Origin of the sequence: Enterobacter sp. ENT02, from assembly GCF_019219165.1 — a bacterium.
In the GTDB taxonomy this organism is placed as follows: Bacteria; Pseudomonadota; Gammaproteobacteria; order Enterobacterales; family Enterobacteriaceae; genus Enterobacter; species Enterobacter mori.
Genome location: NZ_JAHUWD010000012.1, coordinates 1 through 102,501 on the forward strand (window position 1 = coordinate 1; position 102,501 = coordinate 102,501).

General features: G+C 56.1%; 93 protein-coding genes, 1 rRNA gene and 1 riboswitch. Of the genes, 48 read left to right on the forward strand and 46 right to left on the reverse strand.

Annotated features, from left to right (window positions below):
• Window positions 1-331 precede the first annotated feature (331 nt).
• Together murI and btuB are read right to left on the reverse strand one after the other, a co-directional pair.
• Window positions 332-1,183, reverse strand: a complete 852-nt coding sequence (murI, locus tag KW829_RS21810) for a glutamate racemase (RefSeq protein ID WP_089601530.1) — start codon at window positions 1,181-1,183, stop codon at window positions 332-334.
• Window positions 1,128-2,975: a TonB-dependent vitamin B12 receptor BtuB gene (gene btuB, locus KW829_RS21815; RefSeq protein WP_218309080.1), complete on the reverse strand. Its 1,848-nt coding sequence runs from the start codon at window positions 2,973-2,975 to the stop codon at window positions 1,128-1,130. The genes murI and btuB overlap by 56 nt, the downstream gene beginning before the upstream one ends.
• Window positions 2,976-3,040: 65 nt before the next feature.
• A riboswitch (cobalamin riboswitch) is annotated at window positions 3,041-3,217 on the reverse strand.
• Between the two features lie 104 nt (window positions 3,218-3,321).
• On the opposite strand from btuB, the gene trmA reads away from it, so the two are divergent.
• A complete protein-coding gene (gene trmA, locus KW829_RS21820; RefSeq protein WP_218309082.1) occupies window positions 3,322-4,422 on the forward strand; it encodes a tRNA (uridine(54)-C5)-methyltransferase TrmA in 1,101 nt (366 codons plus the stop codon).
• Window positions 4,423-4,501: 79 nt separating this feature from the next.
• Here the strand turns inward: trmA and KW829_RS21825 are convergent, their stop codons facing one another.
• Window positions 4,502-4,861 (reverse strand): YijD family membrane protein, encoded by a 360-nt coding sequence (locus tag KW829_RS21825; protein ID WP_042713638.1) that lies wholly within the window; start codon window positions 4,859-4,861, stop codon window positions 4,502-4,504.
• Between the two features lie 9 nt (window positions 4,862-4,870).
• Entirely contained in the window at window positions 4,871-5,509 is a 639-nt protein-coding gene (gene fabR / locus KW829_RS21830) for an HTH-type transcriptional repressor FabR (RefSeq protein WP_008501784.1), read from the reverse strand.
• A 196-nt stretch (window positions 5,510-5,705) separates the two neighbouring features.
• Between fabR and sthA the strand changes: the two genes are divergently transcribed.
• Window positions 5,706-7,106 (forward strand): Si-specific NAD(P)(+) transhydrogenase, encoded by a 1,401-nt coding sequence (gene sthA, locus KW829_RS21835; protein ID WP_042713640.1) that lies wholly within the window; start codon window positions 5,706-5,708, stop codon window positions 7,104-7,106.
• On the opposite strand, the gene oxyR is transcribed toward sthA, so the two are convergent.
• The 4 genes from oxyR to argC all read right to left on the reverse strand — a co-directional run bounded on the left by oxyR (window position 7,089) and on the right by argC (window position 11,588).
• Entirely contained in the window at window positions 7,089-8,006 is a 918-nt protein-coding gene (gene oxyR, locus KW829_RS21840; protein ID WP_014172176.1) for a DNA-binding transcriptional regulator OxyR, read from the reverse strand. The genes sthA and oxyR overlap by 18 nt on opposite strands.
• A gap of 346 nt (window positions 8,007-8,352) precedes the next feature.
• Window positions 8,353-9,726 (reverse strand): argininosuccinate lyase, encoded by a 1,374-nt coding sequence (gene argH / locus KW829_RS21845; RefSeq protein WP_089599273.1) that lies wholly within the window; start codon window positions 9,724-9,726, stop codon window positions 8,353-8,355.
• A 74-nt stretch (window positions 9,727-9,800) separates the two neighbouring features.
• Window positions 9,801-10,577, reverse strand: a complete 777-nt coding sequence (gene argB / locus KW829_RS21850; protein ID WP_089599274.1) for an acetylglutamate kinase — start codon at window positions 10,575-10,577, stop codon at window positions 9,801-9,803.
• Between the two features lie 6 nt (window positions 10,578-10,583).
• A complete protein-coding gene (gene argC / locus KW829_RS21855) occupies window positions 10,584-11,588 on the reverse strand; it encodes an N-acetyl-gamma-glutamyl-phosphate reductase (protein WP_182402138.1) in 1,005 nt (334 codons plus the stop codon).
• Window positions 11,589-11,676: 88 nt separating this feature from the next.
• Between argC and argE the strand changes: the two genes are divergently transcribed.
• The 5 genes from argE (at window position 11,677) to KW829_RS21880 (ending at window position 18,519) form a co-directional block, all read left to right on the forward strand.
• Window positions 11,677-12,828, forward strand: coding sequence for an acetylornithine deacetylase (gene argE / locus KW829_RS21860; protein ID WP_108417930.1), 1,152 nt, complete (start codon window positions 11,677-11,679; stop codon window positions 12,826-12,828).
• A 273-nt stretch (window positions 12,829-13,101) separates the two neighbouring features.
• On the forward strand, window positions 13,102-15,753 hold the full coding sequence (ppc, locus tag KW829_RS21865) for a phosphoenolpyruvate carboxylase (RefSeq protein WP_214595051.1): 2,652 nt from the start codon (window positions 13,102-13,104) through the stop codon (window positions 15,751-15,753).
• 94 nt (window positions 15,754-15,847) lie between these two features.
• Entirely contained in the window at window positions 15,848-16,612 is a 765-nt protein-coding gene (locus KW829_RS21870; protein WP_218309083.1) for an AraC family transcriptional regulator, read from the forward strand.
• Window positions 16,613-16,740: 128 nt separating this feature from the next.
• Complete coding sequence (gene fsa, locus KW829_RS21875; protein WP_218309084.1) at window positions 16,741-17,403, forward strand: fructose-6-phosphate aldolase; 663 nt, start codon at window positions 16,741-16,743, stop codon at window positions 17,401-17,403.
• A gap of 12 nt (window positions 17,404-17,415) precedes the next feature.
• Window positions 17,416-18,519 (forward strand): glycerol dehydrogenase, encoded by a 1,104-nt coding sequence (locus KW829_RS21880; RefSeq protein WP_218309086.1) that lies wholly within the window; start codon window positions 17,416-17,418, stop codon window positions 18,517-18,519.
• 83 nt (window positions 18,520-18,602) lie between these two features.
• Here the strand turns inward: KW829_RS21880 and katG are convergent, their stop codons facing one another.
• The 4 genes from katG to metB all read right to left on the reverse strand — a co-directional run bounded on the left by katG (window position 18,603) and on the right by metB (window position 25,706).
• Complete coding sequence (gene katG / locus KW829_RS21885) at window positions 18,603-20,783, reverse strand: catalase/peroxidase HPI (RefSeq protein ID WP_089599280.1); 2,181 nt, start codon at window positions 20,781-20,783, stop codon at window positions 18,603-18,605.
• A 209-nt stretch (window positions 20,784-20,992) separates the two neighbouring features.
• Window positions 20,993-21,883: a methylenetetrahydrofolate reductase gene (gene metF, locus KW829_RS21890; RefSeq protein ID WP_010436968.1), complete on the reverse strand. Its 891-nt coding sequence runs from the start codon at window positions 21,881-21,883 to the stop codon at window positions 20,993-20,995.
• Window positions 21,884-22,110: 227 nt separating this feature from the next.
• Window positions 22,111-24,543, reverse strand: a complete 2,433-nt coding sequence (locus KW829_RS21895) for a bifunctional aspartate kinase/homoserine dehydrogenase II (protein WP_042718149.1) — start codon at window positions 24,541-24,543, stop codon at window positions 22,111-22,113.
• A 2-nt stretch (window positions 24,544-24,545) separates the two neighbouring features.
• A complete protein-coding gene (gene metB / locus KW829_RS21900) occupies window positions 24,546-25,706 on the reverse strand; it encodes a cystathionine gamma-synthase (RefSeq protein ID WP_089599282.1) in 1,161 nt (386 codons plus the stop codon).
• A gap of 277 nt (window positions 25,707-25,983) precedes the next feature.
• Between metB and metJ the strand changes: the two genes are divergently transcribed.
• Window positions 25,984-26,301: a met regulon transcriptional regulator MetJ gene (metJ, locus tag KW829_RS21905; RefSeq protein ID WP_010436961.1), complete on the forward strand. Its 318-nt coding sequence runs from the start codon at window positions 25,984-25,986 to the stop codon at window positions 26,299-26,301.
• 49 nt (window positions 26,302-26,350) lie between these two features.
• Here metJ and rpmE read toward each other — a convergent pair whose 3' ends face one another.
• The gene (gene rpmE / locus KW829_RS21910; protein ID WP_003862040.1) at window positions 26,351-26,563 is read right to left on the reverse strand and encodes a 50S ribosomal protein L31; all 213 of its coding nucleotides are present in this window, start codon (window positions 26,561-26,563) and stop codon (window positions 26,351-26,353) included.
• Between the two features lie 200 nt (window positions 26,564-26,763).
• Between rpmE and priA the strand changes: the two genes are divergently transcribed.
• The 7 genes from priA (at window position 26,764) to rraA (ending at window position 34,723) form a co-directional block, all read left to right on the forward strand.
• Complete coding sequence (priA, locus tag KW829_RS21915) at window positions 26,764-28,959, forward strand: primosomal protein N' (RefSeq protein ID WP_108417939.1); 2,196 nt, start codon at window positions 26,764-26,766, stop codon at window positions 28,957-28,959.
• 83 nt (window positions 28,960-29,042) lie between these two features.
• Window positions 29,043-30,104 (forward strand): DNA-binding transcriptional regulator CytR, encoded by a 1,062-nt coding sequence (cytR, locus tag KW829_RS21920; RefSeq protein WP_371317579.1) that lies wholly within the window; start codon window positions 29,043-29,045, stop codon window positions 30,102-30,104.
• A gap of 93 nt (window positions 30,105-30,197) precedes the next feature.
• A complete protein-coding gene (ftsN, locus tag KW829_RS21925; RefSeq protein WP_089599285.1) occupies window positions 30,198-31,187 on the forward strand; it encodes a cell division protein FtsN in 990 nt (329 codons plus the stop codon).
• Between the two features lie 94 nt (window positions 31,188-31,281).
• A complete protein-coding gene (gene hslV / locus KW829_RS21930; RefSeq protein WP_008501802.1) occupies window positions 31,282-31,812 on the forward strand; it encodes an ATP-dependent protease subunit HslV in 531 nt (176 codons plus the stop codon).
• Window positions 31,813-31,821: 9 nt separating this feature from the next.
• Window positions 31,822-33,156, forward strand: coding sequence for an HslU--HslV peptidase ATPase subunit (hslU, locus tag KW829_RS21935; RefSeq protein WP_010436948.1), 1,335 nt, complete (start codon window positions 31,822-31,824; stop codon window positions 33,154-33,156).
• 68 nt (window positions 33,157-33,224) lie between these two features.
• Window positions 33,225-34,145, forward strand: a complete 921-nt coding sequence (gene menA / locus KW829_RS21940) for a 1,4-dihydroxy-2-naphthoate polyprenyltransferase (RefSeq protein ID WP_218309089.1) — start codon at window positions 33,225-33,227, stop codon at window positions 34,143-34,145.
• 92 nt (window positions 34,146-34,237) lie between these two features.
• Complete coding sequence (gene rraA / locus KW829_RS21945) at window positions 34,238-34,723, forward strand: ribonuclease E activity regulator RraA (RefSeq protein ID WP_010436943.1); 486 nt, start codon at window positions 34,238-34,240, stop codon at window positions 34,721-34,723.
• Window positions 34,724-35,305: 582 nt separating this feature from the next.
• Here rraA and zapB read toward each other — a convergent pair.
• Window positions 35,306-35,545, reverse strand: coding sequence for a septal ring assembly protein ZapB (gene zapB / locus KW829_RS21950; protein WP_010436935.1), 240 nt, complete (start codon window positions 35,543-35,545; stop codon window positions 35,306-35,308).
• Window positions 35,546-35,944: 399 nt separating this feature from the next.
• On the opposite strand from zapB, the gene KW829_RS21955 reads away from it, so the two are divergent.
• The 4 genes from KW829_RS21955 (at window position 35,945) to fpr (ending at window position 40,328) form a co-directional block, all read left to right on the forward strand.
• A complete protein-coding gene (locus KW829_RS21955) occupies window positions 35,945-36,790 on the forward strand; it encodes an MIP/aquaporin family protein (RefSeq protein WP_010436934.1) in 846 nt (281 codons plus the stop codon).
• Between the two features lie 21 nt (window positions 36,791-36,811).
• Complete coding sequence (gene glpK, locus KW829_RS21960; protein ID WP_089599288.1) at window positions 36,812-38,320, forward strand: glycerol kinase GlpK; 1,509 nt, start codon at window positions 36,812-36,814, stop codon at window positions 38,318-38,320.
• Between the two features lie 154 nt (window positions 38,321-38,474).
• Window positions 38,475-39,485 (forward strand): class II fructose-bisphosphatase, encoded by a 1,011-nt coding sequence (gene glpX / locus KW829_RS21965; protein WP_108417942.1) that lies wholly within the window; start codon window positions 38,475-38,477, stop codon window positions 39,483-39,485.
• 96 nt (window positions 39,486-39,581) lie between these two features.
• Window positions 39,582-40,328, forward strand: a complete 747-nt coding sequence (gene fpr / locus KW829_RS21970) for a ferredoxin--NADP(+) reductase (RefSeq protein ID WP_089599290.1) — start codon at window positions 39,582-39,584, stop codon at window positions 40,326-40,328.
• Here the strand turns inward: fpr and KW829_RS21975 are convergent, their stop codons facing one another.
• Window positions 40,329-40,748, reverse strand: coding sequence for a DUF805 domain-containing protein (locus KW829_RS21975; protein ID WP_010436930.1), 420 nt, complete (start codon window positions 40,746-40,748; stop codon window positions 40,329-40,331).
• A 151-nt stretch (window positions 40,749-40,899) separates the two neighbouring features.
• Here KW829_RS21975 and KW829_RS21980 point away from each other — a divergent pair, with 151 nt between their 5' ends.
• Both KW829_RS21980 and tpiA read left to right on the forward strand, forming a co-directional pair.
• Window positions 40,900-41,457, forward strand: coding sequence for a DUF1454 family protein (locus tag KW829_RS21980; protein ID WP_371317580.1), 558 nt, complete (start codon window positions 40,900-40,902; stop codon window positions 41,455-41,457).
• A gap of 111 nt (window positions 41,458-41,568) precedes the next feature.
• The gene (tpiA, locus tag KW829_RS21985) at window positions 41,569-42,336 is read left to right on the forward strand and encodes a triose-phosphate isomerase (protein ID WP_010436926.1); all 768 of its coding nucleotides are present in this window, start codon (window positions 41,569-41,571) and stop codon (window positions 42,334-42,336) included.
• A gap of 48 nt (window positions 42,337-42,384) precedes the next feature.
• Here tpiA and KW829_RS21990 read toward each other — a convergent pair whose 3' ends face one another.
• The 6 genes from KW829_RS21990 to cpxP all read right to left on the reverse strand — a co-directional run bounded on the left by KW829_RS21990 (window position 42,385) and on the right by cpxP (window position 48,533).
• Complete coding sequence (locus KW829_RS21990; protein WP_218309090.1) at window positions 42,385-43,689, reverse strand: SLC13 family permease; 1,305 nt, start codon at window positions 43,687-43,689, stop codon at window positions 42,385-42,387.
• A gap of 73 nt (window positions 43,690-43,762) precedes the next feature.
• A complete protein-coding gene (locus tag KW829_RS21995; protein WP_218309092.1) occupies window positions 43,763-44,506 on the reverse strand; it encodes a CDP-diacylglycerol diphosphatase in 744 nt (247 codons plus the stop codon).
• Between the two features lie 111 nt (window positions 44,507-44,617).
• Window positions 44,618-45,607, reverse strand: a complete 990-nt coding sequence (locus KW829_RS22000; protein WP_042718182.1) for a sulfate ABC transporter substrate-binding protein — start codon at window positions 45,605-45,607, stop codon at window positions 44,618-44,620.
• Window positions 45,608-45,842: 235 nt separating this feature from the next.
• On the reverse strand, window positions 45,843-46,805 hold the full coding sequence (gene pfkA, locus KW829_RS22005; RefSeq protein ID WP_010436919.1) for a 6-phosphofructokinase: 963 nt from the start codon (window positions 46,803-46,805) through the stop codon (window positions 45,843-45,845).
• Between the two features lie 174 nt (window positions 46,806-46,979).
• Window positions 46,980-47,873, reverse strand: a complete 894-nt coding sequence (fieF, locus tag KW829_RS22010) for a CDF family cation-efflux transporter FieF (RefSeq protein ID WP_010436917.1) — start codon at window positions 47,871-47,873, stop codon at window positions 46,980-46,982.
• Between the two features lie 153 nt (window positions 47,874-48,026).
• The gene (gene cpxP / locus KW829_RS22015; protein ID WP_010436915.1) at window positions 48,027-48,533 is read right to left on the reverse strand and encodes a cell-envelope stress modulator CpxP; all 507 of its coding nucleotides are present in this window, start codon (window positions 48,531-48,533) and stop codon (window positions 48,027-48,029) included.
• 150 nt (window positions 48,534-48,683) lie between these two features.
• Between cpxP and cpxR the strand changes: the two genes are divergently transcribed.
• Window positions 48,684-49,382, forward strand: a complete 699-nt coding sequence (gene cpxR / locus KW829_RS22020) for an envelope stress response regulator transcription factor CpxR (protein WP_003862004.1) — start codon at window positions 48,684-48,686, stop codon at window positions 49,380-49,382.
• On the forward strand, window positions 49,379-50,752 hold the full coding sequence (cpxA, locus tag KW829_RS22025) for an envelope stress sensor histidine kinase CpxA (protein ID WP_010436910.1): 1,374 nt from the start codon (window positions 49,379-49,381) through the stop codon (window positions 50,750-50,752). Before cpxR ends, cpxA begins: the two co-directional genes overlap by 4 nt.
• 99 nt (window positions 50,753-50,851) lie before the next feature.
• Here cpxA and yiiM read toward each other — a convergent pair whose 3' ends face one another.
• Together yiiM and sodA are read right to left on the reverse strand one after the other, a co-directional pair.
• Window positions 50,852-51,526 carry a 6-hydroxyaminopurine reductase gene (gene yiiM, locus KW829_RS22030; protein ID WP_218309093.1) on the reverse strand — a complete coding sequence of 225 codons (675 nt, stop codon included), beginning with the start codon at window positions 51,524-51,526 and terminating at the stop codon, window positions 50,852-50,854.
• Between the two features lie 71 nt (window positions 51,527-51,597).
• A complete protein-coding gene (gene sodA, locus KW829_RS22035; RefSeq protein WP_010436906.1) occupies window positions 51,598-52,218 on the reverse strand; it encodes a superoxide dismutase [Mn] in 621 nt (206 codons plus the stop codon).
• Window positions 52,219-52,506: 288 nt separating this feature from the next.
• Between sodA and rhaT the strand changes: the two genes are divergently transcribed.
• Window positions 52,507-53,541, forward strand: coding sequence for an L-rhamnose/proton symporter RhaT (rhaT, locus tag KW829_RS22040; RefSeq protein WP_010436905.1), 1,035 nt, complete (start codon window positions 52,507-52,509; stop codon window positions 53,539-53,541).
• Here rhaT and rhaR read toward each other — a convergent pair whose 3' ends face one another.
• Both rhaR and rhaS (KW829_RS22050) read right to left on the reverse strand, forming a co-directional pair.
• Window positions 53,542-54,390, reverse strand: a complete 849-nt coding sequence (rhaR, locus tag KW829_RS22045; RefSeq protein WP_211450097.1) for an HTH-type transcriptional activator RhaR — start codon at window positions 54,388-54,390, stop codon at window positions 53,542-53,544.
• A 73-nt stretch (window positions 54,391-54,463) separates the two neighbouring features.
• Entirely contained in the window at window positions 54,464-55,300 is an 837-nt protein-coding gene (gene rhaS / locus KW829_RS22050; RefSeq protein ID WP_010436901.1) for an HTH-type transcriptional activator RhaS, read from the reverse strand.
• A gap of 301 nt (window positions 55,301-55,601) precedes the next feature.
• Between rhaS (KW829_RS22050) and rhaB the strand changes: the two genes are divergently transcribed.
• From rhaB to rhaM, 9 genes are all read left to right on the forward strand, one after another.
• Complete coding sequence (gene rhaB, locus KW829_RS22055) at window positions 55,602-57,071, forward strand: rhamnulokinase (RefSeq protein ID WP_218309094.1); 1,470 nt, start codon at window positions 55,602-55,604, stop codon at window positions 57,069-57,071.
• A complete protein-coding gene (gene rhaA, locus KW829_RS22060) occupies window positions 57,068-58,327 on the forward strand; it encodes an L-rhamnose isomerase (RefSeq protein ID WP_010436894.1) in 1,260 nt (419 codons plus the stop codon). Before rhaB ends, rhaA begins: the two co-directional genes overlap by 4 nt.
• Window positions 58,328-58,442: 115 nt before the next feature.
• On the forward strand, window positions 58,443-59,273 hold the full coding sequence (gene rhaD, locus KW829_RS22065) for a rhamnulose-1-phosphate aldolase (RefSeq protein ID WP_218309106.1): 831 nt from the start codon (window positions 58,443-58,445) through the stop codon (window positions 59,271-59,273).
• An 82-nt stretch (window positions 59,274-59,355) separates the two neighbouring features.
• Window positions 59,356-60,342 (forward strand): rhamnose ABC transporter substrate-binding protein, encoded by a 987-nt coding sequence (gene rhaS / locus KW829_RS22070; RefSeq protein ID WP_010436889.1) that lies wholly within the window; start codon window positions 59,356-59,358, stop codon window positions 60,340-60,342.
• A 99-nt stretch (window positions 60,343-60,441) separates the two neighbouring features.
• Complete coding sequence (locus KW829_RS22075; protein WP_218309095.1) at window positions 60,442-61,944, forward strand: sugar ABC transporter ATP-binding protein; 1,503 nt, start codon at window positions 60,442-60,444, stop codon at window positions 61,942-61,944.
• The gene (locus tag KW829_RS22080) at window positions 61,944-62,948 is read left to right on the forward strand and encodes an ABC transporter permease (protein WP_218309096.1); all 1,005 of its coding nucleotides are present in this window, start codon (window positions 61,944-61,946) and stop codon (window positions 62,946-62,948) included. The genes KW829_RS22075 and KW829_RS22080 overlap by 1 nt, the downstream gene beginning before the upstream one ends.
• A complete protein-coding gene (locus tag KW829_RS22085; RefSeq protein WP_010436884.1) occupies window positions 62,945-63,949 on the forward strand; it encodes an ABC transporter permease in 1,005 nt (334 codons plus the stop codon). Before KW829_RS22080 ends, KW829_RS22085 begins: the two co-directional genes overlap by 4 nt.
• A 137-nt stretch (window positions 63,950-64,086) precedes the next feature.
• A complete protein-coding gene (gene fucO / locus KW829_RS22090) occupies window positions 64,087-65,235 on the forward strand; it encodes a lactaldehyde reductase (protein WP_218309097.1) in 1,149 nt (382 codons plus the stop codon).
• Entirely contained in the window at window positions 65,232-65,546 is a 315-nt protein-coding gene (gene rhaM, locus KW829_RS22095; protein WP_003861978.1) for an L-rhamnose mutarotase, read from the forward strand. The genes fucO and rhaM overlap by 4 nt, the downstream gene beginning before the upstream one ends.
• Here the strand turns inward: rhaM and KW829_RS22100 are convergent.
• From KW829_RS22100 to KW829_RS22115, 4 genes are all read right to left on the reverse strand, one after another.
• Window positions 65,534-66,811: an MFS transporter gene (locus KW829_RS22100; protein WP_010436876.1), complete on the reverse strand. Its 1,278-nt coding sequence runs from the start codon at window positions 66,809-66,811 to the stop codon at window positions 65,534-65,536. The two genes, rhaM and KW829_RS22100, sit on opposite strands and share 13 nt — an antisense overlap.
• A 44-nt stretch (window positions 66,812-66,855) precedes the next feature.
• Entirely contained in the window at window positions 66,856-68,979 is a 2,124-nt protein-coding gene (locus tag KW829_RS22105) for an alpha-galactosidase (RefSeq protein WP_218309098.1), read from the reverse strand.
• 104 nt (window positions 68,980-69,083) lie between these two features.
• On the reverse strand, window positions 69,084-70,079 hold the full coding sequence (locus tag KW829_RS22110; protein WP_218309099.1) for a LacI family DNA-binding transcriptional regulator: 996 nt from the start codon (window positions 70,077-70,079) through the stop codon (window positions 69,084-69,086).
• 17 nt (window positions 70,080-70,096) lie between these two features.
• Window positions 70,097-70,645, reverse strand: coding sequence for a helix-turn-helix domain-containing protein (locus tag KW829_RS22115; protein WP_010436871.1), 549 nt, complete (start codon window positions 70,643-70,645; stop codon window positions 70,097-70,099).
• A gap of 104 nt (window positions 70,646-70,749) precedes the next feature.
• On the opposite strand from KW829_RS22115, the gene KW829_RS22120 reads away from it, so the two are divergent.
• Window positions 70,750-71,409 (forward strand): AzlC family ABC transporter permease, encoded by a 660-nt coding sequence (locus KW829_RS22120; protein ID WP_010436869.1) that lies wholly within the window; start codon window positions 70,750-70,752, stop codon window positions 71,407-71,409.
• Complete coding sequence (locus tag KW829_RS22125; protein ID WP_010436867.1) at window positions 71,409-71,732, forward strand: AzlD domain-containing protein; 324 nt, start codon at window positions 71,409-71,411, stop codon at window positions 71,730-71,732. Before KW829_RS22120 ends, KW829_RS22125 begins: the two co-directional genes overlap by 1 nt.
• 40 nt (window positions 71,733-71,772) lie before the next feature.
• Here KW829_RS22125 and KW829_RS22130 read toward each other — a convergent pair whose 3' ends face one another.
• Complete coding sequence (locus KW829_RS22130; RefSeq protein WP_010436865.1) at window positions 71,773-71,985, reverse strand: DUF1471 domain-containing protein; 213 nt, start codon at window positions 71,983-71,985, stop codon at window positions 71,773-71,775.
• A gap of 201 nt (window positions 71,986-72,186) precedes the next feature.
• Here KW829_RS22130 and KW829_RS22135 point away from each other — a divergent pair, with 201 nt between their 5' ends.
• The gene (locus tag KW829_RS22135) at window positions 72,187-73,152 is read left to right on the forward strand and encodes a hypothetical protein (protein WP_237702304.1); all 966 of its coding nucleotides are present in this window, start codon (window positions 72,187-72,189) and stop codon (window positions 73,150-73,152) included.
• Window positions 73,153-73,192: 40 nt separating this feature from the next.
• On the opposite strand, the gene KW829_RS22140 is transcribed toward KW829_RS22135, so the two are convergent.
• On the reverse strand, window positions 73,193-73,405 hold the full coding sequence (locus KW829_RS22140) for a DUF1471 domain-containing protein (RefSeq protein ID WP_218309100.1): 213 nt from the start codon (window positions 73,403-73,405) through the stop codon (window positions 73,193-73,195).
• 114 nt (window positions 73,406-73,519) lie between these two features.
• On the reverse strand, window positions 73,520-74,356 hold the full coding sequence (gene fdhD, locus KW829_RS22145) for a formate dehydrogenase accessory sulfurtransferase FdhD (protein WP_218309101.1): 837 nt from the start codon (window positions 74,354-74,356) through the stop codon (window positions 73,520-73,522).
• 373 nt (window positions 74,357-74,729) lie between these two features.
• Between fdhD and fdnG the strand changes: the two genes are divergently transcribed.
• Genes fdnG through fdhE form a run of 4 tightly spaced genes read left to right on the forward strand, consistent with a single transcriptional unit; the run spans window position 74,730 to window position 80,253 of the window.
• Window positions 74,730-77,780 carry a formate dehydrogenase-N subunit alpha gene (fdnG, locus tag KW829_RS22150; RefSeq protein ID WP_148400120.1) on the forward strand — a complete coding sequence of 1,017 codons (3,051 nt, stop codon included), beginning with the start codon at window positions 74,730-74,732 and terminating at the stop codon, window positions 77,778-77,780.
• Between the two features lie 12 nt (window positions 77,781-77,792).
• Window positions 77,793-78,695 (forward strand): formate dehydrogenase subunit beta, encoded by a 903-nt coding sequence (gene fdxH, locus KW829_RS22155; RefSeq protein ID WP_010436855.1) that lies wholly within the window; start codon window positions 77,793-77,795, stop codon window positions 78,693-78,695.
• Window positions 78,692-79,327: a formate dehydrogenase cytochrome b556 subunit gene (fdoI, locus tag KW829_RS22160; protein ID WP_010436852.1), complete on the forward strand. Its 636-nt coding sequence runs from the start codon at window positions 78,692-78,694 to the stop codon at window positions 79,325-79,327. The genes fdxH and fdoI overlap by 4 nt, the downstream gene beginning before the upstream one ends.
• Window positions 79,324-80,253, forward strand: coding sequence for a formate dehydrogenase accessory protein FdhE (gene fdhE, locus KW829_RS22165; protein WP_010436850.1), 930 nt, complete (start codon window positions 79,324-79,326; stop codon window positions 80,251-80,253). Before fdoI ends, fdhE begins: the two co-directional genes overlap by 4 nt.
• Before the next feature lie 39 nt (window positions 80,254-80,292).
• Here the strand turns inward: fdhE and KW829_RS22170 are convergent, their stop codons facing one another.
• Together KW829_RS22170 and KW829_RS22175 are read right to left on the reverse strand one after the other, a co-directional pair.
• Entirely contained in the window at window positions 80,293-80,664 is a 372-nt protein-coding gene (locus KW829_RS22170) for a type II toxin-antitoxin system VapC family toxin (protein WP_010436848.1), read from the reverse strand.
• Window positions 80,665-80,666: 2 nt separating this feature from the next.
• Window positions 80,667-80,909: a ribbon-helix-helix protein, CopG family gene (locus tag KW829_RS22175; RefSeq protein ID WP_010436846.1), complete on the reverse strand. Its 243-nt coding sequence runs from the start codon at window positions 80,907-80,909 to the stop codon at window positions 80,667-80,669.
• Window positions 80,910-81,106: 197 nt separating this feature from the next.
• Between KW829_RS22175 and KW829_RS22180 the strand changes: the two genes are divergently transcribed.
• Complete coding sequence (locus KW829_RS22180; protein WP_010436845.1) at window positions 81,107-82,024, forward strand: alpha/beta hydrolase; 918 nt, start codon at window positions 81,107-81,109, stop codon at window positions 82,022-82,024.
• 12 nt (window positions 82,025-82,036) lie between these two features.
• On the opposite strand, the gene fabY is transcribed toward KW829_RS22180, so the two are convergent.
• The 5 genes from fabY to typA all read right to left on the reverse strand — a co-directional run bounded on the left by fabY (window position 82,037) and on the right by typA (window position 86,887).
• The gene (gene fabY / locus KW829_RS22185; RefSeq protein WP_010436842.1) at window positions 82,037-82,978 is read right to left on the reverse strand and encodes a fatty acid biosynthesis protein FabY; all 942 of its coding nucleotides are present in this window, start codon (window positions 82,976-82,978) and stop codon (window positions 82,037-82,039) included.
• 44 nt (window positions 82,979-83,022) lie between these two features.
• Window positions 83,023-83,460, reverse strand: a complete 438-nt coding sequence (gene dtd / locus KW829_RS22190; protein WP_010436840.1) for a D-aminoacyl-tRNA deacylase — start codon at window positions 83,458-83,460, stop codon at window positions 83,023-83,025.
• A complete protein-coding gene (locus tag KW829_RS22195; RefSeq protein WP_010436837.1) occupies window positions 83,457-84,338 on the reverse strand; it encodes a virulence factor BrkB family protein in 882 nt (293 codons plus the stop codon). The genes dtd and KW829_RS22195 overlap by 4 nt, the downstream gene beginning before the upstream one ends.
• On the reverse strand, window positions 84,332-84,931 hold the full coding sequence (gene yihX, locus KW829_RS22200; RefSeq protein WP_010436834.1) for a glucose-1-phosphatase: 600 nt from the start codon (window positions 84,929-84,931) through the stop codon (window positions 84,332-84,334). The genes KW829_RS22195 and yihX overlap by 7 nt, the downstream gene beginning before the upstream one ends.
• 132 nt (window positions 84,932-85,063) lie before the next feature.
• On the reverse strand, window positions 85,064-86,887 hold the full coding sequence (gene typA, locus KW829_RS22205) for a ribosome-dependent GTPase TypA (protein ID WP_010436831.1): 1,824 nt from the start codon (window positions 86,885-86,887) through the stop codon (window positions 85,064-85,066).
• Window positions 86,888-87,274: 387 nt separating this feature from the next.
• Here typA and glnA point away from each other — a divergent pair, with 387 nt between their 5' ends.
• From glnA to glnG, 3 genes are all read left to right on the forward strand, one after another.
• A complete protein-coding gene (gene glnA / locus KW829_RS22210) occupies window positions 87,275-88,684 on the forward strand; it encodes a glutamate--ammonia ligase (protein WP_010436828.1) in 1,410 nt (469 codons plus the stop codon).
• Window positions 88,685-88,854: 170 nt separating this feature from the next.
• On the forward strand, window positions 88,855-89,904 hold the full coding sequence (gene glnL / locus KW829_RS22215) for a nitrogen regulation protein NR(II) (protein WP_010436825.1): 1,050 nt from the start codon (window positions 88,855-88,857) through the stop codon (window positions 89,902-89,904).
• Between the two features lie 11 nt (window positions 89,905-89,915).
• Entirely contained in the window at window positions 89,916-91,328 is a 1,413-nt protein-coding gene (gene glnG / locus KW829_RS22220; protein WP_010436823.1) for a nitrogen regulation protein NR(I), read from the forward strand.
• Between the two features lie 67 nt (window positions 91,329-91,395).
• Here glnG and hemN read toward each other — a convergent pair whose 3' ends face one another.
• Together hemN and yihI are read right to left on the reverse strand one after the other, a co-directional pair.
• Window positions 91,396-92,769 carry an oxygen-independent coproporphyrinogen III oxidase gene (hemN, locus tag KW829_RS22225; RefSeq protein WP_010436820.1) on the reverse strand — a complete coding sequence of 458 codons (1,374 nt, stop codon included), beginning with the start codon at window positions 92,767-92,769 and terminating at the stop codon, window positions 91,396-91,398.
• A 188-nt stretch (window positions 92,770-92,957) separates the two neighbouring features.
• Window positions 92,958-93,473, reverse strand: a complete 516-nt coding sequence (gene yihI, locus KW829_RS22230) for a Der GTPase-activating protein YihI (protein WP_089600439.1) — start codon at window positions 93,471-93,473, stop codon at window positions 92,958-92,960.
• A 579-nt stretch (window positions 93,474-94,052) separates the two neighbouring features.
• Here yihI and yihA point away from each other — a divergent pair.
• Entirely contained in the window at window positions 94,053-94,682 is a 630-nt protein-coding gene (gene yihA / locus KW829_RS22235) for a ribosome biogenesis GTP-binding protein YihA/YsxC (RefSeq protein WP_010436812.1), read from the forward strand.
• 312 nt (window positions 94,683-94,994) lie between these two features.
• Here yihA and polA read toward each other — a convergent pair whose 3' ends face one another.
• A complete protein-coding gene (polA, locus tag KW829_RS22240) occupies window positions 94,995-97,787 on the reverse strand; it encodes a DNA polymerase I (protein ID WP_010436810.1) in 2,793 nt (930 codons plus the stop codon).
• A gap of 439 nt (window positions 97,788-98,226) precedes the next feature.
• Between polA and KW829_RS22245 the strand changes: the two genes are divergently transcribed.
• Window positions 98,227-99,135 (forward strand): acyltransferase, encoded by a 909-nt coding sequence (locus KW829_RS22245; protein ID WP_218309102.1) that lies wholly within the window; start codon window positions 98,227-98,229, stop codon window positions 99,133-99,135.
• 23 nt (window positions 99,136-99,158) lie between these two features.
• Here KW829_RS22245 and dsbA read toward each other — a convergent pair whose 3' ends face one another.
• The 3 genes from dsbA to KW829_RS22260 form a co-directional block, all read right to left on the reverse strand.
• Complete coding sequence (gene dsbA, locus KW829_RS22250; protein WP_010436806.1) at window positions 99,159-99,782, reverse strand: thiol:disulfide interchange protein DsbA; 624 nt, start codon at window positions 99,780-99,782, stop codon at window positions 99,159-99,161.
• A 27-nt stretch (window positions 99,783-99,809) separates the two neighbouring features.
• Complete coding sequence (locus KW829_RS22255; RefSeq protein ID WP_218309104.1) at window positions 99,810-100,796, reverse strand: serine/threonine protein kinase; 987 nt, start codon at window positions 100,794-100,796, stop codon at window positions 99,810-99,812.
• A gap of 75 nt (window positions 100,797-100,871) precedes the next feature.
• On the reverse strand, window positions 100,872-101,141 hold the full coding sequence (locus tag KW829_RS22260; protein WP_010436801.1) for a YihD family protein: 270 nt from the start codon (window positions 101,139-101,141) through the stop codon (window positions 100,872-100,874).
• 68 nt (window positions 101,142-101,209) lie between these two features.
• On the opposite strand from KW829_RS22260, the gene mobA reads away from it, so the two are divergent.
• Both mobA and mobB read left to right on the forward strand, forming a co-directional pair.
• Entirely contained in the window at window positions 101,210-101,794 is a 585-nt protein-coding gene (mobA, locus tag KW829_RS22265; RefSeq protein ID WP_172698848.1) for a molybdenum cofactor guanylyltransferase MobA, read from the forward strand.
• Window positions 101,791-102,294, forward strand: coding sequence for a molybdopterin-guanine dinucleotide biosynthesis protein MobB (gene mobB / locus KW829_RS22270; RefSeq protein WP_218309105.1), 504 nt, complete (start codon window positions 101,791-101,793; stop codon window positions 102,292-102,294). Before mobA ends, mobB begins: the two co-directional genes overlap by 4 nt.
• A gap of 105 nt (window positions 102,295-102,399) precedes the next feature.
• Here the strand turns inward: mobB and rrf are convergent.
• Window positions 102,400-102,501: ribosomal RNA gene (gene rrf, locus KW829_RS22275) — 5S ribosomal RNA — on the reverse strand; the annotation flags it as partial.

Genomic DNA, 102,501 nt, shown 5'->3' on the forward strand with positions numbered 1-102,501 from the left:
CAGAGACTTGGTATTCATTTATTGTCCGAAGACATTAAGAATCCATGTCACTTTGAGTGCCCACACAGATTGTCTGATAAATTGTTAAAGAGCAGTGCAACGCGGCTTTCGCTCACCGTTGCGAGGTCCCGTATATTACGTTTTCCTCATTCAGAGTCAAGCAATTATTTTTACTTTTCTCTGTTGGCGTTCATCTCTGAACCCCGCTAACCCGGCGGCTTGCAAGCCGTTGTTCCGTGTCAGTGGAGGCGCATTATAGGGAGTTCTCAGACGTTGACAACCCCTCTTTTAAAAAAAACGTTTAACCGTCTCTTTTTTGCGCAAAACTGTGTCAGAGCGCCAGTTTTTCGAGCGTTTCAAACCCATAACGGTGTAAAACGGGTAAAAGTTGCTCAGTTTCTTTTGTTATCGCCATACAAAAAGCGATATTCGCGTCAGACGATTTTGCATCCGGCGCTTCATGTTCCAGCAGCCAGGCCGTGCGTCGAGCGATGGCAGCACCAGAATCCACCAGCCGAGTTCCTTCCGGGAGTACCTCTAACAGTTCTTCCTGTAATAGAGGGAAGTGAGTGCAGCCCAGCACAACCGTATCCGGTGGCTCCGGCATCCGCAGCCACGGGCGAAGAATGCGACGCAATTCGTCGAGTGATACCGCCTCTCCGTGCAACTTGGCTTCCGCCATCTCCACCAATTCTGCCGAACCCAGCATGGCGATCTGGCACTCATTGGCGAAACGGTCAATGAGTTCGCGCGTATAAGGACGTTTTACCGTTCCACGCGTGGCCAGCAAACCGACGATACCATTCGCCGTCAGACGTGCAGCGGGTTTAATTGCAGGCACAACACCCACAACCGGGAACGGGAATTTTTCACGCAGGGCTGGAAGGGAGACCGTGCTCGCCGTATTGCAGGCAATAACCGCCAGCGCCAGGGGATAGCGCTGTTGAACCGCAGTGACGATTTCAACCACACGCTCAACAATAAAGTCTTCACTCTTTTCCCCATACGGAAACGCGACGTTATCAAAGGCGTAGATGTAATGGAGATCCGGCAGCAGATGCCGAATCTCATCATAGACCGAAAGCCCACCGACGCCGGAATCAAACACCAGCACGGTGGGACGCGGATTAGAAGGTGTAGCTGCCAGACAAGGTGTATTCCCGTCCTGCAGTTTGATAGCCATAAACTGTCTCGTAATCTTTATCGAACAGGTTGGCTATTTTACCACGAACTGTGAGGTGAGAGGTGACAGGATATGAAACTGCGGCATCCCACAGGCTTACACCGCCCATTTTAACCTTTTGATACGGATAGGTTCCGAAGTTGGTGTCGTAACGCGTCCCCAGGTAATGGTAAGTTAGGCTCCAGTCGAGATCATAGATCTGGGTATCGAGCTGGTACTTCACCTGCTGCTTAGCACGACGATCAAGAAGTTCGTTGGTCGTCGCATTACGCGCATCAACATAGTCATATCCGACGGTATGCATCACCGGGCCAGTGTCAAATGACGCCGTGGCTTCTACACCTTTAATGCGTGCTTTGCCGACGTTGTAATATTCCTGGAGGTTGTTATTGAAGTCGATAAGATTATCGACATCGTTTCGGTAAGCTGAAACACGCCAGCTCACACCTGCCGTAAGCCCCTCGAATGCACCTTCCCACTGCTTGCTTTCTTCTGGCTCAAGATGGTCGTTGCCATAGTAGCCGTAAAGCTGCCCTAAATTAGGCGCTTTATATGCCGTGCCGTAAGAGGCGATAAACCGATAACCCTCAATGAATTCCCAGGCGGCACTGCTCTGCCAGGTACCATGGCGACCAAACTGAGAGTTATCGTCGCTACGGGCTGCTCCTTCGAGGGTAAAGTCGCCTAATTTTTGCAACCCGGTCAGATAGACGCCCGTGTTACGCAAGTCGTAGCCATTCGAGACATAGTTTGTGTTGGGCTCAGTGCTCTGTTTCTGCCAGTCGACACCCGCGCCAATGTTGCCGTGTCCGACGTCAACGGAGTTGGTCCACTGAACGTTGTACTGTTTGATTTCATCCAGCGTCGCCGTGGAGTCATAACGCCCCAGATGCGGATCGTAGTTAAAGTCTTTGCTGTGGCTGTAGCTGGAGAGCAACTGTGAATGGAAGATGTCCTCGTTAAAGTGCAACCCGGCATCCCATGTCTGACTATACAACTGGCGGGTATCAACCAACACATCAGGTGTAAATGCGCTGTAATAGCCGTCATAAGCGGTACGGTTGCTGTAGCCATAACTGCGCACAAACCCACTCCACTGCTCAGAGAATGTATGTTCCAGCGCGCCGTATAGCGTTTTATTCATATAACCGTCGCGATCGGTCTGAGCAAGACCACCGTTATTGCCGTCCGCGACCACATCAAAACCTTTGGTATAGGTGTAATCACCCGCCAGCGTCACGCGCGTGCTGTCGCCTAATGTTTGCTGCGTGCTGCCACCATAATTTTGGTAACCGTGCGAACCGACTCCCGCGTTCAGCGTTGTACCGTCTTTTGCTCGCGTGGTGATAATGTTCACCACGCCGCCAATCGCGTCTGAGCCATACACAGCAGAACGTGGTCCACGAATGTATTCGATTCGCTGTACCAGGGCGATCGGGAACTGGCTGAGATCTGACGATCCCGTGACACCCGCCTGGTTAAGGCGAATACCATCGACGAGAATCAGGACGTGACTGGAGTTGGTGCCACGTATAAAGAGAGAAGAGAGTTGCCCCATCCCGCCATTTTGCGCCGTATCCACGCCGGGCAAGCGGCGCATGACATCGATAACGGTCGTGGATTGCCAGCGATCAATATCTTCACGCGTTACAACCGAGGTTGCAGCCAGAACAGATTTTTCAGGTTGTTCAAAACGATTTGCCGTCACCACCAACGAGTCGGCACTGTCCTGCGCCCAGCCCGAAAATGCCGTGACGGACAACGCCGTCAACAGCGATACTTTTTTAATCATTGTTAAAGCATCCACAATATAAGAAGGATGCCGCAAGCCTCATCTATAGCACGCGATGATGAAACCAAATGCGACGTGATCCCGGCAGGTCTTCGGGCTAGGTGGCGTTATACGGATGAAGACTTCCCATTTTCACAGTGTCTACAACTCTCATCCCGCCAGTCTTTACCGCTGCGCGTCAGCTCCAGATTTTCACTGGATTCCCTTTTCACTCTCAGGAGACCGGAAACAGAATGCTACAATTAGACACGTATAGATGTCCAGATAGCTATTGGCCATTAAATCTGGACATCCCCTGAACAATGCCTACAATCCCCGCGTAATTCTTTATCACTCAGGACGCATCATGACCCCAGAACACCTCCCGACAGAACAGTACGACGCGCAGCTGGCAGAGAAAGTCGTCCGCCTGCAAAGTATGATGACGCCTTTCAACGCGCCCGTTCCCGAGGTGTTCCGCTCTCCTGTCAGCCACTACCGCATGCGTGCCGAGTTCCGCATCTGGCACGACGGTGACGATCTGTACCACATCATTTTCGATCAGCAGACGAAGTCCCGTATTCGCGTGGACAGCTTTCCGGCGGCGAGCGAGCTCATTAACCAGTTAATGAAGCTGATAATGGACGGCGTGCGCAACAACCCTGTGCTGCGCAACAAGCTGTTCCAGATTGACTACCTGACCACGCAAAGCAATCAGGCGATTGTCTCGCTGCTGTATCACAAAGCCTTGAACGACGAGTGGCGCGAGCAGGCAGAAGCGCTGCGCGATGCGCTGCGCGCGCAGAACATCAACGTTCACCTGATTGGCCGCGCGACCAAAACTAAAATCATGCTCGACCAGGACTACATCGACGAGCGCCTGCCGGTAGCGGGTAAAGAGATGGTGTATCGTCAGGTCGAGAACAGCTTCACCCAGCCGAACGCCGCAATGAACGTGCAGATGCTGGAATGGGCGCTGAAAGCGACGGAAGGGTCTAAGGGCGATCTGCTGGAACTGTACTGCGGTAACGGCAACTTCTCGCTGGCGCTGGCGCGTAACTTCGATCGCGTGCTGGCAACGGAAATCGCCAAGCCGTCGGTTGCCGCCGCGCAGTACAACATTGCCGCTAACCATATCGACAACGTGCAGATCATTCGTATGGCGGCAGAAGAGTTCACGCAGGCGATGAACGGCGTACGCCAGTTTAACCGCCTGGAAGGGATCGATCTGAAGAGCTACCAGTGTGAGACGATTTTTGTCGATCCGCCGCGCAGTGGCCTGGACAGCGAAACCGAAAAGATGGTGCAGGCGTACCCGCGCATTTTGTACATCTCCTGTAACCCGGAGACGCTGTGCAAGAACCTCGAAACATTGAGCCAGACGCACAAGGTTGAACGTCTGGCGCTGTTCGATCAGTTCCCGTATACGCACCATATGGAGTGCGGTGTTTTACTTACCGCACGGTGATCTGTAGGCCGGATAAGCGTAGCGCCATCCGGCGTTTTTGGCAGGTGGCGCTTCGCTTACCTGCCCTACACATAATTCATTACTCTGGTAACTGGCTCTTGCGGCTACGCATGCGCGAACCAATCCAGAACACCAGCGCCACAGACAGTACCGCCGGCAGGAAGTTAGAGCCGATATCCGGATACTCCGCGCGCACCACGGTGCTATACAGCAAGACGCCCAGAATAAAGCAGGCAGCGGCCAGCCCCGGTAACCCCACCGGCATGGTGCGGTTCAGGTAACGTTGATGCAGGCAGTAAACCGTCAGCACCAGCGCAATAAGCGGGAAAATCGAAAACGGCACGATTGAGCTAAAAATAGCGGCAAACGTACCATTAATGGATAAGCCAGCGATCAATGCCAGCAACAGCGTCCCTTTATCCTGACCTGACTGTTTCATTACTCACCTTCACTCTTCGGTTTGATGTGCCAACTTCTCTTGTTCACGGCGATACCAGTAGTACGCACCTTTCGAAATCATGCGCAGCTGCAATACCAGTCGCTCTTCGAGCTGCTTGCGTTGTTCAATGCTGACATCCAGCGCTTCGGCACCTGCGCTGAAAACAATCGTCACCATGGCTTCGGCCTGTGCTTCAGTAAACGCACGCGGCATATGGTTTTCGAGTTCCAGATAGTCGGCAAGTTCCGCGATGAAGTGCTGAATTTCACGCGCGACGGCGGCACGAAACGCCGCCGATGTGCCCGAACGCTCGCGCAGAAGCAGACGAAACGCGTTGGGGTTATTGCCGATAAATTCCATAAAAGTCGACACGGAGGTGCGGATCACGCTGCCCCCTTTAGCGATACGCTGACGCGCCTGGCGCATCAGCTGTCTCAGCATCAGCCCGCTCTCATCGACCATGGTAAGGCCCAGTTCATCCACATCACGGAAGTGACGATAGAAGGACGTTGGCGCAATTCCGGCCTCGCGTGCGACTTCGCGCAGGCTCAAACTGGCAAAACTCCGCTCAGCACTCAGTTGACTGAATGCGGCTTCCACCAGCGAACGCCGGGTTTTCTCTTTTTGTTGTGCTCTTACGCCCATCACGATAGTTGAATCCTTCCAAAGGCCTGATGGCACTATACCAGAGAATAAAATTAATCTGTTTGCCTGGCTTTGTGAATGATTGTTTACGTGCGGTTTGTGCTCCACTGCCGGAAAAAAGCACAACGATAATTGGGTTACTCTGGCAATGATGTTATGATTCTGTTGCTTTTATGTATAAGAACAGGTAAGCCTTGCCATGCCACATTCCTACGATTACGACGCAATAGTTATTGGTTCCGGCCCCGGCGGCGAAGGCGCTGCTATGGGTCTGGTGAAACAGGGAGCCAGAGTAGCGGTCATTGAGCGCTACCATAATGTCGGCGGCGGTTGCACCCACTGGGGCACCATCCCTTCGAAAGCCCTCCGCCACGCCGTTAGCCGCATTATTGAATTTAACCAGAACCCTCTCTACAGCGACCACTCCCGACTTCTTCGTTCCTCCTTTGCCGACATCCTGAATCACGCGGATACCGTCATTAACCAGCAGACGCGCATGCGTCAGGGGTTTTATGAGCGTAACCACTGTGAGATTTTGCAGGGCAACGCGCATTTTGTGGATGAACATACCCTGGCGCTCGAATGCCACGACGGTTCGGTTGAAACCCTCACCGCCGAAAAATTTGTTATCGCCTGCGGTTCACGTCCATACCATCCGGCAGACGTGGACTTCTCGCACCCGCGCGTTTACGACAGCGACTCCATTCTCAGCCTGCAGCACGAACCACGCCATGTGATCATCTATGGCGCGGGCGTGATTGGCTGTGAATATGCGTCGATATTCCGCGGAATGGAGGTCAAAGTTGATCTCATCAACACCCGCGACCGCCTGCTGGCATTCCTCGACCAGGAGATGTCAGACTCCCTCTCCTATCACTTCTGGAACAGCGGCGTAGTCATTCGCCACAACGAAGAGTACGAGAAGATCGAAGGCTGCGACGACGGGGTGATCATGCACCTGAAGTCCGGCAAAAAGCTGAAAGCCGACTGCCTGCTGTACGCCAACGGCCGTACCGGCAACACGGATTCACTGAAGCTGGAAAATATCGGGCTTGAGACCGACAGCCGCGGTCAGCTGAAGGTCAACAGCATGTACCAGACCGCACTACCGCACGTTTACGCGGTCGGCGACGTGATTGGTTACCCGAGCCTGGCCTCCGCCGCTTACGACCAGGGGCGCATTGCGGCTCAGGCGCTGGTAAAAGGCGAAGCGACGGCGCACCTGATCGAAGATATCCCAACGGGGATCTACACTATTCCTGAAATCAGTTCAGTCGGTAAAACCGAGCAGCAGCTGACGGCAATGAAGGTGCCTTACGAGGTGGGACGTGCCCAGTTTAAACATCTGGCGCGGGCGCAAATCGTGGGGATGAGCGTAGGTACGCTGAAGATCCTGTTCCATCGCGAAACGAAAGAGATCCTGGGTATTCACTGCTTCGGTGAACGCGCGGCGGAAATCATTCATATCGGCCAGGCAATAATGGAGCAGAAAGGTGGTGGTAACACCATCGAGTACTTCGTTAACACCACCTTTAACTACCCGACGATGGCAGAAGCCTACCGGGTAGCTGCGCTGAACGGCTTAAACCGCCTGTTTTAACGCGTTGTCAAAATGGCCATCCATCGAACCACGGATGGCCTCTGCCAGCTGCTCATAGCGGCTGCGCAGCGGTGAACCCGGACGATAAACGAGGCCAATGGTGCGACGCGGCTCCGGCTTGATGCACGGCAGATAGACTACGCCATCACGCTTACGCTCGCGCGGCACGGCCAGCGCAGGCAGCAGCGTAATTCCGCTTCCCGCCGCGACCATATTACGCAGCGTTTCCAGGCTGGTTGCGCGGAAATGGGTATCCTCATCCGCACCCGCTTCGAAGCAGAAGCCCATCGCCTGATCGCGCAGGCAGTGGCCATCTTCCAGCATCAGCAGCTTTTCACCGGCCAGATCGGCCATCGGCACGCGATCGCGGTTCGCCCACGGATGATCTTCATAGATCGCCAGCATCATCGGCTCATCGAACAGCGGCACTTCAATAAAGGCTTCGCTCTCTTTCACCAGCGCCAGAATGGCGCAGTCGAGCTTGCCGCTATCTAACTGCGCCAGCAGCTGATGCGTTTGCGCTTCATGCAGGTACATTTCGAGTTTCGGGAACGTCTGGTGCAGCATCGGGATGATGTGCGGCAACAGGTACGGGCCAACGGTTGGGATCAGGCCGATATGCAGCGGGCCGGACATCGCCTCCCCCTGCTGGCTTGCCATTTCCTTGAGCACTTTGACCTCGCGCAGCACGGTGCGCGCCTGATCCACCAGCAGCAGACCTGCCTGTGTGAACAGAACCTTACGACTGGTGCGCTCCAGCAGCATCACGCCCAGCTCGTCTTCCAGCTTGCGGATCTGACCGCTCAGCGTGGGCTGGCTGACGTGGCAGGAATCTGCCGCGCGGCGAAAGTGACGATGCTCGGCTAACGCTACCAGGTATTCAAGATCACGAATATTCATTATTCATCCTCCGTCGCCACGATAGTTCATGGCGATAGATAGCATAGCAACGAACGATTATCCCTATCAAGCATTCTGTTGAATAATACACCACATAGACGAGGCGGCACGTGTTTGACCCTTGACGTCCCCGCACCGTCAGCGAGTTTCTCTCAAAACTCGAACAACTAAAGCCAACGTGAACTTTTGCGGACCCCGTGGTCCGCTTTTTTTTGCGTAAAAAAGCCTGGCACTAAGCCAGGCTACATTTACCCTCACCCTAGCCCTCTCCCTAAGGGAGAGGGAACCGATCGAGCCCCTCTCCTCGTGGGAGAGGGGTTGGGGTGAGGGCATCACACCGCACAAATCAAACCAACCGGCTCTTCGCATCCGCAATCGCCTGCGCCACCTGCTTCGGCGACACGCCGCCTTTCGCCGCACGCTTATCCAGACAAGACTGCAGGGCCAGAATCGGATACACATCGTCTCCAATCACCGCGCTGAATTTCTGCAGCTCGGCCAGCGTCAGATCTTCCAGAGGCTTGCCCTGACGAATCGCCTCTACCACCGCTTCACCGACAATATGGTGCGCCTCGCGGAACGGTACGCCTTTCGCCACCAGGTAGTCCGCCAGCTCGGTGGAGTTTGCATAGCCCTGCTGCGCCGCTTCCTGGCAGCGCGGACGTTTCACCTGAATGCCGTCCAGCACCAGCGCGCCCATATGCAGGCAGTCCAGCCAGGTGTCGAGCGCGTCGAACAGCCCTTCTTTATCTTCCTGCATATCTTTGTTGTACGCCAGCGGCAGCCCTTTCAGGGTCATCATCATGCCGGTCAGCGCACCCTGCACGCGGCCACACTTGCCGCGGATCAGCTCCAGCGCGTCCGGGTTTTTCTTCTGCGGCATCAGGGATGAGCCTGAGGTCACGCGGTCGGACAGCTCGACGAAGCCCGCTTCGCCAGAGTTAAAGAAGATCAGGTCTTCGGCAAAGCGCGACAGGTGCACCATCCCGATAGAGGCATTGGAGAGCAGCTCCAGCACGTGGTCGCGGTCAGAAACGCTGTCCAGGCTGTTACGGGTGGCGGAGGCAAAGCCCAGCCAGCCTGCCAGCTGTTCACGGTCAATTTCATACGCCGTACCGGCCAGCGCGCCGCTGCCCAGCGGGCTGACGTCCAGGCGCTTCAGGGTATCCTGCAGACGGCTTTCGTCACGCGCCAGCATCTCAACGTAGGCCAGACACCAGTGCGCAAAGGTCACCGGCTGGGCGCGCTGCAGGTGGGTATAACCCGGCATCACCGCGTCCTGGTTGTTCTGCGCGGTCTCCACCAGCGCACTCTGCAGCTGACGGTTGGCCGCCAGCAGTTCGCCAACGGTATCTTTACACCACAGCTTCAGGTCGGTGGCGACCTGATCGTTACGGCTGCGCCCGGTGTGCAGCTTTTTACCCAGTTGGCCGACTTTGTCGATCAGTTTGCCTTCCACCCAGCTGTGAATATCTTCAGCATCGCTTTCGAGGATCTGCTGCGGGTTAAGACGCACCTCTTCCAGCAGATTGTTCAGCGCGTCTTCCAGCTGTAATTGTTCGTCTGCGGTCAGTACGCCCACCGTCACCAGCGCTTTGGACCAGGCCACAGAGCCGACAATATCCTGTTCGGCCAGGCGGTAGTCGAAGCGCAAAGAGTCGTTGAACTGTTTGAACCGCTGATCCGCTGCCTGTGTAAAACGCCCACCCCAAAGTGCCATAACATGATTCCTTTATTCGTTAGTTCTGCCGGGTGGCGCTTCGCTTACCCGGCCTACGGTCATTCAATAAAAACTTAGGCTAAAATACGCGTGCCAATCGGCGTGCCGTTAAACAGCGCCGGGAGCTGCTCCGCGTGACGCCAGGAGGCGATATCCACAGGGCGGCCCAGCGTACGCGCCGCATCCAGCGCGGCGTTCACTTTAACGATCATGCCGTCGGTAATAATGCCCTGTTCGATCAGCTGCTCAGCTTTGGCGGCGGTCATTTCCGCAATGCGCTGGCCTTTACCGTCCAGAATGCCGCTCACGTCGGAGAGCAGGATCAGGTCCGCACCCAGCGTTGCCGCCAGTGCCGTCGCCGCCTGGTCAGCGTTGACGTTCATCAGCTCGCCCTCTTCGGTCACACCGATAGAGCTCACCACCGGCAGGAACCCCCCTTCCAGCAGCGTATTAATCAGCTTAGGCGAACCCGGCTGTGCCAGTCCAACGTGGCCGAGCTCTTCGTCGAGCTGGGTCACTTTTACGCTGTCGCCATCGCCCAGATAGAGGCCAACGGAGGCAATGTGGTGTTTCTTCGCCCACGCCAGCAGCGTTTTGTTCGCCGTACCCGCCAGCGCACCGGTAATGATGTCGATCTGGTCAGCAGGCGTGACGCGCAGGCCGTTCTTCTTTTTCACCGGCAGGTTGAGCCCTTTCATCAGCTCGTCCACCACGCAACCGCCGCCGTGCACAATCACCAGCGGACGTTGGTGTGATTCACGATAGTTCACCAGCGCGGTAAACAGACGCTCCAGCGCTTCTTCGCTGTCCAGCAGTACACCACCGAGTTTGATAATTAATGGGTTCATCATCACACCTTAAATAAGAGCCTGCGTTTCCGGGAAACCGAAACGAATATTTGCACACTGCATTGCCTGTGCGGCAGCGCCTTTGAGTAAGTTATCTTCTGCGGCGACCACAATTATATGCTCGCCCTGCACGGCAAAGCCGATGTCGCAGAATGGCAGGCCGACCACATTTTTCAGCGCCGGCACGCCTTTGTCGTACAGACGTACCAGCGGTTTATCCGCGTACGCCTGCGTGAAGGCCTCGCTCACCTGCTCTTTGGTCACGCCAGGCTTCAGGCGGCAGGTAATGGTTTCGAGGATCCCTCGCGGGAAGCTGCCCAGGTGCGGGGTGAAAATCACCTCGGCGCCCAGATGCGTCGTGATTTCAGGGTGATGACGGTGATTAAACACGCCATACGGCTGAAGGCTCACTTCGCAGAAGCTGTTGGAGATAGCGGCCTTGCGCCCTGCTCCGCTCACGCCGCTGGTAGCGTTGATCACCGGCCACTGGTTGAGATCCAGCAGGCCCGCGTCGATCAGCGGCTTCAGGGAAAGCTGCGCCGCCGTCGGGTAGCAGCCCGGCACGGCAATCAGGTTCGCTTCTTTCAGCTTGTCTGCGCTCCACTCCGCCAGGCCGTACACCGCTTTTTCAAGCAGATCCGGGTGCTGATGGGTGAAACCATAATATTTTTCGTAAAACGCGCCGTCGTTAACGCGGAACGCGCCGGAGAGATCGAAGACTACGCAGCCAGCCGCCAGAAACTGCGGCGCCAGGTCGTGGCTGACCTCGTGCGCGGTGGCTAAAAACACCACGTCGACGCCGTCGGTAAACTCGCTGATGTCAGACATTGGCTGCAGCGGCAGATCGACAATGCCCCTAAGCTGCGGATGCAAATCGGAAATTAACTTTCCTGCATCATTGCTTTGCGCTGACACGGTCAAAGCGGTTATGGTCATATGTGGATGGCGATTCACGTAGCTTACAAGCTCTGCGCCCGCATAACCGCTAGCGCCTACAATCAGCGTATTCAACATCGGGTTCCTTTATGCTCAACGTTAATGTATTTTTATTCACATTTATTGCATGAATATTGATACTATCACGACCTAAGGTGTGTCAACAATGAAAATGAACTTACCGCCATTTATCGAGATCTACCGCGCCCTGATTGCCACTCCGTCCATCAGCGCAACGGAAGAAGCGCTGGATCAGAGCAATGAGTCTTTAATCAATCTGCTGGCGGGTTGGTTTAGCGATCTTGGGTTTAACGTTGAGGTTCAGCCCGTCCCCGGAACACGCCACAAATTCAACCTGCTCGCCCGCACCGGTACCGGTGCGGGCGGCCTGCTGCTGGCCGGTCATACCGACACCGTACCGTTTGACGATGGCCGCTGGACGCGCGACCCGTTCACCCTGACCGAGCACGACAACAAGCTCTACGGCCTGGGCACCGCCGACATGAAAGGCTTCTTCGCCTTTATCCTCGACGCGCTGCGTGACGTGGACGTGACGAAGCTGAAAAAACCGCTCTACATTCTGGCGACCGCCGATGAAGAGACCAGCATGGCGGGCGCGCGCTACTTCTCTGAAAACACGTCGATTCGCCCGGATTGCGCGATCATCGGCGAGCCGACTTCCCTGCAGCCGATTCGCGCGCATAAAGGCCATATCTCTACCGCCGTGCGCGTGCTGGGCCAGTCCGGCCACTCCAGCGATCCGGCGCGCGGCGTGAACGCCATCGAACTGATGCATGACGCCATCGGCCGCATCATGACGCTGCGCGACGACCTGAAAGAGCGCTATCACTACGAGGCGTTCACCGTGCCGTATCCGACGCTAAACCTCGGCAGCCTGCACGGCGGTGATGCTTCGAACCGCATCTGCGCCTGCTGTGAACTGCACATGGACATCCGCCCGCTGCCAGGCATGACCCTGAGCGATCTCGACGGCCTGCTGAATGAAGCGCTGGCCCCGGTGAGCGAACGCTGGCCGGGCCGCCTGACGGTCTCGGAACTGCACCCGCCGATCCCGGGCTATGAGTGCCCGCCGGATCACCAGCTGGTCCAGGTGGTGGAAAAACTGCTCGGCGAAAAAACCGACGTGGTGAACTACTGCACCGAAGCGCCGTTTATTCAGACCCTGTGCCCGACGCTGGTGCTCGGCCCGGGCTCCATCAACCAGGCTCACCAGCCGGATGAATATCTGGAAACCCGCTTCATCAAGCCCACCCGTGAACTGATTACCCAGGTTGTGCATCACTTCTGCTGGCATTAAAACAGCCCCTCACCCTGCCCTCTCCCCAAAGGGGAGAGGGTTAGGGTGAGGGGAGTAAATCCCGCGATCTCCGTCACATTCCCATAAGCATCTCTTATCTGACGCATAGCGAATTAAATTTCGTAAATTGCCCACATTTATTCGTTTGCTGAACCGTTTTCGCAGCAATTGACGACGGGGGTTTTACGTGGCTTTATAAAGGGAGATGACAAAATAATGTCCAAAAGATTTTCGATTGGGCATAAACAAAAATGATGGGGTGACTGGGTTTTTATGAACGAACAATATTCCGCGTTGCGTAGTAATGTCAGTATGCTCGGCAAAGTGCTTGGAGATACCATCAAAGATGCGTTGGGGGAAAACATCCTCGACCGCGTTGAAACCATCCGCAAGCTGTCTAAATCTTCCCGTGCCGGTAACGAAGCCAATCGTCAGGAGCTGCTCACCACCTTGCAGAACCTGTCAAATGATGAGCTGCTGCCCGTTGCACGCGCATTCAGCCAGTTCCTGAATCTGGCCAACACCGCTGAGCAATACCACAGCATTTCGCCAAATGGCGAAGCTGCCAGCAACCCGGAAGTCATTGCCCGTACGCTTCGTAAACTCAAAGACCAGCCCAATCTCAACGAAGCCACCATCAAAAAAGCGGTGGAATCTCTTTCGCTGGAGCTGGTGCTGACCGCTCACCCAACCGAGATCACTCGTCGTACGCTGATCCACAAAATGGTGGAAGTGAACAACTGTCTTAAGCAGTTAGATAACAAAGACATTGCCGACTACGAGCGCAACCAGCTGATGCGACGCCTGCGCCAGCTGATTGCCCAGTCCTGGCATACCGATGAAATTCGTAAACATCGCCCAAGCCCGGTCGACGAGGCCAAATGGGGCTTTGCGGTGGTGGAAAATAGCCTGTGGGAAGGGATACCAAACTACCTGCGCGAGCTGAACGAACAGCTAGAAGAGAACCTCGGCTACCGCCTGCCGGTTGATTTTGTTCCGGTGCGCTTCACCTCCTGGATGGGCGGCGACCGCGACGGTAACCCGAACGTGACCGCGGAAATCACCCGTCACGTCCTGCTGCTGAGCCGCTGGAAAGCGACCGATCTGTTCCTGAAAGATATTCAGGTACTGATCTCCGAGCTGTCGATGGTTGAAGCAACGCCGGAACTGCGCGCGCTGGCCGGAGAAGAAGGTGCCAGCGAGCCGTACCGTTTCCTGATGAAGAAACTGCGTGGTCAGCTGATGGCGACTCAGGCCTGGCTGGAAGCACGCCTCAAAGGTCAGCGCCTGCCGAAACCCGAAGGTCTGCTCAGCCAGAACGAGCAGCTCTGGGAGCCGCTGTACGCCTGTTACCAGTCGCTTCAGGCCTGTGGCATGGGCATCATCGCCAACGGCGAACTGCTCGACACCCTGCGCCGCGTGAAGTGTTTCGGCGTGCCGCTGGTGCGTATCGATGTACGTCAGGAAAGTACCCGTCATACTGAAGCTCTGGGTGAACTGACCCGCTACCTCGGCATCGGCGATTATGAAAGCTGGTCCGAAGCCGACAAGCAGGCCTTCCTAATCCGCGAACTGAATTCCAAGCGCCCTCTTCTGCCGCGCAACTGGGAGCCAAGCAACGACACCCGCGAAGTGCTCAATACCTGTAAGGCGATCGTGGATGCGCCGAAAGGATCGGTGGCCGCCTATGTGATCTCCATGGCGAAAACCCCGTCCGACGTGCTGGGCGTTCACCTCCTGCTGAAAGAAGCCGGTATCGACTACGCTCTGCCGGTCGCGCCACTCTTTGAAACCCTTGATGACCTGAACAACGCCAACGACGTGATGACGCAGTTGCTGAACATCGACTGGTATCGCGGCTTTATTCAGGGCAAGCAGATGGTGATGATCGGCTATTCCGATTCCGCAAAAGACGCGGGCGTGATGGCGGCATCCTGGGCGCAGTATCAGGCGCAGGACGCGCTGATCAAAACCTGCGAGAAAGCCGGTATTGAACTGACCCTGTTCCACGGACGCGGTGGCTCAATCGGCCGTGGCGGCGCGCCTGCTCACGCGGCACTGCTGTCACAACCACCGGGAAGCCTGAAAGGCGGCCTGCGCGTCACCGAGCAGGGCGAGATGATCCGCTTTAAATACGGTCTGCCGGAAGTGACGATCAGCAGCCTGTCGCTCTACACCAGCGCCATTCTGGAAGCGAACCTGCTGCCACCGCCGGAGCCGAAAGAGTCCTGGTGCCACATCATGGACGAGCTGTCAGACATCTCCTGCGATCTGTACCGCGGCTACGTGCGTGAAAACAAAGATTTCGTGCCTTACTTCCGCTCGGCAACCCCTGAGCAGGAGCTGGGTAAACTGCCGCTGGGCTCGCGTCCGGCCAAACGTCGCCCAACCGGTGGCGTCGAGTCTCTGCGTGCAATTCCGTGGATCTTCGCCTGGACGCAAAACCGTCTGATGCTGCCCGCCTGGCTGGGTGCCGGTGCCGCACTGCAGAAAGTGGTGGAAGACGGCAAGCAAAATGAACTGGAAACCATGTGCCGCGACTGGCCGTTCTTCTCTACCCGCCTGGGCATGCTTGAGATGGTCTTCTCGAAAGCTGACCTGTGGCTGGCGGAATACTACGATCAGCGTCTGGTGAAACCTGAGCTGTGGGCGCTGGGTAAAGAGCTGCGCGAACTGCTGGAAGGCGACATCAAAGTGGTACTGGATATCGCCAACGACTCACACCTGATGGAAGACCTGCCGTGGATTGCCGAATCTATCCAGCTGCGTAACATCTACACCGACCCGCTGAACGTCCTGCAGGCAGAGCTGCTGCACCGTTCGCGTCTGGCAGAAGAGGAAGGTAAAGAGCCGGATCCACGCGTGGAACAGGCGTTAATGGTGACGATTGCAGGCGTTGCGGCAGGTATGCGTAACACTGGCTAATGCTTTACGCCCGGCGGCGCTGCGCTTGCACGGGCCTACGATAAGTAGGCCGGGTAAGCGTTAGCGCCACCCGGCAAATTTCGGTAGTCCCCTTATGCATTTCGATATCACCCTGATTTTGACTGACCTGGTGAACCGCACGTTACCGCTGGGTCAGATTCATTTCTCAGCGCTGAATGAACAGCATCCCCGAACCTCTCCCTGCCTCGGCATTACGCTTGATACCCCCTGCGAGGCCTTTTTTTCTTTTTTTGGACAAATCACACCTCCCGCGCCTCACGTCCTGAGCATACATTTCGGTAAGCAGCAGCTTACAATCGAGTTACAGCGTGACAATGTGCTCTTACAACAATTACAGATTGCCCGACGCGGCCCGCGAACGGGGGCTTTTCTTCTGCAAACGCTCACCGAATTACAGATGCAGCCTGAGGAGCAAGACACAGCAAGGCTGGTGATTTTAAGCCTGCTCAGCCACTGCCGGGATCTGCTTGGCAGCGAAATTCACACCGACAGCCGCAGCCGGGCACTGTTCGAAGCCGTTCGGAGCTATATCGAAGAAAATTATGCCTCTTTGTTAACTCGCGAATCCGTAGCACAGGCGTTCTATATCTCACCAAACTACCTTTCCCATCTATTCCAGAAAGTCGGCAGCGTCGGATTCAATGAATATTTAACAAAAACGCGCCTGGAACATGCGCGTCAGCTGCTGAAAGGCTACGATCTCAAAATTAAAGATATCGCCACACGCTGCGGATTTACGGACAGCAACTACTTTTGCCGTCTCTTTCGCAAACACACCGAACGTTCCCCTTCCGAATATCGACGCCAGTATCACAGCCAGCTCATCGCCAAAAAGTAGCATTGTGATCGCTCTCTCACTTCGCTAAGGACATTACATTTGTCCAGTATTTAGCAAAATTGACCTGTATTCGCCGTGCATGGGTGCGCCGTATCCTTTATTCAACCTTTCTGACTTAAGGAAAAATAATGGAACTGTACCTGGATACCGCCAACGTGGCGGAAGTAGAACGTCTGGCGCACATTTTTCCCATAGCGGGCGTCACCACAAATCCGAGCATCATTGCTGCCAGCCGCGAATCCATCTGGGAGGTGCTCCCGCGCCTGCAAAAAGCCATTGGACCAGAAGGCACTCTGTTTGCCCAAACCATGAGCCGCGACGCAGAAGGCATGGTGGCTGAAGCTAAACGCCTGAGTAATGCCATCCCGGACATCGTGGTGAAAATCCCGGTCACGGCGGAGGGGCTTACCGCGATCAAAGCGCTGAGAAAAGAGGGCATTACCACGCTGGGTACTGCCGTTTATAGCGCCGCACAGGGTTTGCTCGCCGCGCTGGCGGGAGCGAAATATGTCGCTCCCTATGTAAACCGCGTTGATGCTCAGGGTGGTGACGGCATTCGCATGGTCCAGGAGCTGCAATCCCTGCTGGAAATGCACGCGCCGGAATGCAGGGTGCTCGCCGCCAGCTTCAAAACGCCGCGCCAGGCGCTGGACTGCCTTCTCGCCGGATGTGAAGCAATCACGCTTCCTTTAGATGTAGCGCAACAAATGCTCGGCACCCCGGCGGTAGAGTCAGCCATAGAGAAGTTCGAGCAGGACTGGAAAAACGCGTTTGGTAACCTCAACCTCTAAGGGAGAACTGTTATGGACCGTATCATTCAATCACCTGGGAAATACATCCAGGGTGCTGATGTGCTTACCCGTCTCGGCGACTATCTGAAACCGCTGGCACAGCGCTGGCTGGTTGTCGGCGATAAATTTGTGCTGGGTTTTGCCGAAGAAACCCTGCGTCAGAGTTTTAAAAAAGCCGAACTGCATGCAGAAATTGCGCCGTTTGGTGGCGAATGTTCACAAAATGAAATCGATCGTCTGAAAAAGCTGGCCGACAGCGCCGACTGCATGGCAGTGCTGGGCATTGGCGGCGGTAAAACGCTGGATACCGCCAAAGCGCTTGCCCACTTTATGGACGTGCCGGTCGCCATTGCGCCAACCATCGCCTCCACCGATGCGCCGTGCAGCGCCCTTTCCGTGATTTATACCGACAGCGGTGAGTTCGACCGCTACCTGATGCTGCCGCACAACCCGAACATGGTCATTGTCGACACCAAAGTGGTGGCGGGCGCACCGGCGCGGCTGCTGGCCGCCGGGATTGGCGATGCACTGGCAACCTGGTTTGAAGCACGCGCCTGCTCGCGCAGCGGGGCAACCACTATGGCGGGCGGAAAGTGCACACAGGCGGCGTTAGCGCTGGCCGAGCTGTGCTACAACACGCTGGTTGAAGAGGGTGAGAAGGCGATGCTGGCAGCGGAACAGCACGTGGTGACGCCTGCTCTTGAACGCATTATCGAAGCCAACACCTATCTCAGCGGCGTAGGTTTTGAAAGCGGTGGTCTGGCAGCGGCACACGCTATTCATAACGGTATGACGGCGGTACCGGATGCGCATCACTTTTACCACGGCGAAAAAGTGGCGTTTGGCACGCTGACTCAACTGGTGCTGGAAAACGCGCCGGTAGAAGAGATCGAAACCATCGCGGCACTTTGTCACAGCGTGGGGCTGCCGATCACCCTGGCGCAATTGAATATCAAAGAAGATATTCCGGCGAAAATGCGTCTGATTGCGGAAGCATCTTGCGCAGAAGGTGAAACCATTCACAACATGCCGGGCGGCGTGTCACCGGATCAGGTTTACGCGGCGCTGCTGGTTGCCGACCAGTATGGGCAGCGTTTCCTGCAGGAATGGGAGTAAATAGCGTGAATAAAAATCCCCGCATCAGCGGGGATTTTTTTGCCCGTAGGCCGGGTAAGCGTTAGCGCCACCCGGCACAAGGGTTACTGCAGGTCAAACCGATCCAGATCCATCACCTTCGCCCATGCCGCTACGAAGTCACGAACGAACTTCTCGCTGGCATCGCTACTGGCGTAAACCTCAGCCAGCGCGCGCAGGACAGCGTTGGAACCGAAGACAAGGTCGGCACGGGTAGCGGTGTATTTCACTTCACCGCTGGTGCGGTCGCTACCGGCAAACAGTTCGTTTGATTCATCGGTCGCTTTCCACTGGGTGTTCATATCCAGCAGGTTCACGAAGAAATCGTTGCTCAGCACGCCTTCACGGTTGGTGAATACGCCATTCTTGCTGCCATCGAAGTTGGCACCCAGAACGCGCAAGCCACCGATCAGCACCGTCAGCTCTGGCGCGGTCAGCGTCAGCTGCTGGGCTTTGTCGATCAGCAGTGACTCGGTGGTGGACACATCCACCTGCGCACGGTAGTTGCGGAAGCCATCGGCAACGGGTTCGAGCAGGTTAAACATCTCGATATCCGTCTGATCCTGACGCGCATCCACGCGGCCCGGCGTGAACGGTACGTTGACGTAAACACCTGCGGCTTTCGCAGCCTGCTCAACGCCTACGACGCCCGCCAGCACGATGATATCGGCCAGTGAGGCTTTGTTGGTGGTGCGCTGGATAGCTTCCAGAGCAGGTAACGCGCGAACCGCCGCGGCGTTCACGTCCCAATCGCGCTGAGGTGCCAGTGCCAGACGCGCGCCGTTGGCACCGCCGCGCTTATCGCCACCGCGGAAGGTTGACGCTGACGCCCAGGCAACCGAAACCAGTTCGCTCACGGACAGACCGGATGCCACAATTTCCGCTTTCAGGCTTTCAATGTCTTCTTTCGAAGGATTGAACACCGCCTGCGGCAGCGGATCCTGCCAAATCAGATCTTCTTTCGGCACTTCCGGGCCGATGTAACGCGCTTTTGGCCCCATATCGCGGTGGGTCAGCTTGAACCAGGCACGCGCGAAGGCTTCGTTGAAGGCCTGCGGATCGTTCAGGAAGCGGCGGGAAATTTTCTCGAATTCCGGGTCAAAACGCAGCGTCAGGTCGGTAACCAGCATGGTTGGCTTGCGTTTTTTCGACGGGTCAAACGGATCGGGCATGATTTCCGGTGCATCCACGGCTTCAAACTGAATCGCACCTGCTGGGCTGCGGGTCTGCACCCATTCGTATTTGAACAGGTTCTCGAAGAAGTAGTTGCTCCACTGGGTAGGGGTTTGCGACCAGATGACTTCCAGACCGGAGGTAATGGCATCTGCGCCAATCCCCGTGCCGTGCGTGCTCGCCCAGCCCAGGCCCTGCGCTTCAATCGGCGAGGCTTCCGGGTCGGTGCCCACGTGCGTGGCTTCACCCGCGCCGTGGGTTTTGCCGAGAGTGTGGCCGCCCGCGATCAGCGCAACGGTCTCTTCGTCGTTCATGCCCATGTTGCCGAAGGTCGCGCGAATGGCCGCCGCAGCAGACAGGGGTTCACCGCTGGCGTTTGGCCCTTCCGGGTTGACGTAAATCAGGCCCATTTCGGTGGCGGCGAGAGGACGCTTCGCCAGCGCTTCCGGGTCACGGTGGGTCAGCCAGGCCTTTTCATCGCCCCAGTTCACGTCCAGATCCGGCTCCCAGACGTCTTCACGCCCGGCGCCAAAACCAAAGGTGCGGAAGCCAGAGTTCTCCAGCGCCACGTTCCCCGCGAGGATAAACAGGTCAGCCCAGGAAATTTTTTGTCCGTATTTTTGTTTGATAGGCCACAGCAGGCGGCGCGCCTTATCCAGGCTCACGTTATCAGGCCAGGAGTTCAGCGGTGCAAAGCGTTGTTGACCGCGTCCGGCACCGCCGCGCCCGTCAACGGAGCGATAGGTACCTGCCCCGTGCCAGGCCATACGGATAAACAGGCCCGCATAGCTGCCCCAGTCGGCAGGCCACCACGGTTGAGAGTCGGTTAAAAGTGTTTTGAGATCGCCTTTAAGGGCGGAGTAATCAAGCTTGCTAAATTCTTTGCGGTAGTCGAAGTCTTCACCCAGTGGGTTCGAACGATTGGAATGTTGGTTAAGAAGATCGATGCGGAGTTGTTTTGGCCACCAGTCGCGGCTGCCTGTACCTGCGCCCGCGCTGTGATCGACGCCGCCCTGATGGAACGGGCATTTGCCGACTGATGCCGCTTTATTGGTCTCGTCTGACGTGCTCATCGCTTTGCTCCCTTTTACAGTGTTACCGTTACGATATACGCCCTTGTTGATAAGGTATAGTTGAGATAACCCACAGATTCGATAGTTAAATCCGTTTAATTTCCCATGGAAAATACATGAGTTTTGTACGTCAAAGGCAGCATTGCTGATATGGCAGGAAAATAAAACCCTTATAAATCAAAAAACCCTCCGAAGAGGGCTCTTTTTTGTTACACGCCTGGTCTAACGCCGAGCGTGTGGCATATGGCGTAACTCATCTCTGCACGGTTCAGCGTGTAGAAGTGGAAATCCTTCACCCCTTCACGACTCAAGATCTTCACCATGTCCATCGCGATATTTGCGCCCACCAGCTTGCGTGTTTCCGGGTCATCGTCCAGCCCCTCGTACATTTTAGACATCCAAAGCGGAATGCGCACATTGGTCATATCGGCAAATTTCTTCGCCTGTTTGAAGTTAGAGACCGGCAGAATGCCCGGGATAATTTCGACGTCGATACCCGCAGAAACGCAGCGGTCACGGAAGCGCAGGTAGCTTTCAACATCGAAGAAAAATTGCGTTATCGCGCGGTTCGCGCCAGCGTCGACTTTGCGTTTCAGGTTGAGCAGGTCCGCCTGGGCGCTTTTCGCTTCCGGATGCACTTCAGGATAAGCAGCAACGGAGATATCAAAGTCAGCCACGTCTTTCAGCAGCGCAACCAGATCGGCGGCATACATGTCCGGCTTGCCGCTCCCCGGCGGCAGGTCACCGCGCAGGGCAACGATATGACGAATGCCGTTATTCCAGTAATCCTGGGCGATAGCCCGCAGCTCGTCGCGGGTGGCATCGATACAGGTAAGGTGCGGTGCCGCTTCCAGACCGGTACGATCTTTGATGCCTTTAATGATGCTGTGCGTACGGTCACGCTCGCCGGAGTTAGCACCATAAGTCACGGAAACAAACTTCGGTTTCAGGCTGCTCAGGCGATCGATAGAGCTCCACAGGGTTTGCTCCATTTCACTGGTGCGCGGCGGGAAAAATTCAAAAGAGACGTTAATCTGGCCGTTTACTTCGGCCAGGCTCTGATTCAGGGCTTCCCGCTGGTTGGCGTGAAAAAAGCTCATACCTTACCTCTATCTATCGCGTGTCGTTGTCTGTGGTGTTGTGAACTTCTATACGTTTAGACGTCCAGATGTAAAAATGACGGAAAAGCGGAGTGACGTCAACATAAATAATCAACAATAACGGTGAGGTTTGTTCAGGGAAGATGAAGGGAATTCATGATGGGGGGTGAGTGCGGTCTGATGCCCTCACCCTAACCCTCTCCCACAGGGAGAGGGAAATACAGAGGTTACAGTAGCTTAGCCAGACGGTTAATGTCGGACTGGATCGCCCCGGCTGTGACATCGCGCCCCGCGCCCGGACCGCGGATCACCAGCGGGTTATCGCGGTACCAGCGGCTTTCGATAGCGAAGACGTTATCGCACGGCAGCAGCGCCGCCAGCGGATGTTCAGGACGCACCGCCTCCACGCCTACGCGCGCTTTACCGTTCGCCTCGAAACGCGCTACGTAGCGCAGCACCAGGCCCATCTCGTTGGCGGCTTCCAGACGCTGTACCATCTGCTCGTTCAGCTCGTCGCCGTTTTCGAAGAAGTGATCTACAGACCCTTCCTCACAGCCCGCAGGCACCAGCGATTCAACACGCACCTGACCCGGTTCGATGTCGTAGCCCGCTTCACGCGCCAGGATCACCAGCTTACGCATCACGTCTTTTCCGGCAAGGTCCACGCGCGGATCGGGCTCGGTTAAACCCTGCTGCCACGCCTGATCCACCAGGTCGGTGAAGGGTACGGTGCCGTCGAACTGCAGGAACAGCCAGGAGAGCGTACCGGAGAAGATACCGCTCAGCGCCAGAATACTGTCGCCGCTTTCAATCAGGTCGCGCACGGTATGGTTAACCGGCAGCCCCGCGCCAACGGTAGCGTTGTACAGCCAGTGACGACCGGTTTTTTCAAACGCGTCGTGGATCTGACGGTATTTATCGGTGCTGCTCGCCCCCGCCAGCTTGTTAGCGCTGATGACGTGGAAGCCGTGGCTGGCGAAATCCAGATACTGATCCGCAAGCTGCTCGCTGGCGGTCACGTCCAGCACGACCAGGTCATCGTAAGGGTGCGCGCGCATCCACAGGAACAGGGACTCTTCATCCTGCTCAACGGCTTCATCATTAAAGAAGGCAAGCGCGCGGCTGGCGTCCAGCCCTTCGTAATTCAACAGGCTACGGCGGCTGTCCACCACGCCCGCGAGAATAAATTCAAATCCGGTACGCGCGGAGAGCGTTTCCTGCTCACGGGCGAACAGTTCCAGCCAGCGGGAACCGATGTTCCCTTTCCCGAACAGCACCAGGCCGATGCGTTTTTCCGCGCGGAACAGGGAGGTATGCAGACCCTGAATCAGGCTTTCGGTTGGCCCTTTACGCAGCACGGCCACCAGGCTAATTCCCTCTTCCGACTGCCAGGTGAACTCCACCGGCTGGCCTTTCAGTTGCTGCCAGAAGCGGTGGCAGTGCAGCGGGTTACGGGTGACGCCCGCGCCCACCATCGCCACCAGCGCCAGACCTTGACGCAGGCGAAGCTCGCCCGGCAGGCCCGCTTCATCGAGGATTTTCAGCGCGCTGTCCGCCACTTCTGCGGTATAGCAGAACTGCAGCAGCTGGCGGTCGTTGTGAACGCCGACGGCCAGCGGGCGCACCTGAGCACGTTTGAGGATCAGGTCGATATCTTTATGCGCCAGCCTGAAGTCCTGGCCCGCAGGCACCTGGAACTCAATCAGGCAGATGTCGTCGTGGCTGGTGACAATACGCGCGCCCGTACCGGAGGCCAGTACGCGTTCGATACGGGTAGAGCCTTGATCCGGGGTATAGCTGCAGCGCAGCTGCAGGTCGATATCGCTACCGGAAACCGGCTGCAGCGTACGGGCGTGCAGTACCGGCGCGGCCAGACGCGCCAGCTCGCTGGCTTCGTCGAGACGCAGCAGCGGCAGCAGGCAGGCATCTTTCACCTTACGCGGGTCCGCGCTGTAGACACCGGCCACGTCGCTCCAGATGGTGACGCGGGACACGCCCGCCAGCGCACCGATTTGCGTTGCCGAGTAGTCCGAGCCGTTACGGCCCAGCAGCACGGTTTCGCCCGCGTTGCTGCGGCTGATAAAGCCGGTCACGACGATACGTTTGCCCGGATGCTGCACCAGCAGCTGTTGCAGCAGCGGGTAGGACAAACCTTCATCCACCTGAGGCTGCGCGGCGCGTTCGGCACGCAGGAAATCACGCGCGTCGAGCCAGGCCGCCTCCACGCCCAGGTGTTGCAGAACGGCGGCCATCAGACGTGCGGACCACACTTCACCGTGGCCCACCACTTCGGCATAGACCGCGTCGGTAATACCGCTGTCCAGCAGGGCAGCCAGACGCTCAAGGTCATGGGTAAAGGCGCTGATCAGTCCATCCGCCACGTCAGCAGGCAGCAGGCCGGCAATCAGCTCGCTCTGGTAACGGCGTAAAGACTGTTGTACCTGATGCGCAGAAAGGCGATCGGTCTGGCTCAGTTTCAGCCAGCTAATCAACTGGTTGGTGGTGCTGCCCGCCGCCGAGACAACCATCATGTCACCCGGCTGTGAATACTCGGTCATGATCCCTGCAACGCGCAGGTAACACTTCACATCAGCAAGACTACTACCACCAAACTTGTGCAGTTGACGACCCTTCGCCCCTGCCTGCGCTATCACACTCATGATTACCCCTTGGCTGCGACCTGGAAGCCATTTTCCAGATCGGCAATTAAATCTTCAGAATCTTCAATGCCGGTTGAGATACGCAGCAGCGTCTCAGAGATCCCGGCGGCGGCACGTGCTTCCGGTGCCATACCTGCGTGCGTCATGGTCGCGGCGTGGGAGATTAAGCTTTCAACCCCACCTAATGATTCCGCCAGCGTAAACAATGACAGCCCGCTCAGGAAGCGACGCAGCGTTTGCTCGTCACCGTCCAGTTCAAAACTCAACATCGCGCCAAAACCTTTCTGCTGGCGCGCGGCAATCTCGTGCCCCTGATTTTCCGGCAGCGACGGGTGATAGAGTTTCTTCACCAGCGGCTGGGTTTTCAGGAAATCGACGATCGCCTGGGCATTGCGCTGCGCCACTTCCATGCGTGGCGACAGGGTGCGAATGCCGCGTAACAGCAGGTAGCTGTCGAAGGCGCTCGCGGTGACGCCAATGTTATTGGCCCACCATGCCAGTTCGGTGACAACGTCGGGATCTTTTGCAATCACCACGCCTGCCACAACATCAGAATGACCGTTCAGGTATTTAGTGCATGAATGCAACACCAGATCGGCACCCAGTGCTAACGGGTTCTGAAGGGCCGGACTGAGGAACGTATTATCCACTACACTTATCGCTCCCGCATCCCTTGCGAGCTGACAAATTTTCGCAATATCGACAACGCGCAACAATGGATTGCTTGGACTTTCCACCAGAACCAGCTTCGGCTGCTCTGCCAGCGCCTGTTTCAGCGCCTGTTCGTCGTTTTGATCGACAAACAGCACGCGATAGCAGCCGCGTTTTGCCAGGCTATCAAACAGGCGATAGCTGCCGCCGTAGCAGTCGTGCGGCGCAACCAGCAGGTCGCCAGGCTTCAGGAACACCGTCGTCACCAGGTGGATTGCGGACATACCTGTATTGGTTAATACCGCACCCGCCCCCCCTTCCAGCTCTGCCAGGGCACGCTGGGTAACGTCACGCGTAGGGTTGCCACGACGGGAATAGTCATGCGCGCGGGGTTCATTAAATCCGGTGAAATTATAGGTACTGGAAAGATGAATCGGCGGGACAACGCAGCCGTACTGCTCGTCATCATTCAATCCGCTACGCACTGCGATGGTGGCCTGTTTACGCGTCATGGTGAGGGCTTCCTGGCTTAATTAGGTGAAAAGTCAGGCACCAGAGTAAACATTGAAAGTATGGACGTCAATACATCTGGACATCTAAACTTCTTTGCGTATAGATTGAGCAATGCGCAAATAGCCGTTAAAATTATATGCTTTAGTGCACGCTGCAGCGGCAATATCCGTGCCACGGTATCGTCTCTACGGTAAACTAGGCAAGATTACGGTTCAAAACCGGCGGTTATCGGTTCTGCACCTTTAGATTAATGACTGAGAGGATTAAAGGTATCTCATGGCTGAATGGAGCGGCGAATATATCAGCCCATACGCTGAGCACGGTAAGAAGAGTGAGCAAGTAAAGAAAATTACGGTTTCCATTCCTCTGAAGGTGTTGAAGATCCTCACCGATGAACGCACGCGTCGTCAGGTGAACAACCTGCGCCACGCGACCAACAGCGAACTGCTGTGCGAAGCGTTCCTGCATGCGTTTACCGGCCAACCGTTGCCGAACGATGACGATTTGCGCAAAGAGCGCAGTGATGAGATCCCGGAAGAGGCGAAAATCATCATGCGTGAACTGGGCATTGACCCGGATACGTGGGAATACTGAGAAGCAGATACAAAAAAGGCACCTTGCGGTGCCTTTTCTTTCGGGATACTTATTTAGCGCCCGGGATGCTGAAACGCTTGTTGAAGCGGTCAACACGGCCACCGGTTGCAACATCACGCTGCTTACCAGTGTAGAACGGGTGGCATTTGCCGCACACGTCCAGGTTCAGATCGTGACCCACGGTGGAGCGGATCTGGATAGAGTTACCGCAAGAGCAGTTTGCAGTAATCATTTCGTATTTCGGGTGAATATCTTTTTTCATGGGAGAACCTCAGTTAAGGCCGCGTCGCTCTTCCAGCCCTAACGCCAGACACCACGCGATGTTGAATGTAATTTCTTTGGCGTAATATACACCAAAGGCGGCGAATCATACAGAATTTGACCAGCGTATGCAAACTGATCCGCACGCCGCTTTCACTAATGTGTATACTAACGCGCCACTTTTCAAGTCAGGAAGATTCGATGCCCGTCGCTCACGTTGCCCTGCCCGTTCCGCTTCCCCGCACCTTTGACTACCTGCTGCCCGACAGCATGAGCGCCAAAGCGGGCTGTCGCGTGACCGTGCCGTTTGGCAAACAGCAGCGCGTGGGGATCGTGGTTTCCGTGAGTGAAAAAAGCGAGCTGCCGCTTAATGAACTGAAATCGGTTGTTGAGGTACTGGACAGCGAGCCGGTTTACTCCACCAGCACCTGGCGACTGCTGCTGTGGGCGGCGGATTACTATCACCATCCGATTGGCGACGTCCTGTTCCACGCGCTGCCAATCATGCTGCGCCAGGGCAAAAGCGCCAGCCATGCGCCGATGTGGTACTGGTTTGCTACCGAGCAGGGTCAGGCCGTGGATATCAACAGCCTGAAGCGTTCGCAGAAACAGCAGCAGGCGCTGGCGGCACTGCGTCAGGGAAAAATCTGGCGGCATCAGGTCGACGAGCTTGAGGTCAGCGAAACCGCGCTCCAGGCATTAAGAAAGAAAGGGCTGAGCGAACTGGCAAGCGAAGCGCCCGCCCTTCACGACTGGCGCGACGGCTTCTCCGTCTCCGGCGATCGCCTGCGTCTGAACACCGAGCAGGCCACCGCCGTGGGGGCGATTCACAGCGCCTCGGACCATTTCTCTGCCTGGCTGCTGGCGGGCGTGACGGGGTCCGGCAAGACCGAAGTTTATCTGAGCGTGCTGGAAAACGTGCTCGCACAGGGCAAACAGGCGCTGGTGATGGTGCCGGAAATCGGCCTGACGCCGCAGACCATCGCCCGCTTCCGCGAGCGCTTTAACGCGCCGGTTGAGGTGCTGCACTCAGGGCTTAACGACAGCGAGCGCCTCAGCGCCTGGCTGAAAGCGAAAAACGGCGAAGCGGCGATTGTGATCGGCACCCGCTCGTCGCTGTTTACACCGTTCAAAAATCTCGGCGTTATCGTAATAGATGAAGAGCACGACAGCTCCTATAAACAGCAGGAAGGCTGGCGCTATCACGCCCGTGACTTAGCGGTATACCGCGCACACAGCGAGCAAATTCCCATTATTCTCGGCTCCGCCACGCCTGCGCTCGAAACGCTGCACAACGTGCGCCAGCGTAAATACCATATGCTGCGCCTGACGCGTCGCGCGGGTAATGCCCGTCCGGCGATTCAGCACGTGCTGGATCTGAAAGGTCAGCAGGTTCAGGCCGGGCTCGCGCCTGCATTGATTACCCGAATGCGACAGCACTTGCAGGCGGGCAACCAGGTGATCCTGTTCCTTAACCGACGTGGCTTCGCGCCCGCCCTGCTGTGCCACGACTGCGGCTGGATTGCGGAATGCCCACGCTGCGACCACTACTACACCTTCCATCAGGCCCAGCGTCATTTACGCTGCCACCACTGCGACAGCCAGCGCCCGGTGCCGCGCCAGTGTCCGTCGTGTGGCTCAACGCATATCGTGCCGGTCGGTCTGGGCACGGAGCAGCTGGAACAGGCCCTCGGCCCCTTCTTCCCGGACGTGCCGATTTCGCGTATCGATCGGGACACCACCAGCCGCAAAGGCGCGCTGGAACAACAGCTGGCGGAAGTGCATCGCGGTGGGGCACGCATATTGATTGGCACCCAGATGCTGGCAAAAGGGCATCACTTCCCGGACGTCACGCTGGTCGCCCTGCTGGACGTTGACGGCGCGCTGTTCTCGGCAGATTTCCGCTCTGCCGAGCGCTTCGCCCAGCTTTATACCCAGGTGGCGGGGCGTGCCGGACGCGCAGGAAAGCAAGGCGAAGTGGTGCTGCAAACGCACCACCCTGAGCACCCGCTGCTGCAAACGTTGCTGCATAAAGGCTATGACGCCTTTGCCGAACAGGCGCTGGCCGAACGCCAGACCATGCAGCTGCCACCGTGGACCAGCCACGTCATCATCCGCGCGGAAGACCATAACAACCAGCAGGCGCCGCTTTTCCTGCAACAGCTGAGAAACCTCCTGCAGGCCAGCCCGCTGGTGGATAGTCAGCTGTGGATTTTGGGTCCGGTTCCAGCGCTGGCCCCGAAACGCGGCGGACGTTTCCGCTGGCAAATCTTACTTCAGCACCCGTCACGTATCCGCCTGCAGCATATCGTCAGCGGCACGCTGGCGCTGATCAACACCCTGCCGGAAGCGCGCAAAGTGAAGTGGGTTCTGGACGTCGATCCCATCGAAGGCTGAAGACGGATCGAAAAATTTAACGCGCCTCACACTTTTTATGAAAATTCTGTAACCGATTCCATTAACTATCTGTAAAAATGGTGATGTCCGCAGTTCGGTGTTCAGGCGAGGAGAAGACGTTGAAGTCCAGGAAAGAGGTCACTACGGCGACCATGAAAGACGTTGCCGAGAAAGCACAAGTCTCAACGGCAACCGTGTCCCGCGCATTAATGAACCCGGATAAAGTCTCCCAGGCGACCCGTAACAAGGTTGAACAGGCGGCGCTGGAAGTGGGCTATTTCCCGCAGGCGATGGGGCGCAACGTAAAGCGCAACGAATCGCGGACTATTCTGGTGATTGTGCCGGACATCTGCGACCCCTTCTTTAGCGAGATCATTCGCGGTATCGAAGTGACGGCGGCTGAACAAGGCTATCTGGTGCTGATTGGCGACTGCGCCCATCAGAATCAGCAGGAAAAAACCTTTATCGATCTCATTATCACCAAGCAGATTGACGGCATGTTGCTGCTTGGCTCCCGCCTGCCGTTTGATGCCAGCATTGAAGAACAACGCAATTTACCGCCGATGGTGATGGCCAACGAGTTCGCGCCAGAGCTGGAACTGCCGACGGTGCATATTGATAACCTGACAGCCGCGTTCGATGCGGTGAACTATCTTCAGGAGCTGGGGCATAAGCGTATTGGCTGTATTGCCGGGCCGGAAGAGATGCCGCTTTGCCACTACCGCCTGCAAGGCTATGTTCAGGCGCTGCGCCGTACCGGAGCCATCGTTAACCCTCACTATATTGCGCGCGGTGATTTTACCTTTGAAGCGGGCGGACAAGCGCTGGAGAAACTGCTGGCACTGCCGCAGCCGCCAACGGCGGTGTTCTGCCACAGCGACGTGATGGCGCTGGGCGCGCTGTCACACGCCAAACGTCGTGGGTTACGCGTGCCAAAAGACCTGTCGATTATCGGCTTCGATAATATTTCGCTTTCAGAGTTTTGCGATCCGCCGCTCTCTACCGTTTCACAACCGCGCTATCAGATTGGCCGCGAAGCGATGCTGCTTTTGCTGGATCAGCTGCAGGGTCAAACGGTTAGCAGCGGCTCGCGGTTACTCGACTGCGAGCTGATTGTTCGCGGCTCTACCCAGGCATTGACTTAAAGTAAATGCCTTTCGGACACCCTTATCTGGTCAAAGCCCCGCCGCTTAAGTAACATGGCGGGCTGACGAACGAATAAATACAGCGAAACGATAGTGGCACAACGAGATTATGTACGTCGCGGCCAGCCGGCACCTTCGCGACGCAAAAAGAGTAGTTCAAAAAGCAAGCAGCGGAACCTGCCTGCCGTCTCACCAGCAATGGTCGCTATTGCTGCGGCTGTACTGGTGGCCTTTATTGGCGGCCTGTACTTCATTACGCACCATAAAAAAGAAGAATCTGAAGCGCTTCAGGGCAACAAAGTGGCCGGTAATGGCCTTCCGCCGAAGCCTGAGGAGCGCTGGCGCTATATTAAAGAGCTGGAAAGCCGTCAGCCTGGCGTGCGTGCGCCTACCGAACCGTCTGCCGGTGGCGAAGTGAAAAATGCCGATCAGCTGACGAACGAACAGCGCCAGCTGCTGGCACAGATGCAGGCCGATATGCGCCAGCAGCCTACGCAGCTGAATGAAGTGCCGTGGAATGAACAAACGCCTGCGCAGCGTCAGCAAACGTTGCAGATGCAGCGTCAGCGCCAGGCACAAATTCAGCAGCAACAACAGCAGCAGTGGACGCAAACCCAGCCGGTACAACAGCCGAAGGCCCAGCCATACCAGCAGCCACAGCAGCAGACGCGTACGGTACAATCGCAGCCTGTTCAGCAACAGCCAAAAGCGCAGCCGCAAAAGCAGGCGGCGCAGCCGTATCAGGATCTGCTCCAGACGCCAGCGCATACCACGGCGCAGCAGCCGAAAACGCAGCAGGCCGCGCCGGTGACCAAAGAGACCGAAGCACCGAAGCAAACGGCTGAGAAAAAAGACGAACGCCGCTGGATGGTGCAGTGCGGCTCGTTTAAAGGTGCCGAGCAGGCCGAAACCGTGCGTGCTCAGCTCGCGTTCGAAGGATTTGACTCACGCATTACCACCAACAATGGCTGGAACCGCGTGGTGATTGGCCCGGTCAAAGGCAAAGAAAATGCCGATGGCACTATCTCTCGTTTGAAAGTAGCCGGTCACACAAACTGCATTCGACTCGCCTCCGGGGGTTGAAACCCCCAAAATCCCCCCCATCTATCATTTAATTCAGCCCTGAGCACTGGCTCAGGGCTTCTGTTTCCCGAATCTGTAACCAGGGGGTCTGCTCGTGACAACAATAGTAAGTGTACGCCGTAACGGCCATGTGGTAATCGCCGGTGATGGCCAGGCCACGCTGGGTAATACCGTCATGAAAGGCAACGTGAAGAAAGTGCGTCGTCTCTACAACGACAAAGTGATCGCCGGTTTTGCAGGCGGCACGGCGGATGCCTTCACGCTGTTTGAACTGTTTGAACGCAAACTGGAAATGCACCAGGGTCATCTGGTGAAAGCCGCCGTTGAACTGGCGAAAGACTGGCGTACCGACCGCATGCTGCGCAAGCTCGAAGCGCTGCTGGCCGTGGCCGATGAAACCGCCTCGCTAATCATCACCGGTAACGGTGACGTGATTCAACCGGAAAATGACCTGATTGCCATCGGCTCCGGCGGCCCGTACGCCCAGGCTGCAGCCCGCGCCCTGTTGGAAAACACCGACATGAACGCGCGCGATATCGCGGTGAAAGCGTTGGATATTGCAGGTGATATCTGCATTTATACCAACCACAACCACACCATCGAAGAATTGACCTCCAAAGCGTAAGGATCTCCCATGTCTGAAATGACCCCACGCGAAATTGTCAGCGAACTGAACAAACACATTATCGGCCAGGATAACGCCAAGCGTTCCGTGGCGATTGCCCTGCGTAACCGCTGGCGTCGTATGCAGCTTGACGAAGAGCTGCGCCACGAAGTGACCCCGAAAAACATTCTGATGATCGGGCCGACCGGTGTTGGTAAAACCGAAATCGCTCGTCGCCTGGCGAAACTCGCTAACGCGCCGTTCATCAAAGTGGAAGCCACTAAGTTCACCGAAGTGGGCTACGTGGGTAAAGAAGTGGATTCCATTATCCGCGATCTGACCGACTCGGCAATCAAGATGGTGCGCGTCCAGGCTATCGAGAAAAACCGCTACCGCGCAGAAGAGATGGCCGAAGAGCGCATTCTCGACGTGCTGATCCCACCGGCTAAAAACAACTGGGGCCAGGCAGAGCAGCAGGCGGAACCGTCCGCAGCGCGCCAGGCATTCCGCAAGAAACTGCGTGAAGGCCAGTTGGACGACAAAGAGATTGAGATCGATCTCGCTGCCGCGCCGATGGGTGTGGAAATCATGGCGCCTCCGGGCATGGAAGAGATGACCAGCCAGCTGCAGTCCATGTTCCAGAACCTGGGCGGCCAGAAGCAGAAAGCACGTAAGCTGAAAATCAAAGACGCGATGAAGCTGCTGATTGAAGAAGAAGCGGCGAAGCTGGTGAACCCGGAAGAGCTGAAGCAGGACGCTATCGACGCGGTTGAGCAGCACGGCATCGTGTTTATCGACGAAATCGACAAAATTTGTAAGCGCGGCGGCAACAGCTCCGGCCCGGATGTATCCCGCGAAGGCGTTCAGCGCGACCTGCTGCCGCTGGTTGAAGGCTGCACCGTCTCCACCAAGCACGGCATGGTGAAAACGGACCACATTCTGTTTATCGCTTCCGGTGCGTTCCAGGTTGCCAGCCCGTCGGATCTGATCCCGGAACTGCAGGGCCGTCTGCCCATCCGCGTTGAGCTGCAGGCGCTGACCACCGAAGATTTCGAACGTATCCTGACCGAGCCAAACGCCTCTGCCACCGTGCAGTACAAAGCGCTGATGGCAACCGAAGGTGTGAACCTCGAGTTCACCGAAGACGGTATCAAACGTATCGCCCAGGCCGCATGGCAGGTGAACGAAACCACCGAGAACATCGGTGCGCGTCGTCTGCACACCGTACTGGAACGCCTGGTGGAAGATATCTCTTATGATGCGAGCGACCTTAACGGTCAAACCATCACCATTGATGCAGAATATGTGAGTAAACATCTGGATGCGTTAGTGGCAGATGAAGATCTGAGCCGTTTTATCCTATAATCGCGGTTACTGCATTCTCATCACGTTTAATGGGGGCTAATGCCCCCATTTTTATTGGCTAAATACTTATGACTGACATCAGCCGTACTCAGGCGTGGCTCGAAAGTTTGCGCCCTAAAACGCTTCCTCTGGCCTTTGCCGCGATTATCGTCGGTACTGCGCTTGCCTGGTGGCAAGGTTATTTTGATCCGCTGGTCGCCGCGCTGGCATTGATTACCGCCGGCCTGCTGCAAATTCTCTCCAATCTCGCCAATGACTATGGCGATGCGGTGAAAGGCAGCGACAAGCCCGATCGCATCGGGCCACTGCGCGGGATGCAGAAAGGGGTCATTACCCAGGCACAGATGAAACGCGCGCTGATTATCACCGTGGTGCTGATTTGCTTGTCCGGCCTGGCGCTGGTGACGGTCGCGTCTAAGACCACCAGCGATTTCATCGGTTTCCTGGTGCTGGGTTTGCTCGCGATTATCGCAGCCATTACCTACACCGTTGGCACGCGCCCTTACGGTTATATTGGGCTGGGTGATATCTCCGTGCTGGTGTTCTTCGGCTGGCTGAGCGTGATGGGGAGCTGGTATCTACAGGCGCATACGGTCATCCCTGCCCTGTTCCTGCCCGCAACAGCCTGCGGCCTGCTGGCCACGGCGGTGCTCAACATCAACAACCTGCGCGATATCGACAGCGATCGTGAGAACGGCAAAAATACCCTGGCCGTGCGTCTGGGGCCGGTGAATGCGCGCCGCTATCATGCCTGTCTGCTCATTGGCGCGCTGGTTTGCCTGGCGCTGTTTAACCTGACTTCCTTGCAGAGCTTGTGGGGGTGGCTGTTTGTGCTTGCCGCGCCGTTGCTGGTTAAGCAGGCCCGCTTTGTGATGCGTGAGCTCAGCCCGTCCGCTATGCCGCCAATGCTGGAACGTACGGTAAAAGGCGCGCTGTTGACTAACCTGTTGTTCGTCATCGGGATTGTGTTAAGCCAGACGCTCAGTTAGCTGACAAATATCAATTAACAATTGATGATTTTGCCAACAACGCATTTCGCACGATATACTGAACACATTCGCAGCAACTGAGCGTTAAACCTATGAAATACGATACCTCCGAGCTTTGTGACATCTACCAGGAAGATGTCAACGTCGTTGAACCGCTGTTCTCCAACTTTGGTGGGCGGTCGTCGTTTGGCGGGCAAATCATCACGGTGAAATGTTTCGAGGATAACGGGTTGCTGTACGATCTGCTCGAACAGAATGGTCGTGGCCGCGTTCTGGTGGTCGACGGCGGCGGTTCCGTGCGCCGTGCATTGATTGATGCTGAACTGGCGGGAATTGCCGTCCAGAACGAGTGGGAAGGCATTGTGGTGTACGGTTCCGTGCGTCAGGTGGACGATCTCGAAGACCTGGATATCGGGATTCAGGCCATCGCGGCCATACCGGTTGGCGCAGCGGGCGACGGCATAGGCGAAAGCGACGTGCGCGTTAACTTCGGCGGCGTGACCTTCTTCTCCGGAGACCATCTCTACGCCGATAATACCGGCATTATCCTTTCCGAAGATCCGCTGGATATCGAGTAATAGAACAGTCAGCGTGAACCATAAAAAAACCGCCAACAGCAATGTGGCGGTTTTTTTGTCCCTCGGGATTCGCGGTCCGTTGGGAAGTCTAGCAACCTTTAACCAGGATTTTTATCTTACCCTGGTTCATCCCTCTGGTAACCCCCGTCGACCCTTTATAAATTCCTAATTTCCTCTGAAGGCCTTAACTACGCTACTGTTGCTCATTATGATGCATCGTCCCTTTCCGCCATCTCGCACATGGGCATCGGTCCAGGGAAAGGTGTATTCACAACCGTAAAGCAACCTTTAACCGGGCTTGTGTCCACCGACTTATCACCGGTGGTGAGCGGTGGAGCGGTTAGCAGCAGGGACCGCATAATGAAACGCTATTTATGTATCGCGTTCATTGTCGCCAGCGTACTCGTGGTAAAGAGTGATGAACCGAGTGGATTTGTTGCTTATGCTATGACAACGCAGGACACGTAGCGTTAAGGCCGCCTCGGGCGGCCTTTCTTATGGCTTGACTCAGTTAGCGATAACCATAAAAAAGCCGGGTGGCGGCTTCGCCTTACCCGGCCTGGTCAGTCATCCCTAAGGGGATCAGACTTCTTCCATACGTCCCAGCAGCGCCTGCAGGCGATCCTGCCAGCCGTTCTGCTGTTCGCGCAGCTGGTTGTTTTCGCGCTCCAGTTCCTCGCGGCCGTGCTGAGCGTTCTGAACTTCCTGCGCCAGGCTGTTGTTCTTCTCTTTCAGCTCTTCAATTTCCATCTGCAGCAGGGTGATGGTGTCAATCGCCTGCTGTACTTTCGATTCCAGTTTCTCAAACACTTCTAAAGACATGATGCTACCTCTCCTGAATTGCAAGGCGACGCTTTAACGTAAACGCGCACGACATATACCGTCGATTGTATGGAGCGCGGCGCTCTGTGTCCAGCGACACACCGCGCAGATCGCGGTTTGCAACACTTTTAGGTCTGGTCCTGGTGCGTTCGCGTCATATACCCCTAAATTGTTAACTCATTCGTTAATGAAATGATTCAGCTCACATTCTGAGGCTGATGCAAAAATGTGCTTTATGGCGCGAAAACGCTCATTTTATTGACGCAGACCACACATTTTGATTTCGATATTTCTCGTTTTTGCTCGTTAACGATAAATTAACACTATGTCTACAGGACATCGTGGCTGTCACGGGCGGCCATGCTAACAATAAACATTCATCTCTTCAGGATTCCGATTATGAGTCAGACATCAACCTTAAAAGGCCAGTGCATTGCCGAGTTCCTTGGTACCGGGTTGTTGATATTCTTCGGAGTGGGCTGTGTCGCTGCACTGAAAGTGGCGGGTGCCAGTTTTGGTCAGTGGGAAATCAGTATCATCTGGGGTCTGGGCGTGGCGATGGCCATTTACCTGACTGCAGGGGTTTCCGGTGCACATCTTAACCCGGCGGTGACCATCGCGCTGTGGCTGTTCGCGTGCTTCGATGGACGCAAAGTTGTTCCTTTCATCATTTCTCAGTTTGCCGGCGCCTTTTGCGCAGCGGCGTTAGTTTACGGGCTTTATTACAATCTTTTCATCGACTTCGAACAGACGCATCATATGGTGCGCGGCAGTGTCGAAAGTCTGGATCTGGCTGGCATCTTCTCAACCTATCCGAACCCGCATATCAATTTTGTGCAGGCGTTCGCAGTTGAAATGGTGATTACCGCTATTCTGATGGGCGTCATTATGGCGCTGGGCGATGACGGCAACGGCATTCCGCGCGGCCCGCTGGCCCCGCTGCTGATTGGCCTGCTGATTGCGGTTATCGGCGCATCAATGGGTCCACTGACCGGCTTCGCGATGAACCCGGCGCGTGACCTGGGGCCAAAAACCTTCGCCTTCTTCGCTGGATGGGGCGACGTCGCCTTCACCGGCGGTAAAGACATTCCTTACTTCCTGGTCCCGCTGTTCGGGCCAATTGTAGGGGCGGCGCTGGGTGCATTCGGCTATCGCAAATTAATTGGTCGCCACTTACCGTGCGACACCTGTGTGGAAGAAGAGAAAGAAACAACGTCTACCGCACAACAAAAAGCTTCGCTGTAATCTGACTACGGGACACCTAACATGACCGAAAAAAAATATATTGTTGCGCTCGACCAGGGCACTACCAGCTCCCGCGCTGTCGTAATGGATCATGACGCGAACATCGTCAGCGTGTCACAGCGCGAATTCGAGCAAATTTATCCTCGTCCAGGCTGGGTAGAGCATGACCCAATGGAGATCTGGGCGTCACAAAGCTCCACGCTGGTCGAAGTGCTGGCAAAAGCCGACATCAGCTCCGACGAAATTGCCGCCATCGGTATCACCAACCAGCGTGAAACCACCGTGGTCTGGGAGCGCGAAACCGGTAAGCCAATTTACAACGCCATCGTCTGGCAGTGCCGTCGTACCTCAGAAATCTGTGAGAAGCTAAAGCGCGACGGTATGGAAGAGTACGTTCGTAGCGCTACCGGCCTGGTGGTTGACCCGTATTTCTCCGGCACCAAGGTGAAGTGGATCCTCGACCACGTGGAAGGCTCACGCGAGCGTGCTAAACGCGGCGAGCTACTGTTCGGTACCGTTGATACCTGGCTTATCTGGAAAATGACCCAGGGACGCGTTCACGTCACCGACTATACCAACGCCTCGCGTACCATGCTGTTCAACATCAATACCCTGGAGTGGGATGACAAGATGCTGGACGCGCTGGACATCCCGCGCGCGATGCTGCCTGAAGTGCGTAAGTCTTCAGAAGTGTACGGCCAGACCAACATCGGCGGTAAGGGCGGCACCCGTATTCCTATCGCCGGTATCGCCGGTGACCAGCAGGCGGCGCTGTTCGGCCAGCTGTGCGTCAAGGAAGGGATGGCGAAGAATACCTATGGCACCGGCTGCTTTATGCTGATGAACACTGGCGAGAAAGCGGTGAAATCAGAAAACGGCCTGCTGACCACTATCGCCTGCGGCCCGCGCGGCGAAGTGAACTATGCGCTGGAAGGTGCAGTGTTTATGGCCGGTGCGTCCATTCAGTGGCTGCGCGACGAGATGAAGCTGATCAGCGATGCGTTCGATTCCGAGTACTTCGCGACCAAAGTGAAAGACACCAACGGCGTGTACGTGGTGCCTGCGTTCACCGGTCTGGGCGCACCGTACTGGGATCCGTATGCACGCGGCGCGATTTTCGGTCTGACGCGCGGTGTGAACTCTAACCACATTATTCGCGCCACCCTGGAATCCATTGCCTACCAGACGCGCGACGTGCTGGAAGCGATGCAGGCTGACTCCGGCATTCGTCTGCACGCCCTGCGCGTGGACGGCGGTGCGGTAGCGAATAACTTCCTGATGCAGTTCCAGTCCGACATTCTGGGCACCCGCGTTGAGCGCCCTGAAGTGCGCGAAGTGACAGCGCTGGGTGCGGCATACCTTGCCGGTCTGGCGGTAGGCTTCTGGCAGAACCTGGACGAGCTGCAGGAAAAAGCGGTTATCGAACGCGAATTCCGCCCGGGCATCGAAACCACCGAGCGTAACTTCCGCTACAGCGGCTGGAAGAAAGCGGTGAAACGCGCTCTGGCGTGGGAAGAGCACGAAGAGTAATCCCCCTCACCCCGGCCCTCTCCCCAAAGGGGAGAGGGTGTTTTAAGTCCCCTCGCCCCTTTGGGGAGAGGGTTAGGGTGAGGGGAGTACAGGCCGCACCTTACCCACTCTGTGATAAACTTCGTGCAATTCCTTTTGATTGCACGAGTACCTCATGAAACGTGAACTTGCTATCGAGTTTTCCCGCGTCACCGAAGCGGCCGCCCTTGCAGGCTATAAATGGCTGGGTCGTGGCGACAAAAATACCGCCGACGGCGCCGCCGTCCATGCCATGCGCATTGTACTTAACCAGGTCAACATCGACGGCACCATCGTAATCGGCGAAGGCGAGATCGACGAAGCGCCGATGCTCTATATCGGTGAAAAAGTCGGTACCGGCAAAGGAGATGCCGTGGATATCGCCGTCGACCCAATCGAAGGCACCCGTATGACGGCGATGGGCCAGGCCAACGCGCTGGCAGTGCTGGCCGTGGGCGATAAAGGCTGCTTCCTCAACGCGCCGGATATGTACATGGAAAAGCTGATTGTCGGTCCTGGCGCGAAGGGCGCAATCGATCTCAGCCTGCCGCTGGAAGAGAACCTGCGCAATATCGCCAAAGCCCTGGGCAAACCGCTCAGCGAGCTAACCGTGACGATTCTGGCGAAACCGCGCCACGACGCCACCATCGCGCAGATGCAAAAGCTCGGCGTGCGTGTGTTTGCTATCCCTGACGGTGATGTTGCCGCCTCGATCCTGACCTGCATGCCGGACAGCGAAGTGGATGTGCTGTACGGCATCGGCGGTGCGCCGGAAGGCGTAGTATCAGCAGCCGTGATCCGCGCGCTTGATGGCGATATGCAGGCCCGTCTGCTGCCCCGCCATGAGGTGAAAGGCGATAGCGACGAGAACCGCCGTATCGGGGAAAACGAGCTGGCACGCTGCGAAGCGATGGGAATCGAGGCCAATAAAGTGCTGGCTCTGGACGAGATGGCGCGCAGCGACAACGTTGTCTTCTCTGCAACCGGCATCACCAAAGGCGATCTGCTGGACGGCATCACCCGCAAGGGCAACATGGCGACCACCGAAACGCTGCTGATCCGCGGTAAATCGCGCACCATTCGCCGCATTCAGTCTATCCACTATCTCGACCGCAAAGACCCGGACGTGCAGACGCACATTCTGTAAAACCGTTTGATCGATTGAGCTTTCCGGCCCAAATGGGCTGGAAATCTCACCGCTAAGTACGGAAGATAGAACAGAGAAACAGCACAGGAGAAGATCATGGCGGACTGGGTAACAGGTAAAGTCACAAAGGTACAGTTCTGGACCGATGCGCTATTTAGTCTCACCCTGCATGCTCCCGTCCACCCGTTCACAGCCGGGCAATTTGCGAAGCTGGGGCTGGATGTCGACGGCGAACGCGTGCAGCGCGCCTACTCTTACGTTAACGCGCCTGATAACCCGGATCTCGAGTTCTATCTGGTCACCGTCCCGGACGGCAAACTCAGCCCACGCCTCGCGGCGCTGAAGCCTGGCGATGATGTGCAGATTGTGGCAGAAGCGGCCGGTTTCTTCGTGCTCGACGAAATTCCAGACTGTGACACCTTGTGGATGCTGGCAACCGGCACCGCCATCGGCCCTTATCTCTCTATTTTGCAGTACGGCAAAGATCTGGAACGTTTCAAAAACATCGTGCTGGTTCACGCCGCGCGCTACGCCGCAGACCTGAGCTACCTGCCGCAAATGCAGGCGCTGGAACAGCAGTACGGCGGGAAGCTGAAAATTCAAACCGTGGTCAGCCGTGAAACGGCGTCAGGCTCACTGACCGGACGTGTTCCGGCGTTGATTGAGAGCGGTGCGCTGGAGGAGGCGGTTGGCTTGCCAATGAATATCGAAACCAGCCATGTGATGCTGTGCGGTAACCCGCAGATGGTTCGTGACACGCAGCAGCTTCTGAAGGATACCCGGCAGATGACGAAACACCTTCGTCGCCGACCGGGCCATATGACGGCTGAACACTACTGGTGATCAGCGGTACTTCACCTCAAGGGTATCTTTACCGTATTTGTTTTCGCTCTGGGTGCCGATAAACGCGCCCAGATCGACAACCATCATCACGAAGATAATGCTCGGCACCATCCTGCCCACGACCCACGGCAGGATAGACGGCAGCACTGACCAGTTTCCTGCCACCAGCATCCACGCCAGAATAATCAGAAAAGCCCATGCGCCGGAACGGCCGCGATCGTGCAGACGTTTCACCACCACGGCGGCCGTTGGCCACAGCAGGCAGACCAGCGCAAACGCCGCCGTTTGCGTGCTCAGCCACGCGTTATAAGCAACAAAAAACAGAAGCAGCATGGCGACAACCCACGTCACCATCCAAACCCAGAAATCACGGCGTCCAATACGCCCTTTGAATGAAAACAGCCACTGCTGTATGGTCATGTAAGGTTCCTTATTATCGTATAGCGCGCATTTTACCCTGGAGTTGTGACCTTTTGACAAGCCGACCAGATATCGTTTTAATCATGAGCACTTACGGCCAGGGGCAATATTGATGAAATTAACGGCACACTCTCTTTTCCTGTGTTTAGCGATGCTGAGCGCAGGCAGCTCTCTGCATGCCGCTGAAAACACCGCTCCAACTACAGCGCCGTATCTCCTGGCGGGCGCGCCCTCCTTCGACCAATCCATCAGCCAGTTTCGTGAAGCCTTTAATCAGGCCAACCCAAAGCTACCGCTGGACGAATTTCGCGCCATTGATAGCGCCCGCGATACCCCAACCCTGACCCGTGCAGCGAGCAAAATTAACGAGAATTTATACGCATCGACAGCGCTGGAACGCGGCACGCTAAAAATTAAAAGCATGCAGATCACCTGGCTGCCAATCCAGGGGCCGGAACAGAAAGCGGCCAGGGCGAAAGCGCTGGAGTATATGAGCGCCATTTTGCATGCCTTCACCCCGGCGCTAACGAAAACGCAAAGCCAGCAAAAGCTGCAAAAATTGCTGACGGCAGGTAAAAACAAGCGTTACTACGCCGATACGGAAGGCGCCATTCGCTATGTGGTGGCGGATAACGGTGAAAAAGGCCTGACCTTCGCTGTTGAACCGATTAAGCTGGCGCTATCAGACTCACTCGGAGGGGCGAATTAATGACAAAAAGCAAAGCCTTTCAGGGGAAAATCTCTATACTGATTCACAGACCATGCTGCCCATAAGGGCGGCCATATTCCTTAATTCGCTTATTTAGCGTGGAGAATTGAAATGCGACATCCTTTAGTGATGGGTAACTGGAAACTGAACGGCAGCCGCCACATGGTAAACGAGCTGGTTGCGAACCTGCGTAAAGAGCTGGCTGGCGTAACCGGCTGCGCGGTTGCTATCGCTCCGCCGGATATGTACCTGGACCTGGCTAAACACGCCGCTGACGGCAGCCACATCGTGCTGGGTGCGCAGAACGTTGACGTTAACCTGTCTGGCGCATTCACCGGTGAAACCTCTGCTGAAATGCTGAAAGATATCGGCGCGAAGTACATCATCATCGGCCACTCAGAGCGTCGCACCTACCACAAAGAATCCGACGAGTTCATCGCGAAGAAATTCGCCGTGCTGAAAGAGCAGGGTCTGATCCCGGTTCTGTGCATCGGTGAAACCGAAGCGGAAAACGAAGCGGGCAAAACCGAAGAAGTGTGCGCACGCCAGATCGACGCCGTGCTGAAAACCCAAGGCGCAGCAGCGTTCGAAGGCGCGGTCATCGCTTACGAGCCAGTCTGGGCGATCGGTACCGGCAAATCTGCAACCCCTGCACAGGCTCAGGCGGTTCACAAATTCATCCGTGACCACATTGCTAAAGCCGACGCGAAAGTGGCTGAGCAAGTGATCATCCAGTACGGTGGTTCCGTAAACGCAGCCAACGCTGCTGAGCTGTTCACCCAGCCAGACATCGATGGCGCGCTGGTTGGCGGTGCATCCCTGAAAGCTGACGCTTTCGCGGTGATCGTTAAAGCAGCAGAAGCGGCTAAACAGGCGTAATTGCCTTTGTGGCGGGTGGCGCTTGCGCTTACCCGCCCTACAAAACCCCTACAACTTACCTAACACGCTAAACCACAGATAATCCAGCGGCAGCAGCACCAGATAGGTTGCCACCGCTAGCGCCAGACAGAGCACCATCCCTGCCCTTGCAGGCACCTTTCCTAAGCCCATCGCCACCACAATCGGCGACGCCTGATACGGCAGCAGCGGCGTGGAGTAGCCCAGCACCTGAATCATGATCACCGACAGCAGCGGGAAACCGGTCGCGTCCGAGAAGCTTTGCGCCAGCGTGGTATAGAGTGCAGGAACGCCGTTGGCGGTCATAATGAAGTTGAGTGCTGTGGTGATCCCGGTCAACGCGAGGAAACTGGTGAACGGCCTGTCTGCATCCAGCGGCATGATGCGAAGCAATGCCTCGCCCACAGCCGTTCCAATGCCGGTTTGCGTCACCACGATTGCCAGACCGAGAATACCCGCGACGTAAATACAGGTTCGCATATTCACCCCCGCAGAAAACTCCTCTCCGGTGATAAAACCGATGCGCGGCAGCATAACGATGACCGCTGCCGCCAGTCCTGTCCACGCAGGCCCCACGCCGTGCCAACTCTCCGTCACCCACATTCCCAACACCACCGCCAACAGCCAGGCGAGACGCTTTTCGTCCCGGCCCATAGGCTCTGAGGGCGTCAGCTCCTTCGGCGGTTTCGGGCTGCCGGGGAATAGCCAGCAGATCAGGCCAATCAGGATCAGGCCTTTGAGGATACCGAGCACCGGCGTGTGCAGCAGCAGATACGGGACATAGTTTAGGTGAATACCGTACGAGCCCTCCGCCGCACCGCTCATCACCAGATTGGGGACGTTAGCAGGCAGGATAGTGGCTGAAAGCTGGAAGGTGCCGAACCCGACGGCCAGCGCCAGACCGAACCAGGCGCGGGAGCCGTCGGCGATACCGGCGCGTTTTGCCATCGCCGCGACAATCGGCATCAGCAGCGCTATACGTCCCATGTTCGACGGCATCACAAACGCCAGCGCATAGCTCAGCAGCACCACGCTTGCCACCATCAGCGGCCAGGAGTCGGTAAGCTTTGCGGAGAGCGCCCGGGCGGCCCTGTCCGCCAGGCCGGTTTTACGGATCGCCACGCCGAGGACAAAACCGCTAAATACCAGCCAGAAAGCTGACGAAGCAAAACCGCCAAAAATCACCTCCGGCGGGGCAATTTTGGCGATCATCGCCGCCGTGAAAAACAGCAGCGCGGTGAGAAATTCCGGCAGCAGCGACGTCGCCCACAGCACGATGGTGACGCCAACAATCAGTGAGGGCAGCAGCAGAGGATGCGTTAACCAGAGCGACATACCTGTCTCCTGTAGAATTTTTCAGCAAGTCTACGGCGACAGGCAGGACGAGTAAACGCCATTTATAGTGGGGTCACTTAAGGATATCGCATTGATGATCCTGAAGTTCCTCCGCCGACGCGCGGTTAAGCATCAGCAGATTACGCTCGGTCGCCAGCAAAACAAACGAACCGTCCGACTGCTGCGCCATCGCCAGCGCGAAGCGCCCCATATGGTCGCGCGCTTCCGGCAGCTCTTCTGCCAGCATCATAAACGGGCTGCGCTGGACCAGCTCATTCTCCGTCACCCGACGGGCAAGATATTCATGCCCTTCCAGCCCGCCCGGGAACGGTAACCACTGGGTGCTAATTTGCCCCTGAGCGGTATTGAGCTTCTCGCGCACGTCCGGGCGCAGGCAAGAGATATGAATATGAAAATGGTTTTGCGTGCGGCCAGTTGGGGAGTTGATCGTCAGCGAAATGGCGCTGTCAGGCACCTCTGAGCCGCGCTTCAGCGTCATAAAGCTGCGGGACTGCCACGCCAGCCAGAAAAAGTTCGGCGTGTGAGGCTCGGTCAAAAGGGGACTTTCGGTGCCGTTGATGCGGTACGTGGGCATCAGCAGATACTGCAGCGGGCCGTTGCGGTCTTTAAACACCGCATAGCCTGCATCCGTTTTCACCTGCGCGCACGGCGCGGGGTTGCGGTGTTGGATCTGATTCGGCACGCATTGGTCGAGAACGATATGCCGCAACGCGTTCGGATTACCCGCCTTCATCCAGTACGCGCCGCCAGCGGCCAGGGCGATGACAATCAGGATCAATACGATAATTTTTTTCACAACGCGTTCCCTGTTTTCGATAGAGGCGAAAGAGTAACGCAAAATGATGACCAAATAAAAAACCCGGCGGATTTCTCACACCGGGTCACCGTGTCGTTCGTTGTGTAGCGCTTAGCGCTTGCTGATCTGGTCGAAGGTGCCGCCGTTAGAGAAATGCTCTTTTTGCGCTTTGGTCCAGCCGCCGAAAACATCGTCAATGGTGAAGAGCTTCAGTTTCGGGAATTCGCTGTCGTATTTCTTCGCCACAGCCGGGTCACGCGGGCGATAGAAGTTTTTCGCCGCGATTTCCTGACCTTCTGGAGAGTAGAGATACTTCAGGTAGGCTTCCGCCACCGCTTTGGTGTCTTTCTTCTCAACGACTTTGTCGACCACGGAGACGGTCGGCTCGGCGAGAATAGATTCGCTTGGGGTGACGATCTCGAACTTGTCTTTACCCAGCTCGTTGGTCGCCAGCAGGGCTTCGTTTTCCCACGCAATCAGCACGTCGCCGATGCCGCGCTCAACGAAGGTGTTGGTTGCGCCGCGCGCGCCGGAATCCAGCACTTCTACGTTTTTAAACAGCGCTTTTACGAATTCCTGCGCTTTAGCCTGGTCACCGTTGTTGTGGTGCAGGGCGTAGCCCCAGGCCGCCAGGTAGTTCCAGCGCGCGCCGCCGGAGCTTTTCGGGTTAGGGGTAATCACGGAAACGCCCGGTTTGATCAGGTCGTTCCAGTCCTTAATTTGTTTCGGGTTGCCTTTACGCACCAGGAAAACGATGGTCGAGGTGTATGGCGCGGAGTTATCCGGCAGACGTTTGATCCAGTTTTTATCAATACGGCCACGTTCCGCGATTGCGTCCACGTCGTAGGCCAGCGCCAGGGTCACCACGTCGGCTTCAATGCCGTTAATCACAGACGTTGCCTGTTTGCCCGAGCCGCCGTGAGACTGGCGAATCACCACGTTATCGCCGGTTTCCTGCTTGTAGTGCGCCGCGAAGGCTTTGTTGTATTGATCGTACAGCTCACGCGTCGGGTCGTACGACACGTTCAGTAACTGGATGTCCTTTGCCAGAACGCTGGTCGATGCCAGCAATAATGTTAAACCCACGCCCCATTTATTCATCGCCCAGCTCTCTTGTGTAGTGTTTTGATGAATGCAGCGTGCCAGAAAGCGAATCGATGATTAAAGAATAAAAAAAGATTGGCTATAACGTAGTGGAATAAAAGAGTGGATGAGTGGCCTGATGCCCTCACCCCAGCCCTCTCCCACGGGAGAGGGAGCAAACATAAAAAAACGGTAACCCAGGGGTTACCGTTTTGCATTTACCTTGCGCCACCCGGCACAATACAGACGCCGATCAGTACAGTTTTTTCGCGCAGTCCAGCCAGTCACCTTTGAACGGACGCTTCATGTTTTCAATCGCGTCGATGATGTCATGGTGTACCAGTTGTTCGTTCTGAATACCGACGCAACGACCGCCATGCCCCTGCAGCAGCAGTTCGATAGCATACGCACCCATACGGGAGGCCAGAATACGGTCGTACGGGCCAGGGGAACCGCCACGCTGGATGTGACCCAGAACGGTTGCACGGGTTTCGCGTTTGGTTTCGGTTTCGATGTACTTCGCCAGCTCGTCAACGTCGCAGATGTGCTCGGTGATGGCGACAATGGCGTGTTTTTTACCTTTCGCGATACCGGCTTTGATTTCGTTCACCAGGTCTTCACGGCTGAATTCCACTTCCGGTACCACCACGAACTCACAGCCACCGGCGATAGCGGCCGCCAGCGTCAGATCGCCGCAGTAACGACCCATCACTTCAACGATGGAGATACGCTGGTGAGAAGAAGAGGTGTCACGCAGGCGGTCAATCGCTTCAACAACGGTACCCAGTGCAGTGAAGTAACCGATGGTGTAGTCAGTGCCTTTGATGTCGTTGTCGATGGTGCCAGGCAGACCGATGCACGGGAAACCCATTTCGGTCAGACGTTTTGCACCCATATAAGAGCCGTCACCACCGATAACAACCAGCGCGTCCAGGCCACGTTTCTTCATGTTTTCGATAGCCACTTCGCGAACGTGTTCATCACGGAATTCCGGGAAGCGTGCAGAACCGAGGAAAGTACCGCCACGGTTGATCATGTCAGACACGCTGTAGCGGTCCAGTTGAACCATGCGGTCTTCGTACAGGCCCAGGTAACCGTCATAAACGCCAAACACTTCCAGACCTTCCGTCAGTGCTGCACGGACAACACCACGAATTGCCGCGTTCATGCCCGGCGCATCACCGCCGCTTGTCAACACACCGATTTTCTTAATCATGACTACCTCTGAACTTAGGAATGCAAAATTGAAATCTGTTGCCGGAAGAAACTGTTCGACCAACGAATACTGCAAATAGTATATCAATCGCTTCCAGCTGAATTGATTCAGGTCAGACCAAATGGCGGTAATTTATACACAAAATGCTGGTCTGGCTCACTTTTTTACAACGAATTACGAAAGCTCAACATGTCCGGGTACAACCGAGCAGGGATCCTGGTGAATAATGACGTCCGAACCAGGAAAACGCTGCAAAATCGCCTGCTCGACCTGCTCAGCTATAACGTGAGCCTGAACCAACGGCAGGTTGTCTTCCATTTCAATGTGGATCTGTATAAAGCGGGTCGGCCCTGACTGCCGCGTACGAAGATCGTGGGCACCACTGACGCCGGGCCAGTGGGTCACGATGGCAAAAATTTCATCACGTTCTGCATCAGGCAGCGCACGGTCAAGAAGCGATTGCACCGCTTCATATCCCATCCGTAAGGCGCTATATAAGATATAGACCCCTATCCCTAACGCAAACAATGCATCGGCCCGATGCCAGCCATACCAGGCCAGACCGAGCGCAATAAGAATAGCCCCATTCATCATAACATCAGACTGATAATGAAGCATATCCGCCCGTACAGCCTGGCTTTGTGTTTTACGCACGACCCAGCGCTGGAACGTTACCAGAACAAGTGTGCTAATAAGAGCAATGACCGTGACGATCACGCCAACACCGGGATCGTTCATCGGTGAGGGTGAAATGAGATGCTGAATACCGGTCAAAAACAGGAACAGCGCGGAGCCAGAAATAAACATGCTTTGCGCCAGCGCCGCGAGCGATTCTGCTTTTCCGTGTCCAAATGTGTGCTCTTCATCCGCCGGTTGCAGCGAATAGCGCACCACCAGCAGGTTGGTCAGCGAGGCGGCAATATCCACTAAAGAATCCACCAGCGCCGCCAGAATACTGACTGAGCCGGTGTACCACCATGCGAAAATTTTGATAACCAGCAAACACGACGCCATTATCGTCGCGGCGATTGCGGCCCGGCTTACCAGCCGTCCATAGGATTGATTCATAAACACTCCTGTCATGCCATGGCGCTAGTATAACGGATGGTTGCGGAGTCAAAGGATGAATAAACGGTTAACAAAAGAGAATGACGGGCAAAAAAAACCCCCACATCATGTGGGGGAAGACAGGGATGGTGTCTATGGCAAGGAAAACAGGGTTTACTGGTTACTACGGGTACTGCTATTGCTACTGAAAAGCGTCGTTTCTGAGCTTCGCTGCATCCGTGCAACCTTACGCAACTGGTCCATCCGTTGCTGATGTTTGTCGTTCAAAACCGCTTGCTGCTCGGGCGATAGCAGATGGAACATCTGGTTGCGGACCTTCGCCATCTCTACCTGGCGGGCAACCTGTTCCTGTGCCATTTTTTCTGCCTGAGCGCGTACAGCGCTTTCGTCAAAATTTTCTGCGGTGACAAGGCGATGCATTGTCTCCATTTCGCTAACATTAACAGGGGGCTGGTCGTGTCTTGCCCTTTGCATCAGATCTCGCATCTGTTGACGCTGATGTTCGGTTAAACTTATGCCGTCAAACATATGGCTTTGGCCGCTGTGCTGCGTTGCACCCTCTTGCGAGGAACTGTTATCGCCGATGATAGCTACAGCAGCCTGGCTAAACGCACTGAACGCCAGCGTTGAGGCCATGACGGCAGCGGTAACTTTGCGCATCACTTGCTCCCAAAATCTTTCGTGTCGCGATTCAACGAGAGACAGTCTACGATTCAGGCTGCAAACATGCGTCAGGGGGTGTAAAACAACGTAAAGTCATGGATTAGATAGCCTTGATGTCGTAATTTCTGCCTCGGAGGTATTTAAACAATGAATAAAATCCTGTTAGTTGATGATGACCGAGAGCTCACATCTCTTTTAAAGGAGTTGCTCGACATGGAAGGTTTCAACGTCCTGGTTGCCCACGATGGCGAGCAGGCGCTGAGTCTCCTTGACGACAGCATCGATTTACTTTTGCTCGACGTGATGATGCCGAAGAAAAACGGCATTGATACGTTGAAAGAGCTTCGCCAGACACACCAGACCCCCGTTATCATGCTGACCGCGCGTGGCAGCGAACTTGACCGCGTACTCGGCCTTGAGCTGGGCGCGGATGACTATTTACCGAAGCCGTTCAACGACCGTGAACTGGTGGCCCGTATTCGCGCGATCCTGCGTCGTTCCCACTGGAGCGAGCAGCAGCAGAATACCGACAACAGCTCACCAACGCTGGAAGTGGACTCCCTGAGCCTGAACCCGGGCCGTCAGGAAGCGAGCTTCGACGGTGAAACGCTGGAACTGACCGGCACCGAGTTCACCCTGCTTTACCTGCTGGCGCAGCATCTCGGCCAGGTGGTATCGCGTGAACATTTAAGTCAGGAAGTGCTGGGCAAACGCCTTACCCCGTTTGACCGCGCCATCGACATGCACATCTCTAACCTGCGCCGCAAGCTGCCGGAGCGTAAAGATGGTCACCCATGGTTTAAAACCCTGCGTGGTCGCGGTTATCTGATGGTTTCCGCTTCATGATAGGCAGCTTAACCGCCCGCATCTTCGCCATCTTCTGGCTGACGCTGGCACTGGTTTTAATGCTCGTTTTGATGTTGCCAAAACTCGACTCACGCCAGATGACGGAGCTTCTCGACAGCGAGCAACGTCAGGGCGTGATGATCGAGCAGCACGTGGAAGCCGAGCTAGCAAACGATCCGCCGAACGATTTAATGTGGTGGCGCAGATTATTTCGCGCTATCGACAAGTGGGCGCCGCCCGGACAACGCCTGCTGCTGGTCACCAGCGAAGGCCGCGTCATTGGGGCCGATCGCAATGAAATGCAGATTATCCGTAACTTCATTGGCCAGGCGGATAACGCCGATCACCCACAGAAGAAGAAATATGGTCGGGTAGAGATGGTTGGCCCTTTCTCGGTACGGGATGGGGAAGATAACTATCAGCTCTACCTGATTCGCCCCGCGAGCAACTCCCAGTCCGATTTCATCAACCTGCTGTTTGACCGCCCTCTGCTACTGCTGATTGTCACCATGCTGGTCAGCTCGCCGCTGCTGTTATGGCTGGCGTGGAGCCTCGCAAAACCGGCGCGTAAGCTGAAAAATGCGGCGGATGAAGTGGCTCAGGGTAACCTGCGACAACACCCTGAACTGGAAGCAGGGCCGCAGGAGTTCCTTGCCGCCGGGACCAGTTTTAACCAGATGGTGAGCGCGCTGGATCGCATGATGACCGCCCAGCAGCGTCTGCTGTCGGATATCTCGCACGAGCTGCGCACCCCGCTCACGCGCTTACAGCTCGGCACCGCCCTGCTGCGACGCCGCAGCGGTGAGAGCAAAGAGCTGGAGCGTATTGAGACGGAAGCTCATCGTCTGGACAGCATGATTAACGACCTGCTGGTAATGTCGCGCAATCAGCAGAAAAACGCGCTGGTGAGCGAAACGGTCAAAGCCAATCACCTGTGGCACGAGGTGCTGGATAACGCGGCGTTTGAAGCGGAACAGATGGGTAAATCCTTCACCGTCAACTTCCCGCCGGGCCCGTGGCCGCTGTACGGTAACCCCAACACGCTGGAAAGCGCGCTGGAGAATATCGTGCGTAACGCCCTGCGCTATTCGCACACGAAGATTGAGGTGGCGTTCTCGGTGGATAAAGACGGGATCACCATCATCGTGGACGATGACGGCCCTGGCGTCAGCCCGGAAGATCGCGAACAGATTTTCCGTCCGTTCTACCGTACCGACGAAGCGCGCGACCGCGAATCAGGCGGCACGGGGCTGGGACTGGCGATTGTTGAAACCGCCATGCAGCAGCACCGAGGCTGGGTGAAAGCCGACGACAGCCCGTTGGGTGGGTTACGGTTAACGCTGTGGCTACCGTTGTATAAGCGTTCGTAATCCCCTCACCCCGGCCCTCTCCCCAAAGGGGCGAGGGTGAAAAGACCGCACCGAGCCGTCCCCTCTCCCCTATGGGGAGAGGGTTAGGGTGAGGGGCAGTTATTTCCCCCACAATCTCCGCGAATTATCCTCGATCTTGCCGCTTACGCGCCGCTTCTGCATGGTTCTGGTCCAGCTGGTCGATAACCCCGCCGCCGACAACAGGCGATGGTACTGCTCATCGTCAAACGGCATATGCCAGGCAATAGCGCAGGCCTCATACACGGAGACATCGCTCAGCCGCGACGCCAGCTCCAGCGGTGCATCCGCAGAAACCTGCCCGGCCAGCACCACGCGGTAGAGCCAGCCGGTTTTACCCGCATTTTGCAGCTGCTCGGACATATCGCTGATGCCGAAATGGTAGTTGAGCTTGAAGCACGGCGAGCGCGGCTGCGTCACCTGAATCAGGGCGTCGCCCCAGCGGTAAATGTCACCGATAAAGACGTTTTTCTCGGTCAGCCCTTCGGTCGAGAGGTTCTCGCCAAACGCGGGGGCGACAAACAGCTCCGCCTGTTCGGGGAATTCGGCTTTCCAGTGATGATAGTGCTCGCGCGGATAGTGGCACAGCGCGCGCTCGGGCCCGCCGTGGATTTTCTTTTCGGCCTGCTCGTCACCCGCCAACCCGAGGTCGGTTAGCGTCAGCTCGCCGTCGACCTGAATTTTAGCGATGGCGCTCGGGCGGCTGCCGTCATACTCCCTGATCTTGCCTGTAAACACATTCACCGGGTAATGCATTGCTGCCTCCATTACGCAGATACAAAAAAAGCGAGTCATAAGACTCGCTTCTCACAGGCGTCAATGCAACCTTATTTTTTAGCGGCGAAACGCGCTGCTGCTTCGTCCCAGTTCACCACGTCCCAGAAGGCTTTGATGTAGTCCGGGCGACGGTTCTGGAATTTCAGGTAGTAAGCGTGTTCCCACACGTCCAGGCCCACGATTGGGAAGCCGGATGCGCCAGAAATTGCTTCGCCCATCAGCGGGGAGTCCTGGTTAGCGGTAGAAACAACCGCCAGCTTGTCGCCTTTCAGAACCAGCCACGCCCAGCCAGAGCCGAAACGGGTTGCAGCGGCTTTTTCGAATTCCGCTTTGAAGTTGTCTACGGAACCGAAGTCGCGCTCGATAGCCGCTTTCAGGTCGCCCTGCAGGGTGGTACCGGTTTTCAGGCCTTTCCAGAACAGGCTGTGGTTAGCGTGACCGCCCGCATTGTTACGCAGAACGGTTTTCTTGTCCGCTGGCAGTTGGTCCAGCTTGGTGATCAGCTCTTCAGCAGACAGGTTCGCGAACTCTGGCAGGCTTTCCAGCGCGGCGTTCGCGTTGTTCACATAGGTCTGGTGGTGTTTAGTGTGATGGATTTCCATCGTCTGCTTGTCGAAATGCGGTTCCAGTGCGTCGTAGGCATACGGCAGGGATGGCAGTGTATAACTCATAATCCTCTCCATTATTGTCGGGCGGCACAGCTGTTAATGCCGCGTAAGCAGTTGGTTCATTATAGTTAATTAAATGATATTGAAAATGATTATCAATGCCGTAGTTTTTATAAGGTTATTCGTTTTTCGATTAATGGCGGAAATGTGAGTCTGCTCACGCGGTTAACGTGCTGATTGCCATTCAGAACAAAAGTGCGGCAACCTTCTGAAGGTTCCCAAACCGCCTAATTTTTACACTCATCAAGTCGGCGGGAAGCCACCGACTATAAAAACGATGAGGATGTAAAAATGAATCATGCGATTACGATGGGTATCTTCTGGCATTTGATAGGCGCGGCCAGTGCTGCCTGTTTCTATGCCCCGTTTAAAAAAGTGAAAGGCTGGTCATGGGAAACCATGTGGTCCGTTGGCGGTACCGTGTCATGGCTGATTTTGCCGTGGACCATTAGCGCCATGCTGCTCCCGGATTTCTGGGGCTACTTCTCCTCCTTCAGCGCCTCTACCCTGCTGCCGGTGTTTCTGTTCGGCGCGATGTGGGGCATCGGCAACATCAACTACGGCCTCACCATGCGCTATCTCGGCATGTCGATGGGCATCGGCATCGCGATTGGCATTACGCTTATCGTCGGCACCCTGATGACGCCGATCCTCAACGGCAACTTCGACGTGCTGATCAACACGCAGGGCGGACGAATGACACTGCTTGGCGTGCTGGTCGCGGTGATCGGCGTGGGTATCGTCACCCGCGCGGGCCAGCTGAAAGAGCGCAAGATGGGCATCAGGGCCGAAGACTTCAACCTGAAGAAAGGGCTGCTGCTGGCGGTGATGTGCGGCATCTTCTCGGCGGGCATGTCGTTCGCCATGAACGCCGCCAAACCGATGCACGAAGCGGCCGCGGCGCTGGGCGTTGACCCGCTATACGCTGCCCTGCCAAGCTACGTGGTGATCATGGGCGGCGGCGCGCTGGTGAACCTCGGCTTCTGCTTCATTCGTCTGGCAAAAGTGAAGAACCTGTCGGTAAAAGCCGACTTCTCGCTGGCAAAACCGCTCATCATCACTAACGTGCTGCTCTCCGCTCTCGGCGGCCTGATGTGGTACCTGCAGTTCTTCTTCTACGCCTGGGGCCACGCCAGTATTCCGGCGCAGTACGACTACATGAGCTGGATGCTGCACATGAGCTTCTACGTGCTGTGCGGCGGGCTGGTGGGGCTGGTGCTGAAGGAGTGGAACAACGCCGGGCGTCGTCCGGTGGGCGTGCTGAGCCTGGGCTGCGTGGTAATTATCATTGCCGCCAACATCGTTGGCCTCGGCATGGCGAACTGATTACGCTGCCTTTCGACTGCGATGACGCCACTGAACCGGCGTCATCCCCACCTCGCGGTTAAACACCACCGAAAAGTAGTTGCTGTCCTCAAAGCCGCAGCGCATCGCCACTTCACTCACCATCAGCTCCGTATGCTGCAGCAGATACTGGGCGTGGCAGATGCGCAGCTGGCGCAGGTAGTGGTTCACCGTCATCCCCGTCTGGGTGCGGAACTGCTGGCGCAGCGCGCGCTCGCTGCACTGCTCCTGCTCGCAGAATTTCTCCAGCACAAAGCTTCTGTTCAGGCTGCCCGCAAGCGTGGTGATGAGCTTATCCAGCAGCGCTTCCTGCGTCGTGGCGGAGGGGTTATCGGTGGCGTAACGGTGACGTTTCAGCGTCATCACCAGCTGGGCGAAAAGCAGCTCCGCCATCTGGTTGGCGACCGGGTCGCTCTTCTGGCTCTCCTGCTCCAGCTGAGAGATAACCTGCCGAACCTGGGTCATGCCGCCGCTGCTTAAGCGCCAGTGCGGTTCTCCTCGGGCATCAAGAAAACCGGGAATGTTGGCCACCCAGTCGACGTTAAGCCTGAGCCTGTCCGGGCAGTAGATGACGTTCTGCAGCACCAGGTCGTTAACCGAGGCGTAGGAGTGTTTATCTTCGGCGCGGATGTAGAACAGATCCCCGCGCGTGATGCGGTAGGGTCGGTCGTTGAGGACGTGCAGGCCGTTGCCGCGCCACACCAGCACCAGCTCGCAGAACTCGTGGGTATGCTCGGCAAAGACGTTTTGCGGGTAGCGATCGGCCACCGCGACGGCCTGACTCGCGGAGGCAAAAAAATCATCTTTGCGAAGGATTAACTGAGCAGCCACACCACGACCTCTGTGCCGAAAAACCTGACATTATTAGCTTTATTGCGGCAATAAAACGGTGACTGCCCTCGCGTTACTGAAGCAACGCGTCTTTTCCCTGACGAATATCGCGCGGCGACCAGCTAAACTCCCGACGGAAAAGCGTCGAAAAGTGGTTACTGTCGCCGAAACCGCAGCGATAGGCGATATCCGTGACGCTTTCGTCAGTATGGCGTAAAAGATGACGCGCTTTGATTAACCGCAGGCGGTTAAGGTAGCGCTGGGGCGTCAGCCCGGTGTGCTGCTTCAGCTGGCGATGCAGGGTGCGCAGCGACAGCGAAAAATCATCCGCCAGCGTTTCCCAGCAGACATCTTCGGCGAAATGGTCTTCCAGCCAGGCCATCAGATGGTTCAGCCGGGCGTCGTTGTTTTCCAGCCCCTCCACCAGACTACTGCGGCGCAGCAGTACCAGCAGCTGCATGAACAGCAGCTCGCGCGTGGCAATGGCGTGCGTCTCCTGCCCGTCCTCGCTCTGCTCCATCTGGCTCACCAGCTGTCGCACCTGCTGTAAGGTGGACTGGTTCACCCGCCAATGCGACGGATAGTGTCCGTCCTGCTCCTGCGGCAGCAGCTGATTCAGCCCGGAGAGAAACTGGAACGCGTCCGGGGAACGATAGAGCACGTTGGTCAGGCACAGGTTGTCGGTATGTTCATACAGGTGCCTGTCGTGGTCCCGCACAAAGCACACGGTACCGCCGCTGATGGTGTACGGCTGGCCGTTAAACACGTGAATGCCCGTCCCGTGCTCAACAATCACAATCTCATGAAAATCATGATGATGCTCCGGGAACGCGGCCTGAGGGAGCCGCGGCTCAATCGCGACGGGCGACCCTCCTGCAGGGAAAAAATCCACGCTGTGTAGTACGGTCATAACGGCCCCCACCAATGAGAAATGTTCTCAAAATAGTAATTAAGGCCTTGCGCCCTCACCTTAAATTTTCGGCAGCAAACCTCGCAAAAGCTGTCCGTTTTTCAAGAAACCGGCGGAAAGATCGGGAAATGCGGTAAGCGTCACACTGCCTGAAAACCCCGCTATTACTGGAAACTGTGAACTCCCTCACGTTCATCTTTGCTTTCTTGCCAGCGCCGGATTTGGCCTGTCAGTGGCGAGAAGGTGCCTTTTTCTTCCCTTTCTTACACTCATCGCTAATGAATTAAGAAAGGATCCGACCATGACTTTTCGCCATTGTGTCGCTGTCGATTTAGGCGCATCCAGCGGCCGCGTAATGCTCGCCATCTGGGACTGTAGCCAGCGCACACTTTCGCTTCGCGAAATGCACCGTTTCGCCAACTGCCTGAAAAAGCAGGACGGTGTTGAGACCTGGGATATCGATGCCCTGGAGGCGGAGATCCGCACCGGGCTGAACAACGTCTGCAACGACGGCATTCGTATCGACAGCATCGGTATTGATACCTGGGGCGTGGACTATGTGCTGCTGGACGGTAACGGCGAGCGCGTCGGTCTGCCCGTCTCCTACCGCGACAGCCGCACCGACGGCCTGATGGCGCACGCCATCGCCCAGCTTGGCAAGGACAACATCTACGGGCGCAGCGGCATTCAGTTTCTGCCGTTTAACACGCTGTACCAGCTGCGCGCTCTCGTCGAGCAGCAGCCGGAGCTGGTCGCGAACGTGGCCCATGCGCTGCTGATCCCGGATTACCTCAGCTACCGCCTGACCGGCAATATGAACTGGGAATACACCAACGCCACCACCACCCAACTGGTGAACATCAACACCGATAACTGGGACGAAAACCTGCTGGCGTGGACGGGCGCATCGCCGTCCTGGTTCGGCACGCCAACGCACCCCGGAAATGTGATCGGTCAGTGGATTTGCCCGCAGGGGAATGAAATCCCCGTCGTTGCCGTCGCCAGCCACGATACCGCCAGCGCGGTCATTGCCTCGCCGCTCGCCGGCAAAGACGCGGCGTACCTTTCTTCCGGCACCTGGTCGCTGATGGGCTTTGAGAGCAAAACGCCGTACACCAGCGATGCCGCGATGGCGGCGAACATCACTAACGAAGGTGGAGCGGAAGGGCGCTATCGCGTGCTGAAAAACATCATGGGCCTGTGGCTGCTTCAGCGCGTGCTGAAAGAGCAAAACGTTACCGACCTGCCTGCGCTTATCGCGGAGACCGAAAAGCTGAAGGCCTGCACCTTCCTGATCAACCCGAACGATAACCGCTTTATCAACCCGGCGCACATGAGCGCCGAAATCCAGGCCGCCTGTTTCGCCGCCGGGCAGCCGGTGCCGTCCAGCCCGGCAGAGCTAGCGCGCTGCATTTTTGACAGCCTCGCCCTGCTGTATGCCGACATCCTCAGCGAGCTAGCCGATCTGCGTGGTAAGCCGTTCAGCCAGCTGCACATCGTGGGCGGCGGCTGCCAGAACCAGCTGCTGAACCAGCTTTGCGCGGATGCCTGCGGCATCACCGTGGTGGCGGGCCCTGTAGAGGCTTCCACGCTCGGCAATATCGGCATTCAGCTGATGACGCTGGACGAACTCTCCAACGTTGACGACTTCCGTTCGGTGGTGGCGGTGAACGCCAGCCTGACCACCTTCACCCCCAATCCCTGCCATGAGATTGCCCGCTACCGGGCGCAGTTTCAGCAAAAACGACTGACTAAGGAGCTTTGCGCATGACCACTCAATTAGAACAAGCCTGGGACCTGGCTAAACAGCGTTTCGCCGCCGTCGGCGTGGATGTCGAAGAGGCCCTGCGCCAGCTCGACCGTCTGCCCGTCTCTATGCACTGCTGGCAGGGCGATGACGTCGCCGGTTTCGAGAACCCGGGCGGTTCCCTGACGGGTGGTATTCAGGCCACGGGTAATTATCCGGGCAAAGCGCGTAACGCGACCGAGCTGCGCGCCGACCTGGAGCTGGCCCTGAGCCTGATCCCGGGGCCAAAGCGCCTGAACCTGCACGCGATTTACCTCGAATCCGACGAGCCGGTGGCGCGCAACGAAATCAAACCGGAACACTTTAAGAACTGGGTGGAGTGGGCAAAAGCCAATAAGCTGGGCCTGGATTTCAACCCATCCTGCTTCTCGCATCCGCTGAGCGCGGACGGTTTTACCCTCGCCCACGCGGACGATGAAATCCGTCAGTTCTGGATCGACCACGTGAAGGCCAGCCGCCGCGTGTCTGCGTACTTTGGCGAGCAGCTGGGCACACCGTCGGTGATGAACATCTGGATCCCGGACGGCATGAAGGACATCACCGTCGACCGTCTGGCTCCGCGCCAGCGCCTGCTGGCCGCGCTGGATGAGGCCATCAGCGAGAAGCTGGACCCGGCGCACCACATCGACGCCGTGGAGAGCAAGCTGTTCGGCATTGGCGCCGAGAGTTACACCGTCGGCTCGAACGAGTTCTACATGGGGTACGCTACGAGCCGCCAGACCGCGCTGTGCCTGGATGCCGGTCACTTCCATCCGACCGAGGTGATCTCCGACAAAATCTCCGCTGCCATGCTCTACGTGCCGCGCCTGCTGCTGCACGTCAGCCGCCCGGTGCGCTGGGACAGCGACCACGTGGTGCTGCTGGATGACGAAACCCAGGCGATTGCGAGCGAAATCATCCGCCACGACCTCTTTGACCGCGTCCACATCGGCCTCGACTTCTTCGATGCCTCCATCAACCGCATCGCGGCGTGGGTTATCGGCACCCGCAACATGAAAAAAGCCCTGCTGCGCGCCCTGCTGGAGCCGACTGCCGAACTGAAAAAGCTGGAAGCAAACGGTGACTACACCGCGCGTCTGGCGCTGCTGGAAGAGCAGAAATCCCTGCCGTGGCAGGCGGTGTGGGAGATGTACTGCCAGCGTAACGACGCGCCTGCGGGCAGCCAGTGGCTGGACAACGTGCGGGCGTATGAGGAAGACGTGTTGAGTCAGCGCGGGTAACTGCCCCCTCACCCTAACCCTCTCCCACAGGGAGAGGGAACTTTTACCCCCTCTCCCTGTGGGAGAGGGCTGGGGTGAGGGTTCAACCTCACCGCGATAACTGGAAATGAAAACTATGCAGACCATCACCACTTCCTGGTTCGTCCAGGGCATGATCAAAGCCACCTCTGACGCCTGGCTGAAGGGCTGGGACGAGCGCAACGGCGGCAACCTGACGCTGCGCCTGGACGACGCGGATATCGAACCCTTCGCGGCCGATTTCCACCAAAAGCCACGCTATATCGCGCTGAGCCAGCCGATGCCGCTGCTCGCCAACACGCCGTTTATCGTCACCGGCTCCGGGAAGTTCTTCCGTAACGTCCAGCTCGACCCGCAGGCCAACCTCGGCGTGGTGAAGGTGGACAGCGACGGCGCGGGCTACCACATTCTGTGGGGTCTGACCGATGAAGCAGTGCCCACCTCTGAACTGCCAGCGCACTTCCTCTCCCACTGCGAGCGCATCAAGGCCACCAACGGCAAAGACCGCGTGATCATGCACTGTCACGCTACCAACCTGATCGCCCTGACCTACGTGCTGGAAAACAGCTCGGATTTCTTCACCCGCAAGCTGTGGGAAGGCAGCACCGAGTGTCTGGTGGTGTTCCCGGACGGCGTCGGCATTCTGCCGTGGATGGTGCCGGGTACCGACGAAATTGGCCATGCAACCGCAACAGATATGCAAAGACACGCTCTGGTGCTGTGGCCGTTCCACGGCGTCTTCGGCAGCGGCCCGACGCTTGATGAAACCTTTGGCCTGATCGACACCGCCGAGAAATCCGCGGAGGTGCTGGTGAAGGTCTATTCCATGGGCGGCATGAAGCAGACCATCACCCGGGAAGAGCTGATTGCCCTGGGCAAACGCTTTGGCGTCACCCCGATGCAGTCCGCGTTAGATCTGTACCCATAACAACATCGCGCCCCGCTCACCGAGACGGGGCGAAAACCACCTGCAATCCCTACAACTAACTCAAGTCAGTGGAGTAAAAGCAATGAAAATAAAGACAAGCTTGATCCTCACCGTTGCCGCTCTGGCGTTGTCCGGTTCCGCTTTAGCTGAAGTGAAAATCGCCCTGGTGGCGAAGTCCTTAGGGAATGGATTCTTCGAAGCAGCGAACGTCGGCGCGCAGGAGGCGGCCAAAGAGTTAGGCGATGTAAAAGTGATTTATACCGGCCCGACCACCACCACGGCAGAAGCGCAGATCGAGGTGCTGAACGGACTGATCGCCCAGGGCGTGGATGCGATCGCGATTTCCGCGAACGATCCGGACGCCTTAGTCCCAGTACTGAAAAAAGCGATGCAGCGCGGCATCAAGGTGGTGTCGTGGGATTCCGGCGTAGCGAAAGCCGGGCGTCAGATCCACCTGAACCCGTCCAATAACGCCCTGATTGGCGAAACCAACGTCAAGCTCGCCGCCGATGCGCTGAAGGCGCTGAACGTCGAGAAAGGCGACGTTGCGGTGCTGAGCGCCACGCCAACATCAACAAACCAGAACACCTGGATTGCGGAGATGAAAAAGGTGCTGCCGAAGTACCCGTCCGTCAATCTGGTGACCGTGGCCTACGGCGACGATCTCTCTGATAAAAGCTACCGCGAGGCGGTCGGCCTTCTGAAAACCTACCCTGATTTGAAAGTGATCGTTTCACCGTCGTCCGTGGGCATTGTCGCTGCGGCGCAGGCGGTGAAAGACCAGGGCAAGATCGGCAAAGTGTACGTCACCGGGCTAGGCCTGCCGTCTGAAATGGCGGGCGCGGTGAAATCCGGCGCGAGCAAAAGCTTTGCCATCTGGAACCCGATTGACCTGGGCTATGCGGCAACCTATTTAGCAGACGATCTGGTGAAAGGCACCGCCACGAAGGGCGAGGCCAGCATGGGCAAGCTGGGCAAAGTGAAGCTGGATGCCGACGGCAACGGCGCGATGGCTGAGCCGTTCGTCTACGATGCCAGCAATATTGATAAGTTCTCGAAGATCTTTTGATGCGATTTGTAGGCTGGATAAGCGTAGCGCCATCCGGCAAAAGGCGGGTGGCGCTGCCGCTTACCCGCCCTACAAATTCCCCTGACCAGGAGAACTATCATGACCCCATTGCTACAGCTTTCTGGCATCACCAAGGTGTTCCCCGGCGTGCGTGCCCTTGAGAACGTGCAGCTTGCGCTCTGGCCCGGCAAAGTGACGGCGCTTATCGGCGAAAACGGCGCGGGCAAGTCGACGCTGGTTAAAGTGATGACCGGCATTTACCAGCCCGACGAGGGCGAGATCCTCTACAAAGCGATCCCCGTTCACCTCCCGACGCCGGACTCGGCGCATAAGATCGGCATCACCGCTATTCATCAGGAAACCGTCCTGTTCGATGAACTTTCGGTCACCGAAAATATCTTTGTCGGGCAGTACCTCTACAAAGGCGTTCTGAAAACGCTCGACTGGCCGGAGATGCACCGCCGGGCGCAGGCGATCCTCGGCCGTCTTGAGGTGCAAATCGACCCGCGCGCGACGCTAAAAACATTGAGCATCGCCCAGCGCCACATGGTCGCCATCGCCCGCGCGCTGTCGTTTGAGGCGCAGGTGGTTATTCTTGATGAACCTACAGCGGCGCTGTCGCAGCACGAAATCCTCGAGTTTTACCAAATCGTTGAGCGCCTGAAGCAGGAGGGCAAGGCCATCCTGTTTATCTCCCACAAGTTCGACGAAATCTTCGAACTTGCAGATCACTACACCATTTTGCGCGACGGCGTGTTCGTCGGAGAAGGCGCGATGAGTGGGATAACCGAAGAGCGGATGGTATCGATGATGGTCGGGCGCGCCATCACCCAGACCTTCCCGAAGGTGGCGTGCGAAAAAGGCGAGACGGTGCTGGAGGTAAAAAATCTCTGCCACCCGACCGAGTTCGCCAATATCTCCTTCTCCCTGCGTAAAGGGGAAATCCTCGGCTTCTACGGGCTGGTGGGCGCCGGGCGTACCGAGCTGATGCAGGCGCTTTCCGGCGTCACGCGGCCATCGTCAGGCGAAATTATTCTTAACGGTCAGGCCCGGCGCTTCCGCCAGCCTGCGGATGCGATCAAAGCCGGTATCGTCTGCGTGCCGGAAGAGCGGCAGAAGCAGGGCGCGATTATCGAACTGTCGATTGCCCAAAACATCAGCCTGCCGCAGCTTGGCAAGCTCAACCCGAACGGCGTGCTGCACGACGACCGCGAATGGCGGCTGGCGGATGAATACGCCAAACGCCTGCAGGTGAAAGCCTTTAGCTGGAAACAGGCGGTAGATACCCTCTCCGGCGGCAACCAGCAAAAGGTGGTTATCGGTAAGTGGCTGGCAACGCATCCTGACGTGATCATCCTCGATGAGCCGACAAAAGGCATTGATATCGGCTCTAAGGCAGCCGTTCATCAATTTATGTCCGAGCTGGTCGGCCAGGGGCTGGCGGTGATTATGGTCTCCTCCGAACTGCCGGAAGTGATGGGCATGGCGGACCGCATTATCGTGATGCACGAAGGGCTGATGGTGGCCGAATACCGTGCGGGTGACGCGACGGCGGAAACCATCGTCAGCGCCGCCAGCGGTGCAAAACAGGAGGCGGCATAATGCTTAACTCGCTGTTAAAACACCGCGAAGCCCTGCTGGGCGCGGTGATTGTGCTGATGGTCATCGCCATCGGCAGCCGCGTGCCGTCGTTTATCACACCGGGTAACCTGGTTGAGATGTTTAACGACACTTCCATTCTGATCGTCCTCGCGCTCGGGCAGATGATGGTGCTGCTCACCAAAGGTATCGACCTGTCGATGGCGGCCAATCTGGCGCTAACCGGGATGATTGTCGCCCTGATTAACGTCCATTACCCGGACGTGCCGGTCTGGGCACTGCTGCTCCTCGCCAGCGCGCTCGGGCTGCTGATGGGCGCGATTAACGGCCTGCTGGTGTGGAAGCTGGGCATTCCGGCGATTGTGGTAACGCTCGGCACCATGAGCATCTACCGCGGGATTATCTTTTTGCTCTCCGGCGGCGGCTGGGTGAACGCCAACCAGATGGGCGCGGACTTCCTCGACCTGCCGCGCGCCTCCGTGCTGGGCCTGCCGGTGCTGAGCTGGTGCGCCGTTGCCGCGCTGCTGCTGGTAGGTTACTTCCTGCGCTACAGCCGTACAGGACGGGCGCTGTATACCGCGGGCGGCAACGCTACGGCGGCGTACTACACCGGGATCAACGCCGGGAAAATGCAGTTTGTCAGCTTCTGCCTCTCCGGGCTGTTGGCCGGGTTCTGCGGGTATCTGTGGATTTCCCGTTTCGCCGTGGCCTATGTCGACGTGGCGAATGGCTTTGAGCTGCAGGTGGTCGCCGCCTGCGTGATTGGCGGCATCAGCACCATGGGCGGCACTGGGCGCGTACTCGGCTGCCTGTTCGGCGCGCTGTTCCTCGGCGTGATAAACAACGCCCTGCCGGTGATCGGCGTCTCCCCGTTCTGGCAAATGGCAATTTCCGGCACGGTGATCGTCATTGCGGTGCTGCTGAACGAACGCAGCAACAGGCATAAAGGACGGCTGATTCTGCGCGACGCGGCGCTGGCACGTCAGAAACTGGCGGTGAAATCATGAGCAAAATGATGGCCTCTGAAGATATCAAAAACGTGCCTGCTGTGCCGGGCATTTTCCAGCGCCTGCTGTGCTGGGAAGGCTTCCTGCTGGCGGTGACGCTGGCGGTATTCGTGGTGAACGCGCTGGCCTCGCCCTACTTCCTCAACGTCTGGAATCTCTCCGACGCGACGTTCAACTTCACCGAAAAAGCGATCATCGTGTTGCCGATGGCGATGCTGATTATCGCCCGGGAAATTGACCTGTCGGTGGCATCCACCATTGCGCTTAGCTCCACGGTGATGGGCTTCTGCGCGGCGGCGGGCGTGGATACGCCGCTGCTGGTCTGCGTCGGGCTGGGCGTGGGGCTGCTGTGCGGACTGTTCAACGGCATTCTGGTGACGCGCTTCAACCTGTCGTCCATCGTTATCACCATCGGCACCATGAGCCTGTACCGCGGGATCACCTACATCCTGCTCGGCGATAAGGCGCTGAACAGCTATCCGGAGAGCTTCGCCTGGTTCGGCCAGGGCTACGTCTGGGGCGCGCTGTCGTTTGAGTTCGCGCTGTTTATCGTTCTGGCCGCGGTGTTTGCCTTTGTGCTGCACCGCACCAACTTTGGCCGCCGCACCTACGCCATCGGCAATAACCCGACCGGCGCGTGGTATTCCGGCATCAACGTTAAGCGCCACAACCTGATCCTGTTCGCGCTGGTGGGGCTGATGTCCGGCCTGGCGTCGGTGCTGCTCACCTCGCGCCTGGGCAGCACCCGCCCGACGATTGCGATGGGCTGGGAACTGGCGGTGGTGACGATGGCGGTGCTCGGCGGCGTCAATATTCTCGGCGGGTCCGGCAGCATGGTGGGCGTGATTATCGCCGCCTTCCTGATGGGACTGGTGACCTTTGGCCTGAGCCTGCTCAACGTGCCCGGCATCGTGATGTCGGTGATTATCGGCGCGATGCTGATCGTGGTGATTTCGCTGCCGATTATTACCCGCCGGGTGATGCAGCGAAGACGGAATTAAATTGCCCCTCACCCTAACCCTCTCCCCATAGGGGAGAGGGGACTGCTCGGTGCGGCCTTTCACCCTCTCCCCTATGGGGAGAGGGCCGGGGTGAGGGGGAAACGGATTACCTCAAAATCATATTAAGGAGAATTATCATGAGCTTTATGTTGGCGCTTCCAAAAATCAGCCTGCACGGCGCGGGCGCAATCGGCGATATGGTCAACCTGGTGGCGAGCAAGCAGTGGGGAAAGGCGCTGGTTGTCACCGACGGTCAGCTGGTAAAACTCGGCCTGCTCGACAGCCTGTTTAACGCGCTGGATGCCCATCAGATGTCGTATCACCTGTTCGATGAGGTGTTCCCGAACCCGACGGAGGCGCTGGTGCAGAAAGGCTATGCGGCATATCAGGACGCGGAGTGTGATTACGTGATTGCCTTCGGCGGCGGCAGCCCGATTGATACCGCCAAGGCGATCAAAATCCTCACCGCCAATCCCGGTCCGTCAACCGATTACTCCGGCGTCGGTAAAGTGAAAAACGCGGGCGTGCCGCTGGTGGCGATCAACACCACCGCAGGCACGGCGGCGGAGATGACCAGCAACGCGGTGATCATCGACTCCGCGCGGCAGGTGAAAGAGGTGATCATCGATCCGAACATCATCCCGGATATCGCCGTGGACGATGCCAGCGTGATGCTCGATATTCCCGCCTCCGTGACCGCCGCAACCGGCATGGATGCGTTGACTCATGCGATTGAAGCCTACGTGTCCGTCGGCGCGCACCCGCTCACTGATGCCAACGCGCTGGAAGCGATTCACCTGATCAACCTGTGGCTGCCGAAAGCGGTCGAGGACGGTCATCACCTTGAAGCGCGTGAGCAGATGGCGTTTGGTCAGTATCTGGCGGGCATGGCGTTTAACAGTGCGGGCCTTGGCCTTGTGCATGCTTTGGCGCACCAGCCGGGCGCGACGCACAACCTGCCGCACGGCGTATGCAACGCCATCCTGCTGCCGATCATCGAAAACTTTAACCGTCCGCACGCGGTCGCACGTTTCGCCCGCGTGGCGCAGGCGATGGGCGTCGATACGCAGGGGATGAGAGACGAAGCCGCCAGCATGTCGGCCATTCAGGCGATTCGCGACCTGAGCGCTCGCGTCGGTATTCCGTCTGGCTTCAGTCAGCTCGGCGTGACCAAAGCGGACATCGAAGGCTGGCTGGATAAAGCCCTCGCCGACCCGTGCGCGCCGTGCAACCCGCGCACCGCCAGCCGCGATGAGGTCCGCGAGCTGTACCTGGAGGCACTATGATCCGCAAAGCCTTTGTGATGCAGGTAAACCCGGACGCGCACGAGGAGTACGCGCGCCGCCACAACCCTATCTGGCCCGAGCTGGAAGCGGTGCTGAAAGCCCACGGCGCGCACCACTACGCCATCTATCTCGACAAAGCCCGCAACCTGCTGTTTGCAACCGTGGAGATTGAATCGGAGGAGCGCTGGAACGCGGTAGCGAATACCGACGTCTGCCAGCGCTGGTGGAAGCATATGGGTGACGTTATGCCGTCTAACCCGGATAACAGCCCGGTGAGTGCGGAGCTGGAAGAGGTGTTTTACCTGGACTGATGTGTTAACGCTGCTGCCCCCGAGGCGGCAGCAATCTCCCGCCTGCCACTCAGCGTAAACGCCGACACCACCGTGATCGCCAGCACGAAGCAGCCCAGTATCAGGTACGTCTCCTGGAAGCCAATCCGGTCATACATATTCCCAGCAAAGGCGGAGAGAAAAATCGCCGCCGACTGTTTGGCAAACTGGAAGCCAATCAGGTAGATGGTGGCCGAAAGCCGCGTATCAAACACGCCGGTGATGTACTTGAATGCGCCCACCAGCAGGAACGGGACCTCCAGCGCGTGCAGCATTTTGAGGGCAATCACCTCCACGGCGGTGGTGGCGAACGACGAGCCGATAATGCGCGTCGCCATAATCACCCCGGCGATCAGCAGCGTGTTTTTCGCGCCGATGCGGTTAATGATCCACGGCGAGCAGAACATGATGATGGCGTTACAGATTTCCCCCGCCGTGGTGGCAAAGCCAAAGGCGCGGGTGCCTTCCTGCGGCGTAGCGAAGAAGGTTTTAAAGAAGGTGGCAAACTGCTGGTCAAAAACGTCATACACGCAGGCCACGCCAATCACGTACAGAATGAACATCCACATTCTGCGCTGGCGGAACAGGTTGAACACGGTTTTGGCAGTGATCTGCGGCTGGTTTGCGCCCAGGGCGTTCATTACCTGCGCCGTCTGGTTGGGCTTCGGCTTCGCAACGACCAGCAGCAGCATCAGCAACAGCGCTGCTCCCGAGCCCATCCAGAAAACGTACGACGGATCGATGCCAAAAAGGATGCCGCCCGTTGAGGCGCACAGCCCCCAGCCGAGACAGCCGAACATGCGCGCCTTACCGTATTCGAAGAAGCTGTTGCGGCTCACGCGCTCGATGTAGGCCTCAATTGCCCCCGATCCCGCCGAGAAGACAAAGCCGATATACAGCCCGCCGCTCAGCGCGCCCAGCCAGATATTGGTTTTCAGCAGCGGCGCGAAGACGTACAGGAAGAACGGCGCGAACAGAAACAGCAGCACCGCGATGATCCACAGCAGGTGTTTTTTCAGCCCAAGCTTGTCCGAAATCACCCCCAGCACCGGCTGGAAGGCGATGGCCGACAGCGAGATGCAGGAGAAGACAATCCCGGTATGGGTTTTATTCAGGCCGATGATGTCCGACAGCCAGATCGGCAGGAACGGAAAGCAGGTGGCCATGATGAAGAAGTAGAGAAAGAAGAACAGCCCGAAGATCCAGAAGTTAGGGTTGTCTTTGTGGGTACAGGTTGTTGTGTTCATTATTTTTATCCTCAACGGAGGGCCGGCTGCCCGGCCCTTCAACCTTACACGCGTTCGACGCCAATCAAAATGGCGCTCTCCGGGTCCAGAATCGGCAGCGCAATACCCGCCTGCATCAGCCACTCGCCGCTCACCGTTTGCGGCGCTTCCATCCACGAAGGCAGCTTGCGCATGGTGTGTCCACCCTCACCCGTAATCTGGATGTTCGGGTGATCGAGCAGCGTGATGCGGTACTGCGCGCTGGCGTCTAACCCCGGCATGCGCAGCGGCATCATCAGGGTGTAATCCGGCATCGCAAGCTGGCTGACCATAAACAGCCCCTGCGCTTTGTCTTTGCTCACAATACCCTGTGCCAGGGTGGTAGCGTCCGGCATATCAATACGCCACTGGGTACCATGGTGGATCACCTCGCGCCACTGTTTGTGCAGCGCGGCGTAGTGCCGATAGCCTTCGCGTTCATCTTCATCGACGGTAAGCGGATCCAGCTCCAACCCCATATGGCCAAACAGGGCCGTCAGCCCGCGAAACTGGATGCTATGCTGGCGGAAGGTGGCGTGGCATTTATGATGACCGATATGCGCGCCCATCACCTCCGGCGGGAAGAAGTAGCTCATGCCGCGCTGGATGGTGCTGCGCTCCAGGGCGTCGTTGTTGTCGGACGCCCAGAAGCGGTGGCTGCGGGTCAGCACTTCGTAATCAATACGCCCGCCACCCGACGAGCAGGATTCAAACTCAATGTGCGGGAAGCGCTCACCCAGCACGTCCAGCAGGCGGTAAAACTGGCGGGTCTGCGCGTCGGCGGCGGCTTTACCCTTGTGTCCCGGCTGCACCAGCTCGCGGTTCATGTCCCACTTCACGTAGTCGACCGCGTGCTCGCCCAGCAGCCAGCTCATGCGCTCCACGAGGTAGTCAAAGGCTTCCGGGATGTTCAGGTTGAGCACCAGCTGATGACGCCCGGTCGCCTGGGCGTAGCCCGGCAGCGCCAGCACCCAGTCAGGGTGCGCGCGGTACAGATCGGAGTCCGGGTTGATCATCTCGGGCTCAACCCAGATGCCAAACTCCATGCCGAGCCGTTTGACGTGGTCGATCACCGGCGTCAGGCCGTTCGGGTATTTTTTTTCGTCCAGATACCAGTCGCCCAGCGCGGCATGGTCGTCGTTGCGGCCTTTGAACCAGCCGTCGTCGATAATAAAGCGTTCCACCCCAAGCGCCGCGGCCTCGTCGGCCATGCGCATGATGTAGTCCGGGTCGTGATTGAAGTAGATCCCTTCCCAGGTATTGAGGTGCACCGGGCGCGGTTTGTCGTCCGGGAAGCGGATAACGTTGTCGCGCAGGTAGCGGTGGAACTGCTGGCTCATGCCGTTCAGGCCCCGCGTGGAGTAGCTGGCATACAGGCGCGGCGTCCAAAGCGTGTCTCCCTCTTCAACCGCCATCTCTCCCGGCAGGTAGAGCGCTTCGGCCTGAAGGTAGCGACGACCATCGGTTTTCGCTTCCGCGCGCAGGCGATGGTTGCCGCTCCAGCCCAGATGCACGCCCCAGACGTCGCCCTGCATTTCGCTAAACGACGACGTACCGGCAATCAGCGCCGGGAAGTGCTCGTGGGAGGTTTTACCCCGGCGGTTTTCAATCACGAAGCTGTCATGTTCAAGCCTGACGCGGTGCGGCTGAAATTCTCTGATCCAGCGTCCGTGGAAGGCCATCACCTCCTGCGCGCGCTCAGCCACCGGCAGCGTGACGGCGAAACGGTCCACCTGCCACGGCAGCGCTTTCAGATTGGTCAGGCCGTGACGCACGACCAGCACACCGCTGGCGTCCAGCGCCAGCTCGCTGGTCAGGCGCAGACCCGCATGTTCATCTTCAGCGGTAATCGTCAGGGTGTTTAACGCCTGCTGCACCTGCGTAGTTTTGAACACCGGGGAGCCGTCCAGCCCCTGACGATGCCCCTCAATGCCCGGCGAGCCAAACAGGCCGTGCCCCAGCTCCGCCATCAGCGTGACCGGGGAGTCGACATCCAGCCTGCCGTTCGCGACCGGGCGCGCAATGCTCAGCACATCGTGTGGCGAAAAGTGCTGAAGGTGCGGCCCCCAGTAGAGAATTTCGGCGAACGGGTGGGTTTTAACCACCACGTCTACCGTATTGCTTTCGAGTCGAAAAATGGAATCTTGCATCAGACATCTCCTGTCGTCGGGATGTCCTGAGTGTTGATCCGAAACGTTTCGGATACAAACCAAAACGTTTCGGTTCTGTGATCGGGTTTGGAATTTTAGTGGGTTTAGGCCGTCTGGCCCGGAGAGAATTCAGGCTGCCAGAGCACCTGAAGCTGCTCGATATCGTCGCCGTTAATCAGTTGGCGCACCATATTGGCAATCTGTTTTCCGACGCCCTGACGGGTGGACTGAATGACTGACGCTACGTCGATATCGACAATGCTGTCCTGCGGCAGGCCGTCGTAGACCACCAGCGAGACGGGGTTGTCGCCGGATAAGCGCCCCATCTGCGCCAGCGCCATCGCCGCGCCGTCGCCGTGGGTATTGCAGTCGGTAATGATGGCCGTGGGCGGCTGCGGCAGAGCGAGAAGCTCTTTGGTGGTGGCATACCCCACGCGGCGCGACGGCGGCATGGCGCGCAGCCATTCGCTGGAAAGCCCGGCTTCTCGCAGGGCATCGAGAAAGCCCTGACGACGCTGGGTAATAAACGCCTGATTGTTGCTTTCACCCAGCAGCGCGATGCGCTGATGGCCTTTCTCGATCAGCCAGCGGGTAGCCTGATGCGTACCGGCGTAGTTGTCGAAGTCAAACCACGCGTACGGCTGCGGGAGGTGGCTGCGCCCGAGCGCCAGGAAAGGAAAACCGGCGGCCTGAAGCTGCTCAAGACGGGGATCGTGGTCCAGCGTGTGCGCTACGATCAGCGCATCCACGCGGCGGCTCTGCACCATGCGCATGTAGCTGTGCTTATCGGCCAAATCATCATCGGCAATCAGCAGTAAATCGATCTCATGTCGCGCCAGTTCGTGGCTAATTTCGCCGACCATGTCCATAAAAACGCTATTATTGAGCGGAACGGGATGCACGGGGAACACCAGCCCGACGGCGTCGATTTTGCCCATCTTGAGGCGGCGGGCGAAGGTGTTAGGTCGGTAGCCACGGCGCTGAGCCTCTGCTTCCACGCGAGCGCGCGTCTCGGCGGAGACGTCGTCATATCCGTTGAGTGCGCGGCTGACGGTGGTGACTGACAGCCCCAGTTCTTTGGCAATGGCTTTAAGCGACATGAGTTTCCGTATCTCTGTTAGTTCTGTTCCGCCACCAGCAGCGCGTGCGTATCTGGCTCCAGCGCCTTAAAGATATGCGGCAGATCGGCGGGATAACAGATGTAATCCCCCGGGCCGAGTTCTTCCGCTGCGTCGATCAGGCCGACTAACGCGCGCCCCTGCGTCACAATAATATGTTCAACGGACCCCGGCGGATGCGGCTGGGATATACGATCTGCGCCCGGCTGGGTGAGCAGCAGATAGATGTCGCGCCGCGCGCCCGGCGGACACGCCGCCAGCAAAATAGCTTCATAGTTAGCCTGCCCGGCAACGACCTTCGTTCCCTCTCCACGGCGGATGACCTGTGTTGTCGTCTGCTGTGGTTCCAGCAGGCGGGCGAAAGGGATATCCAGCGCCACGCAAAGCGACCACAGCGTCTCCAGGCTCGGGTTACCGTTACCGGACTCCAGTTGGGAAAGCGTGGATTTGGCGATCCCGGCACGACGGGCAATTTCCGCCAGTGAAAGCCCGGTTCGCAGGCGTTCTCGCACCAGGCTTTTAGCGATCACGCTGATTGGCTGCGTCATAAAACGGCCCTTTTTGTTCTATAAATCGAACGAATCGTTCGCCTTGAAAAACACCTCTGTTGCGTTCATTATAATGGATACACGTTCGATATGGCTAAAATTGTATGAAGCATCATCTCTCCTGCCTGAAAGGCGACACGATCAAAGCAATCATCCTGGTTTGCCTCGCGGTGGGCGTAGTCGGGATGTCCTACGGCTCGCTGGCGATGGCCTACGGTTTCCCGCTGTGGGTGCCGTTTGTGCTCTCCCTTACCGTGCTGGCGGGCGCATCGGAATTTATGTTTATCGGCATCGTGGCGAGCGGTGGGAACCCGCTAGCCGCAGCTGCAGCCGGATTACTGGTGAACGCCCGCCACGTGCCGTTTGGCGTGACGGTGCGGGAACTGGTGGGCAAGCGCGGCCTGAGCTTTTTGGGCTGCCACATCATGAACGATGAAAGCGTAGTGTTCGGCCTGTCGCAGAAAACCCCAGAACAGCGTAAAGCGGCCTACTGGCTGTGCGGTTTGGGCGTGGCAATCATCTGGCCGCTGGGCGCGCTGCTGGGTGCCATGGTCGGCAAACTGCTGCCAGACCCAGAAACCATTGGGCTGGATGCGGTATTTCCCGCCATTTTGCTGGCGTTAGTGGTGCCTGCGTTTAAAAACCGCACCACGCTAATCCGCGCCTGCAGCGGTGCCGTATTGTCGCTGGCCGCCGTGCCGTTTGCCCCGGTGGGCCTGCCGGTGCTGCTCTCCTTACTGGGCCTTGCCGCGAGGAAAAAATAATGGAAAACATGACGGTCTTTATTCTCGGCATCGCGATCCTGTCTGCGGGAACGTATTTGATGCGCCTCGGCGGGGCAAAACTGGGCAGCAGGCTGGCATTGTCAGAGCGTTCACAGGCGCTGCTGTCAGATGCGGCAACGGTATTGTTGTTTTCGGTGGCGCTGGCAACCACATTTTATGAAGGCGAACATTTCGCCGGGATGGCGCGGGTGCTGGGCGTGGCGTTTGCGGTGTTTTTGGCCTGGCGGAAGATGCCGTTAATTGTGGTGATCGTTGCGGCTGCGGTAGTGACGGCGCTGCTGCGTCTGGCGGGCGTAAACTAAAAAAGCGCCCCGGAGGCGCTCTTTCGACGGTGTGACACGCTTATTTGGTCAGTTCAGCGGTCATGTGTACGCGGTTACCGCTGAATGCCTGGGTAATTTTGTACGATGATGCACCTGCTTCCTGAGCCTGTGCAGCAATTTTGGCTTCTGCACCGTCCAGCGTAGAGGCGGAAGCGGTTACTGTCTGCGCAGCGAAAGAACCGAAAGAAGCAGCCAGAGCGATTACAGCGACAAAAGTTTTGATGCTTTTCATGAGATAAACCCTTTCATTAAGTTGTTTAGGTAAGGCACCGTGCCTTGATGAGATAAATACTAGACCTCATACCATTCAACTAAAAGCGGAAGGATTTGCTATTATTATTCAAAATTACTGAACATGAAATAACCGTCATGCATTGCGCTGATATTCATTTACTGATGTCCTGAACGTCAGCCTTTTTCAGGGAGAACGCGGGTGAAAAGCAGAAAACAACCTTCATTCCTCATCAGACACAGTACCGCTGTCCATTTTATCGCTTATGCGGGCGCCATTTTTGTCATGACGCCCTTTAACAGTAAAGCGATGCCCGTATTCGTATGGATGGCCATGATGATTGCCTGCGCAATCATCATTTCCTCATGTATAAAACCCCTCACTCTGCTGCAACTGTCCCGAATGGAATGGGATGAATACAAAAAAATAGCGGGCTCGACGCTGATGTCTTCGCTGCTTTTTTTAGCATCGTGCGTGGCATTTAAATATTTCGCCGGAAATGGCCTGCAGCTGCCCGTCACGCTCGCTATCGGGACGGTGGGATTTATCTATTATTCCATCACTCTCTATCTGGACGCCGTGGATGATGACAGAAAGAAAATTGCGAAAAAGGCCTTCACCCTTGCGCGCGGTTTATGGCTGATTATCTCCTTCATCTGCTACATACTGGCGCGAAAGATCTTTATGGACGTCACGGATGTCACCTATGAGGCGACGTTCAATAAAATTACGTCGTTTGGATTCTTTTTAATTTTCTGCACCTTATTTTTTTCAATGGTATTTCTGTTATTCACGATGGTACTGCCCTTGTTGCAGAATTCATCGATGCAGTTCAACGTCCTTGCAGTTTCTGCCCCGCTTTTCTGCGCTGGCTATATCTTCTTTATTGCTTATAACGTCAATACCAGTCGGGTGCTTGAATACGTCCTCAATGTGACAATCGATTACGACACTCGGGATACGTTTTACTGCAACAATGAATATCGGATCCTCAACGACTATCCCAATGCGCGCTTTATGATGATGGGCGAGGGTAATTACCGCGTGTTTACGCCGAAAAAGCAGGATTACGGTATCTGGCGGCTGACGTGTAAAAACGTCGCGCCTTTTTATTCCCTTGTAGAGGTTCAGGATAGAAAAGATGTTGTTAAGCGAGAGACAAAGTAAAAAAGCGCCCCGGGGGCGCTCTTTCGACGGTGTGACACGCTTATTTGGTCAGTTCAGCGGTCATGTGTACGCGGTTACCGCTGAATGCCTGGGTAATTTTGTACGATGATGCACCTGCTTCCTGAGCCTGTGCAGCAATTTTGGCTTCTGCACCGTCCAGCGTAGAGGCGGAAGCGGTTACTGTCTGCGCAGCGAAGGAACCGAAAGAAGCAGTCAGAGCGATTACAGCGACAAAAGCTTTGATGCTTTTCATGAGATAAACCCTTTCATTAAGTTGTTTAGGTAAGGCACCGTGCCTTGATGAGATAAATACTAGACCTCATACCATTCAACTAAAAGCGGAAGGATTTGCTATTCTCTTTCAAAATTACTGATTAACAATTAGTCGCTGTGAGTGCGTGTAAATCGTCGCCCTTCCAGGCTTGCAGAACCCTACCAGCGTCAGGTTACAGCGTTCTGCCACTTCTACCGCCAGCGTCGTTGCCGCTGAGACCGCAAACAGAATTTCCACGCCGCACATGGCGGCTTTCTGCACCATCTCGTAGCTGGCGCGGCTGGAAACGAGCGCTGCTCCCTGCTGCCAGACGTCATTTTCACGCGCGCGGCGACCGAGCAACTTATCCAGCGCCACGTGGCGGCCCACGTCTTCGTGACCACCGATAATGTCGCCCGATGGCAGAACCCACGCCGCCGCGTGCGTACAGCCGCTCAGCTGACCGATGGGCTGTACATGGTTGAGGTGTTCCAGTGCCTTATCGAGGTTGGCGAGGTTAAACGTCTGGGTAAACGGCAGTGGCGTAACGGGCTTGCCGATATCGTTGAGCTGCTCAACACCACACACGCCGCAGCCGGTGCGTCCGGCCAGCGCGCGCCGACGCTCTTTTAATCCCATAAAGCGGCGGCTGGAAAGCTCGATTTGCACTTCAAGGCCGTTACACGCCTTCACCACGTCCATGCCGTAGATCTCCTGCGGATGGTCGATGATGCCTTCCGAGAGGGAAAAACCGATGGCGAACAGCTCAAGATCTTTCGGCGAAGCCATCATCACCACGTGCGAGATACCGTTGTAAACGAGCGCAACGGGCACCTCTTCCGCCAGAAAATCGGGTGTGGCATGGGTAATGTGGGGCGGTCTGTGTACCACCCGTTCCACAACGCCCGCAGGCAGTGGTGACGGGTGGGTAGCACGGTTTTGTTTAGACACGACGGTATTCCTGAACAACCACGGAGGTGAGCCTGCTATTGCATCACAAACAACAGGGCTTACGCATAGTATGGATCAACTTTTCAGCATCAAGTTTACCTACTCACTTGTGAGAGGTGCAACAAAACGCATGCTACACCCCTTTAACATGCGGGGTTAATAATGTGATTGATATCACACTTTATAGTCAACAGGGTGATAATACGTTCACTTTGTTTTAACGCCATTGGAACAGTCGTACCGACATTGTGGTATTCTGATGATATCCCTCGTGGAATTGAGGGATTAACGCAAATTTTTCTCCTTTGCGGTCAATTCTCAACCGCGAAGTTAAAACTACATATGTAAGCAATGTCGAAACAAGGAGTGACCCATGCAGGTCAGCAGAAGGCAGTTCTTTAAGATCTGCGCTGGCGGTATGGCAGGCACCACGGCAGCGGCACTGGGCTTTGCGCCCGGCGTAGCGCTGGCGGAAACGCGGCAGTATAAACTGCTGCGCACCCGTGAAACCCGTAATACCTGTACGTACTGCTCTGTCGGTTGCGGGCTGTTGATGTATAGCCTCGGCGACGGTGCTAAAAACGCCAAAGCGTCTATTTTCCATATCGAAGGCGACCCGGATCATCCGGTCAACCGCGGCGCATTGTGCCCCAAAGGGGCCGGCCTGGTGGACTTTATCCACTCCGAAAGCCGCCTCAAATTCCCAGAATACCGCGCGCCTGGCTCCGACAAATGGCAGCAAATCAGCTGGGAAGAGGCGTTCGACCGCATCGCAAAACATATTAAAGAAGACCGCGATGCCAACTTTGTTGAGAAGAACGCCGACGGCGTCACGGTCAACCGCTGGCTCTCCACCGGGATGCTGTGTGCCTCTGCTTCCAGCAACGAAACCGGTTATTTAACCCAGAAATTTACGCGCGCACTCGGTATGCTCGCGGTCGACAACCAGGCGCGTGTCTGACACGGACCAACGGTAGCAAGTCTTGCTCCAACATTTGGTCGCGGTGCGATGACCAACCACTGGGTCGACATCAAGAACGCCAACCTCATTGTGGTGATGGGCGGTAACGCCGCTGAAGCGCACCCTGTCGGGTTCCGCTGGGCGATGGAAGCCAAAATCCACAACGGTGCGAAACTGATTGTGATCGATCCCCGCTTTACGCGTACTGCGTCAGTGGCGGATTTCTACACCCCTATTCGTTCAGGTACTGACATCACTTTCCTGTCAGGCGTATTGCTGTACCTGATGACCAACGAAAAATATAACCGCGAATACACCGAAGCCTATACCAACGCCAGCCTGATCGTGCGTGAGGATTACCACTTCGAAGATGGCCTGTTCAGCGGTTACGACGCCGAGAAACGCAAATACGACAAAACCAGCTGGAACTACGAGCTGGACGAGAAAGGCTTTGCGAAGCGCGACACCACCCTGCAACACCCGCGCTGCGTGTGGAACCTGCTGAAAGAGCACGTTTCCCGCTACACGCCGGAGGTTGTCGAAAACATCTGCGGTACGCCGAAGGCGGACTTCCTGAAGGTGTGCGAGCTTATCGCCGAGACCAGCGCGAAAGACAAAACCGCGTCGTTCCTGTATGCCCTCGGCTGGACGCAGCACTCCATCGGTGCACAGAACATCCGTACCATGGCGATGGTTCAGCTCCTGCTCGGCAACATGGGGATGGCAGGCGGCGGCGTGAACGCCCTGCGCGGTCACTCCAACATTCAGGGTCTGACCGACCTCGGCCTGCTGTCTCAAAGCCTGCCGGGTTACATGAACCTGCCAAGCGAGAAACAGACCGACCTGCAAACCTACCTGACGGCCAGCACGCCTAAACCGCTGCTCGAAGGCCAGGTAAACTACTGGGGCAACTATCCGAAGTTCTTCGTCTCAATGATGAAAGCCTTCTTCGGCGACAAAGCGACGGCTGAAAACAGCTGGGGCTTTGACTGGCTGCCGAAGTGGGACAAAGGGTACGACGTTCTGCAGTATTTCGAGATGATGCACCAGGGCAAAGTGAACGGCTATCTGTGCCAGGGCTTTAACCCGGTTGCCTCGTTCCCGAACAAGAACAAGGTTGTTGAGTCCCTGTCGAAGCTGAAGTTCCTGGTGACGATTGACCCGCTCAATACCGAGACCTCGACCTTCTGGCAGAACCACGGTGAATCGAACGACGTCGATCCATCGAAGATTCAGACCGAAGTGTTCCGTCTGCCATCGACCTGCTTCGCGGAAGAGAACGGTTCTATCGTCAACTCCGGACGCTGGCTGCAGTGGCACTGGAAAGGCGCGGACGCCCCGGGCATCGCCATGAACGACGGCGAGATCCTGGCCGGTATCTTCTTACGCCTGCGTAAGATGTATGCGGCAGAAGGCGGCGCGAACCCGGAACCGGTGCTGAACATGAGCTGGAACTACTCGACGCCGGAAAACCCTGCGCCAGAAGAAGTGGCGATGGAGAGCAACGGTAAGGCGCTGGCGGACGTTATCGACCCGGCCACCGGTACCGTGCTGGCGAAGAAAGGCGATCAGCTCAGCACCTTCGCACACCTGCGCGATGACGGCACAACCTCCAGCGGTTGCTGGATCTTTGCCGGTAGCTGGACGCCGAAAGGCAACCAGATGGCCAACCGCGATAACGCCGACCCGTCGGGCCTCGGCAATACGCTGGGCTGGGCATGGGCGTGGCCGCTCAACCGCCGCATCCTCTATAACCGCGCATCCGCTGACCCGCAGGGTAACCCGTGGGATCCGAAGCGTCAGCTTCTGAAGTGGGACGGCGCGAAATGGGGCGGCGTGGATATTCCGGACTACAGCACTGCCGCACCGGGCAGCGATGTTGGGCCGTTTATCATGCAGCCAGAAGGGATGGGACGCCTGTTTGCTATCGATAAGATGGCGGAAGGTCCGTTCCCGGAACACTATGAGCCGTTTGAGACGCCGCTGGGCACCAACCCGCTGCACCCGAACGTGGTCTCTAACCCGGCAGCCCGTATCTTTAAGGGCGATTTCGACGCGCTGGGTAAAAAAGACAAGTTCCCGTACGTGGGCACCACCTACCGTCTGACCGAGCACTTCCACTACTGGACCAAGCACGCGTTGCTTAACGCCATCGCGCAGCCGGAACAGTTTGTGGAGATCGGCGAGAAGCTGGCGGGCAAGCTCGGCATCGCCCATGGCGATACCGTGAAGGTCTCCTCTAACCGCGGCTATATCAAAGCCAAGGCGGTGGTGACCAAGCGTATTCGCACGCTGAACGTTCACGGTCAGCAGGTAGATACCATCGGTATTCCGATCCACTGGGGCTATGAGGGCGTGGCGAAGAAAGGGTTCATTGCGAACACCCTGACGCCGTTCGTCGGCGATGCGAACACGCAGACGCCGGAGTTTAAGGCCTTCCTCGTGAACGTGGAAAAGGTGTAACGGAGACGACTTATGGCTTATCAATCTCAAGACATTATCCGTCGTTCCGCGACAAACAGTTTCACGCCCGCGCCTCAGGCGCGGGACCACCAGCAGGAAGTGGCGAAGCTCATCGACGTGACCACCTGTATCGGCTGTAAAGCCTGTCAGGTGGCCTGTTCAGAGTGGAACGATCTGCGTGACGAAGTGGGTCACAACGTCGGGGTGTACGACAACCCGGCGGACCTGACCGCCAAGTCCTGGACGGTGATGCGTTTCTCGGAAGTGGAGCAGAACGACAAACTGGAATGGCTTATCCGCAAAGACGGTTGTATGCACTGTGCGGATCCGGGCTGCCTGAAGGCATGTCCGTCAGAAGGGGCTATCATTCAGTATGCTAACGGCATCGTCGACTTCCAGTCCGAGCAGTGTATCGGCTGCGGCTACTGCATCGCGGGCTGTCCGTTCGACGTACCGCGCCTGAACCCGGAAGACAACCGCGTCTACAAATGCACGCTGTGCGTTGACCGCGTCACCGTCGGCCAGGAGCCCGCGTGCGTGAAGACCTGCCCAACCGGCGCTATCCACTTTGGCTCCAAAGAGGATATGAAAACGCTGGCGGCAGAGCGCGTGGGCGAGCTGAAAACCCGTGGTTACGACAACGCGGGCCTGTACGATCCGGCCGGGGTTGGCGGTACGCACGTGATGTACGTGCTGCACCACGCCGACAAGCCGAACCTGTATCACGGCCTGCCGGAGAACCCGGAAATCAGCGCCACCGTGAAGTTCTGGAAAGGCATCTGGAAACCGCTGGCAGCGGTAGGTTTTGCTGCCACCTTCGCAGCGAGCATCTTCCACTACGTCGGCGTTGGTCCGAACCGTGCGGAAGAGGAAGACGACAACCTGCATGAAGAGAAAGACGAGGTGCGCAAATGAGAAAACGTGACACCATCGTGCGCTACACCGCGCCGGAACGCATCAACCACTGGGTCACCGCCTTCTGCTTCATGCTGGCGGCGATAAGCGGGCTGGGGTTCTTCTTCCCGTCCTTCAACTGGCTGATGCAGGTACTGGGCACGCCGCAGCTGGCGCGCATCCTTCACCCGTTTGTGGGTGTGGTGATGTTTGCCTCGTTTATCATCATGTTTTTCCGCTACTGGCACCATAACCTAATCAATCGGGATGATATCTTTTGGGCGAAGAATATTCGTAAGATCGTCGTCAACGAGGAAGTAGGTGATACCGGGCGTTATAACTTCGGCCAGAAATGCGTATTCTGGGCGGCGATTATCTTCCTGGTCCTGTTGCTGGTCAGCGGCGTGATCATCTGGCGTCCGTACTTTGCGCCTGCTTTCTCAATCCCGGTGATCCGATTCGCGCTGATGCTGCATTCATTTGCCGCAGTGGCGTTAATTGTGGTTATCATGGTGCATATCTACGCCGCCCTTTGGGTGAAAGGCACCATTACCGCGATGGTGGAAGGATGGGTAACCAGTACGTGGGCGAAGAAACATCACCCACGCTGGTACCGTGAAGTCCGCCAGAAACAGGAAAAGTCATCTGAATGAGTATTCGCATAATCCCGCAAGATGAGCTGGGGTCGAGCGAGAAACGCACGGCGGATTATATTCCGCCGTTGTTATTCCCCAGACTCAAGAACCTCTACAACCGCCGCGCAGAGCGTCTGCGCGAGCTGGCAGAGAATAACCCGCTGGGCGATTTTCTGCGCTTTGCTGCGCTGGTTGCCCACGCGCAGGAAGTGGTGCTGTACGACCACCCGCTGCAAATGGACCTGACCGCGCGCATCAAAGAAGCCAACGCGCAGGGCAAGCCGCCGCTGGACATTCACGTCCTGCCGCGCGACAAGCACTGGCAAAAGCTTCTGCATTCGCTGATTGCCGAGCTGAAGCCGGAGATGAGCGGTACCGCGCTGGCGGTTATCGAGAATCTGGAAAAAGCCTCTGACCTGGAGCTGGAAGAGATGGCGAGCGCGCTGTTTGCCTCTGACTTCTCTCTGGTCAGCAGTGATAAAGCGCCGTTTATCTGGGCCGCGCTGTCGCTCTACTGGGCGCAAATGGCAAGCCTGATACCGGGCAAAGCCCGCGCCGAATACGGTGAAGCGCGTCAGTTCTGCCCGGTCTGCGGGTCAATGCCGGTCTCCAGCATGGTGCAAATCGGTACCACTCAGGGGCTGCGCTACCTGCACTGCAACCTGTGTGAAACCGAGTGGCACGTGGTGCGCATCAAGTGCAGCAACTGCGAGCAGACCCGTGATCTGAACTACTGGTCGCTGGAAAATGAAGAAGCGGCGGTGAAAGCGGAAAGCTGCGGCGACTGCGGAACCTACCTGAAGATTCTGTATCAGGAAAAAGACCCGAAAGTCGAAGCGGTGGCCGACGATCTCGCCTCGCTGATTCTGGACGCGAAGATGGAGCAGGAGGGCTTTGCCCGCAGCTCGATTAACCCGTTCCTGTTCCCGGGTGAAGGGGAGTAATCTCCTGTGAGAGTGCCGGGCGGCGCAAGCTTGCCCGGCCTACAGGTGGTAAGGTGAAACGACCCCGGCAATGCCCGAAAAGTCTTTCGTATTGCGTGAGATTAACGGGCAACTTCTGCTCTGAGCGGTAGCCAGAATGATGGCGTCGGGCAGCTTCATGCCGTGCTTCTCGCGGAGTAATACGCTTCTTTCAGCAATCTCCCGCGAGATCTCAATAATTTCAAAAGCCCCCATCACAGCCGCCGTTTTTGCTTCATGTCCGTGCTTGCGCGCGCCCACCATGACTTCCATCCACGTGATCAGGCTAATGGCTCTATGCGACGCCGTGCGATCAATGGCATCCGCCGCCTCAACGCGATTATTAAAAAGATCGATGAGAATATTGGTATCAAACACTGCCATGTGCTCCATGATTACCACTCCTCACGCAGCTTGCGTTCATACTCAAGCCCATCTTCCTGCTGGTTTCCCCACAGGCCAAGCGCATCGCGGATAACCGATGAACTCTGCTGGTCGAGATATTGCTCAATAGCTTCCCGTAGCAATTCGGCGCGGGGCCGGTTACGCAGCTGCTTCAGGTTATCCAGTCGCTGAATCACGTCATCAGACAAATCGATCAGTATTCTGCCCATATCAAGGTCCGCCAAAAGACTCATATATCACCTTAGTATATCACTCTTGTATGTTTTCAAGGCAACATACGCTTTCTTTCAGTAGGGTTAAAGTCCCTGGCAATAGTTTTCCTGCCATTTGCGAGGCACTTTCCAGATTTTAATCCGCGACAATATTCTTGTTTTCTTTTGAATCAAACCAGGCTATAAAACTGTTCATCCATACAGTAAAAGGGGTTTTCATGGCGCTGGAACAGGGTATTGCACAACTGGTTCAGGGGTTTATCGCTGCAGGTCGGCCCTCTTCACGTCGCCAGGGCATTGAGGTGCGACGAGCAGGCTATATTGCCAGCACGGAGCTTGCAGGGAAGACCGAAACGCGCGTTCAGGTGGAGACGCTTGTTCTTGAGGGTCTTACCATTCGGGTATTTTCACCTCTTAATGCGCCTGAAATATTGCCTGCTGCCATCTACTACCACGGCGGATGTTTTATCAGCGGCGGCTTTGATACCCATGACAACCAGCTCCGTCAGTTAGCCTGCTACGGCAATTGCCGAGTGATTGCGATTCAGTACAGGCTGGCGCCGGAGCATACCTTCCCCGCCGCACATGACGATGCTGAAAGAGGTGCGAATCTGGTCTGGCAGTATGCAGACGAATTAGGCGTGGATAAGAACCGGCTCACCCTCTGTGGAGACAGCGCAGGAGGGCATCTGGCGCTGGTAACGGCGCTGCGGCTTAAGGTTAAAGGGCTGTGGCAACCTGCGCAGCTTATTCTTATCTATCCCATGCTCGACGCCACGGCCAGTTTTGAAAGCTATACCCTCAACGGCATGGATTACGTGATTACTCGCGATACCCTGCTGAGCGGCTATGAAATATATCTGGCTGGAGCCGACCTTCAGCATCCTGAAGTGAGCCCGCTGTGGCGGGAAGACTTCAGCGGCCTGCCGGCTGTCCATATCGTTACCGCTGAATACGACCCGTTATGCGATGAGGGAGAGGCGCTGTTTCAGCGCCTCACGGAGCAAGGGGTGACGTGTACCGCTCAGCGATGGCTGGGGGTAATACATGGCTTTTTCCAGCTTGGTGGAATTAGCCAGTCAGCGCGAGACGTTATACGGGATATCGCCTGGCGGATCAGTGCCGCCCGGCGATAAAACGGGGAGAGACTACTCCTCCTCGTTCCCGCCCTCTTCATACGCGCCGTAGGGCTTCGCCGGGAGGACGATATACGTTCCTTCAAACACCGCGCCCGCCGTTTCATCGCCAAACAGCTCAACCTGCATCTGTACGCGCGCTTTGCGGCCTCGCGCCAGACGGTCAAGATCGCCACCCAGTGCACCGAGATCGGCCACCGCGCTCGGCTTGCCGCTGATGGGGGCGCTGTAGCGAATATGTGCATCAGCAAGAATAATGGTGCCGCCCAGATGACGCTCGCGCAGCATTAGCCAGATGAGCCCCCAGCCGGTCAGGGTCGCCAGCGAGAAGAGACTGCCTGCAAAAAGGGTGTGGTGCGGATTTTGGTTGCCGATCTCCGGCATGGTGGTAATAAATTTCTGCCCTGTGTACTGCTGAATGCGCACGCCCATTTTTTCACTGAGCGGGATGTGCTCATACCACGCCTGCTGCAGCTGACCGCACCAGTCCGCGCGATGCAGAATGTCATCCAGCGTGGCGATGGGTTTGATCATCAAAAAGTGGCGAATCGGCGTGGTCTGCGGGGCGGTAATTTCGCCCTGGTTAACAAAACCGAGCTTGGCAAAGAACTCGACGGCATCTTCACGGGCGCTACAGGTGACGCGCTTAACGCCTTCCTGACGGGCGACGGACTCCAGCGTCATCGCCATCAGGGTACCGAGCCCTTTATCCTGCACGGACGGGTGAACCGCCATAAAGCGAATAGAGGCTTCATTGTCGGCATTGATATACAGTCGCCCAACGGCGACGAGGTTACCCTCTTCATCCACCACCATTTGATGGTGCGCCATCGCATCCCAGGCGTCGCGTTCAGACCCTTTGGGTTGGTGTAAGGGTTTGCGCAGCATTTCCCAGCGGAAATGGTAGTAGACCTCTAACTCTTCTTCCGTTTGCGGTACTCGAAGGTGATACATAGCTGTACTCTCTCTGGTTACCCGCGGCCACGCCGCCAGTTGGCTCATACCTGGAGCCAGAATGTGACGGGGCCATCGTTCACCAGCGATACCTGCATATCTGCAGCGAATCGTCCGGTTTGCGTATTCATTTCCTGCTGACGGCAGCGCTCAACAAAGTACTCGTAAAGGGCTTCTGCGCATTCTGGCGCAGCACCTTTAGAAAAACCAGGCCGCATGCCACGTTCGGTATCTGCGGCCAACGTAAACTGGGAAACCACCAGCACGCTTCCACCCGCCTGCTGGACGTTGAGGTTCATCTTGCCTTCCGCATCGCTAAAGATGCGGTAGCCCAGCACGCGCTCGCACAGGCGGTTGGCTTTTTGTTCGTCATCATCCTTTTCGACACCTAACAACACTAAAAGTCCTGGGCCGATTTCACCCGTCACCTCATCCTCCACGGTGACGCTGGCACGGGTTACGCGCTGTATCAATGCAATCATGGTTGGTCTGCTTCTTGTTGTTTTTCAGCTTCTGCTGCTTTTTTAAGTTCGCGGTATATTCCGAGAGTGACAGTTATTTCGGCACCAAGCAAGACGATACACCAGGTCCAATAGACCCAGACAAACAAAATGGGGATCACCGCCAGCACGCCGTAAATCAGCTGATAAGACGGGAACATGGTGATGTAAAGCGCGAAACCTTTCTTGCCCAGCTCGAAGAGCACGGCTGCGACCAACGCTCCAACGATGGCATCACGGTTAGGTACGCGCGTCGTCGGTACCACGCTGTAAAGCAGCCAGAACGAGAGCCACGATAAAATGAGCGGGAAGATGCGCAGAACGTTATCAATCACGCTGTTTAAGTCACTCGCCCAGCGCAGAGAAAGAAGATAGGAACTGATCGCCAGACTCGCCCCCGCCAGCAGCGGACCGAGGGTCAAAATCATCCAGTACACGGCAAAGGAGTAAACCTTAGGACGGATTTTTTTACTTCGCCAGATGGTGTTGAGGGCACTGTCGATGGAATACATCAAAAGCAGCGCCGTGACGATGAGGCCGCAGGCGCCCACCGCCGTCATCTTGCTGGAGTTGGCGACAAACTGCTCAATATAGTTCTGTATGACGTCGCCGGTGGCCGGAATGAAGTTTGCAAAAACAAAATGGCGAAGCTGCAGGCTGACATCTGCAAACATCGGAAACGCGGAAAACAGGGCAAAGATGACCGCCACCAGCGGCACCAATGAGAGCAACGACACATAGGCGAGATTCCCTGCCAGCGTCGTCATGTTGTCCTCATCAATGCGGTGCCAGAGCAGCTTCAGCCATGCCCGAAGTGGCCGGGTATGGTGCGTGGCTTTTTGATGAACGGTTTTTAGCATAACTGCTTCGCAAAATAGTTCGGTATCGTCTCTTTTCCGGTCACCAGAATTGACGTGATACCTAACTGGTTAGCTCCCTCTATATTATCGGCGTTGTCGTCGAAAAAGACCGCATCAGCCGCGGAGAATCCTTCTTCCTGCAGAACCGCCTGATAAATACGCGCTTCTGGCTTGCGCATGCCCATCTCCTGGGAGAGATAAATTTTATCTGCTGCCGCGTGGATCTCCGGGTATTCATCCGGCCAAAACGTGGTATGCAGGCGGTTGGTATTTGACAGCACCACCACGCGATGCCCCTGCTCGCGCAGTTTATGCATGATGTCGGTCACTTCCGGGCGGATCGCGACAAAAACTGCCTGCCAGCCATGGGAAAACTGCTCGTAGCTTAACGGCAGATCCATTTCATGGCAGAAACGCTCTGCGAATTCTTCATCGCTGATTTCACCGCGTTCGTGCTGGTGGAATGTCTCACCCATCGCGAAATTCTGTTTTAACGTCGCCAGGGGCACACGGCTAAAATCGCTCCATGCGCCCAGCACCCGATTAAAATCGATATCGACGATTACATTTCCTAAGTCAAAGATATAAAGCATGTTTATCTCCTTTCGCCGTGGAAAAGTAACTGTAGCGGGAAAGATAAGGTTTGGCTATGGAGAGGGACACAACGCAGAAAAAGAAAAACCCCGCCACAAGGACGGGGTTTTAGAGACTTAAAGAGGAGTGAATTACTCTTCTTTCGCACCGCGCATTGCACGTTTACGATCGTTCTCGGTCAGGTGACGTTTACGGATACGAATTGACTGTGGAGTCACTTCTACCAGTTCGTCGTCATCGATGAACTCCAGAGCTTGCTCCAGGGTCATCTTGATCGGTGGAACCAGAACCGTTGCTTCGTCAGTACCTGACGCACGCATGTTGGTCAGTTTCTTACCGGTCAGGCAGTTTACAGTCAGGTCGTTAGAACGACTGTGAATACCGATGATCTGGCCTTCGTAAACTTCTGCACCGTGACCCAGGAACAGCTTACCGCGGTCCTGCAGGCTGAACAGTGCGAACGCAACCGCTTTACCCTGACCGTTGGAGATCAGAACGCCGTTGTTACGCTGGCCTACTTCGCCCGGACGAACATCGTCATAGTGGCTGAAGGTGGAGTACAGCAGACCCGTACCAGAAGTCATGGTCATGAACTCTGAACGGAAGCCGATCAGGCCACGGCTTGGGATCACGTAGTCGAGACGTACGCGGCCTTTGCCATCTGGATTCATATTTTTAAGGTCGCCTTTACGCTCACCCAGAGCCTGCATCACAGAACCCTGATGCTGCTCTTCAACGTCCAGCGTTACGTTTTCGAACGGCTCTTGTTTACGGCCGTCGATTTCGCGGAAGATAACTTTCGGACGGGAAACCGCCATCTCGAAACCTTCACGACGCATGTTTTCGATCAGAACTGACAGGTGCAGCTCACCACGACCGGAAACGCGGAATGCATCAGCGTCTGGCGTTTCTTCAACGCGCAGCGCAACGTTGTGCACCAGCTCTTTGTTCAGGCGGTCAAGGATCTGACGAGAGGTAACGAACTTACCTTCTTTACCACAGAACGGAGAGGTGTTGACGTTGAAGAACATGGATACGGTTGGTTCATCAACGGACAGGGCTGGCAGCGCTTCGACTTTCTGCGGATCGCAAATGGTGTCGGAGATGTTCAGTTCACCCAGACCGGTGATGGCGATGATGTCGCCCGCTTCAGCGATGTCGCTCTCGATACGCTCAAGACCCAGGTGAGTCAGTACTTTACCAACTTTACCGTTACGGGTTTTGCCTTCGCTATCGATGATAGTGACCTGCTGGTTAGGCTTAACTTTACCGCGCTTGATACGACCAATGCCGATTACGCCAACGTAGTTGTTGTAGTCGAGCTGAGAGATCTGCATCTGCAGGGTGCCGTCGAGATCAACGTTTGGTGCAGGAACACGGTCAACAATCGCCTGGTACAGCGGGGTCATGTCTTCAGCCATGTCTTCGTGGTCCAGACCTGCAATACCGTTCAGCGCAGAAGCGTAAACGATAGGGAAGTCCAGCTGCTCGTCGGTCGCGTCGAGGTTAACGAACAGGTCGAAGACCTGATCAACAACCCAGTCAGGACGCGCGCCAGGACGGTCAACTTTGTTGATAACAACAATTGGCTTCAGACCATGAGCAAACGCTTTTTTGGTCACGAAGCGCGTCTGGGGCATTGGGCCATCCATTGCGTCAACGACCAGCAGAACGGAGTCTACCATGGACATTACACGTTCAACTTCACCACCGAAGTCGGCGTGCCCTGGGGTATCAACGATGTTGATACGGTAGTCATTCCATTTGATAGCGGTGTTTTTGGCGAGGATGGTAATCCCACGCTCTTTCTCCAAATCGTTGGAGTCCATCACGCGTTCTTGAGTTTCGGCACGAGCATCAAATGTACCGGACTGCTGCAGCAGCTTATCAACCAGGGTAGTTTTACCATGGTCGACGTGCGCGATGATGGCGATGTTACGCAATTTTTCGATCACAACTTTGCCTCAGGCATTTAGAAATAGCGCGTTATTGTACACGGATTAATCGCACTACAAAACAGGATCACAAACATCCCCCGCAAACAAGTATTGCAGAGATGCTTTGTGATCGCTTTCACGGAGCGGTAAAAGGGCACTTTAACGTAAATTGCACCAATATGGTGCTCAATGTTCACATTGAAGCACTATACTGGTGCAACAAATCCATTGTGGTGCAGCCCTTTTGCACTATGGTGCGCATGATAACGCCTTTTTGGGGTGTTTTAAAAGTTGGCACAGATTTCGCTTTATAAAAATACGGCAAAAAGATGGCATCACAGCCACCTTGATAGAAGTTGAAGACCTCGTTACCACGACGACAATGACCAATCTGGAGAGTTAAGTATGTCCGCTGAACACGTTTTGACGATGCTGAACGAACATGAAGTGAAGTTTGTTGATCTGCGCTTCACCGATACCAAAGGTAAAGAACAGCACGTCACAATCCCTGCTCATCAGGTGAACGCCGAATTCTTTGAAGAAGGCAAAATGTTTGACGGCTCCTCCATTGGTGGCTGGAAAGGCATTAACGAATCCGACATGGTTCTGATGCCAGACGCAACCACTGCGCTCATTGACCCGTTCTTCGAAGAGCCAACCCTTATCATCCGTTGCGATATCCTCGAGCCAGGCACGCTGCAGGGCTACGATCGTGACCCACGCTCCATCGCGAAACGCGCTGAAGAGTACCTGCGTTCTACCGGCATCGCAGACACCGTTCTGTTCGGGCCAGAGCCAGAGTTCTTCCTGTTTGATGACATCCGCTTCGGCGCGTCAATTTCAGGTTCCCACGTGGCTATCGATGACATCGAAGGCGCATGGAACTCTTCCACCAAATACGAAGGTGGTAACAAAGGTCACCGTCCTGGCGTGAAAGGTGGTTACTTCCCGGTTCCTCCGGTCGATTCTTCACAGGACATCCGTTCTACCATGTGTCTGATCATGGAAGAGATGGGCCTGGTTGTGGAAGCGCATCACCACGAAGTGGCGACCGCTGGCCAGAACGAAATCGCTACCCGCTTCAACACCATGACCAAAAAAGCGGATGAGATTCAGATCTACAAATACGTTGTGCACAACGTTGCGCACCGTTTCGGTAAAACCGCGACCTTCATGCCAAAACCAATGTTTGGCGACAACGGTTCCGGTATGCACTGCCATATGTCCCTGTCCAAGAACGGCACTAACCTGTTCTCTGGCGACAAGTACGCGGGTCTGTCCGAGCAAGCGCTGCACTACATCGGTGGTGTTATCAAACACGCTAAAGCGATCAACGCCCTGGCGAACCCAACCACCAACTCCTACAAGCGTCTGGTCCCAGGCTACGAAGCACCCGTCATGCTGGCGTACTCTGCCCGTAACCGTTCTGCTTCTATCCGTATCCCGGTTGTTGCGTCTCCGAAAGCACGTCGTATCGAAGTACGCTTCCCGGACCCAGCGGCTAACCCATACCTGTGCTTCGCAGCATTGCTGATGGCCGGTCTGGACGGTATTAAGAACAAGATCCACCCTGGCGAAGCCATGGACAAAAACCTGTATGACCTGCCGCCAGAAGAAGCGAAAGAGATCCCACAGGTTGCAGGCTCTCTGGAAGAAGCACTGAACGCGCTGGACGCAGACCGTGAGTTCCTGACGGCTGGCGGCGTGTTCACCGATGAAGCTATCGACGCTTACATCGCGCTGCGTATCGAAGAGAACGACCGCGTGCGTATGACTCCGCATCCGGTTGAGTTCGAACTGTACTACAGCGTTTAATCGAGTTGTTTTACCCGGCGTGATAAACGTCGGGAGTAGTTGCCGTGGAAACTTTTAGCCCATCTCCGGATGGGCTTTTTTCTCCACCAACAACCTGATCTGACGCGCTTTTTACGCCGAAAAAGCTATACTGCACTAAATTAGTGCAACCAACTCCAGGAGACTGCTGAATGGCAACTGGCACGCTGCCCGATGCTGGGCAGATCCTCAATTCCCTAATTAACAGTATCTTGCTGGTCGATGACGAGCTGGCGGTGCATTACGCCAACCCGGCAGCGCAGCAACTGCTCGCCCAGAGCTCACGCAAGCTGTTTGGCACCCCGCTTCCTGAACTGTTGAGCTATTTTTCGCTGAATATTGGCCTGATGCAGGAGAGTTTGCAGGCCGGACAGGGGTTCACCGATAACGAAGTGACACTGGTGATCGACGGGCGTTCACATATTCTCTCTCTTACCGCGCAACGTCTTCCCGAAGGACTGATCCTGCTGGAAATGGCGCCGATGGATAATCAGCGTCGGCTCAGCCAGGAGCAGCTTCAGCATGCGCAGCAAATTGCCGCTCGTGACCTGGTGCGTGGCCTGGCGCATGAGATAAAAAACCCGCTGGGTGGGTTACGCGGTGCAGCACAGCTGCTGACCAAGGCGTTGCCCGACCCTGCGCTGGCAGAGTACACCAACGTTATTATTGAGCAGGCCGACCGCCTGCGTAATCTGGTTGACCGTCTTCTTGGGCCGCAGCAGCCGGGCATGCACGTCTCTGAAAGCATTCATAAAGTGGCGGAACGGGTGGTGAAGCTCGTCTCAATGGAACTGCCAGAGAACGTCACGCTGGTGCGCGATTACGACCCAAGCCTGCCGGAACTGGCGCATGACCCGGACCAGATTGAACAGGTTCTGCTGAACATTGTACGTAACGCGCTACAGGCGCTGGGACCGGAAGGGGGCGAGATTATTTTACGTACCCGCACCGCCTTCCAGCTCACGCTGCACGGCGTGCGCTATCGTCTGGCGGCACGTATCGACGTTGAAGATAACGGTCCGGGTATCCCGCCGCATCTGCAGGACACGCTGTTTTACCCAATGGTCAGCGGCCGCGAAGGCGGCACCGGGCTGGGGTTATCCATTGCCCGCAGTTTGATCGACCAACACTCTGGCAAAATTGAATTTACCAGTTGGCCGGGACATACCGAGTTTTCGGTTTTCCTGCCGATTAAAAAATAAAGGTGACGTTTATGCAACGAGGGATAGTCTGGGTAGTCGATGACGATAGCTCCATCCGTTGGGTGCTGGAACGCGCGCTCACTGGGGCGGGGTTAAGCTGCACGACGTTTGAGAGCGGCAGCGAGGTGCTCGACGCACTCACCACCAAAACGCCAGATGTTTTGCTTTCGGATATTCGCATGCCGGGAATGGACGGGCTGGCGCTTTTAAAGCAGATCAAACAACGCCACCCAATGCTTCCGGTCATCATAATGACGGCGCACTCCGACCTGGATGCCGCAGTGAGCGCCTACCAGCAAGGGGCGTTTGATTACCTGCCAAAGCCGTTTGATATCGACGAGGCGGTGGCTTTGGTTGAACGCGCCATCAGCCACTACCAGGAACAACAGCAGCCTCGTAATGCGCCCGATTTTGGCCCCACTACGGACATCATCGGTGAAGCGCCTGCGATGCAGGATGTGTTTCGCATCATCGGGCGTCTGTCGCGTTCGTCCATCAGCGTATTGATTAACGGCGAATCGGGTACCGGTAAAGAGCTGGTTGCCCATGCATTGCATCGCCATAGCCCGCGAGCTAAAGCGCCCTTCATCGCCCTGAATATGGCGGCCATCCCGAAGGATTTGATTGAGTCCGAGCTGTTCGGCCACGAAAAAGGGGCGTTTACCGGGGCGAATACTATTCGTCAGGGGCGCTTTGAGCAGGCTGACGGCGGGACGCTTTTCCTGGATGAAATCGGTGATATGCCGCTGGACGTTCAGACCCGCCTGCTGCGCGTGCTGGCCGACGGGCAATTTTACCGCGTGGGCGGCTATGCGCCGGTGAAGGTGGACGTGCGCATTATCGCTGCGACGCACCAGAACCTGGAGCTGCGCGTGCAGGAGGGAAAATTCCGTGAGGATTTATTCCACCGCCTGAACGTTATCCGCGTTCACCTGCCGCCGCTGCGCGAGCGCCGGGAAGATATTCCCCGCCTGGCGCGTCATTTCCTGCAGGTGGCAGCCCGCGAGCTTGGCGTGGAGGCCAAGCTGCTTCACCCGGAAACCGATGCCGCCCTCACCCGACTTGCGTGGCCGGGCAACGTGCGCCAGCTGGAAAACACCTGTCGCTGGTTAACCGTGATGGCAGCCGGACAGGAAGTGCTGATTCAGGATTTACCCGCAGAGCTGTTTGAAGCCACTGCACCTGAAAGCAGCACCGGTCACGCGCTGCCGGACAGTTGGGCAACGCTGCTGGCACAGTGGGCTGACCGCGCACTGCGTTCCGGTCATCAAAACCTGCTGTCTGAAGCTCAGCCTGAGATGGAACGTACGCTGTTAACCACCGCGCTTCGTCATACGCAGGGCCATAAGCAGGAGGCCGCTCGCCTGTTGGGATGGGGACGTAATACCCTGACGCGCAAGCTTAAAGAGCTGGGAATGGAGTGATTTTGGCAGTGCCGGGTGGCGCTTCGCACCCGGCCTACATTTCGCGGTTGCCTAAGCCGAAAGCGGCTTAAATAACCCGCGAGAACTGCTGCAGGCGCGCTTTCTGACGCAGATAGGCGTCAAAGCACATGCAGATATTACGGATCAACAGACGCCCTTTCGGCGTGACCTCAATGGCACCCTCAGTAACATCCACCAGCCCATCTTTGGCCAGCGGGGCAAGCAGCTTCAGATCTTCTGCAAAATAATCGCTGAAGGTCAGATTCCACTGTGCTTCCACGTCACTGAAATCGAGACGGAAATTGCAGATAAGCGCCTTAATCACATCGCGTCTGATGCAGTCGTCGCGGGTGAGCGCGATGCCACGCCACAGCGCGTTGCCCGTTTCATCAACCTGCTGATAATAATGTTTTAACTCTTTCTGGTTCTGCGCGTAGCAGTCGCCAATCATGCTGATGGCCGAGACGCCCATCCCCAGCAAGTCGGTATCGCCCTGTGTCGTGTAGCCCTGGAAGTTGCGGTGCAGAACGCCTTCGCGCTGGGCAATCGCCAGCTCGTCATCCGGACGGGCAAAGTGATCCATCCCGATAAACTGATAACCGGTTTCGGTCAGCGAGGTGATAGTTTCCTGCAAAATATCCAGTTTCTGCTGAGCAGAAGGGAGATCGGCATCTTTGATTTTGCGCTGAGCAGCAAACAGCGTCGGCAGGTGCGCATAGTTAAAGACGCTCAGACGGTCCGGGTTAAGTTCAGCCACGCGCTTCAGCGTGAAGGCGAAGCTCTCCGGCGTTTGCTTTGGCAGGCCGTAAATCAGGTCGATATTGGTCGACGTAAAGCCGATATCACGCGCGTGGTTGAGTAAGGCAAAGATAAATTCTTCGTCCTGCTCGCGGTTGACCAGACGCTGCACCTCTTTGTTGAAGTCCTGTACGCCCATGCTCAGGCGGTTGAAACCTTCGGCGCGTAAGTGATCCAGTACATCCAGCTCGATTTCGCGCGGATCGACCTCGATCGAGATTTCAGCGTCGTCGTTAAAATTAAAGTTGCCGCGCAGCAGCGCCATCAAACGGCTGATCTGCGCTTTATTCAGGTACGTTGGCGTGCCGCCGCCCCAGTGAAGCTGGCTGACGTGACGACCGGCAAACAGCGGCGCGCGGTGCAGGATTTCCTGCTCAAGCGCATCAAGATACTGATCGGCTTTGTGCTGCTGGCGGGTAACGATTTTATTGCATCCGCAGAAGTAGCAGAGCTTGTGGCAAAACGGAATATGGACATAGAGCGACAGCGGACGCTCGGGATAGCGCGCGACGGCCTGCTGAAAATCCGCCTCGCCGAAAGCATCGGAGAACTCCAGCGCGGTGGGGTATGAGGTATAACGCGGCCCGGAATAGTTATATTTCTGGATTAGGGCCAAATCCCAGTCGATAGTTGGTGCTGACATGCTCACTCCTTCCGTTGGTGTCGCGTTCGTTTACGGCGGCCCGGTCTGGCCCCATTGCGAGCCATCATTCGGGTGCGCAGCCACTGATGTCGCCGCGACAACCGCCGTAGTTTAACGAATAACCACACCAGATAACATATAACCGGAAGGGTTATAAGCAGGACTATTGAGCCTGCCGGGTGCAAATGTTAGTTTCCACCCTTCAGAAGACGCATCATATCTTCCTGCTTCTCGTCTTCTTCTTCATCTTCGTCATCGTCGTATGACAGGCCCAGCTTCTGCATCAGCTCATCAATGCGGTCCAGTTTGGCATCAACCCATGACTGTTCTTCTGCGGTCAGGGTTTCACCTTCTTCAAGACGTTCCAGCAGCGCATCCAGGCGCTCATCGTTCTCCAGCAAATCCAGCTCAGCCTGCGGTGAAAGCATAGGTTTCTCGCTCTTTGGTTTGTGCTGCTTAGTGACCGGGGTGTCTGTCACGCCCAGTGGAATGGGAGTTTTACTGCCGATACGGGGATCTTTCTGCGCCTTACCTTTTGCAGAAGCGCCCGTTGCACCGCTACCACTTGCACGGCTACCCGCAGCATGGCCACGATGCTTTTTATCGCGTTTGCGATCGCGCGCTTCCTGGTTCAGTTCTTCGCGCGTTTTGCGGCGTGCTTTTGCTGGGCGTTTCGCGCCCGCTGCGGTGGTCGGTTTTTTCATGATGTTTTATCTTTAAGCCGTTTTATTCAGTATAGAATTGCGGCGAAATCTAGCAGAAAGCAAGCAAAGAAAAAAGGCGACAGAGCAATCTGTCGCCTTTTTTCCTGACTCACAACCCTTAGCGGGTCAGACATTCCATGTTTACCAACAACAAACCCTGTTTATCCCTTGGCAAATACCGTCCGTGATACGGTTCCATTTCCTGTAAAAACGCCTCCAGGCGCCCGTCATCCTGACAATCCCGAGTCTTCGCCTCCTGGCGCTCCTGACCCTTATCCTTAAGTCGTAATCCTGTTGGCATCCTCGCCTTGACGCACACTTTACCTTTTTCCCTTAAACTAACAAGCAACGAAAGGGTACAAAAACGGATTTTCGGATTATTACTCACTATCAAGTCTATGATATTTAATAGTTTGCATTTTTAAACGCCTGCGATTTCTCTTAAATATCCCATAGGGTTTGTAGCCGATCTCTTACACATGAGAGGGTTTTCGCTTACGTGCCTGGTACGATGGGAAAAGCCTTTTGCCCGCATTCAGGTATAATCCCCCGCAGATTACGATTTTTGGAGACGACCACGTGACTACCTGGAACTACCAACAGACGCATTTTGTCACCAGTGCGCCTGATATTCGCCACCTGCCTTCTGATACGGGTATTGAAGTGGCATTCGCTGGCCGCTCCAATGCGGGAAAATCCAGCGCCCTGAATACGCTGACCAATCAGAAGAGCCTGGCGCGCACCTCAAAAACACCTGGCCGTACTCAGCTGATCAACCTGTTTGAAGTTGCAGAAGGCAAACGCCTGGTCGACTTACCGGGCTACGGCTATGCGCAAGTACCTGAAGAGATGAAGATCAAATGGCAGCGTGCGCTGGGTGAGTACCTGGAAAAACGCCAGTGCCTGAAAGGTCTGGTGGTGCTGATGGATATCCGCCATCCGCTGAAAGATCTCGATCAGCAGATGATCGACTGGGCTGTAGAGAGCGATATCGCCGTGCTGGTTCTGCTGACCAAAGCCGATAAGCTGGCTAGCGGTGCGCGAAAAGCACAGGTGAATATGGTTCGCGAAGCGGTGCTGGCATTTAACGGTGATGTGCAGGTTGAGCCATTCTCCTCGCTGAAAAAACAGGGCGTGGATAAACTGCGTCAGAAGCTCGACAGTTGGTTTAACGAGCTGGAACCCGCGACAGAAGCGGAAGAAGAGTAAATATGAGCGCGGCAATGTCCGCGCTTTTTTTTTCCTGACATTTTCTTTGCCGCAATAAAAAACGCCCCAGTCATTACTGACTGGGGCGGCTAAAATATTCAGCCAAATCCGATTACGTGAAGTAAAAGGTCTGAAAGATAGAACATCTTACCTCTGTACCCTACGTCGTTAACTCTACCCCTTTTTTATCTGTAGAAAAAGCACTTTTTGTAGTTTTTTTTCATTCTTTACATAGGGAATTCTAATGATTGTCACAAAACGCACGTCGTTATGTTGCTAACTTACATAAAACGCGCGTTATTCCATGAACCCTTAGTGAGCCTGATCCCAGTTTTCGCCACTCCCCACTTCCACCAGCAACGGAACGTCCAGCTTCATGCTGCTTTCCATCAGTTCGTGGATCTTCTGAGACACTTTTTCAAGATCGTCTTTGTGCACTTCGAACACCAGTTCATCGTGTACCTGCATGATCATTTTCACGCGCGGTTTATCTTTTTCCAGCCAGGCATCCACGGCGATCATCGCACGCTTGATGATGTCAGCAGCGGTTCCCTGCATTGGGGCGTTGATAGCCGCACGCTCTGCGCCTGCACGGCGCGCCGCGTTGCTGGATTTGATGTCCGGCAGATACAGACGACGACCATCCAGCGTTTCAACGTAGCCTTTCTCTTTCGCTTGCGCACGGGTGCGTTCCATATACTCCAGTACGCCCGGGTAGCGTTCGAAGTAGAGATCCATATACTTCTGCGACTCTTTACGCGGAATGTTGAGCTGGCGTGACAGGCCAAAGGCGCTCATCCCGTAAATCAGACCGAAGTTAATCGCTTTCGCGCTGCGACGCTGTTCGTTTGTCACGCTATCCAGCGGCAGGCCAAAGACTTCAGCGGCCGTTGCCCGGTGAATATCCTTCCCTTCGGCAAACGCGGTCAGCAAGCCCTTATCACGCGACAGGTGCGCCATAATGCGCAGCTCAATTTGTGAGTAGTCCGCAGAGACAATCAGATAATCTTCTGGCGCAATAAAGGCCTGACGAATACGACGACCCTCTTCATTGCGCACAGGAATGTTCTGCAGGTTGGGATCGGTCGACGAGAGACGCCCGGTTGCAGCAACCGCCTGATGATAAGAGGTATGCACACGCCCCGTTTTCGGGTTAATCATCAACGGCAGCTTATCGGTGTAGGTCGATTTAAGCTTCGCCAGACCGCGATACTCGAGGATAACTTTTGGCAGTGGATAATCCAGTGCCAGCTCTTCCAGCACCTCTTCAGAGGTTGATGGCGCGCCGCCAGGGGTTTTCTTCAGCGGCTTGATGCCCTGCTTTTCAAACAGGATAGTTTGCAGCTGTTTAGGCGACGACAGGTTAAACGGCTCTCCGGCAAGCTCATGGGCTTTTTGCTCAAGCTCGGTCAGACGCTGCGCCAGTTCACCCGAGTGGTTATGCAGCACCGTTGGATCGATTTTTACGCCGTTGCGTTCGATGCGGGACAGCACCGGCACCAGCGGCATTTCGATATGCTGGAACACGTTCAGTGGGCCTTCCTGCTTTTGCAGCTTTGGCCACATCTTCAGGTGCAACTGCAGCGTCACATCGGCGTCTTCCGCCGCGTAACGACCCGCCTCTTCCAGCGCAATCTGGTTAAAGGTGAGCTGATTTTTACCTTTTCCGGCAATCTCTTCAAACGTAATGGTTTTGTGCTTGAGCCAGCGGTCAGATAAGGAATCCATATCATGACGGCCTGCCACGCTGTCCAGAATGTAGGATTCCAGCATGGTGTCGAAGGCGATGCCGCGCAGCTCAATACCGTAGTTTTGCAGAATGCCGCGGTCATATTTCAGGTTCTGCCCAACTTTGAGCGCCTTGTCATCTTCGAGAATCGGCTTCAGCAGCTCAAGGACGCGGTCGCGGGAGATCTGATCCGGCGCATCCAGGTAATCATGTGCAACAGGGACATAGGCCGCAACGCCCGGTTCGGTGGCAAATGACAGACCCACCATGTTGGCCGAGATGTTATCGAGGCTGTCAGTTTCGGTGTCAAAGGCAAAGACCGGCGCTTTTTTCAGCTTCTCGATCCAGGCGACCAGCTGTGACTCTTCAAGAAGGGTTTCGTAGTTGTCGAAAGAGAGCGCGACGACCTCTTCGTCTGCCTGCTCTTCAGCATCCACAACAATCGTCTCTTTCGGCTTCACGGCAGGTTTCACGCCTTTTGCCTGCAGCCATTTACCGGCTTCCACGTCAGTGGTCCAGCGCTTAAATTCGTATTTCTTAAACAGGCTCAGCAGATCGTCAGCGGAAGGCTGTTGCACTTCCAGCTGCTCACAGCCCAGTTCCAGCTCGACATCGGTTTTGATTGTGGCCAGCTTATAAGAGAGATAAGCCACCTCTTTGTTATCTTCCAGCTTCGCCGCCATGGTTTTCGCACCACGGAAGGTGAGCCCGGCGATTTTATCCGATTCCGCGTAGAGCGTATCCAGCCCGCCCAGCCCCTGAAGCAGCGCCTGCGCGGTTTTTTCACCGACGCCCGGCACACCAGGGATGTTATCTGAGGAGTCGCCCATCAACGCGAGGAAATCAATAATCAGTTCAGGCGGCACGCCATATTTTGTGACGACTTCTTCAGGCCCCAGAATGGTGTTGGTCATGGTGTTAATCAGGGTGATACCTGGCGTCACAAGCTGCGCCATGTCTTTATCACCGGTACTGATCAGCACTGGACGGCCCATTTTTTCTGCTTCACGCGCCAGCGTGCCGATAACGTCGTCGGCCTCAACGCCAGAAACGGCCAGCAACGGCAGCCCCATCGCTTTCACCATGGTGTGCAGCGGCTCGATCTGTGCTCGCAGATCGTCAGGCATCGGCGGACGATGGGATTTGTAATGCTCAAACAACTCGTCGCGGAAGGTTTTACCTTTTGCATCAAAGACCACTGCCGCATGGGTTGGCTGATACTGAAGGATCAAGCTACGCAGCATGTTCAGCACGCCGTACATTGCGCCGGTGGGTTCCCCTGCGCTGTTGGTCAGAGGAGGAAACGCATGGTATGCCCGATACAGGTAAGAAGAGCCGTCGACGAGAATAAGAGGGTTTTCTGGGATCTGAACCATAATGTCCGTGCCTTTAATCAATTTATGGGTAAAGGATGCCACAGAAGGATGAAAACATCAGTTATTAGCGCCTGATACAGGAAAAGATTTTGCGATCGAGAGGATCGCTCGCAAAAATCAAACTGTGGATAAGTTTGTGCATACTTTCACTACATATGAATAACAGCCGTAAAACTCCTATCCCATTATATAATTTATTGTTTATTATCATCATATTAAGTAAGTACTCATTATCCATATTGCGAATTGATGACAATTTAGTCTATGTGGATATAAGCCTCGTTTATTCCGTCATCGCAGACATATCTGCTATAGCAGGTAAAAGCCGCACCCCCGCCGCGTGAAAGCACCATTTTTTAGTCTGTTTTCTGATAAACTCAGCGCCCTGCGCCGTATATGCGGCGGCTTAGTTTAAGCTAACCACCTGAAAATACTGATTATGTCGAAATTGCTCGCTGCAATAACACTACTGTTAAGCATCATTTTAACCATTCTGGTGACTATCGCCTGTTCAGTGCCGATCATTATTGCCGGAATGATTAAGCTGCTGCTGCCTGTGCACTCGGTGTGGCGAGCCGTTTCTGCGTTTTGTAATTTTATGATGTATTGCTGGTGCGAAGGGCTGGCGATTCTGCTGTGCCTTAACCCGCACCTGAAGTGGGATGTTCAGGGTCTGGAAAGACTCAACAAAAAGAACTGGTATCTGCTGATCTGCAATCATCACAGCTGGGCTGACATCGTGGTGTTATGTGTGCTGTTTCGCAAACATATCCCGATGAATAAATATTTCCTGAAACAACAACTGGCCTGGGTGCCTTTCATTGGCCTGGCCTGCTGGGCGCTGGATATGCCGTTTATGAAACGCTATTCACGCAGCTATTTACTTCGTCACCCGGAACGACGCGGTAAAGATGTGGAAACCACACGCCGCTCCTGCGAAAAATTTCGTGCGCATCCAACGACGATTGTTAACTTTGTAGAAGGCTCTCGTTTTACCGAAGAGAAGCGCAGTCAGACTCGCTCCCCTTATCAGCACTTACTGCCGCCTAAAGCTGCGGGCATTGCGATGGCATTGAACGTGTTGGGCGAGCAGTTCGATAAATTATTGAACGTTACGCTTTGCTACCCGGAGAACGATAAGACGCCATTTTATGACATGCTCAGCGGCAAACTGACGCGTATTGTGGTTCACGTTGATCTGGTTCCTGTTGAGACGGAACTGCACGGTGATTACGTTAACGATAAGAATTTTAAACGTCGTTTCCAGCTTTGGCTTAATACGCTCTGGAAAGAGAAAGACGAGCAGATAGACAACATTAAAGCTTCTTACAAAAACGCCGGTCATTGACCGGCGTTTTTACATCAACAATCTTACTTCTTCTCAACCAGATATTTCACGGTATCAGCATACTGTTGTACGAAGATATCCATGCTGCTGGTGTCCATGCCCTGCATGTTCAGCTGATATTTGCCGTTAACAAACATCGCTGGAACGCCCTGAAGCTGGAGGTCAGCAGCCGCTTTTTCCTGCTGGGCAACCAGTGATTTCACCACGAAACTGTTCCATGCGGCATCGTACTCTTCACCTTTCACACCGGCATCCACGAATACTTTACGGATATCCGCAGTGGTCTGAACGGTCTGGGTTTTCTGTACGGCTTCAAACATTGGGGCGGTGATCTTATCTTCCACGCCCAGTGCGATAGCTACCGCCCACGCCTGAGTCAGGTCTTTGCCCAGCGGGCCCAGGAACTCAACGTGGTATTTCGTCATTTTGGTGCCTTCCGGCAGCTTTTTCTTCACGTTGTCAGAGACATGCAGCACCTGCTCGAACTGATAGCAGTGTGGGCAATAAAACGAGAAGAACTCCAGAACCTGTGGCTCTCCGGCAACTGGCTTGTCCAGCGTAATGTACTGCTTACCATCGGTAAACTGTGCAGCAGAAGCGCTAAATGCCAGAATCATACCTGCCAGCGCCAGCCAAATTTTTTTCATGATCAACTCTCTCCTGGGTGTGTCCAATTAATACATCGGCGTTAATTGCAGAGGGGGTTCTTGCAGAACCTTAACCTGCTCAGTAAATGTGGATATCTGGCTGCGCCAGTAATCCTCTCCGGTAAGCCACGGGAAATTTCGGGGAAATGCGGGATCATCCCAACGCCTGATTAACCATGCGAGATAATAAACAAAACGCATCGCACGTAAAGGCTCTATCAAGGCAATTTCGTCTGAATTAAAGGGGCTAAATTCTTCATACGCTTCAATAATGGTTTCAAGCTGCATTCTCTGCTCGGCTTTATCACCATTGAGCAGCATCCACAGATCCTGAACCGCTGGCCCCATGCGAGCATCATCGAGATCGACAAACAGTGGGCCATCGCGCCAGAGAATATTGCCAGCATGGCAGTCTCCATGCAGACGCAGTGTGGGAATGTCATCACACCAACTGGCTTTCACCGCTTCAATAAGTTTGTCGGTCGCGCTAAGGAATTTATCCTTTAATCCACCAGGAATAAGTGTCGAGGTTTCGAATACCTGCCGTGGCTCGATAAGGTATTCCTGAATACCGATGGTCGGGCGGGCAATAAACGGCTTTTTGCGTCCCGTCTGATGAATGCGCCCCAGGTAGCGGGCAACCCATTCCATCTGGTCGATATTATCAGCTTCAAACTGACGCCCGCCCAGGCTTGGGAATACGGCGTAATAAAAACCTTCGTGGGTAAGCAGCGTTTGGTTGTTAAATTTCAAGGGCGCAGCAACGGGAACATCGTCATCCAGCAGATCGTGGGCAAACTGATGCTCTTCCTGAATTTGTTCTGCAGACCAACGCTTAGGACGATAGAACTTTACAACGAAGCGCTGGCGCTCCTCATCCTGAAACTGATAGACGCGATTTTCGTAGCTATTTAACGGGGTTAACCCAGAATCCACCCGAATACCCTGCTCGTACAGGGCGTCCATAATGGTATCCGGGTGTAATGTCTGGAAAGTAAAAGCCTGGTCGTTCATCCGATCATCCGGAAATTATACGAATGATTCAGGATATCATCTTGTGGCGATTTCGGTGGCTCCGCTTACAAGCTTTTACTCTTTAATTACCCCACGCGCGCGCAGCAATGCGGTTTTAAAATCTTCCTCATAATCTTTCTGAATACCAGGAATAACAGCATCTTTGGCTGAATCACGCATTTTAAGGTGGTAGATCAGGATGTCGTCAGAAAGGTCTGTCAGCTCGCCGTCAAAACCTGACTCTTTCGCCAATTTCTGTAAAAATTGCATCAGATTCAGCTCCGGCTCTTTTTGCCAGGCTGGCTGGAGGAGTTCAATAACTTCATTCAGACGTTTACATTTCATGGTGGTGCTCCTTTCATTTAGAGAGACACGTTAGCAGGGTCAATCCCACAATAAAAGAGGCGATATTAGTGAATGAATGCCAGAAAATCATCGGTGTCGTTCTGGCCGGTGGCAGAGCGACCCGCATGGGCGGAGAAGATAAGGGGCTCCAGCTGCTGAATGGAAAGCCCTTATGGCAGCATGTCGCTGACAGGCTTGCAGATCAGGTGTCGACAATCGCGCTCAGTGCTAATCGTCACATCGCTATTTACCAACGCAGCGGATTCCCCGTTTATCAGGATAACCTGGCAGATTATCCGGGGCCTCTTGCTGGGATGCTCTCGGTCATGCAGCAGGCTAAGGGGGTGTGGTTTCTCTTTTGCTCCTGCGATACACCCTTTATTCCGGCTTGCCTGGTAGAACGCATGGTACAACAGCGCGGTGACTCGCCCGTGGTTTGGGCACATGACGGTGAGCGCGATCATCCGACGATCGCCCTGATTCATATATCGTTAGTTTCTGACCTGCAGGCTTACCTGTCTGCTGGAGAGAGAAGGGTGATGGTGTTTATGCGGCAGGCAGGCGGACATCCGGTTGATTTTAGCGATGTGAAGCCAGCATTTGTGAACGTGAATACGACAGAAGATTTGCAGGCACTGCAGGAGAAGAAATGACACCTGTTTTAGCAATTTCCGCCTGGAGTGGTACCGGGAAAACCACGTTACTCAAAAAGCTGATACCTGCACTGTGCGCCAGAGGTATTCGTCCAGGTTTGATTAAGCACACGCATCATAATATGGATGTCGATAAACCGGGCAAAGATAGCTATGAGTTGCGTAAAGCGGGTGCGGCACAAACGATGGTGGCAAGCACTCAGCGCTGGGCATTGATGACAGAAACCCCGGATGAGGCGCCGTTGGATCTCGCGTATCTGGTCAGCCGAATGGATCACTCCACGCTGGATCTGGTGCTGGTTGAGGGGTTTAAGCACGAGGCTGTGGCGAAGATCCTGCTATTCAGGAGCGATGCCGGGCATGATATTAGTGAGTTAACGCTGGATGAGCATGTGATTGCGGTGGCTAGTGATGTTGTTTTGCCGCTTGAGGTTCCGGTGCTGGACTTAAATGACGTGGATAGGATTGCAGAGTTTATTTTGGGGTGGTGTGCGGTCTGACTTGCCGGGTGCGGCTTTGCCTTACCCGGCCTACAAAATACAAAATTCAGTGGTCCAGAAACGCAAAAAGGCCATCCTTGCGGATGGCCTCTCTACTTAATTGATGCCTGGCAGTTCCCTACTCTCACATGGGGAGACCCCACACTACCATCGGCGCTACGGCGTTTCACTTCTGAGTTCGGCATGGGGTCAGGTGGGACCACCGCG

Coding starts and splice junctions, on each gene's coding strand:
- murI (WP_089601530.1), bottom strand. CDS start 1,183: ATGGCTATCAAACTGCAGGACGGGAATACACCTTGTCTGGCAGCTACA.
- btuB (WP_218309080.1), bottom strand. CDS start 2,975: ATGATTAAAAAAGTATCGCTGTTGACGGCGTTGTCCGTCACGGCATTT.
- trmA (WP_218309082.1), top strand. CDS start 3,322: ATGACCCCAGAACACCTCCCGACAGAACAGTACGACGCGCAGCTGGCA.
- KW829_RS21825 (WP_042713638.1), bottom strand. CDS start 4,861: ATGAAACAGTCAGGTCAGGATAAAGGGACGCTGTTGCTGGCATTGATC.
- sthA (WP_042713640.1), top strand. CDS start 5,706: ATGCCACATTCCTACGATTACGACGCAATAGTTATTGGTTCCGGCCCC.
- oxyR (WP_014172176.1), bottom strand. CDS start 8,006: ATGAATATTCGTGATCTTGAATACCTGGTAGCGTTAGCCGAGCATCGT.
- argH (WP_089599273.1), bottom strand. CDS start 9,726: ATGGCACTTTGGGGTGGGCGTTTTACACAGGCAGCGGATCAGCGGTTC.
- argB (WP_089599274.1), bottom strand. CDS start 10,577: ATGATGAACCCATTAATTATCAAACTCGGTGGTGTACTGCTGGACAGC.
- argC (WP_182402138.1), bottom strand. CDS start 11,588: ATGTTGAATACGCTGATTGTAGGCGCTAGCGGTTATGCGGGCGCAGAG.
- argE (WP_108417930.1), top strand. CDS start 11,677: ATGAAAATGAACTTACCGCCATTTATCGAGATCTACCGCGCCCTGATT.
- ppc (WP_214595051.1), top strand. CDS start 13,102: ATGAACGAACAATATTCCGCGTTGCGTAGTAATGTCAGTATGCTCGGC.
- KW829_RS21870 (WP_218309083.1), top strand. CDS start 15,848: ATGCATTTCGATATCACCCTGATTTTGACTGACCTGGTGAACCGCACG.
- fsa (WP_218309084.1), top strand. CDS start 16,741: ATGGAACTGTACCTGGATACCGCCAACGTGGCGGAAGTAGAACGTCTG.
- KW829_RS21880 (WP_218309086.1), top strand. CDS start 17,416: ATGGACCGTATCATTCAATCACCTGGGAAATACATCCAGGGTGCTGAT.
- katG (WP_089599280.1), bottom strand. CDS start 20,783: ATGAGCACGTCAGACGAGACCAATAAAGCGGCATCAGTCGGCAAATGC.
- metF (WP_010436968.1), bottom strand. CDS start 21,883: ATGAGCTTTTTTCACGCCAACCAGCGGGAAGCCCTGAATCAGAGCCTG.
- KW829_RS21895 (WP_042718149.1), bottom strand. CDS start 24,543: ATGAGTGTGATAGCGCAGGCAGGGGCGAAGGGTCGTCAACTGCACAAG.
- metB (WP_089599282.1), bottom strand. CDS start 25,706: ATGACGCGTAAACAGGCCACCATCGCAGTGCGTAGCGGATTGAATGAT.
- metJ (WP_010436961.1), top strand. CDS start 25,984: ATGGCTGAATGGAGCGGCGAATATATCAGCCCATACGCTGAGCACGGT.
- rpmE (WP_003862040.1), bottom strand. CDS start 26,563: ATGAAAAAAGATATTCACCCGAAATACGAAATGATTACTGCAAACTGC.
- priA (WP_108417939.1), top strand. CDS start 26,764: ATGCCCGTCGCTCACGTTGCCCTGCCCGTTCCGCTTCCCCGCACCTTT.
- cytR (WP_371317579.1), top strand. CDS start 29,043: ATGTCCGCAGTTCGGTGTTCAGGCGAGGAGAAGACGTTGAAGTCCAGG.
- hslU (WP_010436948.1), top strand. CDS start 31,822: ATGTCTGAAATGACCCCACGCGAAATTGTCAGCGAACTGAACAAACAC.
- menA (WP_218309089.1), top strand. CDS start 33,225: ATGACTGACATCAGCCGTACTCAGGCGTGGCTCGAAAGTTTGCGCCCT.
- rraA (WP_010436943.1), top strand. CDS start 34,238: ATGAAATACGATACCTCCGAGCTTTGTGACATCTACCAGGAAGATGTC.
- zapB (WP_010436935.1), bottom strand. CDS start 35,545: ATGTCTTTAGAAGTGTTTGAGAAACTGGAATCGAAAGTACAGCAGGCG.
- KW829_RS21955 (WP_010436934.1), top strand. CDS start 35,945: ATGAGTCAGACATCAACCTTAAAAGGCCAGTGCATTGCCGAGTTCCTT.
- glpK (WP_089599288.1), top strand. CDS start 36,812: ATGACCGAAAAAAAATATATTGTTGCGCTCGACCAGGGCACTACCAGC.
- glpX (WP_108417942.1), top strand. CDS start 38,475: ATGAAACGTGAACTTGCTATCGAGTTTTCCCGCGTCACCGAAGCGGCC.
- fpr (WP_089599290.1), top strand. CDS start 39,582: ATGGCGGACTGGGTAACAGGTAAAGTCACAAAGGTACAGTTCTGGACC.
- KW829_RS21975 (WP_010436930.1), bottom strand. CDS start 40,748: ATGACCATACAGCAGTGGCTGTTTTCATTCAAAGGGCGTATTGGACGC.
- KW829_RS21980 (WP_371317580.1), top strand. CDS start 40,900: ATGCTGAGCGCAGGCAGCTCTCTGCATGCCGCTGAAAACACCGCTCCA.
- tpiA (WP_010436926.1), top strand. CDS start 41,569: ATGCGACATCCTTTAGTGATGGGTAACTGGAAACTGAACGGCAGCCGC.
- KW829_RS21990 (WP_218309090.1), bottom strand. CDS start 43,689: ATGTCGCTCTGGTTAACGCATCCTCTGCTGCTGCCCTCACTGATTGTT.
- KW829_RS22000 (WP_042718182.1), bottom strand. CDS start 45,607: ATGAATAAATGGGGCGTGGGTTTAACATTATTGCTGGCATCGACCAGC.
- pfkA (WP_010436919.1), bottom strand. CDS start 46,805: ATGATTAAGAAAATCGGTGTGTTGACAAGCGGCGGTGATGCGCCGGGC.
- fieF (WP_010436917.1), bottom strand. CDS start 47,873: ATGAATCAATCCTATGGACGGCTGGTAAGCCGGGCCGCAATCGCCGCG.
- cpxP (WP_010436915.1), bottom strand. CDS start 48,533: ATGCGCAAAGTTACCGCTGCCGTCATGGCCTCAACGCTGGCGTTCAGT.
- cpxR (WP_003862004.1), top strand. CDS start 48,684: ATGAATAAAATCCTGTTAGTTGATGATGACCGAGAGCTCACATCTCTT.
- cpxA (WP_010436910.1), top strand. CDS start 49,379: ATGATAGGCAGCTTAACCGCCCGCATCTTCGCCATCTTCTGGCTGACG.
- yiiM (WP_218309093.1), bottom strand. CDS start 51,526: ATGCATTACCCGGTGAATGTGTTTACAGGCAAGATCAGGGAGTATGAC.
- sodA (WP_010436906.1), bottom strand. CDS start 52,218: ATGAGTTATACACTGCCATCCCTGCCGTATGCCTACGACGCACTGGAA.
- rhaT (WP_010436905.1), top strand. CDS start 52,507: ATGAATCATGCGATTACGATGGGTATCTTCTGGCATTTGATAGGCGCG.
- rhaS (WP_010436901.1), bottom strand. CDS start 55,300: ATGACCGTACTACACAGCGTGGATTTTTTCCCTGCAGGAGGGTCGCCC.
- rhaB (WP_218309094.1), top strand. CDS start 55,602: ATGACTTTTCGCCATTGTGTCGCTGTCGATTTAGGCGCATCCAGCGGC.
- rhaA (WP_010436894.1), top strand. CDS start 57,068: ATGACCACTCAATTAGAACAAGCCTGGGACCTGGCTAAACAGCGTTTC.
- rhaD (WP_218309106.1), top strand. CDS start 58,443: ATGCAGACCATCACCACTTCCTGGTTCGTCCAGGGCATGATCAAAGCC.
- rhaS (WP_010436889.1), top strand. CDS start 59,356: ATGAAAATAAAGACAAGCTTGATCCTCACCGTTGCCGCTCTGGCGTTG.
- KW829_RS22075 (WP_218309095.1), top strand. CDS start 60,442: ATGACCCCATTGCTACAGCTTTCTGGCATCACCAAGGTGTTCCCCGGC.
- KW829_RS22080 (WP_218309096.1), top strand. CDS start 61,944: ATGCTTAACTCGCTGTTAAAACACCGCGAAGCCCTGCTGGGCGCGGTG.
- KW829_RS22085 (WP_010436884.1), top strand. CDS start 62,945: ATGAGCAAAATGATGGCCTCTGAAGATATCAAAAACGTGCCTGCTGTG.
- fucO (WP_218309097.1), top strand. CDS start 64,087: ATGAGCTTTATGTTGGCGCTTCCAAAAATCAGCCTGCACGGCGCGGGC.
- rhaM (WP_003861978.1), top strand. CDS start 65,232: ATGATCCGCAAAGCCTTTGTGATGCAGGTAAACCCGGACGCGCACGAG.
- KW829_RS22100 (WP_010436876.1), bottom strand. CDS start 66,811: ATGAACACAACAACCTGTACCCACAAAGACAACCCTAACTTCTGGATC.
- KW829_RS22105 (WP_218309098.1), bottom strand. CDS start 68,979: ATGCAAGATTCCATTTTTCGACTCGAAAGCAATACGGTAGACGTGGTG.
- KW829_RS22110 (WP_218309099.1), bottom strand. CDS start 70,079: ATGTCGCTTAAAGCCATTGCCAAAGAACTGGGGCTGTCAGTCACCACC.
- KW829_RS22115 (WP_010436871.1), bottom strand. CDS start 70,645: ATGACGCAGCCAATCAGCGTGATCGCTAAAAGCCTGGTGCGAGAACGC.
- KW829_RS22120 (WP_010436869.1), top strand. CDS start 70,750: ATGAAGCATCATCTCTCCTGCCTGAAAGGCGACACGATCAAAGCAATC.
- KW829_RS22125 (WP_010436867.1), top strand. CDS start 71,409: ATGGAAAACATGACGGTCTTTATTCTCGGCATCGCGATCCTGTCTGCG.
- KW829_RS22130 (WP_010436865.1), bottom strand. CDS start 71,985: ATGAAAAGCATCAAAACTTTTGTCGCTGTAATCGCTCTGGCTGCTTCT.
- KW829_RS22140 (WP_218309100.1), bottom strand. CDS start 73,405: ATGAAAAGCATCAAAGCTTTTGTCGCTGTAATCGCTCTGACTGCTTCT.
- fdxH (WP_010436855.1), top strand. CDS start 77,793: ATGGCTTATCAATCTCAAGACATTATCCGTCGTTCCGCGACAAACAGT.
- fdoI (WP_010436852.1), top strand. CDS start 78,692: ATGAGAAAACGTGACACCATCGTGCGCTACACCGCGCCGGAACGCATC.
- fdhE (WP_010436850.1), top strand. CDS start 79,324: ATGAGTATTCGCATAATCCCGCAAGATGAGCTGGGGTCGAGCGAGAAA.
- KW829_RS22170 (WP_010436848.1), bottom strand. CDS start 80,664: ATGGAGCACATGGCAGTGTTTGATACCAATATTCTCATCGATCTTTTT.
- KW829_RS22175 (WP_010436846.1), bottom strand. CDS start 80,909: ATGAGTCTTTTGGCGGACCTTGATATGGGCAGAATACTGATCGATTTG.
- KW829_RS22180 (WP_010436845.1), top strand. CDS start 81,107: ATGGCGCTGGAACAGGGTATTGCACAACTGGTTCAGGGGTTTATCGCT.
- fabY (WP_010436842.1), bottom strand. CDS start 82,978: ATGTATCACCTTCGAGTACCGCAAACGGAAGAAGAGTTAGAGGTCTAC.
- dtd (WP_010436840.1), bottom strand. CDS start 83,460: ATGATTGCATTGATACAGCGCGTAACCCGTGCCAGCGTCACCGTGGAG.
- KW829_RS22195 (WP_010436837.1), bottom strand. CDS start 84,338: ATGCTAAAAACCGTTCATCAAAAAGCCACGCACCATACCCGGCCACTT.
- yihX (WP_010436834.1), bottom strand. CDS start 84,931: ATGCTTTATATCTTTGACTTAGGAAATGTAATCGTCGATATCGATTTT.
- glnA (WP_010436828.1), top strand. CDS start 87,275: ATGTCCGCTGAACACGTTTTGACGATGCTGAACGAACATGAAGTGAAG.
- glnL (WP_010436825.1), top strand. CDS start 88,855: ATGGCAACTGGCACGCTGCCCGATGCTGGGCAGATCCTCAATTCCCTA.
- glnG (WP_010436823.1), top strand. CDS start 89,916: ATGCAACGAGGGATAGTCTGGGTAGTCGATGACGATAGCTCCATCCGT.
- hemN (WP_010436820.1), bottom strand. CDS start 92,769: ATGTCAGCACCAACTATCGACTGGGATTTGGCCCTAATCCAGAAATAT.
- yihI (WP_089600439.1), bottom strand. CDS start 93,473: ATGAAAAAACCGACCACCGCAGCGGGCGCGAAACGCCCAGCAAAAGCA.
- polA (WP_010436810.1), bottom strand. CDS start 97,787: ATGGTTCAGATCCCAGAAAACCCTCTTATTCTCGTCGACGGCTCTTCT.
- KW829_RS22245 (WP_218309102.1), top strand. CDS start 98,227: ATGTCGAAATTGCTCGCTGCAATAACACTACTGTTAAGCATCATTTTA.
- dsbA (WP_010436806.1), bottom strand. CDS start 99,782: ATGAAAAAAATTTGGCTGGCGCTGGCAGGTATGATTCTGGCATTTAGC.
- KW829_RS22255 (WP_218309104.1), bottom strand. CDS start 100,796: ATGAACGACCAGGCTTTTACTTTCCAGACATTACACCCGGATACCATT.
- KW829_RS22260 (WP_010436801.1), bottom strand. CDS start 101,141: ATGAAATGTAAACGTCTGAATGAAGTTATTGAACTCCTCCAGCCAGCC.
- mobB (WP_218309105.1), top strand. CDS start 101,791: ATGACACCTGTTTTAGCAATTTCCGCCTGGAGTGGTACCGGGAAAACC.